Genomic DNA, 115343 nt, shown 5'->3' with positions numbered 1-115343 from the left:
CTAGAGAGAGTTTTAATGCCGCAATTAATCACTCCAGATAAATCAGAACGAATACATTCGGGAGTAGTACCTGATATGAAGCCTAAATTCGCAGAAGCATTTTGGTGCAATGAAAAATTACTGTTCACATTAGAAACATTTCTACCAATATCGAGTGTTGCATCATTTGATATGACGATATTTTTTGCGTTAAAAGTGCGGTTTATCCAATCATTTTCAATGACGACTTCTTTATGATTAAGGTGATCATAAGCATGTGGAGTAGGTCTTCCAGATAAAACTAATTTACCACGATGAATTGATAAATCTCCATTAATATTAATACCACCAGAAATAAGTAATAAATGTTTATTAGAATCTGGATTATAGTTTATATTCATTCTTCCATTAGGATATTGGTTGTTGTCTTCACCGAAATATCCATTAAAAGCTGAATATAAAAGTTTTTGATTTTTTCTTTCCAAGGCGATTTTTTTAGCCTCATCTAAGTCATCGCCTAAATATTCCCAGTATTCGTTACTGGTTTGATTTGTTGGATAATATGGGTGATTGCTTTGTCGATTATTTCTAGGTAAAAAATAATCATATGGCTTTCCTGATTGTTTCTTATGCCATCTATAAAGATCTTGATTAGCACTTACTCTGTCACCAATATTTAGATCTTCTATGTTTGTGAGAGAACGATTCGTAATTGTTAAATTAGCAATTTTATCTGTGTTATGGTTAACTATTTTTGCACCTTCATCTACATTTTGGATATATTTAAAAGATAAATTATTACCGTTAATATCTAGACGTCCACCTCGGAATCCAAAATAAATATTATTAGGATCGAGTTGATCTGGACTATTTAAAATAACTGTTGGACGCCCACTAACAATACCTAATTGATTAAATGCTTGTTTATGTCCCGTTTGATCTGGTTGTTGATCCAATATAACGATTCCATCACCTACACTTATATCTCCTAAATTTTTTCCAATTCCGTTAATATGTAGCGTTCCTTTTCCTATTTTGGATAGGCGATCATTTTGAGGATTATGTAATTTCCAATTAACAGTCTTTCCTTCATCAATATAGATCCCCGCGCCTTGCCATAAAGTATTTATATCGGTACCAGTTACATCAAAATCAGTTTCAAAATATAAAGCGCCTGCACCTTGGTTGATATTGTTATTTAATGTTAATGTTCCTTTATTTCCGGTAAAGCGTATAGTTTTACCATGATTAAAGTCTAGGCGTTCGGGTCCGGCTGTATCTGTTTTTTTATCTTTTAAATCTTGGCTATAGAGGTCAATAGAAATAGGTGTATCTTCATTTGTAATAGTACTAGTGTTATTTGTGGCGTTCCAAACAAGTGGATATGTCGATTTATTATCAATATTTATGATATTTGAATTTATAATAGTGTTATTCCACTCTTTACGAGTTATTGATCCAGTATTTGCATGACCATGATCTCCTGCATAAAAATTAAGCACAGAGTGATGTAACCATTTTTGTTTTTCTTTATCAAAGACCCACATAGAAGATCCACTATCTCCAGGAGTGCTATATGTTACGAGAGGACCATAATAATCATCAAAAACACTACCACCAGTATCAAACCAAGCGAATCGTCTACCTGTTACTCTAAGAGGTACTCCGCCTGTGAGATAATTATATGCACCTACTAGTCCAGTTCTGTTATTTTGCTTATCTCTAATGGCTTGTGTTCCTGAGCCTACTCTAGCAAAGATAGGAAAGCGGTCTTTATCAAGGTAAGTTGCACCATCTATTCCATATTCAGTTTCCTCTGAAGGAACAATTTCAGTAATTAATTTGTGTAAACGAGGTAAATGGTAATCATCATTTAGATTATTTAGTCCCTCTGGATAATTATTCCTCCCCGTTATTAAATAGGCATAATGGTGTGCATCAGGATTATTCCCTTGTCCCCCAAATTGAGTGGTTGAGTACCCTCGATTATGTTTTACGCTGATAATGTATTGAGCATGTATCGCTGCTGCGACAGCGTTATTTCTATCTGCGGAACTAAAATCGGGCATTGGAATATTCCCTAGAGCATATCCTATTAATTCTTTATTTTTATTGTAAACAGGGATATCTCTTGCACCTACAGTAAATGAGCCTTTATTTTCAGCAAAATCTCTGAAATATTGATAGTCAACATCATCTCTAACAATACTAGAAAATGTTGGATAAGAAATAGATAATGAAATGAAAGTAGCTATAAAAGTTAGCTTAAGTTTTTGATTTTTTCCCATTAGTGAACTCCTGTATAAGATTTATTTAGTTATAGTTATATTTAAAAGGATTCTTTACAAAATATTACTTTATTTGTACTAAATCAATAATAAAAATAGCGAAGTTTTATGGAGAATAAAGATTTGTGATAGAGTTCAAATTTTATTAACATAATAGATAAAATAAATTTATTTTGCTAAAACTTTGTAATTTTGAGTTGAAAAAAAAAGCCCTTTTACTAAGGGCTTCATTTTTTATTGGGATTTTATCTATTAATTAGAATGTGCCTTTTATGCCAAATTGACCGCTCACACGAGTATCACCAATAGCATTACATGCAATATAAGGGGCTATATTTTTTGATAAGGGGGTTGCAATGGCTATTGATGAACTAAATAACGATGCACAAAATATAGCAAGAATAGTTGGTGTAAAGTGAGTATATTTCATAGTGAATATCCTGTTATTAATTGAATAAAATATAAATAGAGAGAGTTTAAGTATTCATATTCTGTATGTAAAAAATTGATGAGGCGACTAAATAATAGAAAAATAAATTTATGTTATTAAAATTTTGTAATGTTGAGTTGAAAAATACCCAAAAGTTATATCAACTTTTGGGCTAGATATCATTATCAATGACTTTTTTATTTGCTCAATAACTAGTTGGTTTCTTTAGACAATTTCGTCCAGTTGTAATAACCATATAATGAGTTTAATAAATAAGCACTATACATTAAATACATCGCTGGTGTTTCTGCCCAAAGAATGATGGAAAGGATATTTAAGATAATCCATAATAACCATTGTTCACGATAGCGTAATAACATTAATGTTTGTGCTGCAACGACGATAATCGTGGTTAAACCATCTAATCCTGTTGAACTACCGCCTGCCATATTTAATGCTTGAACAAATAGGAAAGTTCCGATAGTAATAAACGCAAGTAATATTGCCCAGCCTTTTGGTGATAATGCTTTGGTGATGACGGCATCGGAATTATTGTCTTTTTGCATATTTTCTTTCCAAAGAAAATAGCCGATAAATTGAGCGGGGATATAGACATAAAGTGTGGTATTCATTTCGCCTAAAAAATTTTGCCCTAACGCAACATAAAAATAGCTATAAGCAAAAATTAACCCAAAGAAATAGTTACTGATTTTTCCTTTACTTACAAAAACTACACAAATAATGCCTGATATCCCAGCAATCATTGCTAAAATAGATTCTGGGTTTTGATAATAAGCAAAAAGTTGAGCTGCGATAAAAGCAAGTAACCAGATCACCTCAAAGGGTTTCCAGCCCCCTAAAAACTCATTTTTTATAGTTTCTAAATTCATTGTAATGCCCCTTATTTGTGGTATTTAATTAAATATCGGCTAATTTTTCCACTATCCTTATTAAAAGTCAAATATAAGCTACAAATAATAATTAGATCTTTTATTTTTAATTATAAATGTAATATATATTATCGTTTCTTTTTATGTTGAAGATCGTTAAAATTAGCACCCTTTTAATTATAAATAGAGAAATTATGTTGTTTGCTATTGGTCAACGTTGGATAAGTGAAAGTGAAGGTAATTTAGGATTGGGAATGATTACTGCTGTGGATAATCGAACTGTAACGATTGCCTTTCCTGCATCAGATGAAACCCGAATTTATGCCTTAGAGAATGCTCCTTTGGTACGTGTATTGTTTCAAAAAAATACGGAAATCACTGCTGAAGCTGGTTGGAAAGGTAAGGTTATTGAGATAATGGAACGTAACAATGTGGCTTTTTATCTGGTACAATGCTTGGATAATGATGAAGAGTTGATCTTACCTGAAACGGAAATATCACATCAAATTGCCTTTAGTAAGCCACAAGAGCGGCTTTTTAATGCTCAAATTGATCGTTCTGATCGCTTTGTATTGCGTTATCAGAGTTTTAAACATCAGCAAGCTCAATTTCGTTCTCATTTGCGTGGTCTAAGAGGGATTAGAGCTGGGTTAATTCCACACCAATTACATATTGCGAATGAAGTTGGTCATCGTATTGCACCGAGAGTGTTATTAGCGGATGAAGTAGGTTTAGGAAAAACCATTGAAGCGGGAATGATTTTGCAACAGCAGATTTTTTCTGAGAAAGTACAGCGAGCCTTAATTATTGTACCTGAAACATTGCAGCATCAATGGCTTGTGGAAATGTTACGCCGCTTTAATTTGCATTTTTCACTTTTTGATGAGGAACGCTGTGGTGATTTTGATGCTGATGAAGACAATGTCGCAACGAATCCATTTTTAAGTGAAAATTTAATTATTTGTTCACTGGATTTATTAGTAGCTCAGCCTAATCGAGCGAAGCAAATTTTAACGGGTGAGTTTGATTTACTGATTGTCGATGAAGCACATCATTTAGAATGGTCGCCAGATAATCCGAGTATCCAATATCAATTAGTGGCGCAATTAACACGCGCTATTCCAGCGGTGTTATTGCTAACGGCGACGCCTGAGCAATTAGGACAAGCAAGCCATTTTGCTCGTTTAAGCTTGTTAGATCCTAATCGTTTCTATGATTATGATGCATTTATTGCGGAGCAAAAAAATTATCAAGCAGTAGCAGATATTGTCAAAAGATTATTATCAGAGAATGAGCTTAGTCAGCAAGAGCAAGATCATTTGAGTGAGTTATTATCAGATCAAGAGATTTCATCGCTTATCCAAAGGGTTAATTCTGAATTAGATATTTCACAGCGTAAGCAAGTTCGTCAGCAGTTAATTGATAATCTTATTGATAGACACGGTACAAGCCGCTTGCTATTTAGAAATACTCGTCAAAGTGTACAGGGCTTCCCTAAGCGTTTTTATCATCAAATTAATTTGGTTATGCCGAAGCAATATACTAACGTGATTAATTTATTAACAACCGTTGATAATAAGGCAGATTTAAATTTATTTTATCCAGAGAAAATTCTTCAAGAGCTTAATCCTGATGCGAGTTGGTGGGAATTTGATCCGCGTATTGAATGGTTAATTGATTTCTTAAAAGATAATCGAGATGAGAAGGTATTAGTAATTTGTCAGTATGCGAAAAGTGCGGTGGAATTAGAGCGAGTTTTACGAGAAAAAGAAGGGATTCGCTCGGCAGTATTTCACGAAAATATGTCGATTATTGAACGAGATCGTGCATCGGCTTATTTTTCTGATGAAGAAGGGGCACAAGTATTATTAAGCTCAAGTATTGGTTCTGAAGGGCGTAATTTTCAGTTTGCTTGTCATTTAGTGCTATTTAATTTACCAGATAATCCTGACCTATTAGAACAATGTATTGGGCGTTTAGACCGAATTGGACAAACCCGAGATATTCATATTCATATCCCTTGCTTTAAAGATACACCGCAGATTTTACTTGCCCGTTGGTATCATGAAGGGCTAAATGCTTTTGAAGAAACTTGCCCAATGGGAGCGACACTTTTTGAAAAGTGCGGTCAAAAATTACAATATTTCTTGAAAAATACTACCGCACTTGATGAATTTGAGGATTTTATTCAAGATACTCGTCAGCAACAGATTCAATTAAAAGCAGAATTAGAGCAAGGGAGAGATTTATTGCTTGAATTAAATTCAAGTGGTGGATCGCAAGCTAAGCAAATCGCAATGGATATTGCACAAGAAGATAGCCATACTGATTTAGTTAATTTCACGTTAAGTCTTTTTGATGTAATTGGTGTTGAACAAGAGGATCTTAATGAAAAATCAATTTTAATTACCCCCTCTAGTACTATGCTTATCCCTGATTTTCCGGGACTAAAAGATGAAGGGGTAACCGTTACTTTTGATCGAGATTTAGCACTTGTTCGTGAAGAATTTGAGTTTTTAACTTGGGATCATCCGATAGTTTGCAATGGTATTGATTTGATCACTTCGGGCGATATTGGAAAATGTGCAGTGTCTTTATTGGTTAATGATAAATTACCTGTTGGTACTTTATTAGTTGAATTAGTTTATATAGTTGAAACACAAGCACCAAAAGGCTTACATCTTAGTCGTTTTTTACCACCGACACCAGTACGTTTATTATTAGATGGAAAAGGAAATGACTTAAATAATGCCGTACCATTTACTACTTTACAGAAAAAATTGAAGCCGATGAAGAAAAATATGGCAAATAAAGTGGTAAAAATGTTACGAGAATCTATTGAGGGGTTGTTACAACTATCAGAAACTAAAATAGTTGATCTTGCCCAGCAAATTATTGATGAAGCACAGCAACAAGCAGATCAAACCTTAACCGCTGATTTAAATCGCTTAATTGCATTACAAAAAGTAAATAAAAATATTCGTCAAGATGAGATTGATACTCTAGCAAATTTACGTGAAGCTACTCTTGACCAGTTACAGAAAGCAAGCTGGCACTTGGATAGTTTGCACGTGATTGTAAGTAGTAAAGGGTAATTAAAACAATGATGATATTGCAGAAATACGAGTATAATTAGTACTGTAATATCATCATATTATATTATTTTGTTGGATAAATGCGTTTAAGATCAGTTTTTAACAATACTAAGGCAATCGCAATAAGAAGAATATCTTTGAAAACAAATCCATCAAAGCCAATTTGAGGTATAAGGCTGACTGTTGTAATGGCTGTACCTAATACGCCTAATGCTCCGATGATACCAAATTTTGGTTTAAAAATGCCTATAATTAAAGCAATATACGTAGTTGTTTCTATTACGCCTAGCAAATAGCTAGTGCCTTGATAACCAAACCAATCATAGAGAAAACTTAACCAGCTTTTTCCAATTAATGGTTTAAGGGCTTCCACTTCAAAGTCAAACCACTTTAATGCACCAAAAGTAACAAAAATGGTAATCACCGCAAGTCGAAGAAATAATATATCAATATTCGATTGCTTAAATTTATTTATAAGTTGTTCCATAAGGTATTCTCTTTTTTAATTTAAAATGTCATATTGTAATAGACGAATTAGTAGGAATTATCTTACAAATTATTTTTTAGTAATCTTCTTATCTTTTATAATACTTTATTGATTGAGCTATTTTAATCAATAAAGTCTGAGTTATTCTTTTTTCACGAATTCGTTGGCTAGCTCTTGAAGTTCTTCTGCCACTTTTTCATTAATTATTTTATCTTCTTGGAAAATATCGTAGAAGCTACCTAAGCTATAAGTTGCTATAATTTCAGCACCAAAATGTGGCAAAGTATTTTTTGCAATATTTAATACATTCGCGCCTCCTAATTTTCCTGGAGAGGTACTGACTAGTAAAACTTTTTTATTTTTTAAGAAACCTCGATTATGACGAGATAACCAATCAAGGTGGTTTTTAAAGAATGCTGGAAAATTACCATTATGTTCAGGAATGCTAATGATCAATTTATCTGTGGTTTGTAATTTATTATCTAATTCTTGGGTAGCCACAGGAATACCCTTATTTTCCTCAATATCAAAACTATATATTGGTATTTCATAATCAGTTAATTTTAAAATTTCAGTATTTTCAATTAATGTAGCTAAATAGTTAATTAATACTTGATTAATTGATTTACTACTATTACTTGCAGAGAATGCGATAATTTTCATTTTTATGTTTATGCCTTATTTAAGTTTTATAATGAGACAGAATATCATATCTTTCTAAAGATGAAATAAGGATTATTTAAGTTTTGAGCGAAATTTAGTTAAGCAAGATGTGAGATATAGAATATATAAAATTTTAGTTTTTTTACTATTTTACTATTTTACTATTTTACTATTTTTTTATTTTGATATTTTATTATTCAATGTTTAGAGTAAAAAAATGCCGAGTTTTCTCTCGGCATTTTGATTATTAACTAATTAACTTAGTTATTTAGGAAATTATTTTTTTAAGTTTGCACGAATCGCACTTGCTAATTCTGTACTTACTTTCTCAAAATGAGCCATTTGTTTTTCAACGATTTCAGGTACAGTTACACCATTTAAACCTTCCGCAAAGTTACTTGCTAAACGTGCTTTTTCTTCTGCATTTAATACATTATAAAGCGCCGCTGGTTGAGTGTAGTAGTCTTCATCATAGCCACGGAAGTCAAAATGAGCCGCTTCACGTTCAATCTCTAATGGTAATTGATCATGTGTTGGAACATAAGTATCAAAACGGTTTGGCGCATAGTTTGGATGTGTTCCACCATTATTATCAACACGCATTGCACCATCACGATGAGTAGTGTGGTATGGACATTTTGGTGCATTTACTGGGATTTGATGATGGTTAACACCTAAACGATAACGTTGTGCATCTTGGTAAGAGAACAAACGTCCTTGTAACATACGGTCTGGAGAGAAACCAATTCCCGGAACGATATTACTTGGTGCAAATGCTGCTTGCTCAACTTCTGCGAAATAGTTCTCAGGATTACGGTTTAATTCTAATACACCGACATCGATAACTGGATAGTCAGAATGTGGCCATACTTTAGTTAAATCGAAACTGTAGTTATGTTTATGTGCATCTGCCTCTGGCATAATTTGCACTTGAACATTCCAACGTGGGAAATCGCCTTTCGCAATTGACTCATACAAGTCTTGTTGACTTGATTCACGGTTTTCACCAACTACTTTAGCTGCTTCTTCATTTGTGAAGAATTTATGACCTTGTTGTGTTTTAAAGTGGAATTTAACCCAAAAACGTTCGTTATTTGCATTCACGAAGCTATAAGTATGGCTACCATAACCATTCATATGACGTAATGTCGCAGGAATACCACGATCACTAAATAAGGTCATAATTTGATGTAATGACTCAGGGTGGCGTGACCAGAAATCCCAAGCTGCATTAGCATCACGCAAGTTAGTTTGTGGATTACGTTTTTGTGTATGGATAAAATCAGGGAATTTTAACGGATCACGGATAAAGAATACTGGTGTATTATTACCAACTAAATCCCAGTTACCTTGTTCTGTATAGAATTTTAATGAAAAGCCACGAACATCACGTTCTGCATCTGCTGCTCCACGTTCACCCGCAACAGTTGAAAAACGTAATAATACATCAGTTTTTTTACCGACTTCACTAAATAAAGCCGCTTTAGTATATTTAGAAATATCATTAGTTACTGTAAAAGTACCAAAAGCAGCAGTACCTTTTGCATGAACAACACGCTCAGGAATACGCTCACGGACGAAATGAGCTAGTTTTTCTTGGAACCAGACATCTTGTAAAAGTAATGGACCTTTAGGACCAGCAGACATTGTATTATCATTATCTACAACAGGATTACCTGCTGCATTAGTTAATGTGGTTGAGTTATGATCAAAAGGACATTTTGACATAGTATTACCCCTTGTTTTTATAAGTATGAATAGAAAGCGAGTTTAAAACTCAAGACTATTATAGATCTGTTTAGGAATCGAACACAATCTATTAGTTTGATAATATTAAACTATCAATTTAAGCTTTTTTTTATTGTATAAGCTATCAAAATAGCATAATAAATAGATTATTGATAATCTTTTTTGTTTTAAGGGATTTTGGAAGAGAAAAAATATTATTTATTATATCGTTAATTCAAAAATATTTTCTTTGGTATTAATTTTAAACCCTTGTTGTTCTAATAAATATTTTTGATTAGTTGTTTGTTCTGTGACTAATTTTTTAGACTGGGTATAAAGAACAAACTCTTTTGCTTTAGCTATGAGTGCACTATAAATTTTCTCTTTATTATTCAAATCTTGAACAAAAATATCCGTTAATTGCCAGTATCGTTGTAAATGGATAGAGGAAAGTCGTGGATATAGCTGAATAAAACCAACGGATTTTTGATTTATTATTGCTATAAAGAAAATACTTTCACCAAAGCGAATCCGATTATTTAAAAAAGATTTTGTTTTTTCAGTATTTTCTTCCATACCTTGAGAAACTCTATATTCTTCAAATAAAGGAAGTAAGGATTGTAAATTCCATTGTTCTGCTTTAAATATTTTCATATGTCATTTCTTGATGAATTTTTGTCTATTTTATACAGTAGATTGTATCTTTTTAAAACATAATTATCATCTTTTCTTGAAAAATATTTTAATAATTTGAGAAATATCACTTAAAAATCTCAAAAATTTGGTATATTGGTAAAATTATTTTTATTAATTAAATTGGAGAAAAACAAATGGCACGTCGTCCTTTAGTTATGGGTAACTGGAAATTAAATGGTAGCAAAGCTTTCACTAAACAATTAGTAGAAGGTTTGAAAGCCGAGTTAGCAAATGTGGAAGGTTGTGATGTAGCAATTGCTCCTCCTGTAATGTATTTAGCGGAAGCTGAGGCTGCATTAGTAGGTAGTAAAATTGCATTAGGTTCACAAAATGTTGATGTCAATATTTCTGGTGCATTTACTGGTGATATTTCAACTGAAATGTTAAAAGATTTTGGTGCAAAATATATTATTATTGGTCACTCTGAACGTCGTACTTATCACAAAGAAAGCGATGAATTTGTTGCGAAAAAATTTGCTGCTTTGAAAGAAGCTGGTTTAATTCCTGTATTATGTATTGGGGAAACGGAAGCAGAAAATGAAGCAGGAAAAACACAAGAAGTATGTGCTAGACAGATTGATGCGGTATTAAATACTTTAGGTGCTTCAGCGTTTAATGGTGCAGTTATCGCCTACGAACCAATTTGGGCGATTGGTACAGGTAAATCAGCAACTCCTGCTCAAGCACAAGCAATCCATAAATTTATTCGTGATCATATCGCTAAACAAGATCAAGCAGTGGCAGATCAAGTGATACTTCAATATGGTGGTTCTGTAAATGACAAAAATGCAGCAGAGTTATTTACTCAACCAGATATTGATGGTGCATTAGTTGGTGGTGCTTCATTAAAGGCAGATGCTTTTTCTGTTATTGTTAAAGCGGCAGCTAAGGCAAAGAACTAATATTTGTTTAAATATGTTTATTTTTGATAGATTATTTTTATCTATCATTTTTTCCTAGGATAAAAAAGTGCGATTAAATTTAACCGCACTTTTTGTACATTATGGATTAGTGGATTTATGTGGCGATTCCTTTACACATTATTTGTATATTTAATACAACCTTTTGTTTTTTTATTTATGTTATTTAGGAGCTTCAAGGCCCCTGATTATCGTGAAAGGATTTATGAACGCTATGGTTATTATTTTAATGTCTCTCGCCCAAAACCGAATGGTATTATTATTCATGCTGCCTCTGTTGGCGAAGTTATCGCTGCAACACCGTTGATAAAAAAAATTCAACAAGCTTATCCTGAATTACCTATCACATTTACAACAGTGACACCAACCGGGTCAGATCGTGTTAAAGCTGCTTTTGGAAATAATGTTAACCATATTTATATACCTTATGATTTACCAGATGCTTTAAAACGTTTTATTCATTTTGTACAACCTAAAGCTTGTATTGTGATTGAAACAGAAATTTGGCCCAATTTAATCAATCAGCTTTATTTACAAGGTATCCCTTTTATCATTGCTAATGCTAGATTATCTAAACGCTCTGCTCAGCGTTATAGTTGGGTAAAAGGTAAACTAAAAAATATGCTAAATCAAATAGCATTAATTGCTCCGCAAGATAGTACTAGTAGCAATAGGTTTGGCTCATTAGGATTTGATTCTAGGAAATTAATTTTAACAGGGAACATAAAATATGATTTAGTTATTACAGCTGAATTGTCTAAAAAAATACAAGATTTATTACTCCTTTGGGAGTCTAAACATTTAATATGGATTGCAGCTAGTACTCACGAGGGCGAGGAAGAAATTATTTTAAATACTCATAAGAAATTATTACAAAAATATCCTTCATTATTGCTAATTTTAGCGCCACGACATCCAGAACGTTTTAATTTTGTAGAAGATTTAATAAAAAAATACCAATTTAATTATTTAAAAAGAACAGATAATGAACTTCCTTCAGCATCAACGCAAGTATTTTTATGTAATACAATGGGGGAATTGATGCTAATGTATGGAATGGCAAATGTTGCTTTTGTTGGTGGAAGTTTGGTGAAAACAGGGGGACATAATCCCTTAGAACCTTTAGCATTTAAATGTCCTGTTATTAGTGGGAAATACACATTTAATTTTCCTGATATATATCATAAATTGGCAGAAGTAAATGGTTTTATAGAAGTGAAAAATTCGGAAGAACTTTTGGGTGGAATAGAAAATTTATTAAATAATCCTGAATTAAGAAAGCATTATGGTAATACTGGATATGAAGTTTTAATAGAAAATCGTGGTGCTTTACAACGGTTATTTGGATTATTACGCCCTTATTTAGAAAAGTAGGTAACTATGATTAAAGCAATTTATCCGGGAACATTTGATCCTGTCACCAATGGACATTTAGATATTATTCAACGTAGTGCTAATTTATTTGAGGAAATCATCATTGCTGTAGCTAATAACCCGAGTAAAAATGCCCTATTCTCTTTACAAGAGAGAGTTGATTTAATGAAACGAAGCGTGAAACATTTACCAAATGTAAAAGTGGTAGGCTTTTCTCATTTACTCGCCGATATGGTAAAAGAAAATGATATTAAAGTAATTATTCGTGGCGTGAGGACAACGGCTGATTTTGAATATGAATTGCAATTAGCTTATTTGAATCGTTTACTCACTAAGGGTGTAGAAAGTTTATTTTTACCCCCCTCAGAGAAATGGGCTTATGTTTCTTCTACTATTGTTAGAGATATTTATTTACATAAAGGAGATATAAGTCAATTAGTACCTGAAACTGTGTTGCAGGCACTTTCTCAAAGAAAATAATTAATCTTAAAGGGTTATTGTTGTTGATAACCCTCAAGTAGATTTTGCCAATTCTGCTCTGAAAATTGGATATTCATTCTTTTTACTTCTTTTAAAAAAGAACGTTTGAGTCTTTGTAGATTTTCTTCTTTCCAAATATCACCTGATTTTTTACCGCACTTGTCAAAATCAATTAGCCATATTTTTTCATTTTGAGTAGCGTAATTTTGTATTAAAATATTATGTGCATTAAGATCGCTATGACAAATTTGTAAATTATGTAATTGTCGAATAGTTGCGCCTATCTTTTGCCAAGAGGTTAAAGAGAGTTGATTGTTGATTAAAAGAGCGGTCAAATCTACAGCATTTTCTATTTTTTCGATTAAAATATCGGCACGATAAAACCCCAATTTATTTTTCTCTACTCGTGCTGCAATGGGTTTTGGTACAGATAAGCCTGCTTGAAATAATTGATTTAATAATGAAAATTCTGCGAAGCTACGGCTCATTTCTAAAGAAGAAAAGTGATACCAATCTCTATTTAATTTACCGATTAAACCACCACGATAATAATGACGTAATGCAACATTAACAGAAAACAAATCTTTAGTTTGAATAAACCAAGTCGTGCCACGTCCTTTTGCGGAGCCAATGATACGCTGTTGTTTTTTCCAAAAATAAGGATCGAAAAACTGGGTTTGATTATCTTTGGAATGATCAAAGTTAAAAATAAAAAAACAATTATTCTGTTGTAATTCAAGCATCTTAAGCAAATTTCTTATAGAATATAAATATGTTTGTCATTGTACTTAAAAATGAGAATAACTCAAAAAATTCTATAGGAAATAAAATGGCACTTTTTGTACAACCACCTAAATCAATTTGTATTTTACGTCTTTCTGCAATTGGTGATGTTTGTCACGTATTAGCCGCAGTACAACAAATTCAAAAATATTGGGCAGAAACTAAAATTACTTGGATTATCGGAAAAACAGAACGTCAGCTTTTTACGAATATTCATAATATTGAATTTATTGTTTATGATAAAAAAACCGGCTTAAAAGGTATTTTACAATTATGGCGTACCTTAAAAGGCAGAAAATTTGATGCACTATTGAATATGCAAACAGCATTGCGTGCTTCTTTTATTTCTCTTGGCATTAAGGCTACTTATAAAATTGGTTTTGGTAAACAACGAACGAGAGAGGGGCAATGGCTGGTTACAAATCATAAAGTTACCGATCCAGAAAATCCCCACGTTTTAGCTGGCTTTATGGCATTTGCTGAATATTTAGGGGTGCCGACAAATAAGCCACAATGGGATCTGGGGATAACCTCTGAATTGCAACAAAAAGTGAGACAATTTATTGCTACAGATAAAAAAAATCTGATTATTTCTCCTTGTTCAAGCAAACAAGAAAAAGATTGGCTAATTGAGCGATATGCGGAAATAGCTAATATTGCCGATCAAAATAATATCAATGTAATATTCTGTGGCTCGCCAGCAAAAAGAGAAATAGAAACAGTGAATAAGATTATTCAGCAATGTCATTTTGAACCGATTAATTTATGCGGTAAAACTTCGCTGTTAGAACTGGCTACTCTTATTGGTATGGTAGATTTAGTTATCGCCCCAGATAGTGGACCTGCTCATATCGCCACAACACAAGGTACACCAATTATTGGTTTATATGCTTATCATAATCCTTTGAGAACAGGGCCATTTAATAATCTGCATAATGTTGTGAATGTTTATGAAAAAAATATTGAAAAGGAATTTGGTAAATCTTCTAGTCAATTAGCTTGGGCGACAAAATTAAAAGGAAAAAACCTAATGGCAGATATTCAAGTAGAAGCGGTAATTAAGCAAATGTGTGCCTTAGGAATGAATATACATAATCTTTCTAGTCGAGAAAATAATGTTTAATAAAATTTTTGTATGGTTTGAAAATCGAATCGATCCTTATCCAAATAACAACACGCCACTTGCCCAAAAAAGTTTATTTGCTTTTATTTGGTCAAATTTATTCGGAATGAAAAAATGGATATTCTTACTGGCCATTTTTTCTCTTGGGCTAGGCGTAATTGAAGGAATGCTATTTCAATTTATGGGGGTACTAGTGGACTGGTTAGGTCAATATACGCCCAAAGAATTATGGCAGGAAAAAGGGCATCTACTTATAGTAATGTTTGGTATTTTGTTACTAAGTATTATTTGGTCTTTTTTAGCTTCGGCAATTAGGCTACAAAGTTTACAAGGTGTTTTTCCAATGCGATTACGTTGGAATTTCCATCGCTTAATGCTTGGGCAAAGTTTAACTTTCTATCAAGATGAGTTTGCAGGGAGAGTATCTGCCAAAGTAATGCAAACCGCTCTTGCAGTAAGGGATACGGTGTTAACCTTAGCGGATATGATGGTATATGTATCCGTTTATTTTATCACTTCTGGGGTTATTTTAACTGCATTAGATATATGGCTATTATTACCTTTCATTATTTGGCTCATAGTTTTTGCAACTATTCTTAAAATCGTGATACCCAAATTAGCAAAAACCGCACAACGTCAGGCAAATGCCCGTTCATTAATGACAGGAAGAATTACTGATGCCTATTCTAACATTGCAACCGTCAAGTTGTTTTCTCATAGTTCAAGAGAAGCGGATTATGCAAAAAAATCAATGGAAGAGTTTATGGTAACTGTGCATTCTCAAATGCGTTTAGCCACTTCATTGGATACCTTAACATATAGTGCTAATGTGGCTTTAACTTTAGGGACAATGTTGTTAAGTATCGTATTGTGGTCAACTGGTGCGATTGGTGTAGGTGCGATTGCCACAGCGATAGCAATGGCATTGAGAGTAAATGGACTTTCTCGCTGGATTATGTGGGAAGCTGCTCGACTATTTGAGAATATAGGTACAGTAAATGATGGTATGGCAACATTAATAAAGCCACACAGTATTGTTGATAAGCCCAATGCTGCTAACTTAGTGGTGAATAATGGAAATATTTGCTTTGAGAATGTGAGTTTTAACTATGAAGAGAGTAAATCCTTATTAAATAACTTTAATTTAACTATAAAAGCAGGGGAAAAAGTAGGGTTGGTTGGTCGTTCTGGTGCAGGAAAATCAACTATTGTTAATTTACTGCTACGTTTTTATGATACGGCAGAAGGAAAAATTACCATTGATGGTCAAAATATTGCTGAAGTTACTCAGGAAAGTTTGCGTAGTAACATTGGTTTAGTAACACAAGATACCTCATTATTACATCGTTCTGTACGAGAAAACATTATTTATGGTCGCCCTACAGCAACCGATAAAGAACTTTTTTATGCAGCAGAACAGGCAAAAGCCAATGAATTTATCGATAATCTTATTGATTCGCAAGGTAACAAAGGCTACGCGGCACAAGTCGGTGAACGAGGTGTAAAACTTTCCGGTGGGCAACGACAACGTATTGCGATTGCTCGGGTAATGTTAAAAGATGCGCCTATTTTGTTACTTGATGAAGCCATTAGTGCTCTAGATTCTGAAGTGGAAGTCGCTATTCAAGAAAGTTTGGATAAAATGATGGAAAATAAAACCGTTATTGCCATAGCTCATCGCCTTTCAACCATAGCGGCAATGGATCGTTTAATCGTATTGGATAAAGGTCAAATTATTGAGCAAGGGACTCACAATGAATTATTAGCTAAAAATGGCTTGTATGCAAAACTTTGGCATCATCAATGTGGTGGATTTTTGAATGAGAATTGCTTATAAGTGGATAAAATTAATATTATTCCTAATAAATTATTGAAGTATGACTTAAGCTTATCTAGATTTTGATTATTGGGTATATTTTTAGATTTAATTCAGTTTATCCCCCAAAATAATATTTTAATTCTTTGGGGGATTAAAAGAGAGCTATTGAATATCCTTTCTAAAAGAAACTAGTAATTGATCGATTTTAAAATTTTCAGTATCAATGATTTCAAATTTATATTTATCGTGCAAGACAAAGTCCGTTTTTTTAGGGATTTTACGCAGTATATACATCATAAAACCGCCAATAGTTTCATAGTTTTCTTCATCAGGGAATTCATCAATGTTTAATGCTCGCATAACATCTTCCAAAGGTGTTGCACCATCAATCAGCCATGAATTTTCATCTCGGCGGACAATTTGTTCTTCTTCATTAGATACAAGCTCACCCATCACAATACTCATTACGTCTTTAAGTGTAACGATACCGACTACTAAAGCATATTCATTGACTATTACAGCAAAATCTTTTCCTGCAGACTTGAATAATTCAAGTACCTCAAAAAGTGATAAGGTATCAGGAATAAATAAGGCTTTACGCAATAAACTCGTATCTGTTAGGCTTACTTTATCATCTTGCATATAGCATGTTAGTAGATTGTGCGTTTCTACATAGCCGAGAATTTTATCAATGCTTTTATCACAGATAAGTAACTTTTGGTGTGGGTTTTTTTCGATTATTTCCAGTACTCTTTCTTTTTTAAAAGAGCGGTCTAAAAAAACGATATTTTCACGAGTGGTCATAGTTGATGTAACTGTGCGTTCTTGCATATCAAAAATATTTTCAATGAGATAATGCTCTTGAGCTTTTAATACTCCAGCTTCCGCTCCAGCATCCATTAAGGCTACTATATCTTCGGAGGTGAGATCATTTTTTCTTTCTATTGATATTTTGAATAGCTTAAAAATAGCGTTCGCTGTACTATCAAAAAGCCAAACAAGTGGTTTAAATAGCATAATATTAAACCGCATAATCCCCACTGTTTTTAGTGCTACTTTTTCAGGATTAGTCAGTGCAAAACGTTTTGGAATGAGATCGGCAAATAAGATAAATGCAACAGTTACAAACGTAAAAGATAGCCATGAAGATAATGGATAAATCCAACTTGCTTGGGTATATTTTACGAGAATCTCTTTTAGATAAGGTGTTATAGCACTTTCTCCGATAACCCCAGATAAAATTGCCACCATATTTAAGCCAATTTGTACAAATGTAATAAATCGTCCAGGAGAAGCTTGTAAGGCAAGGATTTGTTTTGCTTTTTCATTACCTTCATTAGCTAAAACTTGTAATTTTAGCTTTCTTGCTCCAGCAAGGGAGATTTCGGCAGAAGAAATAACCGCACTTGTTAAAATAAGTGCCGTGATAATTAAGATCGCTTCAAATAAACTCATAATTTTGATTTGTAAATTTACTAGGTAATTAGGTAAGAGAGCAGAATGCTCTCCCCATTGAAAGTATTGATTTTATTTATTTCTCGCTATCAAACCAGCCACGAATAAACTGAATAGCAAAAAATAAAGTAATGAATAAAAATGCGTATAGAACATAGGCAAGGATTGAGTAGGATTGTCCTTTGTCTAATGTTACTTCTTTTATTGATACTGCATTTCTAAATTCATCAAGAATAATCAATCGCCAGCCATAATATTTGACTTCAATAAGCTTACTTTCATTAGCAAAATTTTGTGCTTTTGCTTGAAGATCCGCGGAATCAAATTTGAAATAGAATGGAAATCCCCAGCGAGTATCTTCATTACGATATACCATTGGTTTGGACTCATTAGGCTTTTGCGTGTAAATATAATAGACATCACGAGTTGGCCCATCAGCAGGATTCGCTTTAGTAATAGGTCCATCTTTATCTACTCGTTTAACTTCAACTCCGGTTACATTGGTAACTTCATAATGGGGAGTAATATAATCTACGCCTGCAAATAAAATAGCATAAATTGTTAATAGCAAAAGAAATAATAGGTATTTAAAGAATTTTCTCATAATGTATTCCTTATTTTGATAATTATCTTCATTGTACCTTAACTTTAAATAAACGTTCAAAGTTTTGTGTAGTAATTTGTGCAAATTCTTCTGTGGATAAGCCTTTTAAACTAGCAATGTATTCACAAATCTCTCTTGTATAAGCAGGTTGATTTTGTTTGCCTCGATAAGGCACAGGAGCTAAATAAGGACTATCCGTTTCTACTAAAAGACGATCTAAAGGGATCTGACGAACTACATTTCGTAAGTCCTCTGCATTTTTAAAGGTAACAATTCCAGATATGGAAATATAAAATCCGATGTCTAGTGCTTGTTTTGCCATTTCCCAATTTTCAGTAAAGCAATGTAAAACACCGCTACATTTATCTGCCTGATTTTCTTTTAATAGGGCAATGGTATCTTCTCGTGCTGCACGGGTATGTACAATAATTGGTTTATTTAATTGGTTAGCAATTTGAATTTGTTGAGTAAATACAGATTGTTGTAAATTTTTATTCTTTTCATCATAGTAATAGTCTAGTCCTATTTCACCGATGGCGATGACTTTTTTATCTTGAGCTAAATGGAGTAATCGAGCGTAATCAAATGGTTCATCTTCTAGATCCAAAGGATGCACACCGCAAGCAAGGGAAATATTATTAAAGTTTTTTAATTGTTCATAGGCTTGTTCAAAACGAGTTAAGGTTACCCCTATGGCGAGTAAGTGCTTTACATCTCGTTGTCTTGCTTTTTCTACTACATCGGCAATATTTTTATGTAGTTTATCATAATCTAACGCATCTAAATGGCAATGACTGTCCACGATGAACATAAATAAATCCTGTTTTAATAGTTATAAGTAATGATTTTCATTATAGAGTAAATATGATAGCTATACTAATAGATTAAAGTCAAATTCACGATCTTTTATTGTGGCGTTTTTTCAAAAATTTCTGTGATTAATTTTGTTAGCCCGTCTAATAAAATAATTTCTTGATTAACGCCATTAATTTGCATTAAATCTAAGCGTACCTTTTGAATGATTTGACTAGCTTGGAGCAGACCTTGAATGCTGTTAGCATCGGCAAAAAGCAAAATACCTTTTTTGAGATCTTGATTGATTTGGCTTTCTTGAATAGCTAATTTAGATTTGAGTGCATCAATAAAGAATGAGTTTATCCAGTCTAGTTGTTGATCTATTAAATTATTATCAAAAAATGGAAGTAATTCTAATGGTGATCGTTTGCTATAAAATTTCCAAAATTGACGTAAAAATTCAACACGTTTATCAAGAATATTTTCCTGTAAACTATTTAATGCGAGAAGTGGTCGCCCATAATTAATACGAAGTGCGGTTTGAATTTCTTTTATTTCTGCATTATGTTGTGTATGTAGCCAAGTAAGCGTTTCTTGTTCTGTTGGTATTTTGATTAACCAAGTTTGACAACGGCTGTGAATAGTCGCTAACAATGAGGATGCAATATCCGTTTGTAATAAAAAATAGGTGTTTTCTCGTGGTTCTTCTAAGGTTTTTAGCAATGCATTTGCTGCCGACTCAGTCAAACGATTTGCACCTTTTATTAACACTATTTTATTACCATTTTGTTGGGCAAATTGACTGACTTTTTCGTTGATTTCTCGTACCTGATCAATACCAATATCTTTATTTTCTATTGGCGCTAAAGAATAAATATCAGGATGATTATTTGCATTAAACAGTTGGCAACTATGACAATGATTACAAGCTTGCTCTTGCTGTTTATTTTGACAGATTAACCAACGACTAAGCTGTTGGATTAATTGTTCCGTACCTAATCCTTGCTCTGTTTTAAATAATAAAGCGTGATGCCCGTGTCCCTGTAAAAAGGCTTGGGTGATTTTTTGGTAATAAGGGACTAACCAAGGGTATAAGTGTTGCATATTATTTATTTCTATTCATTTCTACAAAATTTTTGACCGCACTTTGAATATCTGTTCGGACTTTATCAATATCTTGTTCTGCGTTGATGATAACCGCTTTCGGATTATTTTCGACTAACGCTAAGTAACGTTGACGAGTGCGGTAGAAAAAATCTAAGTTTTGTTGTTCTATACGATCTAAAGCACCACGTCCTCTGGCTCTCGCTAAACCAATTTCAGGTGTTATATCTAAATATAAGGTAAAATCTGGCTCAAAGTTATCAAGAACAGAAGTTTTTAACGTGGCTAGAAAAGCTTTATCCATTTGTCTGCCACCCCCTTGATAGGCTTGTGAAGATAAATCGTGACGATCACCGACGACCCATTTTCCAGCAGCTAGTGCTGGTTTAATGATATTTTCGACAAGCTGGATTCGTGCCGCATATAGCATTAGTAATTCGGCTTTATCAGTAACTGGCTCTTCATTTTCATGTTTGATAAGATGACGTAATTTTTCAGCTAAAGGCGTGCCACCAGGTTCACGGGTGAAAATAACATCAGTAATACCTTCACGTTTTAAAACTTCGACAACTGATTGGTGAGCAGTTGTTTTTCCCGCTCCTTCTAATCCTTCAATCACAATAAACTTACCTGTTTTCATCTTATTTCCTTTTATTTTTGATTACGATACCAACGTAAATATTCTTTTACCGCACGGTTATGATCTGCTAGATTTTTCGTAAATTTATGTCCACCTGTACCATCAGCCACAAAGTATAAAAAGTCTGTCTTTTCTGGGTGTGCAACTGCTTGAATAGCACTTTCCGTTACCATTGCAATAGGAGTAGGTGGTAATCCATCGATTACATAAGTGTTATATGCGGTGGCTGTTTCGAGATCTTTTTTACGGATATTACCGTTATAATTATCCCCCATACCATAAATAACCGTTGGATCGGTTTGTAATTTCATTCCTTTGTTGAGCCGATTAATAAAAACGGAGGCTACACGTGGTCTTTCTGCTGCGATACCTGTTTCTTTTTCGACTATTGAAGCTAAAATTAACATTTCATAAGGGGTTTTTAATGGTAGATCTTTATCACGTTGTTGCCACGCTTGTTCTAGTGTTTTGACTAGACGGTTTGCCGCTCGTTTTAATAATTCAAGATCCGTAGAGTTCGGCGTATAGCTATAAGTATCTGCATAGAGCCAGCCATCTAAATTTTGCCATTCATAATTGAGTTTTTGTTTTTTATCTTTTGGTTTCGCATAATCAGGTAATACCAAAAGTTGAAAAATATCTTGATCTCTTTTTCCCATTAAGGTTTGCTGTAAGTGCGGTGCTTTTTCGAGATCTTTTCTCCATTCATTGAAGGTTTTCCCTTCGATAAATTGTACTTGAAATTGTACTTCTTTTCCTGAATTGAATAGTGTTAATAATTGATTGACGTTTTCTATCCCTTCTAGGCTGTAAGTACCCGCTTTAATTTTATTTAATTGTGGTTGTAGTTTTAGTAGATAGGGTAAGAGTTGAGCATCTGTTAGGATCTTTTTTTGTTCTAATAATGTGGCTAATTTTTTACTTGTAGTTCCTCGTTCAATAGTAAGTAGTTGTTCACTTTTTTGAATGGGTTGATTAATAAAGGTATTAATCTTTGTATATCCCCAATAAGTCGCTGTGATTGCTAGAGCGATTAGTAATAATAAAATAAATAAACATTTTTTCATAAAAATAAAATAAGTTGGATTGCTACTATTGAAATTGTGTTTGCCAGTTTAACATAGGATATAAAAGTGCGGTTAATTTTGATGTAATTTTATAATAATATTTAAGGTAATTTGAATAACGAAACCGATGCCAAAAGCAAATAATAATGTGCCGATACCGACTGTTCCGCCGAGTAAATAGCCAAGAGAACAGACAGTAACTTCTAGTATTGTACGCACAATACCTACTTTCCAGCGAAATTTATAGCATAATCCTACCATTAACCCATCTCTTGGTCCTGCCCCTTGATGAATAGTTAGATAAAAGACGGTGGCTATTCCTAGAATAATAATGCCAGTTATTGCATAGATAAATTGGCTGATTAGCTCCGTTGGTGCGGGAACAAGTGCAGCAGTTAATCCTAAAAATAGTGCAACAAAAAGAATATTTAGTAGAGTACCAAAACCTGCCTTAAGTTTTAATGGGATCCAAAGTAACATAACACTAATACTGATAATTAATGATACCCAGCCAATACTTATGTGCGTTTGTATTGCAATACCTTGTGCAAAAACTGTCCAAGGTGAAGACCCTAAGCCAGAAAGCAATAATAGTCCTTCCCCAATACCAAGCACACTCAATGCAATGGTTAGTACAATTAGTGGGATTAATTCTATTTTCCAAAGCGATTTTGCTGTCCAAATTGTTCTTGGTAATACTCTAAAATCTTTTTTCATACACCTTTATATTCTTATTTTTGAGGAAATAATAAAGTAGAATAGTATTGATATCAAATAGCTTATGGGAAAATTTTTCTAAAAATTTTAGAAAAAGTGATTTATTGTGAATTTGATCATGTTTGATGAATAATTTTTGTAGTACAATGCTCGCCGAAAAAAGCTTGATGTTTAATTTAATTATCTTAGGACTAAAGAAAAGGAAAACAAGTATGGGTACGTTAATTAGTATTGTTGGTATTTTTGTGCTATTAGCGATTGCGATATTATTTTCAAGCAATCGTCGAGCAATTAGTTATCGCACGGTGTTTGGTGCATTATTAATTCAGATTTCTATGGGAGCATTAATCCTTTATGTTCCACAGGGTCGTAATGCGTTGAAAGTAGCTGCTGATGCAGTGCAAACGGTAATTAATTATGGATATGATGGTATTCGCTTTTTATTTGGTGGTTTAGCACCAGGTGCTGATGGTTCAATGAGTTCGTTAGGTTTTATTTTTGCAATTAATGTATTACCTATAATCATATTCTTTTCTGCATTAATCTCGGTATTATATTACATTGGTGTGATGCAATGGATTATCCGTATTATTGGTGGAGCTCTGCAAAAAGCGTTAGGTACTTCTCAGTCTGAGTCTATGTCTGCTGCTGCAAATATTTTTGTTGGGCAAACTGAAGCTCCTCTTATTGTTAAACCTTATATTGCAAAAATGACGGAATCAGAGTTATTTGCTGTAATGTGTGGTGGTTTAGCTTCTATCGCAGGTTCTGTACTAGCTGGCTATGCAGGTATGGGCGTACCTCTAACTTACTTAATTGCCGCCTCATTTATGGCAGCACCTGCTGGTTTGTTATTTGCTAAAATAATGGTACCTCAGACAGAGAAATTTAATGATGATATTTCTAAAGTTGACTTAGAAAAACCTGCTAATATTCTTGATGCCGCTGCTGGTGGTGCATCATCGGGTATGAATTTAGCATTAAATGTAGGTGCAATGTTAATTGCATTCGTGGCATTAATTGCATTAATTAATGGTATATTAGGTGGTGTTGGTGGTTGGTTTGATCACCCTGAATTATCATTAGGTCTAATTTTAGGTTATGTTTTTAAACCGTTAGCTTGGATTATTGGTGTGCCTTGGGCTGATGCTGAAATTGCGGGTCGTATGATTGGTACAAAATTAGCTATTAATGAATTTGTAGGTTACTTAGAATTTACACCGTATTTGGCAGCGGATGCAGCAGTTCAGTTAGGTGATAAAACAAAAGCAATTATTACTTTTGCATTATGTGGTTTTGCTAACTTTAGCTCAATCGCTATTTTAATTGGTGGTTTAGGTGCACTAGCGCCAAGCCGTCGTGGTGATATTGCTCGTCTTGGTATTAAAGCGGTGATTGCTGCTTCTTTAGCGAACTTAATGAGTGCAACTATTGCTGGATTATTTATCGGATTAAGTGGTGCACCTCTTTGATTTTCTATACTATATACTTTAATTGCTTATTTTATGTATATAAGTAATGGATCTTTAAATTACACCACGATACAAACGTGGTGTAATTTTTTAGAGGAAAATGTTCAGCTTGATCTCTGGAGAATACGATGAAACGAGTATTTGTAATGGTGCTAGATTCTTTAGGCATTGGGGCTAGTCCAGATGCCGATAAATTTGGTGACAAAGGGGCAAATACATTAATGCATATTGCACAACAATGTGCAGATGGTTTGGCTAATACCGCAGAGCGTAAAGGTGGGCTAACATTACCTAATCTTGAAAAACTCGGTTTGGGTTTAGTGGCAGAGAAGGCTTCAGGGCAGTTACCGGCAAATTTTCAGCAAAATGTTGATATTCATAATGCCTATACTTATGCACAAGAAATTTCTTCAGGAAAGGATACGTTATCTGGGCATTGGGAAATTACGGGAGTACCTATTTTATTAAATTGGGGGACTTTTCCTGATGAATGTAATAGTTTTCCCGATGAGTTATTGCAACGGATTGTCAAAAAAGCAAATATTTCCGGATATTTAGGAAATTGTCTTTTGTCTGGCTCTGAGATTCTTGAACGCTTTGCTGAGCAACATATTGAAACGGGTAAGCCTATTTTTTATACTTCCTCTGATTCTGTATTTCAGATAGCCTGTCATGAGGAAATATATGGGTTGGAAAAATTGTATGAACTTTGCCAAATTGTTCGTGAAGAGCTAGATGATTATAATATTGGTCGGGTGATTGCAAGACCATTTATTGGGGATAAAATTTCGGGCTTTATTCGCACGGGTAATAGAAAGGATTATGCTATTGAGCCTCCAGTAAAAACGGTATTAGATAAACTAGTTGATGAAAAGCAAGGGGAAGTTGTTGCTATTGGTAAAATTGCTGATGTTTATGCTTATGCTGGTATTACAAGGAAAGTAAAAGCGACAACAATTGAGGAACTATTTGATAAAACTTTATTAGAAGTAAAAAGAGCGGGGGAAAATACTCTCGTATTTACTAATTTTATTAATTTTGATACTGAATTTGGTCATCATGCAGATGTTGCAAATTATGCAGCAGAGTTAGAATATTTTGATCGTCGCTTACCTGAGTTATTAAAATTGGTAACAGATGAAGATATTATTATTTTAACGGCTGCTAATGGTGGTGATTTAACGGTATCGGGTAAAGGGCATACAAGAGAATACGTTCCTGTTTTAATTTATGGTGCGAATATCCCTAGTGGCTTTTTAGGAAAGCGGGATACTTTTGCGGATATTGGACAAACTATTGCTAACTATTTTGGTTTATCTGAAATGGATTATGGTGTTCCAATTGTTAATTTTAATCAAAAAGAAGGAAAAAATGATGACTCCACATATTAACGCACCAGAAGGTGCATTTGCAGATGTTGTATTAATGCCAGGGGATCCACTTAGAGCTAAATATATAGCCGAAACATTCTTAGAAAATGCCAAAGAAGTCACTAATGTTCGCAATATGCTTGGCTATACTGGAACTTATAAAGGTAGAAAAATATCAGTAATGGGACATGGAATGGGTATTCCTTCTTGTTCTATTTATTCAAAAGAGCTAATTACTGAATACGGCGTGAAAAAAATTATCCGTGTTGGTTCTTGTGGCGCGGTTCGTATGGATGTAAAAATTCGTGATGTTATTATTGGAATTGGTGCTTGTACGGATTCTAAAGTAAATCGTATTCGTTTTAAAGATCATGATTTTTCTGCCATTGCTGATTTTGATATGGCAAGAGCTGCAGTACAAGCTGCAGAAAATAAAGGGATTGCTGTAAAAGTAGGTAACCTTTTCTCTGCTGATTTATTCTATTCTCCAGATACTGAAATGTTTGATGTAATGGAAAAATATGGCATTTTAGGAGTGGAAATGGAAGCCGCTGGTATTTATGGGGTAGCCGCAGAATTTGGTGCAAAAGCATTAACGATTTGTACTGTTTCAGATCATATTCGTACTCATGAACAAACAACAGCGGAAGAGCGTCAATTAACCTTTAATGAAATGATTGAAATTGCATTAGAGTCTGTATTAATTGGTGATAAACTTTAAGGTATTTTTATCCAAAAGCACCCTATTATTGATAATGATAGGGTGTTTTATTTTTTAAATTTTTTCCATACTTTATCTTCTTGTCCACGCCATAGGCGTTGTATATTATCGTGATGGCGATATACCAGTAAACAGCAAACTAACGCTACGGGAAAGGTAAATTCTGGTTTAAACCACCATACATAAAAAGGTATTGTAAGTGCAGTAATAACCGCACTTAATGAAGAATAGCCACTAATTAAAAACACAAGTAGCCACGTTCCTAGCATTAAACCCGCAACACTCCAACCTATGGGGGCAATTGCACCAAAAGCGGTAGCCACGCCTTTCCCTCCTTTAAAATTAAAGAAAATCGGAAAAATATGACCTAAGCAAGCTGCTAATGCGATCATACCGAGTTCAAATTGACTAAAACCAAGATAGTAACCAAGCCAAACTGGCAACATACCTTTTAATATATCAAAAATTAGAACAGCTAATGCAGCCCAACGTCCACCAATACGTAGTACATTTGTTGCACCTGGATTATTTGATCCTGATTGACGAGGGTCGGGCAATTTGAGTAATCTACATATTAAAATAGCACTGGATATAGAGCCTAATAAATAGGCGAATATCATATATAAAAGGGCGAATATGCTCATTATTTTGACCAAATTAGAAATAAACGAAAAAATTGTTCGTTCATTGTACATAAAATTGGTAGCATACACCTAATAAAATTTTAATTATTGGAGGATTTAACGAATGGATAAAGTATTTATAGAAGGATTGACGGTATTTTCTCAAATTGGTGTTTATGATTGGGAACAAAAAATTAAACAAAAATTAATCTTTGATATTGAAATGGCTTGGGATTCTAAGCAAGCCGCAGAAACTGATGATGTTGCTTATTGCTTAAATTATGCAGAAGTGAGTGAATTTATTATTGATTATGTTGAGTCTAAGCCATTTCTATTAATTGAGCGTGTTGCTTACGAGGTTGCGGAGAAATTACAGCAACAATTCGCTATTTCATGGTTGCGATTAAAATTAAGTAAGCCAAGTGCCATTGCTCAAGCAAACAATGTTGGAATTATTATTGAAAAAGGTAAGCTTTAAATTAATTAATAAGCTATACGAGTTCTAATAGCAATGGTAGTTTATCTATTTCGACTGTTGGTAAAGTGTCTTTTTCAGTAAATTGATGGGATTTTTCTGATACATTCAACCATACCGCTTGGCAGTTTGCTTGTATTGCCCCTTGTATATCTGAAATTAAATTATCACCAATATGCAAGATCTCTTGTGGTTGTATCTTAAAATATGCTGTAGTTTGCTGAAATAGATCGGGGTGAGGCTTTGCTCGACCTTGTTTGCCGCCTCGCCACACAAATTGGAATTGATTTAAGCCAATTTTTGTAGGCTCTACATTTCCATTTGTTAATGCAACTAATGGATATTTTTTAGCAAGTTGCTCTAATACATAAATACTTTCTTCTGGGACATCAATTTTATGTCGCCATTTAATAAAGGTTTTCATTGTTTGTTCAGATATGTGTTTAATTTCAACCGCACTTTTATGATGATGTTTTAGTAATTCTTCTATTGTTTTAATTCGCCAAGCAATAACGTCTTCAGCTAAAAGGGGATATTCTTCTTGCACTTTCATTTTCCACATTCCCCAGTATTCATAAGTGAGTTCTGGGATTTTGCTGAGATCTTTTAAATGTTCAAGAAAATGTTGAACAGCAAGCTGGATAGTTTGTGTATTGTCATATAATGTGTCATCCAGATCAAAACTGATTACCTTAAAAGGTTGTAAAGTGCGGTGGTATTTTATCATATTTTTATTTTTTCCTTTTTGCTCTCGGATGAGCAGAATCATATACTTGGGCTAAATGCTGAAAATCTAAATGGGTATAAATTTGAGTTGTTGATAAACTGCTATGCCCTAATAGCTCTTGTACTGCTCGAAGGTCAGAACTACTTTCTAGCATATGTGTTGCAAAAGAATGGCGTAACTTGTGGGGATTTAAGTGGTTGGTTAATCCTTGTCGAATCCCCCAAGTTTCCATTCTTTTTTGAATTGATCGGTTAGACAACCGATTGCCAAGTTGGCTGACAAATAATGCGTCATCTTTTGGGTTAAATAATTGTCGTACTTTTAACCAATCTTGGATCGCTTTTGAAGCGTAACGACCAAAGGGTAAAATACGTTCTTTATTTCCTTTTCCGATTACTCGTAATTCTCGAACTCTGGTGTTAATACTGTTTAAATTTAGACTATTTAATTCTGAGAGTCGCAGTCCTGAACTGTACATTAACTCTAACATTGCTCTATCTCGAATATCAATAGGCTCTTTACTATCATTAGCCAGTAGCTGTTGAATTTGTTCACTATCAATATTTTTAGGGAGATGTTTTGCTTGTTTCGGTGAAGATATTCCTGTTGCTGGATTAACCTTGATTTCATTTTGTTGCACTAGATAATTGAGAAATTGTCGGAAAGCGGATAGACGTAAGGCAAGACTTTTTTCTTTTAATCCTTCTTTTTTACTTTGAGCAAGGACAAAACGTACAATACTAGGTGTGATCTGTTGCCAGCATTGAATATCATTTTGTTGTAAAATCTTTAAAACAGTGTTGAGTTGGTGTTGATAATTAGTAAGTGTGTAAGGACTAACTTGTCTCTCTATACGTAAATAAGCCCAGTATTTATTTAATAGTTGTTGCATTGCATATTATCCCAATGATTTGATAGCCATCTGCTTAAATGTAGCTCAACAATGTCAACCAAGTGTTTTAAAAATTTTGTGTCTTGCCCATTGTGGAAATGTTGTGTATCTCTTGAGGAAAATATAAGTAGTGCGGTAGCATTTTGGCTTGTTTTTGTACCTAACAGACAGCAAGCAACTGATCCAATAGGAAATTCATTTGCTAAAAAAAGTAATGATTTTTCTTTATTTGTCATATTACCAAGATAAAAACGGCGTAAGCCAAAACGTTCTAGGCGAATAATTTCAAAAGCCTTAGGATCAAGCCAATAATCTTCTAATAATTCATTATGTTTATGCCATTTATTCGTAAATAATAAAATTTTAGCTTGTTGTAATTCCCATTCTTTTGCCCATTGATTAATTGTAGTAATTCCGTCTGTTAATGTATTACATTGTGAGAGCTTTTGTTGTAAGGGCATTAAGGCAAAGAAAATATCTTGTTGTTGGTTCGCTAATTGAGCAAATAATTGTAATGATTTTTCAAGTTGTTGTATTTTTTCTCGCTGACGAGCTAATTGCATTTCAATCAAAGATATTGTGCCACTTTGGTTATGTGGCACAATCAAGCAGTCTAATAAATCAAGGTGATTTTTAAAAAAATCAGGATGTGATTGCAGAAATTGAACAACTTGTTGTTTTATATTTTCTTTATCCATTATGTTGACCTTGATGGTATTTAATTTACTTTATTTTTTGATTCAGTATAAAAATAATTCACAAAACATTATATTATTTTTGTTTATAATCATATTGTTAACGAATATTCGAAGAATTGTTGTACAAGTGTGTTAAAATTGACCCATTTTTAACACACTATTTATTAAAATAGTCAATTATCAATTCTTAGGCGCTATTATTTGGGGTTTTTTAGGTTTGGTTATTTTCTCAAATTTCTTTCCTTTATTTGCTTGAATTAAGGTTTCCACTTGCTGAGCTAATGTTGGTAGACTCATTTTTTCATAAGCCTCTTTCATTAATGGTAATGCATCAAGAGTAGCTTGTGTATCTGGATGTTGTCTTAACATTCCAGTTACTCGATTAGCAACAGCTACATGCGCATCACGTTTAGCATAAAATTTTGTAATAGCTAACTCATGACGCGCTAGACTTGCTTTAATATAAGCCATTCTTGCAATAGCGTCAGCTGCATAGGGACTATTTGGAAAGTTTTGTACTAAAACTTGAAAGTTAGCAAAGGCGGTTCTGATTGATGAACTTTCTCTTGTGGCTCTATCAACTTTAAATAAATCTTGTAGCCAATTATCACCTAATATGAAGTTTGTTAAACCAACCATGTAAATAATATAATCGAGGTTTTGGCTATGTGGGTGCTGTTTAAGAAAACGATTTGCTGCTGTTAATGCTTGTTGATAATCTTGAGATTTGTAATAGGCGTAAATTAAATTTAGTTGTGTTTGTTCACTATAAGTACTTGCTGGAAAACGTTTTTCAACAGTATCTAAATAACGAATAGCCTGTGAATAATCAGCATTTTGTAGATAAGTTTGACCTTTTGTATAAAGATCTTGAACAGAAATATTTTCAACATCTTTATTTGAATTGGAGCAAGCACTGATAGTAAATGCAGTTAGTGCTATAACAGCAAGAGATTTTAGTTTTAACATTGGTTAATCCTTATGTTTATGAGTACCAATAGATGATATAATGTTTCCATTCTATAGAACATTGTTTAATTATTCAATTCACGGATTTTATTTATGACACAAATTACTTTATCGGCTGAAGTTCAGTCAGAACATATGGGTCTTCGTTTAGACCAAACTTTAGCGGAATTGTTCCCTGATTATTCTCGTTCAAGATTAAAAACTTGGATTGAAGGGGATTGTGTTAAAGTGAATGGAATCATTTCCAATATACCAAGAGCAAAGGTTTATGGGGGGGAGCAAATAGATATTATTGTGGAAATTGAGGATGAAAATCGATTTGAAGCAGAAGATCTAGCATTAAATATTGTCTATGAAGATGAACATATTCTTGTGATTAATAAACCTAAAAATTTCGTGGTTCATCCTGGTGCAGGTAATCCCAAAGGAACAGTATTAAATGCTCTACTCTATCATTATCCTGAAATTGCAGAAGTACCAAGAGCTGGGATAGTTCATCGTTTGGATAAAGATACGACAGGATTGATGGTGGTTGCTAAAACGATTCCTGCACAAACTCAATTAGTACGAGAGCTTCAAAAACGCAATATTACTCGTGAATATGAAGCAATAGCTTATGGCATTATGACAAAAGGTGGAACGGTTGATCAACCGATGGCTCGTCACACAACTAAACGAACACATATGGCAGTACATCCAATGGGAAAACCAGCAGTAACCCATTATCGTATTATGGAGCGTTTTCGTAACTATACAAGATTACGTTTACGTTTAGAAACGGGGCGAACACATCAAATTCGTGTACATATGGCACACATTGCTCACCCACTTTTGGGGGATCAAACCTATGGTGGACGTCCACGTCCCCCAAAAAATGCTAGTGAAGATTTTATGGCTGTATTAAGAACATTTAAACGTCAAGCATTACATGCGGTTATGCTACGTTTAAATCATCCAATTACAGGAGAGCTAATGGAATGGTACGCTCCCTTACCTGATGATTTTGTGGAATTAGTAGAGGCTTTAAAAGCCGACTATCTTTTACATAAAGACGATTTGGATTATTAATATGAAAAAAATTCAACCAAATTGGTTAGTGCCTAAAAATGTTCATGGTTTTACAACCACAAGGGAAGGTGGCGTAAGTCTATCTCCTTACGCTAGTTTTAATCTTGGTGAGCATGTTGGTGATGATAAAAGTGCGGTCAAAAATAACCGCACTTTATTAGTTGAACAATTTTCATTACCACAACAGCCTTTATATTTAAATCAAATACATAGTACCAAAGTGGTTACTTTACCCTACGATAGTACAGATTTAAATGTAGATGCAGTTTATACAAATGTTGCTAATCAAGTATGCCTAGTGATGACAGCGGATTGTTTACCCGTATTATTAACTAATAAACAAGGAAATGAAGTTGCTGCTATTCATGCTGGATGGCGTGGTTTATGTGATGGTATTTTAGAAGAAACGATTAATTATTTTCAATGCCCTAAAAATGAAATTGTTGTCTGGTTAGGTCCCGCTATTAGCCAGAGAGCATTTCAAGTAGGTGATGATGTTGTTACACAGTTTATTGAAAAAGATCCACAAGCAGAAAAATGTTTTATTGTTGATCCTAAGGAAAAAGGAAAATATTTAGGGGATCTCTATGGAATTGCCAAACAACGTTTAAATAATCTCGGGATTAGCCAAATTTTTGGAGGGGAGCATTGTACTTATACTGAGAAAGAATTATTTTTCTCCTATCGCCGAGATGGAAAAACAGGGCGTATGGCATCATTAATTTGGTTTGAATAATAAAAGAAAATATTATTTTAGTATGTAAAAAAACCGCATTTCATAATTGAAAGTGCGGTTTAATTTTATGCTTTCAAAAAATTATTTTTAAGCGTAGTAAAATTACGCTAATTTTTTGATTTGTGCAGCTAATTTAGATTTATGGTTCGCGGCTTTATTTGCGTGAATTAAGCCTTTAGATGCCATACGATCTACAATTTTTTGCATATTTAAAAATGCTGCTTCTGCTGCTTCTTTATCACTTGCTGCTACTAATGCATATACTTTTTTAATTGAAGTACGCATCATAGAGCGTTGACTTGCATTGTGTTGACGGCGTTTTTCTGATTGAACCGCACGTTTTTTAGCTGACTTGATATTAGCCAAGGTCAAACTCCTAAAATTTTGTTAGTTTTATGGGATAAAAATAAAGACGTAAAATATGCCTTTTTTCTATACTATTGTCAATTAATTTATTCGAGAGTTTCGGTGAGACACAACCGATCGGATATAAATCCTAAGCATCGTTATATTAAAATGTGCTTTCTTGTTAGCCCACCCAAACGATGTGAGCGAGATTTTACCAGTTTTTTATCTTGGAATATAGCATAAAAATAAAATTTCTATACAATTGGGGTAATTTTTTTAGAAAAATGATAGTAAGGCGACTTATTTTGAGTAAAGGTTTATTAAAATCAGGTATTGTTGTCAGTTCAATGACCTTATTGTCTCGTGTGCTTGGTTTAGTTAGGGATATTATTACTGCGCAATTAATTGGAGCAGGCGTGGCAGCAGATGTGTTTCTCTTTGCAAATCGTATTCCTAATTTTTTACGCCGTTTATTTGCTGAGGGGGCATTTTCGCAAGCGTTTGTGCCAGTGTTAGCGGAGTATCAAAAAAATGGCGATATAACTAAAACACAAGCATTTATTGCGAAAATATCCGGTACATTGGGCGGACTCGTCACTATTGTTACCCTACTTGCAATGATTTTTTCGCCTGTTGTTGCAGCCGTTTTTGGAACAGGTTGGTTTATTGATTGGTTAAACGATGGAGCAGAGGCAAGTAAATTTGAACAAGCCTCATTATTGCTAAAAATAACCTTTCCTTACTTATGGTTTATTACTTTCGTGGCATTATCAGGGGCGATTTTAAATACCTTAGGTAAATTTGGTGTAATGTCTTTTTCGCCTGTATTATTAAATATTGCGATGATTTGTGCCGCACTTTTTCTCGCTCCATATATGAGTAGTCCTGATCTCGCTTTAGCTATTGGTATCTTTTGCGGTGGTTTGCTGCAATTTTTATTTCAAATTCCTTTTTTAAAAAAGGAAAATTTACTAGTAAAGCCGAAATGGGCTTGGAATGATGAGGGGGTAAAAAAGGTAAGAACTTTAATGATCCCCGCTTTATTTGGGGTATCAGTGAGTCAAATTAATTTATTATTGGATACCTTTATTGCCAGCTTTTTAATGACCGGATCAATCAGTTGGCTTTATTATTCTGATCGGTTACTTGAGTTTCCTTTGGGACTATTTGGAATTGCGATTTCTACGGTAATATTGCCGACACTTTCTCGTCATCACGTTAATCGTTCTGATGATAAAGCAAAAAGTGCAAAAGATTTTCGTAGCACAATGGATTGGGGCGTAAGAATGATTTTGCTACTTGGAGTGCCTGCGATGGCTGGGATTGCGGTATTAGCACAACCGATGTTATTGGTTTTATTTATGCGTGGCAATTTTTTATTTTCTGATGTGTTATCTGCTTCTTATTCTTTGTGGGCATTTAATGCGGGATTGCTAAGTTTTATGCTAATTAAAATTTTAGCCAATGGCTATTATGCAAGACAAGACACAAAAACACCTGTGAAAATTGGCATTATTGCAATGGTTAGCAATATGGGCTTCAATTTGTTAGCGATTCCTTTTAGTTACGTAGGGTTGGCGATCGCTTCAGCGATGTCGGCAACATTAAATGCTTTTTTACTCTATCGTGGTTTAGTCAAAGCGAATATTTATCATTTTTCCAGGGAAAGTGCGGTATTTTTTGCTAAAGTTTTTATTGCTTCGGTGGTAATGGGACTCAGTGTTTGGTATTTCTCACCTGATATTTTATTGTGGCAAGCGATGCCTTTTTTAAGTCGTTTACATTGGTTAAGCTGGCTGATTGCTTTGGCAGTATGTATTTATGTTGGGCTATTGTTGTTGCTTGGTATCCGTGTTCGTCATTTAGTTAGTACATTTAAGTCATAGTGTCGTCAAAACTTAACGCTAACTGGCTAGTATTTGAAGTTTCAATATGTTGCTAAAAATCTTAACATATTTATTTGGTGAGATAGGGAGGGCATTCTTGACTCAGATTTTTTTTTATGTAGAATGCTCTTTAATTGTGGGGTAGCCTCTGAAGTGGGGTTGGGTTTAGTTACTCATCGACTCATTAATCAAGTTACCCCCCTACATACATAACCATTCACTTTCTACTTTATCTTATGTCTATAAAACCCCACAAAGAATATTCCGATTTAGTATTACTCTTGAAGTCTAGAGGAATGTTTGTTTCTGATATTTTGTATGCGGAAAAAAAGTTAGCTCAGGTTGGATATTATCGCTTATCTGGATTTTGGCATACCGCTAGAAAACAAATGGGAAATGGCTGTTTATCAGATAATTTTTTACCTTCAACTTCTTTCGAGGAAATCTATAAACTTTATATTTTTGATAAAAAGCTTAGGATTTTATTACTTGATATTATAGAACGTTTGGAAATTCATATTAGAGGTGTTATTGCTCATGAAATTGGTCGGGAAGATCCGTTAGCCTATGAGAAAGTAGAATTTATTAACCCAAATATGCTTGATGATTTTTTGGAATGGCAAAAATCAATAACAATAAAAATCACTAGAAGTAAAGATGAATTTGTAAAACATCATCTTGATAAAAAGCAAACATTACCATTTTGGGTAATTATTGAATTGTGGGATTTTGGTAACTTATCCAAGTACTATTCAATGTTAAAACCTGAATATCAAAATATGGTGTGTAAAAGATTTAATATTGATAATCATACCTTATCTCATTGGCTTCGACAGATTAATTTTTTAAGAAATTGTGTCGCACATCATTGCCGAGTATGGAATCGATTATTTACAGCAGAAATGACGATCCCTAGTGTGAATAATAAAAAATTTAAACGATATAAAAAAGCACGTTCTTATTTCAGTAAATTGGGTATAACAACAGAAGATAAATACAGATTGTTTAGTCGTATAGCTGTTATGTGGTACTTGATTAATCAAACTAGTACAAACTACATATGGCTAGAAAAGGTAAACGAAATATTGGCATCTTTTCCCAATGTACCTAATGCAAAATTAAAAGCTATGGGATTAGGAGATTATGAAAAATTACCTATCCATTTATTAAGAAATATTTAATAAATAATACTTTTTATAAAAATTAATTTATTTTTGAGTTAGGATTAATATGTTTCCATTATGTCGTTAATTTTAACTTTGCGTATTTATGCGTATAATAGCGGGCAGTTTAGATTTTAGTGGAATATTCAATGAAATTAATTCGTAGTATTCATCATTTGCCTGATTTATTTTCAAAGCAAGGTTGTGCATTAACTATCGGGAATTTTGATGGAGTACATCTTGGACATCAAGCGGTATTAAACCATTTAAAAGTGCAAGCAAAAAAATTAAATTTGCCTGTTGTTGTGATGGTGTTTGAGCCTCAACCTAGTGAATATTTTATGGGGAAAAATGCCCCTGCTCGATTAATGCGTTTACGAGATAAGCTGTATTATTTACAACAACTTGAGATTGATTATGTTTTTAGTGTTAAATTTAACCGCACTTTTGCAGAGCAATCCGCAGAGCATTTTATTGAGTCTTGGTTAGTTAAAAAATTAAATGTTAAATTTTTAAGTATTGGCGATGATTTTCGTTTTGGTCAACAACGACAAGGGGATTTTCAGCTATTACAAAAGGCGGGGATTCAATTTGGTTTTGGCGTAGAAAATAATAAGAGTTTTTTATTCGATAATCAGCGTATTAGTAGCACGAGTATTCGTCAAGCATTAGCAGATGATGATCTTCAACTGGCTGAAAAGCTACTTGGCAGACCTTATCGAATTTGGGGAAGTGTGGCACACGGTAATAAATTAGGACGGACAATTGGATTTCCTACTGCCAATATTCATCTTCATCGTCAAGTTAATCCCGTAAAAGGGGTGTATGCCGTCAAGGTTATTTTAGGCAAGCAACAGCAATATTTTGGTGTTGCTAATATTGGCAAGCGACCGACCATTAATGGCATAAAACAAATTCTTGAAGTTCATCTCTTCGATTTTAATGAGAATCTTTATGGACAACATATTCAAGTAGAATTTTGCTTAAAAATAAGAAATGAAATTAAATTCCCATCTTTTGAGCTGTTAAAGACACAAATTCAACAAGATGTCATTGTAGCAAGGCAGTATTTTCAATTATAAGGTAATGATTGGCAAATAATGTACTATAACGATGTAGTACAGTTTGTATCGTTGATTATTATTGTTTAATAGGATCCTTAATTAAATCATTTTATAGTGTTAAAATCTCTTGGTATATCTCTTATTTGTCGCTAATTCAGCCTTTTATCTTAGTAAATTTATGCGTATAATGCGGAGATTATTGATTTAATTATTATATATAACGTGGAAGAATAAAATGTCTGATGCAACAGTAGATTACAAAAATACCCTTAACTTGCCACAAACAGGTTTTCCAATGCGTGGTGATTTGGCAAAACGTGAGCCAAATATGTTAAAAAATTGGTATGACAAAGCGCTTTACCAAAAAATTCGTCAATCCTCAAAAGGTAAAAAATCTTTTATTTTACATGATGGCCCTCCTTACGCTAACGGTGCAATTCATATCGGACACGCAGTTAATAAAATTTTAAAAGACATGATTATTAAATCTAAAACTGCTTTAGGTTATGATAGCCCATATATTCCTGGCTGGGATTGTCATGGCTTGCCGATCGAATTAAAAGTAGAAGGTTTAGTGGGGAAACCTAATCAAAAACTTTCAGCCGCAGAGTTTCGTAATGAATGTCGTAAATACGCAAAAGAACAAATAGAAACACAGAAAAAAGACTTCATTCGTCTTGGTGTATTAGGGGATTGGGATAACCCTTATTTAACGATGAATTTTGATACGGAAGCAAATATTATTCGTGCTTTTGGTAAAGCGGTTAAGAATGGGCATTTATACAAAGGTTCTAAGCCAGTACATTGGTGCTTAGATTGTGCATCTTCTTTAGCTGAAGCCGAAGTGGAATATGAAGATAAAACTTCTCCTTCTATTTATGTTGCGTTTAAAGCAGTAGATGAAAGTGCGGTACTAAATAAATTTAATTTAACAGAACAGGGATATGGTGAGGTATCAGCAGTAATTTGGACAACTACTCCTTGGACTATCCCGTCTAACCGTGCGATTGCAGTTAATTCAGAATTAGAATATCAATTAATACAAGCTGGTGATAAACGTTTCATTCTTGCAACAGAATTAGTTGCTGCTGTAAAAGAAGAAATGGCTTTTGATGAGATTAAGGTATTAGGTATTGCTAAAGGTGCAGATTTAGAATTATTACAATTCCATCATCCTTTTTACGATCATATTGTGCCAGTAGTATTAGGGGATCATGTTACTACTGATGGTGGTACTGGTTTAGTTCATACTGCACCAGATCACGGTCATGACGACTTTATTGTTTGTCAAAAATACAATGTAGAAATGGTCGGTTTAGTTGGGAATGATGGTGTTTTTACCGACAAAGCAAAATTCTTTGCAGGTAAAGGCGTATTTGAAAGTAATCCATTAGTAATTGAAAAATTAAAAGAAGTCGGTGCATTATTAAAAGTACAAAATATTCGCCATAGTTACCCGCATTGTTGGCGACATAAAACACCGATTATTTTCCGTGCGACACCGCAATGGTTTATTGGTATGGAAACACAAGGGTTACGCCAGCAAGCATTAAGTGAAATTAAAAAAGTACGTTGGATCCCAGATTGGGGTCAAGCTCGAATTGAAAAAATGGTGGAAAATCGCCCTGATTGGTGTATTTCTCGTCAACGTACTTGGGGTGTGCCTGTTGCCTTGTTTATTCATAAACAAACGGAAGAATTACACCCACGCACTGTTGAGTTAATCGAAGAAGTTGCAAAACGTGTTGAGAAATCAGGTATTCAAGCTTGGTGGGATTTAGATCCTAAAGAATTATTAGGTGATGAGGCAGATAATTATCAAAAAGTGCCAGATACTTTAGACGTATGGTTTGATTCGGGATCAACTTATTCTTCTGTGGTACAAAATCGCCCAGAGTTTAATGGCTATGAAGCGGATATGTATTTGGAAGGTTCAGATCAACATCGTGGTTGGTTTATGTCTTCTCTAATGCTTTCAACGGCAACAGATAACAAAGCACCTTACAAGCAAGTATTAACACATGGTTTTACCGTAGATGGACAAGGACGTAAAATGTCTAAATCTATTGGTAACATCGTGACACCACAAGAAGTAATGGATAAATTTGGTGGCGATATTTTACGTTTGTGGGTGGCGTCAACAGATTATACTGGTGAAATGACGGTATCTGATGAAATCTTAAAACGTGCCGCCGATAGCTATCGCCGTATTCGTAATACTGCTCGTTTCTTATTAGCAAACTTAAACGGTTTTGATCCTAAAGTAGATATGGTAAAACCAGAAGAAATGATTGTTTTAGATCGTTGGGCAGTAGATTGTGCGTTACAAGCACAAAAAGAGATCCAAGAGGCTTATGATAATTATCAATTCCATGCGGTAGTACAACGTTTAATGAAATTCTGTTCAATCGAAATGGGATCATTCTATTTAGATATTATCAAGGATCGTCAATATACGACGAAAGCGGATAGCCTTGCACGCCGTAGTTGTCAAACAGCATTATGGCATATTTCAGAAGCATTAGTACGTTGGATTGCTCCAATTTTATCTTTCACCGCTGATGAAATTTGGCAATATATTCCGGGAGAACGCAGTGAATTTGTGTTTACCGAAGAATTTTATACAGGGTTATTTGCATTAGATGCTAATGAAGCGATGAATGATGCATACTGGCAACAAGTTCTGGTACTGCGTGATGAAGTCAACCGAGTGTTAGAACAAGCACGTAATGATAAAACTATTGGATCAGGGCTTGAAGCTGAAATCACACTGTTTGCTAATGATGAATATTTAACGGTATTAAATCAATTACAAAATGAGTTACGCTTTGTATTGATTACCTCAAAAGCACAAGTAAAACCATTATCTGAAGCAGATGTGGCTGAGGGGGAAATCAAAGGCTTTGCCGTAAAAGTGGTTCGTTCATCTGATGAGAAATGTCCACGTTGTTGGCATTATTCTGATACCGTTGGAATGAATGCAACTCACCCAACTTTATGTTCTCGTTGTGTAGAGAATATCGAGGGCAATGGTGAAGTTAGACATTTTGCTTAATAGTTAATATGAATAAAAGTGCGGTTAAATTTGACCGCACTTTTTTTAAATCATTTTTTGTTCATATATTTAAAATAAGTCCTTGTTCTCTCTGTGTTATTTAATGTTGTTCATTTCTTGAGGTAAAAAATGCGTGAATATCGTCTGTATAAATATCGTATCCCTGTTGATAGCCAGCTTATCTTGCGTAATCGTTTTTTAAAACAACGTGAAGGGATAATTGTTTATGTAAAATGTGGTAATAATGAAGGTTATGGCGAAATAGCCCCTTTACCTGAATTTAGTGAAGAAACCTTAGAACAAGCGAAAGAGCAAGTAATAGATTGGTTATCTCGTTGGGATAAAGCACGTCAATGTAACCAAAAATTATCTTTAGATGGGCTGTATCCTTCTGTTGCATTTGGTTTAAGTTGTGCATTAGCTGAATTAAAAGGAAAATTAAACGAAGAAGGTAATTATCAAGTTGCCCCATTATGCTATGGCGATCCTGATGAGCTTTATCAAGTCCTTGATAATATGCAAGGTGAAAAAGTGGCTAAAATCAAAGTGGGAATGTATGAAGCAAATAGAGATGGTATGATCGCTAATATGTTGCTTGAGGCGATCCCTGATTTATCTCTTCGCTTAGATGCTAATCGTAGTTGGACGCCAGAAAAAGCGAGAATGTTTGCGAAATACGTTAATCCTGAATATCGTTCTCGTATTCAATTTTTGGAAGAACCTTGTAAAACTCGTGAACAAAGTCGAGCCTTTGCAAAGGAAACGGGTATCGCTATTGCGTGGGATGAAAGTGTGCGAGAGGCTGATTTTAAAGTTGAAGCGGAAACTAATTTAGCGGCAATTATCATTAAACCAACGCTTGTAGGGTCTTTAGATTATTGTATTGATTTAATTCAACAAGCACATCAACAAGGTTTAAAAGCGGTAATTAGCTCATCAATAGAAAGTAGTTTAGGGCTAACGCAACTTGCTCGAATTGCAAAACAATATACTCCAGATACGATAGCAGGCTTAGATACACTTAATTTAATGGATTATCAATTATTACGAGTTTGGCAAGGATCGACTTTACCGCTATTAGATTTAAATTCTGAGTTTATCTCGGAAATAAACATTGAATAGTCATAAATTGGTTTGACCAGAATTTATAATATTATGTTTTTTCGTTAACCTCTTTATAATGTAGCAATTTAGTAAAAAGGAATAAATTATGTCACAAACCTTTCGTGTCCTGTTATTAAATGGCCCTAACTTAAATATGTTAGGAAAACGTGAGCCCGCACATTATGGCAATTTATCACTGATTGATATAGAGAAAAACTTGGTTACTTTAGCGAGTGAAAAAGGGATAGAATTAGTTTGTTTTCAAGCGAATAGCGAAGAAAAATTAATTGAACGTATTCATCAAAGTTTTCAACAGATTGATTTTATTATTATTAATCCAGCTGCTTATACGCATACTAGTGTTGCCTTAAGAGACGCTTTACTTGCAGTATCCATTCCTTTTGTTGAAGTGCATTTATCTAATATTCATAAGCGGGAAGCATTTCGTCACCATTCTTATTTTAGTGATATTGCCGAAGGAGTAATTTGTGGTTTAGGGGAGAAAGGTTATGATTTTGCTTTAGACTTTGCGAGCGGTTTTTTAAGTGAAATAAAGAAAAAAGCATAAAAATTGACGAAGTTAGCAGAAATTAGTCGCAAAAAGTAAAATTTTAATGTACCCTTTGCCAGCTAAATTAAGTTTCAATATTATTAAGGCACTTTTTTTCTTTTATTTGGTCTAAGGAACAATATTTAATAAAAGTGCAGTAAGAATTTATCGTTAGGAAAATATTATGGATGTTCGCAAAATAAAAAAACTCATTGAGTTGGTTGAAGAATCTGGAATTATGGAGTTAGAAATTTCGGAAGGGGAAGAAACGATTCGTATTAATCGTGGTGTACCTACAACGAGTGCCTCAGTAGCACAATATACTATGCCTCCAGTACAGCAAGTTGCTGCTCCAGTATCGGTTGCTCCTGTATCAGCTACACCAGCAGCAGATGAAAGTAATCCTGAAAATATTTCAGGTCATATTGTTCGTTCACCAATGGTAGGGACTTTCTATCGTAGTCCAAGTCCAGAAGCAGACTCATTCGTTGAGATAGGGCAGTCAGTCAAAGTAGGTGATGCACTTTGTATTGTTGAAGCGATGAAAATGATGAATCGCATTGAAGCAGATAAAACAGGTACGGTAAAAGCAATTTTAATTAACGATGGTGAACCAGTAGAGTTTGATGAGCCATTAATTATTATTGAGTAATAGTGTCATCTATCCAATAGGGCATTGATTGTTCTATTAAATTATTCTAAGAGATATAGTCTTATGTTAGAAAAAATTGTTATCGCTAATCGTGGTGAAATTGCATTACGTATTTTACGTGCCTGTAAAGAACTTGGAATTAAAACTGTTGCAGTTCATTCAACGGCTGATCGAGAGTTAAAACACGTATTGTTAGCGGATGAAACTGTTTGTATTGGTCCAGCGCCTTCTGCAAAAAGTTATTTAAATATTCCAGCCATTATTGCAGCCGCAGAGGTGACAGGTGCAGAGGGAATCCATCCTGGTTATGGTTTCTTGTCTGAAAATGCTGACTTCGCTGAACAGGTTGAGCGTTCAGGTTTTACTTTTATTGGCCCTACTGCCGATGTTATTCGCTTAATGGGGGATAAAGTTTCTGCAATTAATTCTATGAAAAAATCAGGCGTACCTTGTGTACCAGGATCAGATGGACCTGTTGGATCTGATATGATTAAAAATAAAGAAATTGCAAAGCGTATTGGTTATCCTGTGATTATTAAAGCCTCAGGTGGTGGCGGTGGTCGTGGTATGCGTGTTGTGCGTAGCGAGTCTGCTTTAGAAGAAGCTATCGCTATGACAAAAGCAGAAGCGAAGGCTGCTTTTAATAATGATGTGGTATATATGGAAAAATATTTAGAAAATCCACGTCATATTGAAATTCAAGTTTTAGCGGATACCTTTGGTAATGCGGTTTATCTCGCTGAACGTGATTGTTCAATGCAACGTCGTCATCAAAAAGTGGTTGAAGAAGCACCAGCTCCAGGTATATCAGAAGAATTACGTCGTGATATTGGCTCTCGTTGTGCAAAAGCTTGTACTGAAATTGGTTATCGTGGTGCAGGTACATTTGAGTTTTTATATGAAAATGGCGAGTTCTATTTTATTGAAATGAACACTAGAATCCAAGTGGAACATCCTGTTACTGAAATGATTACAGGCATCGATCTAGTAAAAGAACAATTAAGAATTGCTTCAGGATTACCGCTTTCAGTGAAACAAGAAGATATTAAGGTAAAAGGTCACGCGTTAGAATGTCGAATTAATGCAGAAGATCCAAAGAGTTTTTTACCTTCTCCTGGAAAAGTATTGCATTTACACGCACCAGGTGGTTTCGGTATTCGTTGGGATTCTCATGTTTATGGTGGGTATACCGTCCCGCCTCATTATGACTCGATGATTGCTAAACTGATTACTTATGGTGAAACCAGAGACATTGCAATTAGACGTATGCAAAATGCCTTATCGGAAACCATTATTGATGGGATAAAAACCAATATTCCACTGCATGAGTTAATTTTAGAAGATAAAAATTTCCAAAAAGGTGGTGCAAATATTCACTACCTTGAAGAAAAGCTAGGAATTAATGACTAGTCAAAGAGAGTAGGGAGCTGAAATAGTTCCCTTTTTTTAAGCATAAATTTGTTTATTTTAGTATTTAATCATATTTATTGTAGAGAAAAGTACCAATGAAAAAAGATCCTCGTTATAAACAAGCATCAAAGGAAGCTGTATGGGCTTTTTTATTAACCGTTTTATATGCTATTGGTTGGTGTGTATGTGCTTATTTACCTTCCAATACATCAGGGTTATTTGATTTTCCACTTTGGTTTGAGTTGTCTTGTATTTATTTACCTGTTGTTTTTGTTGTTGTGATGTATTGGGTAATTAAATTACAGTTTAAAGAGATTAACTTAGATAATGATGTAAATAAGGAGAATAAATAGTGAATTGGGCAATCATTATACCTTTATTAGTTTATATTCTATTTGTTTTTTTAGGGGCGGTATATGCTTATCAAAAACGCTCAAAGGGAAATTTTTTAGCGGAATATTATGTAGGAAATCGCTCAATGTCAGGGTTTGTATTAGCGATGACAACGGCGGCAACCTATGTTGGAGCAAGCTCTTTTATTGGTGGGCCTGGTGCGGCTTATAAATTTGGGTTAGGCTGGGTCCTTTTAGCGATGATACAAGTGCCAGTGGTGCTTTTTACGCTCGGTGTTTTAGGGAAAAAATTTGCAATTTGGGCAAGACAGAACCATAGTTTAACCATTAATGATATTTTGTATATAAAATATAAAAGTCCTTATATTTTATTGCTCGCAAGCTTATCGTTATTAGTTTCTTTTTTCATTATGATGTCAGTGCAATTTATAGGTGTTGGTCGTTTATTGGAAACTACATTAAATATTGATTATAAACTATCTATAGTTATTTTTGCGGTAACGGTAGGTATTTACACTTTCATTGGTGGTTTTAGAGCAGTAGTATTAACGGATACCATTCAAGGTAGTATTATGATGATTGGAACAGTATTACTCCTTGCAGCAGTGATTTATGCAGGGGGAGGGGTAGCAAATATTATGCAGACCTTAGAAAGTATTGATCCGAAATTAATTACGCCCTATGGAATTGATGCTAGACCCCTTGATTTTACTTTTATGACTTCATTTTGGGTATTGGTGTGTTTTGGATTACTTGGATTACCAAGTACTTTGATTCGTGCGATGTCCTATAAAAATAGTAAAGCATTACATAGTGGAATGATTATTGGTACTATCGTTATTGCAGTATTAATGTTAAGTATTCATTTAGCTGGTGCATTAGGACGAGCGATTATACCTAATTTGACGGTTACAGATAAAATAATTCCAAGTTTGATGATTCAAGTGCTACCACCTGTTGTCGCTGGTATTTTCTTGGCTGCACCAATGGCTGCGATTATGTCATCTATTGATTCAATGTTAATTCAAACCTCATCAACTTTGATTAAAGATTTGTATCTAAGATTTAAGCCAGAGGCTGTTCATAATGAAAAGCGAGTAAAATATTTTTCTAGCATAGCGACATTATCTATGACTATCTTAGTTACTATCGCAACTTTAAATCCCCCTGATATGCTGATTTGGTTAAATTTATTTGCCTTAGGTGGTTTAGAAACTACATTTTTATGGGTAATTTTATTTGGATTGTATTGGGATAAAGCGAATGCTTATGGTGGTATTGCCTCGATGATCGTTGGATTTATTAGTTATATTACGCTCACTTATGTTGGAATTAAGATTTTTGATTTTCACGCCATTGTTCCATCATTATTATTGGGATTAATTGCTTTTTTAATTGGAAATCAAATTGGCGTGATAAGATCAAAAAATACGGCATTAGTAAACCAATAAAATCATTATAACGAAGTATATACACTGTATATTAACCCGATTATTCAAGGTAGAATATACAGTGTATTTTTTATTTTAATCATAATTTAAATTGTAGAAATCAACATAATATAGAGAACATAATATGGCTTGGGTACAACTTCGGATCAATAGCACAAATCAAAAAGCAGAGCAGATCAGTGATTTCTTAGAGGAAATTGGATCTGTGTCAGTAACTTTTATGGATAGTCAAGATACGCCAATTTTTGAACCATTACCGGGTGAAACACGTTTATGGGGAAATACGGATGTTATTGCATTATTTGATGCTGAAACAGATATGCAACAAATTGTAGGCTTATTGGAAACACATCATCATATTAATGAAGATACTGCTTATAAAATCGAACAAATAGAAGATAAAGATTGGGAAAGGGAATGGATGGATAATTTCCACCCTATGCAATTTGGACAACGATTATGGATATGTCCAAGTTGGCGAGAAGTGCCAGATGAAACCGCTGTCAATGTGATGCTCGATCCTGGGTTGGCTTTTGGAACAGGCACACATCCAACAACAGCACTTTGTTTAGAATGGTTAGATAGTTTAGATATTCAAGGCAAAACCGTTATTGATTTTGGTTGCGGATCGGGAATATTAGCGATTGCTGCATTAAAGCTTGGTGCAAAAAGTGCGGTCGGAATTGATATAGATCCTCAAGCCATTTTAGCAAGTCGAGGTAATGCCGAGCAAAACGCTGTTGCTGATCGTTTACAACTTTTTTTATCCGATGAAACTCCTGACAATTTACAAGCAGATATTGTGGTAGCAAATATTCTTGCAGGACCTTTAAAAGAATTGTATCCAGTTATTAGCCGATTGGTAAAAGAAAATGGTGTATTAGGGTTATCTGGTATTTTAGAAACACAAGCTCAATCTGTTTGTGACGCCTATATTGAGTCTTTCATATTAGATCCAGTTGAAGAGCGAGAAGAATGGTGTCGCATTACTGGAAACAGAAAATAAGTGTAAAACTACGATTTAAATCAAAAAAAGATGATTAAATTAAAAAAAAATCATATTTGTATAAAAATCACTCTTTTCAAATGAAGTAAAAGTGCGTATGATACTGCCCTTGTCATTTTTTAAATTTTAGGTTAAAAAATGAGCTTTAGGTGCTTAGTTTTTGATTTTTAAGTAGGTTTGTAGAAGATGAAAATAGGTTGTTACCAATTTGCTAATCCTGTTTTTTTAGCACCGATGGCAGGAATAACCGATCAACCGTTTAGGCGATTATGTTTTCATTATGGAGCATCGTTGACATTTTCTGAGATGATGTCAACTAATCCAAAAGTTTGGCATACTGAAAAATCAAAACTACGTTTATCTCATCATCAAGATGCTGGAATTAATGCAGTGCAAATTGCAGGTTCTGATCCTGATGAGATGGCTCAAGCTGCAGTGGTTAATGTTGAATACGGTGCACAAATTATTGATATTAATATGGGCTGTCCGGCTAAAAAAGTAAATCGTAAACTAGCAGGCTCGGCATTATTACAATATCCTGATTTAGTGGAACGTATTTTACGATCTGTGGTCAAAGCTGTTGATGTTCCTGTTACATTAAAAATTCGCACAGGTTGGGATCGGCAACATAAAAACTGTGTTGAAATAGCTAAAATAGCAGAACAATCAGGTATTCAAGCACTTAGTATTCATGGACGGACGAGAGCCTGTTTGTTTGAAGGTGAGGCTGAATATGAGAGTATCAAAGCGGTTAAGCAGCAGGTGATGATTCCTGTTATTGCAAATGGTGATATTAACTCGCTAGATAAAGCAAAAAAAGTCCTCAGTGATACAGGCGCTGATGGCATAATGATTGGGCGTGGCGCATTGGGAAACCCTTGGCTATTTCGCTCTTTATTGAACCTTTTTGAAAGCGGTTCAATAGTTTTAGAGCCAACGCTAAGTGAAAAATTTACAGTAATTTTACAGCATATCCGAGATCTTCATTCATTTTATGGAGTTGATAAAGGGTATCGTATTGCTCGTAAACACGTTGCTTGGTATTTACAAGGAATTAACATTAATTCCGATTTTAGACAGACTTTTAACGCAATTACTGATGCTCAGGCACAGTTAGACGCATTAGAAGATTTTTTTAATTTGATTTTATTGGATAGAAACAATGTCAGAACAACAACGTAATCCAGCTGAAACATTAACTGTTTCAGTTCTTAATTCACAATCTCAAGTAACAAATAAACCATTGCGTGATTCAGTTAAGCAAGCGTTAAGAAACTATTTGGCACAGTTAGAGAATCATGATGTGAATGATATTTATGAGCTAGTGCTATCAGAAGTAGAACATCCAATGTTGGATATTATTATGCAATATACTCGTGGAAATCAAACTCGTGCGGCAACGATGTTGGGTATTAATCGTGGGACATTACGTAAAAAATTAAAAAAATACGGAATGGGCTAAAATAAAATTTTTATATTAAAAAACGCCTTTATTTTACAGTAAAGGCGTTTTTTATTTTTATCTAAAGCAAACGTTTTCGTTTCTAGGTGAATTCCTTTATAATACCCTTTATTTTTCGTTTAACTACTTATTAATGGTGCAAATTCTATGTTACAGGTTTTTCGTGGTTCTCCAGCTTTATCTTCATTTCGTTTAAAACAACTTACTCAAAAATTTAACCAACATCAACTTCCCGTAAAGGATATTTATGCTGAATACTTACACTTTGTGGATCTTTCTGAAAAGTTAACCGTAGAAGAAACAACAGAACTAGAAGAGTTATTACATTATGGACCAACATTGGCAAAACATGAACCAGTCGGTGAATGTTATATCGTTATTCCAAGAATTGGCACAATTTCTTCTTGGTCATCAAAAGCTACTGATATTGCACATAACTGTGGTTTAAATAAAGTACTTCGCTTAGAGCGTGGTTTAGCATTCTATTTTAAATTTGACCGCACTTTAACGGAAGATGAAGAAACAAAACTTACCTCTCATCTTTATGATCGAATGATGGAAACGGTTATTCGAGATAGCCAAGAAGCTGAAAGATTATTCCAACAGCAACAACCAAAAGCATTTACTATTGTTGATATTTTAAATGGTGGACGTAAAGCACTGGAAGAAGCAAATATTAATTTAGGCTTAGCACTAGCAGAAGATGAAATTGATTATTTAGTGGAAAATTTCACCGCACTTAAACGTAATCCTGTTGATATTGAATTATATATGTTTGCCCAAGCAAACTCTGAACATTGTCGTCATAAAATCTTTAATGCAGACTGGGTGATCGATGGAGAAAAACAAGAAAAATCATTATTTAAAATGATTAAAAATACCTTTGAAAAAACACCAGATTATGTGTTATCTGCCTATAAAGACAATGCAGCAGTAATGGAAGGCTCAAAAGTAGGGCGTTTCTTCCCTGATCAAGATGGGCAATATCGCTATCACCAAGAAGATGCACATATTTTAATGAAAGTGGAAACCCATAATCACCCAACCGCCATTTCTCCATTCCCAGGTGCTGCAACAGGATCTGGTGGGGAAATTCGTGATGAAGGTGCAACTGGTCGTGGCGCTAAACCAAAAGCGGGACTAGTGGGCTTTTCTGTTTCAAATCTTGTTATTCCTAATTTTGAACAGCCTTGGGAAAATAAATTATCCAAACCAAGTCGTATTGCCTCAGCTTTAGACATTATGATTGATGGTCCACTTGGTGGTGCAGCATTCAATAATGAATTTGGTCGCCCTGCCTTATTAGGTTATTTCCGCACTTATGAAGAAAAAGTAAATAGCTTTAATGGCGAGGAAGTGCGTGGTTATCATAAACCAATTATGCTTGCAGGTGGTATTGGTAACATTCGAGCTGAACACGTTCAAAAAGGCGAAATTTCTGTTGGTGCAAAATTAATTGTACTTGGTGGACCAGCGATGAACATCGGCTTAGGTGGTGGTGCAGCCTCTTCTATGACATCAGGAAAATCAAAAGAAGATCTTGATTTTGCGTCTGTGCAACGTGATAACCCAGAAATGGAACGCCGTTGCCAAGAGGTTATCGACCGTTGTTGGCAACTAGGCGATGAAAACCCAATTTTATTTATTCACGATGTAGGAGCAGGTGGTTTATCTAACGCGATGCCTGAATTAGTCCATGACGGTGATCGTGGTGGTAAATTTGAATTACGTAATATCCTTTGTGATGAAAAAGGGATGTCGCCATTGGAAATTTGGTGTAACGAATCTCAAGAACGTTATGTATTAGCGGTTGCACCAGAAAAATTACCATTATTTACTGCACTTTGTGAACGTGAAAGAGCCCCATTTGCAGTAATCGGTGAAGCAATAGAAGAAAAACATTTAACCTTACACGATAATCATTTTGAGAATAATCCGATTGATTTACCAATGAATGTATTACTCGGTAAAACACCAAAAATGACACGTGATGTAACCTCAAAAACAGTGAATAATGCACCAGTTGATCAAAGTAATATTAATGTTAAAGAAGCATTACATCGTGTTTTACGTTTACCTGTTGTTGCTGAAAAAACTTTCTTAATTACTATTGGTGATCGCTCTGTTACTGGTATGGTGGCACGAGATCAAATGGTCGGTCCATGGCAAATTCCAGTAGCAGATTGTGCAGTTACTACCGCAAGTTTAGATAGTTATCACGGTGAAGCAATGTCTATTGGCGAGCGTGCACCAGTGGCATTATTAGATTTTGCCGCTTCTGCTCGTTTGGCAGTAGCGGAAAGTATTACCAATATTGCCGCAACCAATATTGGCGATTTAACACGTATTAAACTATCTGCAAACTGGATGTCAGCGGCAGGTCATAATGGCGAAGATGCAGGATTGTACGAAGCGGTAAAAGCAGTGGGCGAAGAACTTTGTCCACAACTTGGTTTAACTGTGCCAGTCGGTAAAGACTCAATGTCAATGAAAACTACATGGCAAGAAAATGGCGAACAAAAAACTGTTACTGCACCGTTATCACTAGTTATTAGTGCTTTTGCAAGAGTGGAAGATGTTCGCAAAACTGTTACCCCACAATTACGCACAGATAAAGGCAACAGCACCTTATTATTAATTGATCTCGGAAATGGAGCAAATAATCTAGGGGCAACCGCATTAGCACAAGTTTACAAACAACTTGGTGATAAACCGGCAGATGTACGCAATCCACAAGAATTAAAAGGCTTCTTTAATGCAATGCAAACTCTTGTGCAACAAGATAAATTATTAGCCTATCACGATCGTTCAGATGGTGGCTTAATCGTTACGCTTGCAGAAATGGCATTTGCTGGGCATTGTGGTGTGTCTGTGGATATTAGTGCATTAGGTGATAATGATCTAGCGGTATTATTTAACGAAGAACTAGGTGCGGTTATTCAAGTAAAAGATGATGAACTTAACCAAGTGCGTGAAGTATTAAGCGAAAATGGCATATTACATTTAACCAAAGAATTAGGTTCAGTAACCACAAATGATGAATTTGAAATCAAACGTAGTACTCAAGTTATCTTATCTGAAAAACGTTCAGAATTACGTGGTATCTGGGCAGAATTAACGCACAAAATGCAGTCATTGCGTGATAATCCAGAATGTGCTGATCAGGAGTTTAAGGCGAAGAAAGATCCACAAGATAAAGGTTTCTCCGCACATTTAACTTATGATATTAACGAAGATATTGCTGCACCTTATATTGCAAAAGGTGTGAAACCGCGTATTGCTATTTTGCGTGAACAAGGCGTGAATAGCCACGTTGAAATGGCAGCGGCTTTCGATCGTGCTGGCTTTGCAGCCATTGATGTTCATATGACAGATTTACATACAGCAAGACAAAATCTAAAAGATTTTAATGCGTTAGTGGCTTGTGGTGGTTTCTCTTATGGTGATGTTCTTGGTGCTGGTGGTGGATGGGCAAAATCTATTTTATTTAATACCGCACTTCGTGATCAATTTGCCTCATTCTTTGAACGTCAAGATACTTTAGCATTGGGCATTTGTAATGGTTGCCAAATGATCTCAAACTTAGCAGAAATCATTCCAGGAACAGAAGCATGGCCTCGTTTTGTTCGTAATACTTCAGAACGTTTTGAAGCTCGTGCTGCATTGGTTCGTATTAACCAAGTTGACTCTGTATGGTTCAATGGTATGGCAGGTTCATATATGCCAATTGCGGTTTCTCATGGTGAAGGTCGCGTTGAGTTTAAAAACGATCAACAGTTGCAATTATTGCGTGAGCAAAATCTCATTGCTGCACAATATATTGATAACAACCTAAACCCAACAGAAGTCTACCCAGCGAATCCTAACGGCTCAGTGGACGGTATTACTGCAATCACCAACAAAGATGGACGTGTAGCTATCATGATGCCCCATCCAGAACGTGTATTCCGCACAGTCAGCAATTCATGGCACCCAGAAGACTGGTCAGAAGACGGTGCATGGATGAGATTGTTTAGAAATGCGAGAGTGGCGTTGAAGTAGGATTTTTATCTTAAATAAAGTGGTTAGCAAAAGTTAGCTACTTTATTCATATTTATTTAATTAGGGTGAATTGTATGTCTGATGATAAAGAATATATTGAAGTAGAATGTATTAATCCAAAATGTAAAAAAGTGTCTGTTTTTTCCATTCCTAAATCATTGTCTACTTGTAAAAATTGTGGAACAAAGTTACCTTTAAGTAAATTAAAAAAGTCGTCTATTGCAACTTCGGGTAAAGTGATATTCTTAGCTTTAGGGGTAGGATATTCTGTTGCTGAAGCTCCGGAGCTTTTTCAAACTAAAGATGAGATTATTTTAATATATGAAAGAATGAATGCTTGTATGAGTGAAGCAAGGTATTATCGAGAACAGAGAGATATTTGTGCTTGTGCCTTTTCAAAAACATACGAAAGTCATAAATTTTTTAGTGATATTAAAGATATATACAGGGAAAATATTCGGAAGTGTAGAGATTGAATTTTATCAATCTCTACAATATAAAGTGATATCTTTACAATATTCTATTTTGCATATTTTTATATCTATAATTAAATTTTTTAGTATCAAACATTATTTCATTAAATGCTGATTGTATCCCGTATTCTAAAATATGGGAACTATAGGTATATCCTTGTGTCTTCTTAGTGTTTTGGAAAAATCTACCAAATGGATCTAGCATAAGGTAAGAATTTGTCATTAATTCGTTACTTTCACTACTAATAATATGTGAAAGTTGTTGATGTTTTTCTAAAAATAGATTGAATTGGTGATTATTAATTTGAAATTGATTTGTTAGTATGGGTAACATTTTTAACACTTTCCATTTAGATGGTAAAATTTGATTAATTAAAGCTGAAAAATCTTCTTGATAATTTAATTCACTCACAACCGTATTAATTTTTATATCAATTTCAGGGTTAATTTTTTTTATATTAAGAATAGAGTTAGTAACTTTTTGGTAATCCATAGCTTTTTTCCCTTCCACTCTTCCTATTTTCTCATTTGTTTCATTTAAAAGAGAATCAATGCTAAAGCCTATAATTGAAAAATTATTTGCGATCAAGGCTTCTAGATTTTTATTCATTCTGCTTCCATTTGTGATTGTTGAAAGTGAAAAACCAAGTTTTTTTGCATACAGTGCAATATCTATAATTCTATTTTCATATATTAATGGTTCTCCTCCAACCAGATTTAATCTAACACTATTAAAGCTAGTATTTTCCTTTATATTTATAAAGTTGGGAAGCATTGCAATTTCTTCTAAAAGTTTATAAGAATTGTCTTTATCATGAAACAGTTCTTTTTGCTTATTTTTTTGCCATTTTGCAAAACAATATCTACACTTAAAATTACAAGTTTCAGTAAGATGCCAATTTACAACTAATTCTTTTGAGTTGACTTTATTCACTTTTGATCTCCTTATATAATTAAGTTAAGAAATTAATGATTTGTGTTTATATTATCAACTTAGAATGGACAAAAAAGTACAAAATGATGAAAAAAACAGCAGACAAAAATAAAGCTAAAGAATTAAGGGAAGAACTTAAAGATATAATTAATGAACTAAGTATTACTCAAGAAGAAGCTGCAGATTGTATCGCCGAAGTACTGGAGATTAATGGCTTTGTGGAATCCTTTAAGTCTGATTTAAAAAGGTGTAATAATATTGGAAAATTAAGAAACTATATTTGTGCATTAAAAAACTCTGATATTTTTATTAAAAGAAAAAATATCAGAGCTAAGATTGAAGGGGATTACGATATTTTAGGTAATGAACAAAAAATTTTGCACGCACTGAGCTATCAAATTCAAAGGATGATTGATGAAAAAAAATCTATGGAATAATTTTTAAAATTTTTTCTACGTCTCTTTTAAAATTATTATAACTATATTTACAACTAGGAGTTGATGGAATAATAATTTTGTGTTTTTGAATTAGTAAATATGCATGTTTTTTCCCATTCTTTATATTTATCTGGATATTCTTATTTTTTATTAACTTATGTATATAAGCACGGATGTCTTTATTATTTGAAGTCCTCATAATTACTCCTATTAGTTTAATGAATTTTCAGGATAAGATTAAATTAATAGGAGGTACAAATAGGGACAAAATGAATAAAAAACGAGCAAACAATCTTTTTTTATAAATCTTATTTGCTTATAGGTATTAGTTAGTTATGGTTATTTGTAATATTACTAAGTTATCACAACAAAAACGCAGCACCCCATTTGATTATATCAAAGAAGAATTTGTTTTCATTTGTAGCAACACCATTTTCATCTTTTGCTGTTTCTTTAGTATTTTCTTCTACCATACCATTTTTATATTTCCCTTGAACAACAGCAAGATCATCTCGGGCTTTTTTTCTTAATGTTTCGCATTGTACTAAAGGAAGAGGATCGGTTTTTCTTTCCTTAAATTTTTTATATTGGTATTGAGCATAATCCATGGATTTTTTATCATCTTGGATCATTTTTACATATTCTTCACCGATTACCTTTTCTAAGGGATAAAAGAAAACATATTGGGAGTGGATATAAGCATCTTCTTTAGAAAAATGTTCTCTTTGAATTTTTGTTAGATTAGGATAGATACATTCTTCCACTTGATGACTTTTCATCGCCCACTGAATTGCATTCTCATTTGAGAGAAGATAGTCCGCATTAGCAAATTCAGCAGGAATAGTCGTATTTACAGAATTACTGGTACAGCCAATGAGAAGTAATCCAATACTAGATAAAATTATTTTCTTTAACATAGAAATCCAGACTTAGTCTTAATTACGGTTATTTTAATAATTTTTCCTTTCATTATAAAGTAGTTATAAGTATAAAATATTATTACTAAGGGAAAATGTTATTCTTGTATATTGTTTATTGAGAAATATTGCTCCTACTTATGTTATATCTTGTTTGGTTAGCACTTATCGCATTATTTATAATGAGGTTAGCCAATAATTCACTAATTCTTGATTGGTTTCTTTATGTGTCCACATACTACCAAATTCTGGTTCGGGATATTTGCTATGGTTGTAGCCGACAAATTGTTGGAAATCAAAAGCGGCGTGGGGATAACCATTGAGCATTAAAAATGCTTTATAACCATCTTCAGACCAGCAAATTTGTAATTTTCTTGGTTCTTTCAGAGAATCTGGCTCAATATCATTTATGCTATAAACAAAGAGTTTATCTACTATGGGTTGATTACTTTGATGAAGATCCATTGCATAAAAATAGCCTGTGCTGCCATCATCTTCAAAGATAACAACTAAATGTTCGTGCTTTATTGAATGACTACCATTACGATAGTTTTCACCGAGTAAAATTTGATCGTCTAATACGGAATAGAGCATTATTTTATCCTTATAAAAAAGCCACCGAGCTAGGTTCACTTGGTGGCTATTATTAATCAATATCAATTAAAGATTATGCTTGACCTTTAACTGCTTTTAATCCTAAGAATGGTGCTTGATCACCTAGTGCTTCTTCAATACGGATTAATTGGTTATATTTAGCAATACGATCTGAACGGCTCATTGAACCAGTTTTGATTTGACCTGCTGCTGTACCTACTGCTAAATCAGCAATAGTTGCATCTTCAGTTTCACCAGAACGGTGTGAGATAACCGCTGTATAGCCAGCATCTTTAGCCATTTTGATTGCAGCTAAAGTTTCAGTTAATGAACCGATTTGGTTGAATTTGATTAAGATTGAGTTTGCGATACCTTTTTCGATACCTTCTTTTAAGATTTTAGTGTTAGTTACGAATAAATCATCACCAACTAATTGTACTTTATCACCTAATACTTTAGTTTGGTATGCAAAACCTTCCCAGTCTGATTCATCTTGACCATCTTCAATAGAAACGATAGGGTATTTTTTACATAAACCTTCTAAATAATGAGTAAATTCTTCTGAAGTGAATGATTTTCCTTCACCTTTCATTTCATATAAGCCACTTTCTTTGTTATAGAACTCAGAAGAAGCACAGTCCATTGCTAATGTTACATCTCTACCTAATACATAACCTGCTTTATCTACCGCTTCTTGAATACAAGCTAATGCATCCGCATTAGAAGCTAAGTTAGGTGCAAAACCACCTTCATCACCAACTGCGGTATTTAATCCTTTAGATTTTAATACCTTAGCTAAGTTGTGGAATACTTCAGCACCAATACGGAGTGCTTCTTTTAATGTTTTCGCACCGACAGGTTGGATCATAAATTCTTGAATATCAACATTATTATCTGCGTGCTCACCACCATTGATAATGTTCATCATTGGTAATGGCATAGAGTAAACGCCTGGTGTACCATTTAATTCTGCAATATGTGCATAAAGTGGTAAACCTTTTGCCGCTGCCGCCGCTTTTGCATTTGCTAAAGATACCGCTAAGATTGCATTTGCACCAAAGTTAGATTTATTTTCTGTACCATCTAAGTCGATCATTATTTGGTCGATTTCAGCTTGGTTTGTTGCATCTTTACCTAAGATTGCTTGGGCAATTTGATTATTTACTGCAGCTACTGCTTTTAATACACCTTTACCTAAGAAACGTGCTTTATCACCATCACGTAATTCTAATGCTTCACGTGAACCAGTTGATGCACCTGATGGAGCGGCTGCTAAACCAACGAAACCACCTTCTAAATGAACTTCTGCTTCAACTGTTGGGTTACCACGTGAGTCGATGATTTCACGACCAATTACTTTAACGATTTTCGCCATTGTTATTTTCCTCTATTTTAAGTTAATTCAAATAAGTTCTTTGAAAGACTGCGATATAGTAAAGATATTTTATCCTTTTGTCTTGTTAAAAAACACCTTTCTTTGATCAAAATACATATTTTCAAATATTTATTTTGTTTTATTTTTTTGGTTCTCTTTTGCCGCTTTAATAAACCCTGTAAATAATGGATGTCCATCACGAGGGGTTGAGGTAAATTCTGGGTGGAATTGACAAGCAACAAACCAAGGATGGTTTGGAATCTCAATAATTTCAACCAATTTTTTATCTTCTGATAAGCCAGAAATTTTTAGTCCCGCTTTTTCTAATTGTGGGCGTAATACATTGTTGACTTCATATCTATGACGATGACGTTCTTCTATGGTATTTGCACCATATAATTGGTGTGCGAGCGTATTTTCAATAAGATGGCATTTTTGTGCTCCAAGACGCATTGTTCCGCCAAGATCTGAATTATCAGAGCGAGTTTCAATATTGCCTGTTGCATCTTGCCATTCTGTTATTAAGCCAATCACTGGCTGTTCACAATTTTTATCGAATTCTGATGAATTTGCTTGAGGCAGTCCAGCAACATTTCGGGCATATTCAATATAGGCTACTTGCATACCTAAACATATTCCTAAGTATGGGATATTATTTTCACGTGCATATTTTGCAGTAAGAATTTTACCTTCAACACCGCGATAGCCAAAACCACCAGGAACTAAAATTGCATCGACATCTTTTAAGACTTCTGTTCCTTTAGTTTCTACATCTTGTGAGTCGATGTATTTAATATTTACGGTTAAACGATTTTTTAATCCACCGTGTTTTAAGGCTTCATTAACTGACTTATAAGCATCAGGCAATTCAGTATATTTACCCACCATACCAATGGTAACTTCGCCATTAGGATTAGATTCTTGATAGAGAACTTGCTCCCATTCAGAAAGATCGGCTTCAGGACAACTTAGATGAAAACGTTCACAGATAAAGTTATCTAGTCCTTGTGATTTCAATAATGCAGGAATTTGATATATTGAATTTACATCTTTTAATGAAATCACCGCTTTTTCTGGAACATTACAGAATAAAGCAATTTTGGCTCTTTCATTTGTTGGGATCATTCGATCAGAGCGACAAATTAATACATCAGGTTGAATGCCAATAGACAATAATTCTTTTACAGAATGTTGTGTTGGTTTAGTCTTGACCTCACCAGCCGTTGGAATATAAGGCACTAAAGTAAGATGCATAAATAGAGTACGCTCACGACCGACTTGTGTGGCTAGCTGTCTTAACGCTTCCAAAAATGGTAACGATTCAATATCACCAACAGTACCACCCACTTCAATAATCGCTACATCATGCCCCGCAGCACCATCAATCACTCTTGCTTTAATTTCGTTAGTAATATGTGGAATAACTTGAATTGTTGCACCTAAGTAATCTCCACGACGTTCTTTACGTAATACTTCGGAATAAATTTTTCCTGTTGTAAAATTATTACGTTTGGTCATTTTTGTACGAATAAAACGCTCGTAATGTCCTAAATCTAGGTCAGTTTCGGCGCCATCTTGAGTAACAAAAACTTCGCCATGTTGAGTCGGACTCATTGTGCCAGGGTCAACATTAATATAAGGATCAAGTTTCATCATTGTGACATTTAAGCCACGAGCTTCAAGAATTGCTGCTAATGATGCGGCAGCAATACCTTTTCCAAGAGAAGAAACTACACCGCCAGTAACAAAAATATAATTGGTAGCCATATTAAACCTATGATTTTTTGATATGAAAATAAATGCAAGAGTTGTTAATTATTAAACAATAACTCTTAATAAAGACGGGAGAATAGTTTACATTAAAGGACGTGTGAACTCAATCTTAAGGATTGAATTTAATGTTTATTTTTATGGAAAGCACTTTATTTAATTTTGAATACAGCATTAAATAAAGTGCGGTATATTTTTAAGATGTTTTATAAAATTAATATAAAACCCTTGCTCGAATAGTTCCTTCAATAGCGCGTAATTGTTCTAATAATGGTGTTGGATCGGTACTATCTACATCAATAACAACATAGCCAATATTGGGATCTGTTTGTAAATATTGAGCTGCAATATTGATATTTTTTTCTACAAAGATTTGGTTAATTTTGTTTAAAATACCTGGTTTATTATGATGAATATGTAATAAACGTGCGGAACCAATATGCTCAGGTAGGGATACTTCAGGGAAGTTCACTGAGGATAAGGTTGAACCATTATCTGAATATTTTACAAATTTGCTCGCTACTTCTGTGCCTATATTTTCTTGTGCTTCTGTCGTTGAGCCACCAATATGTGGTGTGAGAATAACATTATCAAATTCACGTAATGGAGAAATAAATTCTTCATTGATAGACGCAGGTTCTTCAGGGAATACATCAAGTGCAGCACCACGAATTTTGCCAGATTTTAGTGCATCGGCTAAGGCATCAATATCAACAACTGTGCCACGAGCAGCATTAATTAATAGGCTACCATCTTTAAATTGGGCGATACGTTCAGCATTAATTAAGTTTTTAGTCGAGTCATTTTCTGGAATATGTAGAGAAATAACATCGCACTTATTTAATAATTCTTCTAATGATCCAACTTGTTGAGCATTACCCAATGGTAATTTATTTTGAATATCATAGAAAAAGACTTTCATTCCTAAAGATTCAGCGATGATACTGAGTTGTGAACCAATATGTCCATAACCTACAATACCCAATTTTTTGCCTCTTGCTTCTCTCGAGCCTGCGGCGGATTTATTCCATACACCACGATGAACCTCTGCATTAGATTGCGGCACATTACGCATTAATACAAGAATTTCACCCAATACTAACTCAGCAACGGAGCGAGTGTTTGAAAATGGGGCATTGAATACAGGAATACCACGTTTTTTGGCGGCTTGTAAATCGACTTGGTTCGTTCCAATGCAGAAACAACCAATAGCAATTAATTTTTTAGCCTCTTGTAACACATCTTCTGTTAGATAGGTACGTGAGCGTAATCCAATAAAATGAGCGTCTTTAATTGCTTCTTTAAGCTCTTCTGGCTCAAGTGCTTTTTGATGATATTCAATGTTTGTATAACCAGCTGCTTTTAATACATCTACTGCATTCTGGTGTATTCCCTCTAAAAGTAGGAATTTGATTTTAGACTTCTCAAGTGATACTTTATTTACCATATTTGCTTTCCTATCCTGTATTTTTATTATTTAATAATTTTAGCACCATTAGGTGTGCCAACAATAATGATATCAGCACCTCTTAGGGCAAAGATCCCATTTGTTACAACACCAGCAATATTGTTTAATTCTTTTTCCATTTCTACTGGATTCATAATTTTGAAGTTATAAATATCTAAAATAACATTGCCATTATCAGTAATAACCCCTTCTCTGTATTCAGGTGAGCCACCTAATGCAACCAGTTTGCGAGCAACTTGTGAACGAGCCATTGGAATGACTTCTATTGGTAGTGCAAAAGTTGAGCCAAGTACATCAACTTGTTTGCTACTATCAACGATACAGATGAAAGTTTTAGCAAGTGCCGCAACAATTTTTTCACGAGTAAGTGCCGCACCACCACCTTTTATCATCATTTTTTGTGGATTGATTTCATCAGCACCATCAACATAAATATCTAGGCTAGAGACATCATTAGTGCTAAAAACTTCGATACCTTGTTCTTTTAATAATTTTTCTGAGGCTTTAGAGGCGGTTACTGCACCTTTAATTTTATCTTTTATTGTTGCCAATGCTTCTATAAAACAGTTGACAGTAGAGCCACTGCCTACACCAACAATACTATCTGCTTTGACATATTGTAATGCCGCTTCGGCAGCCATTTTTTTCATAGTTAGTTGATCCATTATTCATTCCTTTTCAATACAAAATTCACAAGGCGTAAACGTTTGCGTAACAAAAGTAATACTTTAAAACGATTCTATTTTATAAACAAGATTATTTCGGTAAAAATTCGGTTAATAATTCATTTAAGAATAGTTTTCCTTTTTCTGTAATTTGCCAAGTATTCGCGATATCTTGAATATAATCTCGTTGTATCGCCCAGTTTATTTCTGATTTTACTGTTTCAATAGGCAAATGAGTTAATTGTTCAAATTCAATTTTAGGTACAGCTTCAAGTAATCGGAATCGATTCATAAAAAATTCAAAAGGGCGGTCGGAATTGTCCACATTATTTTCTTGATACAAATATTCACCACGTAAATAACCTTTTGGGTGTTTAGTTTTAGAAAATCGTATGATTTTTCCATCTTCAAAACTTATTTTTCCATGAGCACCACAACCAATAGCAAGATAATCACCGAATCGCCAATAATTTAAATTATGTTTACATTGAAAATTAGGCTTAGCATAAGCGGAGGTTTCATATTGTTGATAACCCGCCTCTGTGAGTAACTTATGCCCTTGCTCAAAAATATCCCATAAATCATCTTCATTAGGTAATTTAGGTGGGCGATAAGCAAACATCGTATTCGGTTCAATGGTGAGTTGATACCAAGATAAGTGAGGAGGATTAAGTTCAATAGCTTGTTTTAAATCATCTAATGCTTCATCAAGGGTCTGGTTTGGTAGTCCGTGCATAAGATCTAAATTAAAACTGTTTAAATTAGAATCTTTTGCAAATTGCACAGCTCTTTTTGCTTCTTCGGCATTATGGATTCGCCCTAAACGTTTTAGTTTATCATCAGAAAAACTTTGAATACCCATAGAAATCCGAGTAACGCCAGCATTGACATAACCTTTAAAACGTTCGGCTTCTGCTGTTCCTGGATTGGTCTCTAAGGTAACCTCAATATCTTCTTCAAAAGGAATAAGTCGATTAATTTCATTTAAAAGTAAGGCAATATTATCTGCACTAAATAGGCTAGGTGTGCCACCACCGATAAAAATCGAATGAAGTTTTCTTGAACAAATCCCATCTTTATAGCGAATAAGATCTTGGGATAAGTCTTTTAATAAATGTGCTATGTATTCAGCCTCAGGAATAATTCCTTTCTGTGCGTGAGAATTAAAATCACAATAAGGGCATTTTTGCACGCACCAAGGAATGTGGATATAGAGGCTAAGAGGTGGAAGAATAAGATTATTCACTTAACGAACCACAACCGCAGTGCCACTAGCGACAATCATAAACATACTTTTTCCATCGCCGTGTATTGAAGTGTAATTGACTTCAACACCGACAACCGCATTTGCACCTATTTTTTGTGCATTCTTTTCCATTTCTAATAAAGCGTTTTCACGAGCGGAAGTTATTTTTGACTCGTACATCTTGGAACGACCACCTAAAATATCCGTAATACCAGCAAAAAAATCACGAATAAAGTTAGTACCAGCGACCACTTCGCCAAATACTACTTGTTTATATTCAATAATTTGTTTTCCTTCAATTTGTGGTGTAGTTGTAATAATCATATTATTTATCCATACCTAGTTTTCTCTTTAATTCAGCTAGTGCTTTTGCTCGATGTGAAATTTTTTTCTTTTCTGTTGTATCTAATTCAGCAAAAGTACAATTTTTTTCTGGATAGAAGAAAAGACTATCATAACCAAAGCCATTTTCCCCTTTTTCTTCAAAAGTGATTACGCCTTCACAAGTACCTTCAGCAATGATCGGTGAAGGATCAAGTTCGTTTTGCAACATTACAATGCAACTAACAAATTTTGCTTGGCGGTTTTCTGTGGCAACATTGGTTAATTCTTTTAATAATTTCTGTCTATTTTTAGCATCTGCCTCTTCGCCATCAACCCTTGCATAGCGTGCCGAATATAATCCTGGAGCGCCATTAAGAGCATTCACAACAAGTCCACTATCATCTGCAATGGCGGGTAATCCAGACATTTTTGAGGCAAAACGAGCTTTTAAAATAGAATTTTCAACGAAAGTCAGCCCTGTTTCTTCTGGACTTTCAATACCTAAATCTGTTTGAGCAATGACTTCAAAACCAAATTGAGCTAATACATCAGCCATTTCTTTGACTTTGCCTTTATTACCTGTGGCTAATACGATTTTTTGTTTCATTTTGAGTTCCTAAGAGAAAGAATTGGGGTAATTATACTATTAATCAAGGAAGAGGTGAGAATGTATTTTTATTTGAAAATGAAAAAAGCGGAAAGAGATTATTTCCGCTAGATATTAGATTATAAAATAATACGATCCTTATTTTTTTCTAAAGTGGCTTTGCCGATACCTTTTACTTCGGTTAATTGCTCAATATCCGTAAAATTGCCATTTTCTTGTCGGTAAGCAACAATCGCTATTGCTTTTTTTTCTCCAATACCAGTTAATGCTTGTTGAATTTCACTTGCAGTCGCCGTGTTAATATTTACTTTATCTGAAAGAATAATTGGATCATTTTTATCAATAGATTTCTTATTTTCTTGAACTGTGGTTATTTTAGATGAACTTTTTTCAACTTTGGTTTGTGCATTATCCGCAAGAACTTGATTAGATAGTGCGAGGGTACTGATAATGAATAATGATGCTAATATTGATTTAAATTTTGACATATTTTTTCCTTATTTAAACTATGATAATGTGCTGAATTATTTCAACAGTTATAATTTGTTTTAATAAGGAAAAACTTTCAATAGCAAGTTTTTTATTTCTAGATCAGGATCGTAAAAAAGATATTTTATATATAGTAAAAATTTTTATTCCTGCTTCATTTTGAAAAATAACTTTGATATATTTTAACTTATGTTTTAGTAAATAAATTTTTAAATTTGGTATTTTAGTAGGAGTTAATTATGAATAATCTTATTATCGGCTTTTATGGTGCAAGTAATAATGGAAAAACACATACTTTAAATGAGTTAATTAATCTATTAAAAGCAGAAGAGAATGATTTATTGAATATAGATCAAACAAAATCATTTGAGTATAATGGAAAAAAAATTGGTATATCTACCCATGGAGATTATGGATCTGTAGTTAAAGAACAACTAGGCAATTTAATTAAAAAGGATAAATGTTCAATTATTATTACTGCTTGTAGAACGTCTGGTGCAACTCATGATGCTATAGAATTTTACAGAGATAAATATAATATTGAATATGTTACTTGTCCTTATTTATTTTTAACTAACAATGAAACGCCAAATGACGTTCAGTTAAAGCGAATTTATACTAGTTCTGCAATATTTCTCAAATCTTACATAGATAACTATATGCGTGGGTAAAAATGAAATTATTAAGGCTCCAGTTTATTAGCTGTGGTCTTAATTATATTCTCCCTTTTTTATATCCGTTCTCCCAAGATTTCTGGAATTTTTTATTAATTTTCTTTCCTGTTGATTCCTCGCAATAATTGCGTCGTTGAGAGAACATTTTTTCTTTGTATTGGGAATAGGATTTACCTGTTCTATATCCATCAAGATACCAATCGTCAATATCATTACATTCTGCTATGTTAAAACGTAGCTGATTGTTGGTAATATGAAAAACTTTTCTCTCTTTATTTGTTTGTTTATGAGGTGCAGAACAGGCAATTAATGTTACCCCTACTAGCATAATCATAAAAAATAAAAATATATTTTTTAGAGGTAATCTATGTTGAACTATACGCATTATATAATCACCATATCATCACGATGTACTGCCACAGAACCATATTCATAGCCTAATATATTTTCAATATCTTGTGATTTTTTTCCTTTGATAAGGGTTAAGGCATCACTATTATAATGCGGTACACCTAAGGCAAAAGTTTGGTTATTTTCTGTTTTTATTTTAACCACTTCACCACGAGAGAATCGCCCTTCAATAGCGATAATTCCTGCTGGTAGCAATGATTTGTGCTGATTTAATACCGCACTTTTCGCACCTTGGTCAACAATTAGCGTTCCAGCTGATGGGGCAGCAAATAACCATTGTTTTCGGCTTTCTAATCGATCAGTTTGCGCAATAAATTTAGTGCCTTGCTGTTTTCCTTGTGCTAAATCCACAATGATATTTTCTTGATTACCGGGTGCGATAATCGTTTCAATACCTGAACGAGTAGCAATATCGGCAGCAGTAATTTTAGTGGACATACCACCAGTCCCTAAGTTTGTACCGCTTCCACCGGCGATAGCACGAATATGATCGGTAATTTTTTCTACCACAGGAATTAATTTTGCGGTTGGATTTTTTCTTGGATCACTATCAAATAAACCTTGTTGATCGGTTAATAAATAAAGTTGATCGGCTTGTGCTAAGATAGCGACTAACGCAGATAAATTATCGTTATCACCTACTTTAATTTCTGCTGTTGCAACAGCATCATTTTCATTAATCACTGGTATGATTTGGTTATTTAAAAGAGCGTGTAGAGTATCTCTGGCATTTAAAAAGCGTTCTCTATCTTCTATATCCGCACGACTTAATAAAATCTGACCAATATGAATATCATAAATAGAAAATAATTTTTCCCAAGTTTGAATAAGCTGGCTTTGCCCTACGGCAGCTAATAATTGTTTAGAGGCAATGGTTGTCGGTAGTGTTGGATAATTAAGATAATGTCGTCCAGCGGCTACCGCACCAGAGGTAACAATGATGACGCGTATGCCTTGTTGATGTAATTTTGTTATTTGGCGAACAATTTCCATCATATGCGGTAAATTTAATTTTGTTGAACCTTGGGTCAAGGTGCTAGTGCCGAATTTTACGACGATTGTTTTACTTTTTACACTTTCCATTAGTATTCCCATCGAATTATTTATTAACGGAGCAGGGTTGCTTAATTTACTTGAAATCTATTTCTTTGCAAGACTGTTTCTATGATTTAAAACAAATAATTATTCTATTAAAATAAATATAATATATCGAATTTTTATTATAGGATATTTTTAATATGAGTGAATTAACAGAAAAAGAAAAAAATATACAGCGAGAGGTCACTCGATTATGTATTAAAGCGGCGTTACTTTTATTACAACATGGTGTTGAAAGTACGGTTATTGTACAGCTCGCTCATCGGTTAGGGATTGCATTAGGAATGGATAGCGTGGAATGTGCTTTAACCCCCAATGCGGTTATTTTAACTACTTTATATAAGGGTAATTGTATTACCACTGCTCGTAAAAATGCAGATAAAGGTATTAATATGCAAGTTGTAACTGAAGTACAACGCATTGTAATTACCGCAGAACATAAAATTTATGGTATTGAGCAGGTTAAAAATAAATTAGATAGTATTAAACCATTAAAATATAACCGATATTTTGTAGTATTTATGATAGGGTTATCTTGTGCCTCTTTTGCACATTTGTCAGGTGGCGATGTGCTTATTTCATTAATTACCTTTTTTGCCGCTTCGATTGCAATGTTTGTACGACAAAGTTTAGCAATGAAACATCATAATCCAATTATTGTATTTGCGATGACTGCTTTTGTTGGTTCTATGATTGCTGGCATTGCGTTGAAATATAATATTGGTAATGATCCACAAATTGCGTTAGCGTCAAGTGTGTTATTACTTGTTCCTGGATTTCCTTTAATTAATTCATTAGCTGATATTTTGAAAGGGCATATTAGTATGGGGCTAGCTCGTTGGACGATAGCGACAGTATTAACTTTTGGGGCTTGTATTGGCATTGTATTTGCACTAAGTGTCTTAAATATTACCAGTTGGGGAAGATAATATGTTAGATTTAATTTTACTATTGATTGATGATATGTTTTTTGCCGCTATTCCTGCAGTGGGTTTCGCTTTAGTATTTAATGTACCAGTAAAAGCATTGAAATATTGTGCAATATTAGGGGCGTTGGGACACGGTTTGAGGACATTACTTATTCATTATGATGTCCCTTTGGTTTTTGCCACTTTTTTTGGGGCAAGTTTAATTGGTTTTATTGGTGTACATTTATCACATCGTTATTTAGCCCACCCAAAAGTCTTTACGGTAGCAGCGATTATTCCGATGATTCCAGGTGTTTATGCTTACAAAGCAATGATCGCCATTGTACAAATTCATCATTATGGATTTTCTGATCCATTATTTGTCGATATGATTGATTACTTTATTAAAACAGGCTTTATTTTAGGCGCAATTGCTTTTGGGTTATCTTTACCAGGTATGCTGTTTTATCGTCAAAGACCAGTGGTGTAGTGATAATGTTATATGGCGATAATCCATTGCAAATGTTATTATCATAATCGTTCGATGATAAATTAGAGTAGGAAAGGATATGACATTAAGTTTAGTGGTTGCCATAACAAAAAATAATGTTATTGGGAAAGACAATCAAATGCCTTGGCATTTACCCGCTGATTTAAATTGGTTTAAGATAAATACAGTGGGTAAGCCTATTGTAATGGGACGGAAAACCTTTGAAAGTATTGGTCGTCCTCTTCCTAACAGAATTAATGTGGTACTTTCTCGTTCGCCTTATGAACAAGAGGGGATTATTTGGAAAAATAGCCTAGAAAGTGCGGTGGATTTTTTAAAAGATTTTTCAGAAATTATGTTAATTGGTGGTGGCGAATTATTTAAGCAATATTTACCACAGGCAGACAAGCTATATCTTACAGAAATACAAGCGGAGCTTGAAGGCGATACTTATTTCCCTAAAATTGATTGGAATGAATGGGATATTGAATTTGAGGAATACCGCTCAGCCGATGAGAAAAATGCTTATGATTGTCGTTTTTTGATTTTAAATCGTAAAAGATAATAGGATAGGAATAATTAAGAAAGGGATAAAATTTAATTTATCCCTTTTTTGTCAATTAAGCTAATCGTTGCCTTACTATTTCAAATAAACAAACCCCAGTCGCCACAGAAACATTGAGTGAAGATACAGAACCATTCATTGGAATACTTACGAGTTGATCACAAGTTTCTCGAGTTAATCTTCGCATACCATCACCTTCAGCCCCCATTACTAATGCTAAAGCACCAGTTAGTTTTGTTTGGTAAATAGTTTCAGTGGCTTCACCAGCTGTGCCTATAACCCAAATATTATGCTGTTGTTGAATATCTCTCAAGGTTCGAGCTAAGTTAGTCACCTTAATAAGAGGAATAACTTCTGCTGCACCACAAGCTACTTTTCGAGCAACTGAACTTAATTGAGCGGATTTATCTTTAGGGACGATCACCGCAGAGACTCCAGTTGCATCAGCGGTTCGTAAACAAGCACCTAAATTATGGGGATCAGTTACACCATCTAACACCAGTAATAAAGGATTTTGGGTATTACTTAAAATACTATCAAGATCATTTTCGTTCAGTTCTTTTGCTGGGTGAACTTTGGCGATAATACCTTGATGTACTTCGCCATTGGCTTTTTTATCTAAGGTTTCTCGATTAAAAAATTGGATTGATATTCCGATATTTCTTAACTCATTAATTAAAGGAAGTAACCGCTTATCATCACGACCTTTTAATACATAAACTTCGATTAAACGTTCGGGAGCATTATCCAAAAATGCTTTTACTGCGTGGATACCATAAATATTTTCTGCCATTGCTAGTCTCTATTAAATCAATATTAATTATTACCAATCTATTATATCACTTAAGATTTTTTAGGTTTAGTTGACGATTTTCTTTTTGCCGGCGATTTCTTACGGCTAGTTGGTTTTTTTGCCTGAGCTGATTTCCCTTTATTTTTCTGTTTTTTTATACTTTCCGCATAACGTAATGCTTTTTTGGCATTATCTTTTTTCGTTTTTCCCACTCTTGCGGGTTTGCGTTCACTAGAAATTAAAGCAAAATCAACCTTTTTTTGCTCTAGGCTGACCGATTCTACACGAATTTTAACTTTGTCGCCTAGACGATAAATCATACCAGAGTTTTCGCCAATTAAATATTGTTTAGCTGGATCGAAACGATAGTAATCATTATCTAAACTGGAAATATGCACTAAACCATCAATAAATAATTCATCTAAACGAACAAATAAGCCAAATCCAGTTACTGAAGAAATAATCCCTGTAAATTCACTACCTACGTGATCTTGCATATATTCACATTTTAGCCAGTTCTCTACATCACGAGTCGCTTCATCTGCTCGGCGTTCTGTTGTTGAACAATGCTCACCTAATATATCCATTTCATCTATGGAATAATGATAGCCACCGGTATTAGTTGTTTTACGTTTTGAACCTTGTTGCTTAGCTAATATATATTTGATGCCACGATGTAAGGTTAAGTCTGGATATCGGCGAATAGGAGAAGTGAAATGAGCATATTCATTTAATGCTAGCCCAAAGTGTCCAATATTTTCTGGATCATAAACGGCTTGGCTGAGAGAACGTAATAACATACTTTGGATTAATTCATGATCTGGACGTTCTTTGATTTGTTCAAGTAATTTTGCATAATCTGCCGTAGTAGGTTTTAAGCCTCCCTCAAGTGATAATCCACATTCATTTAAAAATGCACGAAAAGCAGTGCTTTTTTCTTCATTTGGACTAGCATGAATACGGAATAAGGCTGGCTCTTTATGACGTTCCATAAAGTTTGCGGCGGCAATATTTGCCAATATCATACATTCTTCAATGATTTTATGTGCATCATTACGAACAACGGGTTCGACGCTTTCTATACGTCCCATTTCATTAAAAATAAATTTACTTTCAATGGTATCAAAGTTAATTGCACCACGTTTATGACGAGCTTTGAGTAACACTTGATACATATTATGTAATTCTTGTAAATGTGGTACTAAATTATGATAACGTTCTCTTAATTCTTTATCGCCTTCTAAAATATGTGCAACTTTAGTATAGGTTAAACGAGCTTGAGATTTCATTACAGCTTCATAAAATTGGTAATCTTTCATCTCCCCTTTTGCTGAAATATTGAGTTCACACACCATACATAAGCGATCAACTTGTGGATTCAAAGAGCATAGTCCATTAGATAAAATTTCAGGTAGCATTGGTACTACTCGAGTTGGGAAATAAACCGAGTTACCACGATTATAGGCTTCGGTATCCAATGCTGTACGTAATCTTACATAGTAGCTAACATCAGCAATGGCAACCCATAATTTCCAGCCACCATTTTTATTTTTTTGGCAAAATACGGCATCGTCAAAATCTCGAGCATCTTCACCATCAATGGTTACTAAAGGTAATTCTCTGAGGTCAATACGTCCTTTTTTCGCTTCTTCAGGGACTTCCTCAGTGTATTTTTTGACTTGTTTTTCTACTGCTGGTGGAAAAATATGGGGAATATCGTGGTTATGAATGGCAATTTGAGTTTCCATTCCTTTTGCCATATTTTCGCCAAGTATTTCAGTGATCATACCGACAGGTTGACTGAAACTGGCTGAGCGAGGTTTTAATTCAACCACGACTACTTGCCCCATTCTTGCGCCTTTGCGGTGTTCTGTTGGAATTAAAATATCACGATTAACACGGCTGTCATCAGGAACAACATAGCCAATACCTTCTTCTAGGAAAAAACGCCCTACAAGTTGTTTTTTACGATTTTCTAACACTCGAACAATGCGTACTTCTTTACGTCCACGGCGATCAATACCGCTTGGTTGAGCAAGAATATAATCACCGTGCATTACTCGTTTCATTTGATCGTTAGCAATAAATAAATCTTCTTTTTGCCCTTCTACTTGTAAGAAACCATAGCCATCACGATGTCCAATGACTGTTCCTTTAAGTAGATCTAATTTTTCGGCAAGCGCATAGCGACGACGTTTAGTAAAAATTAATTGCCCATCATTTTCCATTGCTCTTAAACGACGACGCATTCCTTCTTGTTGTTCTTCATCTTGAATATCTAAAGTCGTTAGGATTTCTTCTTTTGACATTGGGGCATTGTAGTCTTTAATTATTTTTAATATAAAATCTCGACTAGGAATAGGATTGGAATATTTTTCTTGTTCTTTTTTATAGTTAGGATCGATAAGTGCGGTATTTTTTTTGATAGTTTTTTTCTTATTGTTAGTTTTTTGGGGTGCTTTCATTTTTATTCCCTATATTGAATAGATTAGGGTTAGTTTGTCATTGTAAGCGAGGGAATGCAAGAAAAGAATAGAATTTAATTGAGGTTAATAAAAAACCCAGCATAAGCTGGGTTTTATTTATCAATAAAGATAATTATTCTGCTTCAACATAAATGTCTAATGAAGCAAAAACTTCCGCGTGAAGTTGGAAGCGAACTTCGTGATCACCTGTGGTACGTAATGGACCAGTAGGAAGACGAACTTCACTTTTAGCAATTTCAACACCAGCAGCGGTTACTGCTTCTGCGATATCGCGTGTTGTAATTGAACCGAATAAACGACCTTCATCACCTGCTTTAGAGATGATAGTTACTTTCGCTAACTCAGTTAATTGTGCTGCACGAGCTTGTGCTGCAGCTAAAACTTCAGCAGCTTTTGCTTCTAACTCTGCACGGCGAGTTTCAAAATATTCAACGTTAGCTTTAGTTGCCATAACTGCTTTTCCTTGTGGGATTAAGTAGTTACGTGCGAAACCTGATTTAACATTCACTTGGTCACCAATACTACCTAGGTGAGCCATTTTATCTAAAAGAATTACTTGCATTACCGTTCTCCTTTCAATTACTGATGGTTGTCAGTGTACGGAAGTAACGCTAAATAGCGAGCGCGTTTGATTGCACGAGCTAATTGACGTTGATACTTCGCACGAGTACCGGTAATACGGCTTGGAACAATTTTGCCGCTCTCTGTGATATAGTTCTTTAAAGTAGCGATATCTTTATAATCGATTTCTACTACATTGTCCGCTGTAAAACGGCAGAACTTACGACGACGGAAATAACGTGCCATTTGGCTAGTCTCCTAATCTATAAATTCGATTTGCTCGGCGTGTAATACTAATTGGCTTAAACCATTTGTTGATTTATGTGAAGTTATAAACCCCACTACCAATAAACTACAACCGACCGTAATGCTTTGAGTTGTTTCTATTAATTTATTACCACTTACTTGAACTGGCATTTTACACCACGCTTGACGTGGTAAGCCGACTTCTTGCTGTTCAGAACGATGTTCTAAATAAAAACGGCAATGCTCAATTCCGCTTGGGCTTTTCATTCGTTTAGGGAAATCGGATACTTTTCCAATTAACGATAAACGATTATTAATATTCAAATTACTCTTCAGCATCCTCAAAATCGTTGTTTTCAACTTCAGCTACAGCTTTACGTTCATCACGTGCTTTAGCCATTGGGGACGCTTCTGTTACGGCGTGCTTAGTACGAATAATTACGTTACGAAGAACTGCGTCGTTGTAACGGAAAGTTGTTTCTAGCTCGTCGATTACTTCTTGAGGCGCTTCTACATTCATAAGCACGTAATGTGCTTTATGTAATTTGTTGATTGGGTATGCTAATTGACGGCGACCCCAATCTTCTAGGCGATGAATTTGACCGCCAGCTTCTTTTACAGAACCTGTATAACGCTCAATCATCCCTGGTACTTGTTCGCTTTGGTCCGGGTGAACCATAAACACGATTTCGTAGTGACGCATTACTGCTCCTTACGGGTTAATCAGCCTCCGACTGTAAGACCAGTCACCAATCTTGCGGAAGCAAGGAACGAAAATTAAGGTGTGACTGTAAGGTGTGCGATTATACCGATTTAGTCTTTAAACTACAAGGGGATTTTTGATTAAAATTTTTCCATCTTCGTATTCATAAAAAATAGGGAAGCTATTGCCTCCCCATTAATAAATAGTAGTGATTATTGCTTATTGCAATAAAGCAATATCTGCAACTTGTAAGAATAAACCTTGCAAGGTATTTAAAATAGCTAAACGATTATGACGAAGTTGTGGATCATCAGCATTAACCATAACGTTATCAAAGAAATTATCAACAGGTTCACGTAAATTAGCTAACTTATCTAATACTGCCGTATAATTTCCTTCTACGACTAAAGGTTTTACTTCATCTTGTAATGCAATAACCGCTTCCGCTAATGCTTTTTCTGGTGTTTCTACGCAAATACTAAGATCGATTTCACCAATTTCAATATTTGATTTTGCAAGAATATTACTTACACGCTTATTAGCGGCGGCTAAAGAAACCGCTGCATCTAAGCTACGGAAATGAGCGACGGCACGAACACGAGCATCAAAATCCGCTGGTTTAGTTGGACGGCGAGCTAATACTGCTTGAATAACATCAACCGCAATACCTTCATCTTGATACCAAGCACGGAAACGACCCAGCATAAAGTCCACTACATCAGCAATAACATTTTTATTGGTTAACTTATTACCGAAAGATTGAGCCGAAATATTGATTAATGCTTCTAAATCTAATGGTAATTTTTTCTCAACAATAATACGCAACACACCTAATGCGGCGCGGCGTAGTGCAAAAGGATCTTTATCGCCTTTTGGATATTGACCAATGCCAAAAATTCCTGTTAACGTGTCAATTTTATCCGCAAGTGCAACAGAACAAGCCACTAAAGAATGTGGTAATTCATCGCCTGCAAAACGTGGCATATATTGTTCATTTAACGCTACTGCCACTTCTTCATCTTCACCATCGTGACGAGCATAGTGCATACCCATTACACCTTGGGTATCGGTAAACTCGAACACCATATTGGTCATTAAGTCACATTTAGAAAGTAAGCCAGCACGTTTTGCCTTGCTTTCATCTGCACCAATTTGTTTTGCAATTTCGCCACTTAATTGTTCAATACGTGCTGTTTTATCACGTAAAGTACCTAATTGTTGTTGGAATAACACCGTTTCTAAACGTGGGAGTTGATCTTCTAAACGTTGTTTTAAATCGGTTTTAAAGAAAAATTCCGCATCAGTTAAACGTGGACGTACTACTTTTTCATTTCCCTCAATAATCTTGCTTGGATCATCAGGATTAATATTAGAAACAAAAATAAAGTGCGGTAATAATTTTCCTTCTTTATCATAAATTGGGAAATATTTTTGATCGCCTTTCATTGTATAAACAAGTGCTTCTGCAGGCACAGCCAAGAAACGTTCTTCAAATGTAGCCGCCAAAACATTTGGATATTCAACAAGAGAAGTAACTTCATCAAGTAAATCTTCTTGAATATCGGCAACGCCACCAAGTGCGGTCGCTTTTTCTTGAGATTTTTGCAAAATAATGGCTTTACGTTCATTGAAATCAGCAAATACCGAGCCTTTTTCTTTGAGTAATTGAGGGTATTGATCCGCATTATCAATTTGGAATTCACGCTTGCCCAAGAAACGATGACCTCGAATAGTTCTTGCACTAGCAACACCTAAAATCTCGCCTTCAATTAATTCATTTCCAAATAATAAAGTAACTGTATGCACAGGACGAACAAATTGTTCTGTTTTATCCCCCCAGCGCATTGTTTTTGGGATAGGTAATTTAGCAAGGGATTGACTAATAATACCGACTAATAAATTTTTGGTCGCTTGTCCTTCAATAACTGCACGGTGAACAAGCCATTCACCTTTATCTGTTTTAATACGATCAGCTTGATCAACAGTAATCCCACAACCACGAGCCCAACCTTCTGCTGCTTTAGTTGGTTTACCTTCTGCATCAAAAGCAGCGGATACCGCAGGACCACGTTTTTCAATTTCTTTACTTGGTTGACTTGTACCTAAACCAAGCACTTTGACTGCTAAACGACGTGGTGCAGCAAACCATTCTACTTTATCAAAAGCTAAGTTTGCTTGAGTTAATTCTTGTTCTACATTATTAGCAAATGCTGTTGCTAATTTTTTGAGTGCCTTCGGTGGTAATTCTTCAGTACCGATTTCGGCAAGGAAATTTTGTGTTGTCATTTTTTTTCTCTTTAAAATTTTATTAATTACTATTGAAAGCTCTTGCTTTTTCAATTTGTTCTTTTAACTGTAATTCTGTTGGTAAATAAGGTAAATATTTAGCACTAAAAATTTGTTTTCTATCTGCTAAAACAGAATATTTTGCAATGGCTTCACTTTTTTCACTACATAATACCAATCCAATAGTTGGGTTATCATCATCGCTTTTAAATTGTTCATCATATAAACGAACATAAGTATCCATTTGTCCGATATCTTGATGTTTCAATTTCCCAATTTTTAAGTCAATTAGTAGAAAACATTTAAGTTTAAAATTATAAAAAACTAAATCAATATAAAAATCTTCATCATCAAAACGAATTCTTTTTTGACGCTCAACGAATGCAAAACCTTTACCTAATTCAAGTAAAAACTGTTGCAAGTTATTGATTATTGCTTGCTCTACATTACTTTCTTGATAGGTTTTATCTTGTAAATTTAAAAAATCTAAAATATAAGGATCTCTTAAATAATCTTGTACAGAATCTTTTAATATTTCAGTTTTTTCTTCAGCTTCTTGATTCACTAGCGATTTATTTTGGCTTGCTAATAAACGTTCGTAATAAAGCACTGAGATTTGGCGATCTAATGCACGAGAAGACCAATTTTGTTCAAGCGCTTCTTTTAAATACCATTCCCTTGCTTGCGGATTTTCAATACGAATTAAACTTCTATAATGCGTCCAACTCAATTCGGTACGCAGTGCGTTCCGAATCGGAAAAGCAAGATAAAATTGACGCATATTCCGTAAATTACGAACATCAAAGCCCTTACCATACATTGCGGTTAAGCGTTCCGATAAATTTTGCAATACATATTTACCATACTCAGCACGCAGTTGTCCTTGCTGTTCATCTTCCACAAGCAAACGCCCAATATCCCAATAGCATTGAACCATTGTAGAATTGATAGTTTGTTTAACTCGCTTTCTTGCTTGCTCAATAATTTGAGCAATGTTTTGAGTTAAGTCTTTATTTTTTGTTGGAAGATTATTCATAAATTTACAAATTCTCTCTAAAATCTAACTGCTTTAACTAAAAATAGTTTGTAATTCGTCACGATCTAAAATCACTTTTTCATCATCAAACACCAAAGCTGGAATCCCAATATAACCTCGTTGTTTTGCTTGATCAAATGCAGAGTGATTATCTCGTAATTTTAGAAAGCGTTTAAAATTCGCCATACTTTCAAAAATATTGACTGGTTCATACTCCAGGTTTAGTTGCTGTAATTGCTCAACAAAAGGTTGAGTGTCAGGGCATAGGTCAGCAAAAAATAATATGGGTTTAGTTTTCATCATGATTTTGGATTTAGTGAATTAAGAAAATTTTGTAACTTGACTTCTGATACTATGAAATCAATCTCTATTTTTATGTTTAACTTTTTTAATGGATGAAAATACTTTTTCAAAATATCTATATGATGCTTGTTTCTTGTATTGTCTTCATCATTATTTGTAGATTTATTTATTGCTTTTTGCATAGTTCTTTCTACAGGATTCTTCTGTAGATTTTTAGCTGGGTTACAAATTACAAGATATTTTATATTTAAATCACTAATGGTATTATCTAATAAAGAAGAGAACACAGAAATGCCCTCATACAGTTTTCCTTTCATTCCTTTATCTATGTTTTTCTTTCTACATTTGTCATCCATATTTAATGATGAAGATTTTTGATCTTTAAACTCTATGAATAAAAATTTATTATCTAAATAATATAATCCATCAGGTGATCTAACTGAGCTACCAATATTTTTAGCAAGTCTGTCAAAATTAAGTATTTTAATATCACTATTAATAAATGATGGTTCATTATCGGCTTTTGAAATTAACTGAATGCTTTCTATGCATCCAGTATGCTTTTCTTCAATTTTTTTATACAAATATTCTGAGTTACACATGGAGTCTATTTTAATAAATTTCGTCAAATGAGTTTGCAAATCGTTGGATAATATCTTCCATAACTGTTTCAGTTTTATCTTCAAATATGGAATTTCCCACCTCATCCCTACTAGCCCAATAAAAACTTTTATTAGAAATATGTTTAGAGTAATGTTCTAACGCAGATATCATATAAGGACTATGGCTAGCTACAATAATTTTTATATCATTTTCAACTAATTTACATAAGATCTCTGCATATTTATTTTGCCATTTTGGATGTAGATTAGTTTCTGGTTCATCCAGAATTAATAATCTATTAGAGTTGATTATTCCAGATGATAATAATGTATTTAATAATCCTAATGATTTTATTCCTGATGCAATGTTCATAGATGGAATTTCTAAGCCATTTCTTTTTAAAATAAAATCATTTTGTTTTTTATCATAATAAAAATTTCCATCAATCAATGTTGCTATTTTTCCAGAAATATCTATCAACTCTTCATTATCTATTAATTTGATAATATCATTATTAGGGCTCTTTAATTTATTTGCCAAATCCTTTAAATGCAAAGGTATAGTTTCTTTAGCCGGCTTTATTATTGGATCTAATAAAGTACCTGCTTTTAAAAACATATTTCTAAATTGTATTACAAAAGGGCTTTCTATATAAGTTATATCATCAAAATCCATATCATCTTTGAAAAAGACATTTTTTAAGTCATTACTATCACAAGAAAACTCTACAATACTCTGATTTCTATCTTCTAATTTAATAAAAGAATCAAAATTTGTGATTTTTTTAAATTCAGAATATAAAGCCATTTTTAGTGCTTTTTGTTTTTGTTTTAATTTATCATTTGAATTATTTTCATTAACTATTAATTTTATGCTTTCTATATTATTTAATATTTCTTCTTTAGATTTCTTAGTTATATCAAGTTCTTCTATAAAAATAGTAAATTTTTTAATTTCATTTCTTATCTCATCACTATTTTTAGAATCTAAATTTAGTAGTCCTAGCATCCTTATAATTATTTTGCCACCTAGATTTTTTTCGTACGGCTGTAAAACTGATGCTATAGAAACTATTTTGGGCATAATTTTAGTGGGTAGTATATCTTCTTTAAAATCTTCTTCATATTTTTGGCTTGCTTTTATTATTGCAAATAAAAGCTTACCAATAGTACTTTTACCTGTATCATTTTCTCCGGCAATAACAGTTAATCCATTAATTTCAATTGTTGCCTGTTTTATAATAGAGAAATTAGAAATATTCAATTTCATTTTTAGTATCCTTTTAGTATTATGTGTAGCTGATTATCTAACAGTTAAGCAAGAATTCCAATATAACTATATTGTTTATGAAGTTTAAAAGCGAAATAGTTATTTCGTAATGTTAAAAAATGTTTAAAGTTTGCCATACTTTCAAAAATATTGACCGCTTCATATTCCACTTTCAGTTGCTCTAATTAAGCTACAAAAGGTGGGGTGTCAGGACATAAGTCAGCAAAAAATAATATGGGTTTAGTGTTCATTTTTACGCTCTAAATTATTCTTTACACCCAGGAAACCCTAATGCTTCACGGCTTGCATAAAACGCCTCTGCTACACCTTTAGTTAATGCACGAATACGTAAAATATAACGTTGGCGTTCGGTAACCGAAATCGCTTTGCGAGCATCAAGTAAGTTAAAACTATGTCCTGCTTTTAAAATACGTTCGTAAGCAGGTAAAGGTAATGGTTTTTCTAATGCTAATAATTCTTGTGCTTCTTTTTCGTATTGCTCAAAGCAGTAGAATAAAAAGTCAGTATTTGCATATTCAAAGTTGTAAGTAGATTGTTCCACTTCGTTTTGGTGGAAAACGTCGCCATAAGTCGTTTTACCTAGTGGACCATCAGACCATACAAGATCATAAACGGAATCAACACCTTGAATATACATTGCTAAGCGTTCTAAGCCGTAAGTGATTTCACCTGTAACAGGTTTACATTCTAAGCCACCAACTTGTTGGAAATAAGTAAATTGGGTCACTTCCATACCATTTAACCATACTTCCCAACCTAAACCCCACGCACCAAGTGTTGGATTTTCCCAGTTGTCTTCTACAAAACGAATATCATTTTGTGTTGGGTCGAAACCTAACATTTTTAAGCTGTCCAAATAAAGTTCTTGAATATTATCAGGGGAAGGTTTGATTACCACTTGGAATTGGTAATAATGCTGTAAGCGGTTTGGATTTTCACCATAGCGTCCATCTGTTGGGCGGCGAGAAGGTTGTACATAAGCAAATGCCATTGGCTCTGGACCTAATGCACGTAAGCAAGTCATCGGGTGTGATGTACCCGCACCCACTTCCATATCAAAAGGTTGAACAACGGTACAGCCTTGTTGAGCCCAATAATCTTGAAGGGCTAAAATCATACCTTGAAAGGTTTTTACATTAAATTTTGAACTCATAATGACTCTTTTATTAAATTTGGTTAAAGAAAATTCTTTTCATTATACTGTAAAAATAGCAACTTAGCACAGATTTGTGGAGAAAAAGTGCGGTAGTAATTATTGAGATTTTTTATTTAAGGATTCTAATTGGAAAAAATATAGAATACCTAAAAGAAATAAAGCCCATATTTTATAAAAAATAATGGGCTTATTAATTAGGAAATAATATTATTCTAGTCGTTCTGCTAATTTAAATAAATCTGCTCTAAACTCACGTTTCATATTATTAATTGCATCAATAATATCGTGGTGAACGAGTTTCTCATTCTTGATACCCACACAACGACCTGATTCACCTTGAAGTAGTAGATCAACGGCATAAGATCCCATACGAGATCCTAAAATACGGTCGAAGGCACAAGGTGAGCCGCCTCGTTGAATATGTCCTAATACTGTTGCACGAGTTTCATGATGAACACGAGCTTCAATTTCTTTCGCTAGTTTATTTACATCACAGATTAATTCGGTGATAGCGATAATTGCATGGCGTTTTCCATTTTGAATACTACGTTCAATTTCTGCAATTAAGTCCTCTGGTTTAAATTCTAGTTCTGAGGCAACAATATATTCACAACCTCCAGCAATTCCAGCTGAAATGGTTAAATCACTACAATGTCTTCCCATAATTTCAACGATGGAAATACGTTGATGGGAGCTTGAGGTATCACGTAAACGATCAATAGCAGTTACTGCTGTTTCTAATGCGGTTTGATAGCCAATGGTGTAGTCTGTTCCTGCTACATCATTATCAATCGTTCCTGGAATACCAATACAAGGGAAACCGTGTTCTTCTGTTAATAGTTTTGCCCCCATATAAGAACCATCACCACCAATAACGATAAGAGCATCAATATTGTGATTACGTAAATTTTCAGCACATTGTGCTCTAATTGCGGGATCTTTAAATTCAGGGAAGCGAGCAGAACCTAAGAATGTGCCACCACGGTTAATGGTGTCTGATACGCTATAACGGGTTAATGGTTTAATATTGTTGTGATATAAACCATGATAACCATCATAAATACCAAAAACCTCTAATCCTTCTGAGACAGCTGTTCTTACTACCCCTCGGATAGCTGCGTTCATACCTGGTGCATCACCACCACTTGTTAATACTGCAATTCTTTTCATTGTATAATACCTATTTAATAAAATTGTAATGTCAAAATAAAATCGGTCGCTAGATTACCTGATTCAGATTAATCACTCTAGAAAAATTTTGGGAAATTATAGCATATTTTGATCTAATTTATGTTTTCTACCTTTAATATACCGACCTGTTTTGGAATATATTTGTTTTTTTATATTAAAAAATAATGAGTTTATCTAATTTAAGCGGTCTTATTTACAGTTCCATTGCCATAATTTTTTATCAATATATTTTATTTCTTTATCTAGAATATATTTTTTTATGTGGGAAACAATCTTGGATTTTTTCATATTCATTATTTTTTTATTTCTGGCTACTTTCAATGAATATTGATATTGAATAAACCCACAATTAGGAATATTTTTTCCTTTTGCAATATTTATTTGCCAATCATTATATTGTGAGCTTGGTTTGTAGATAACTGAAGAAAATAATGTATTATTTTTTTCCTTTAATTCAAAATAGGCAACATTTGTTTTTTGGTAAATGTTTTTGCGTAAATTAATACGTTCCTGTAATGATAGTTTTTGGATATTACGATCAAATAGGACTTCAATTTCAGTTTGCCAATTTTGTAAAGTATCGTTCTCACTTAGAAAAACATAACGTGCAATTGAGCCTAAGTCTTGCTGACCAGATAATTTATATTGTTTGTTATGATATTGTAATTGTTGTGGCACTTCGATTATTTTTGATTGTGAGGCACAACCAAAAAGAAAAAGTGCGGTTAAAATTATGAGTATTTTTTTCATATTATTTTTATTCAGCTATATTTCGTTTAAATACCAGTTCATTTGATGTTGATGAAGTGTCATCAAACCAATAACCAGCGAGATCAAACTCTTTTAATTGCTCAATTTTAGTTAATCGATTTTGGATTATATAACGACACATTAGCCCTCTTGCTTTTTTGGCGTAAAAGCTGATTACTTTATATTTGCCATTTTTGCAGTCGAGGAAAATTGGTTTGACAATATTAGCATTAAGTTGTTTTTCTTTGATTGATTTATAATATTCATCAGAGGCTAAGTTAATTAGAATATTATCGCCTTGATTATCTAATTCTTCTTGTAGTTTTTGCGTAATAATATTGTCCCAAAATGTATATAAATCTTTACCTTTTGGATTTTTTAATTTCGTTCCCATTTCTAATCGATAAGGTTGCATCAGATCTAATGGACTTAATAATCCATATAATCCAGACAACATTTTTAAATGCTTTTGTGCAAATTGAATATCATCTTCAGTTAAGGTTTCTACTGCCAGTCCAGTATAAACATCGCCTTTAAAGGCATAGATTGCTGCACGAGCGTTTTCTAATGTATGTTCTTTTTTCCATTCGCTAAAGCGAGCAGCATTTAAACCTGCTAATTTATCACTAATTGACATTAATGAGGCAATTTCAGCTGGTGATAGTTGTCGGCAAATTTCAATTAGTTTTTCACTATAATCCGTTAGCTCTGGTTGTGAGAAATTAAAAGTAGGTATTTCACTTTTAAAATCAAGTGTTTTTGCAGGAGATATAATTGCTAACATAATGTTCCTTTATTTTTTATAATGTCATTGTTAGTTGCCAATTAATTTCTGATAAATTATGTTGGCGTAAATATTGATTGGTTTTTGAAAAATGTCGGCACCCTAAAAAACCACGATGTGCGGATAGGGGAGAGGGATGTGGTGCTGTTAATACACAATGCTTTGTGCGATCAATAAATTGTCCTTTTTTTTGTGCATGAGAGCCCCATAATAAAAATACAATATTTTCTCTCTGTTCATTTAGGCGGGCGATGACATAGTCCGTGAACGTTTCCCACCCAAAATTAGCATGGGAATGTGCTTTTCCTTGTTCTACTGTTAATACCGTATTTAAAAGTAATACACCTTGTTTTGCCCAGTCAATGAGATAACCGTGCTTTGGTATTTGAAATCCTTCAATATCTGAAGCGAGTTCTTTATAAATATTAACTAATGAGGGAGGCGGTATGATTCCTGGTTTAACCGAAAAAGCGAGTCCGTGAGCTTGATTCGGTCCGTGATAGGGATCTTGCCCTAAAATAACCACTTTAACAGCGGAAAATTCGGTTAATTTAAAAGCATTAAAAATTTCATTATGGGCGGGATAAATAATTTTGCCTAAATTTTTTTCAGTTTGTATTTGTCGTAGAATATCTTGAAAATAAACTTCTTTTTTTTGATTTCCAATAACGTCTTTCCACGTTTTCATTATTATCTCCAGCCATTATGTTATTGTGCTAATTATAAAGAAATAGTTAATAAATTAATAGTAGGGATTCTATGCAGTTAATTAATGGTTGGCATATATAGTTGTTAATTATATGTTAAATCATATTTTTATTTTTGTGGGTTATTTTGATTTGTATCAATTTCAATTAAAAAGTATGATAAAATTAATGTGATCTATATCAAAATAATTGAAATGCGAAATTTTTTTGGTAGAATCTTCGCCAATCAAGGTTGATTAACAACCATTTAAAAAATAATTAGGAGCATAACTATGATTAAAGGTATTCAAATTACTCAAGCAGCAAATGACAATTTATTAAATTCGTTTTGGTTATTAGACAGTGAAAAAGGCGAAGCTCGTTGTTTAGCCGCTAAAGCTGAATTTAAAGAAGACCAAGTAGTTGCAGTAAATGAATTAGGTAAAATCGAATATCGTGAATTACCAGTAGATGTTGCACCAACTGTAAAAGTTGAAGGTGGTCAGCATTTAAATGTGAATGTATTACGTCGTGAAACATTAGAAGATGCAGTAAATAATCCAGAAAAATATCCACAATTAACTATTCGTGTGTCTGGTTATGCTGTTCGTTTTAATTCATTAACACCAGAACAACAACGTGATGTAATTACACGTACTTTCACTGAAAGTTTATAATTCAGTTTACGTTAAAGTAAATTAAGCTAAATACCCTAAAGGATTTATTCCTTTAGGGTTTTTTTATTAAGCGGTCATAAAAATACTTACTTTTTTGTTAATTCTTCCCTTTATGTAGCATAAATTAGAATATTCATATAGAATTGTTCGGTTAAGACTTACATAAATATTTATAACTTAGAATAATTTAAAAAAAATGAAGAACATAAGAAACTTTTCTATTATTGCACATATTGATCATGGTAAATCGACTTTATCAGATCGTTTAATTCAAACTTGTGGCGGTTTATCGGATCGTGAGATGGCAGCTCAAGTTTTAGATTCAATGGACTTGGAACGTGAGCGTGGAATTACCATAAAAGCACAGAGTGTAACTTTGAATTATACCGCTGAAGATGGTGAAACTTATCAATTAAATTTTATTGATACACCAGGACATGTAGACTTCTCTTATGAGGTGTCTCGTTCTTTAGCTGCTTGTGAAGGTGCGTTGTTAGTGGTGGATGCAGGACAAGGTGTTGAAGCTCAGACTTTAGCAAATTGTTACACTGCCATAGAAATGAATTTGGAAGTCGTTCCCATATTAAATAAAATTGATTTGCCTGCTGCTGATCCTGAAAGAGTTGCTGAGGAAATTGAGGATATCGTTGGTATTGATGCTATTGATGCAGTACGTTGCTCAGCAAAAACAGGGGAAGGGATTAAAGCTGTTTTGGAAGAAATCGTTCATAAAATACCTGCTCCTGAAGGTGATCCTAATGCTCCATTACAAGCTTTAATTATTGACTCTTGGTTTGATAATTATCTTGGTGTGGTTTCATTGGTGCGTGTTAAAAATGGTGTTTTAAAGAAAGGTGATAAGATTAAGGTAATGTCGACAGGACAATTTTATAATGTTGATCGCCTTGGCATTTTCACCCCAAAACAAGTTGATACTACAGAGTTAAATACTGGAGAAGTAGGTTGGGTTGTCTGTGCTATTAAAGATATTCTTGGCGCTCCTGTTGGTGATACTTTAACGCATTATCATAATTCAGCAATATCTGTATTACCAGGATTTAAGAAAGTAAAACCTCAAGTTTATGCGGGATTATTCCCAATTAGTTCTGATGACTATGAATCTTTCCGTGATGCGTTAGGTAAATTAAGTCTAAATGATGCCTCTTTATTTTATGAACCAGAAACATCAACTGCATTAGGTTTTGGTTTTCGTTGTGGCTTCTTGGGCTTATTACATATGGAGATTATCCAAGAGCGTTTAGAGAGAGAATACAATTTAGATCTTATTACGACAGCACCAACGGTAGTTTATGAAGTTGAAAAAACAGATGGGGAAGTGGTTTACGTGGATAGTCCAGCAAAATTGCCAGCCCTAAATAGTATTTCAGAGATTCGAGAACCAATTGCTGAATGTAATATGTTAGTACCACAATCTTATTTGGGGAATGTTATTACACTTTGTGTGGAAAAACGTGGCGTACAAACTAATATGGTTTATCATGGTAATCAAGTTGCATTGACCTACGAGATTCCAATGGGCGAAGTTGTACTTGATTTCTTTGATCGTTTAAAATCAACTTCGAAAGGTTATGCTTCATTAGATTATGGGTTTAAACGCTTCCAAGCAGCGGATATGGTAAGAGTGGATATTATGATTAATGGTGAGCGCGTTGATGCCTTAGCTTTAATTGTACATAAAGATAATGCACCTTATCGTGGTCGTGAATTAGTCGAAAAAATGAAAGAACTTATTCCTCGTCAACAATTTGATATTGCAATACAGGCTGCGATTGGTAACCATATTATTGCTCGCTCTACGGTAAAACAATTACGAAAAAATGTATTGGCAAAATGTTATGGTGGGGATGTAAGCCGTAAGAAAAAATTACTACAAAAACAAAAAGAGGGTAAAAAGCGAATGAAGTCTTTAGGAAATGTAGATGTTCCGCAAGAAGCATTCTTAGCTATTTTACATGTAGGAAAAGATTAGTCGGAAAAATATATGTCTAAATCAAATTTATCATTTATTATTTTATTGGCAGTAGGTTATGCGTTTTGGAAATGGCTAGATTATCTCGCTTTGCCAAATACTTTTACCATTTTGTTGATTTTATTAACCGTACTTTGTGGTGTCCTTTGGTGTTATCATCGATTTGTTGTTCTACCAAAGCGTACCAGACAGGTTATTCGTCAAGAGCAACGGACAGGTAAAACGCTAACGAATGAAGAAAAATTACAAATTGAACCAATTTCAGAAACATCAGAAATGCTTTCATCTTTATTCCCTGTATTAGCATTTGTATTAATTTTGCGTTCTTTTTTATTTGAACCTTTTCAAATTCCGTCTGGTTCAATGGAACCTACTTTAAGGGTTGGTGATTTTCTATTAGTTGAAAAGTATGCTTATGGGATAAAAGATCCTGTATTTCAAAATACAATTATTGAAACAGGAAAACCACAACGAGGTGATGTAGTCGTATTTAAAGCACCAAAAGAGCCGAATATTGATTATATTAAACGTGTAGTAGGTATTCCTGGAGATCGGGTTTTTTATAATGAAGCCACACGTCAATTAACATTGGTTTATAATAAAGAGGGGAAACCTTGTAATTATAGTTGTGATGTTAAACATTTTTCTTATTCAGATCCTAAAGAAGATGATAATTTCGGTATCATTATTGGTCAAGAGCGTGATGGTTCACCTATTTATAGTGATGAAAAGCCATTGGTATTAACTGAAACGGGCGATGTAGAGCATTTAATTCATTGGGATCCACAGATACCAAATGCGACCTATATGTACCAAGCTTATGCAAATCAAGAAAATTATGTAACAGAGTGGGTTGTTCCTGAAGGGAATTATTTTATGATGGGCGATAATCGTAATCATAGTTCTGATAGTCGTTTTTGGGGATTTGTTCCCGAAAAGAACATTGTTGGTAGAGCGGCTTATATTTGGTTAAGTCTAGATAAAAAACAAGGACAATGGCCAACTGGTATCCGTACAGAACGTTTGTTTACGACAATTAAGTAATTATGCGAAATTTAGAACGATTACAACGAAAAATTAATTATCAATTTGATAATATTGATTTGCTTGAACAAGCTTTGACACATCGTAGTGCGGCTAAAAATCATAATGAACGACTTGAGTTTTTGGGCGATGCAATTTTAAATCTGACTATTGCTCAATCTCTTTATCAGCTTTTTCCTCTATGTAACGAAGGGGAGTTAAGTCGTATGAGAGCTACTTTAGTTCGAGAGGCGACTTTAGCCATTCTAGCAAGGGATTTTGAACTAGGTGATAATATGGCGTTAGGGCCGGGAGAATTAAAGAGTGGTGGTTTTCGCCGAGAATCTATTTTAGCTGATGGTGTTGAAGCAATTATTGGTGCTATTTCTTTAGATAATGATTTGAATACGGCTACAAAAATCGTGAATAGTTGGTACCAAACTTTATTAGAGAATATTAAGCCGGGTGAAAATCAAAAAGACGCAAAAACTCGTTTGCAAGAGTATTTACAAGGGAATCGATTAGCGTTACCAACTTATACGGTAATTGATATCAAAGGTGAGGCACATCGTCAAACTTTTACGGTGGAATGTATTGTTGATAGTTTTGATGAATCATTTATTGGTATTGCGGCTAGTCGTCGTAAAGCAGAACAAATGGCAGCAGAAAAAATTTTAGAAAAATTGGAAATTAAATGACAGAAATAACAGAATTAAATACATCAGAATTAACTACCTTAACTAATCAGACAGAAGCAGATACTTATTGCGGTTTTATTGCTATAGTCGGTCGTCCTAATGTTGGGAAATCGACATTATTAAATAAGATTTTAGGGCAGAAAATATCTATTACCTCTCGTAAAGCACAGACAACTCGTCATCGTATTATGGGCATTCATACTGAAGGTCAATATCAGGCAATTTATGTGGATACACCGGGATTACACATAGAAGAAAAACGAGCGATTAATCGTTTAATGAATCGAGCAGCAAGTAGTGCCATTGGTGATGTTGATCTTATTATTTTTGTTGTAGATGGAACACATTGGAATGCTGATGATGAAATGGTTCTAAATAAGTTACGTCAGACGAAATCACCTGTTGTACTCGCTATTAATAAAATAGATAATGTAAAAGATAAAGATGAGTTGTTGCCTTTTATTACAGAATTAACTCAAAAATTTGAATTTAAAGACATTGTGCCGATCTCTGCACAGAGAGGCAAGAATTTACAAAACTTATTAAAAATCGTCCGCACTTCTCTAAAAAAAGGCGTGCATCATTTCCCTGAGGATTATGTAACAGATCGTTCTCAACGTTTTATGGCATCAGAGATCATTCGTGAGAAATTAATGCGTTTTACAGGGGAAGAATTACCTTATTCTGTAACGGTAGAAATTGAGCAATTTAAGGTAAATGAACGAGGAACTTATGAAATTAATGGCTTGATTCTTGTGGAGCGAGATGGTCAGAAAAAAATGGTTATCGGCAGTAAAGGTCAAAAAATTAAAGTTATAGGTACGGAAGCTCGGCTTGATATGGAACGATTGTTTGACAATAAAGTGCATTTAGAACTTTGGGTCAAAGTAAAATCTGGTTGGGCAGATGATGAGCGTGCGTTACGTAGTTTAGGCTATATGGACGAATAAGTTATAATTATACTATTTACTAATAGAGAGAAATAATTAATGAGAAAATATAATATTATTTCATTGATATTACTAACATCAGTACTGTTAGTTGGTTGTGCTACGATAGATCCAAATACAGGAACAAGAAAAGACCCACTTGAAGGTTTTAACCGCACAATGTGGAATGTTAATTACAATTATGTTGATCCTTATATTCTAAAACCCGTAGCAAAAAGTTGGAAGGAATATGTGCCACAACCAATTAAAACTGGTTTAACTAATGTCGCTAATAATCTTGATGAACCTGCAAGTTTTGTTAATCGCTTATTACAAGGTGAGCCTAAAAAGGCAATTGTACATTTTAACCGTTTTTGGATAAATAGTATTTTTGGACTCGGCGGTTTAATTGACTGGGCAAGCTACAGTCAGCCATTGAAAATTGAACATAATCGTCGTTTTGGTGATACTTTAGGTACTTATGGTGTAGAAACTGGAACTTATGTAATGTTGCCATTATACGGTGCCGCAACGCCACGACAAGATCTTGGTAATCTAGTGGATACCACTTATCCAATGTTATCTTTATTGGGACCTTGGTCGTTGTTAAAATCTGCCGTTCAAGGTATTGATCAACGATCTGAACTGTTAGGAAAAGAAGCTTTATTAGAGCAAGCTCAAGATCCTTATATTACTTTTCGAGAAGCTTATTTTCAAAGTTTAAAATATCGAGTAAACGATGGGAATATAAAGAAAGGGAAAGAAACGCTTTCAAAAGATGAACTTAATGAAATTGATTAGTAGGAAATTATTATGGAAATGACTTCAACACAACGTTTAATACTAGCGAATCAGTATAAACTAATGGGGCTATTAGAGCCTGATAACGCTAAAAAATATCAACGTTTAGAAATGATCGTAAAAGGTGGTTTTGCATTAGAACTTAAAGAATTAGATAAAGAATTTTCTAATCTTTCTGAAGAAGAATGTCGTACTGTTCAAGATACCTTAGAAATGTATCATGCATTGCAAGTGTCTTATGCCAATCTCGCAGATAAATCAATGGTAACACCACATAGATTACAATTTGTTGGCTATTGTGCTTTCCGTGAAAAACGTTACTTAAATTATTTGCGTTTTATTACAAAAATTGAAGGTAAATATCAAGAGTTTATGAGCTGTGAACATGGTTGTGATTCGCAAACTCCGATGTGGGATAAATATTTAAATATGTTAGCCGTATGGCGTAGTTGCCCACATGAGTATCATTTAAGTATTGCTGAAATTCAGAAAATTCTTAGTGCGTAATAGATAGATTGTACGAATAACATTTTATCTTAAAACTTGATATAAATAGGGGGATAAAGGAGACTTATTCCCCTATTTTTCACATTTTTGTAGTGTTAATTAACAAATTGATCAAAGGTTAGCTCATAGTGATCGCCATCTTTATCATAAGAGATATAGCGAGGAAATTGTTCATTTAGGTGTTTTTTTACAATAAATGATTTTTCTCCTGTTTTAAATCTATATGTGACCTCAACAATTTGTTGCTTGTTGTATTTTATTTCTTTTTGGGATTTATTGACGACAACATTTTTCATTGGGTAAAGCTTTTTACCATTAGTGATTTGAAAGCTAGCAGGCAGTTTTTCATAATAGCTTAATTGTAAGGCAATGGTAAATAAATCAAAGGTTGGGACAGATAAATGTTCTGATTTTAGACCGCTCTTTATTTTTCCATATTCAATCGTATTGTTATTAATATTAGCAACGGAATAGGTGTTATCATTTCTGATATCTTTGTAGGATATCATTTTAAAGTGTTGAGAATCTTGAACTCCCTTAGCTTGAAATTTAATTTTATAAAATGGGATATTAATATTGGCATTAATGCCATATTGTGTTTCAGACACCTTAAAATGTACATAAGCTGGCATTAAATAGTTTGAGCTGTATTTTATATTGGCATCAAGATTTGCCCAAGTTATAGAGCTTATGCTTGATAGTATAATAAATAGTGATTTAGATAATTTCATATTACTAACCTTAGGTATGGAATATTAAGTATTTTCAGTATACATCATAAATAAAAAAAGCGAGATCCTTATATTTAAGGTTTCTCGCTAATTATAAAAATTATTTAGTTATTAAAGAATATCAAGTAATTCTACTTCAAAAACTAAAGTGCTAAACGGGGGAATTGATGAACCTGCTCCTCTTTCACCATAAGCAAGATTATGAGGGATAGTTAATTTCCATTTAGAACCGACAGGCATCATTGTTAATGCTTCAATCCAGCCAGCAATCACACCATTTACAGGGAATTCAGTTGGTTGTCCACGAGCCACAGAACTATCGAAAACAGTACCATCAATTAGTGAGCCAGTGTAATGAACACGAACTTTATCTGTTTGACTAGGTACTTTTCCGTTACCTTCTACTAAGATTTCATATTGTAAGCCACTTTCAGTGGTTTTTACATTTTCTTTTTGGGCATTTTCAGCTAAAAATACTTTGCCATTTTCTTCAATTTCTTTGAATTTTGTTTCTAAAAGTGCGTTAGCATCTTGCTGTAATTGTTGTAATGCTTGACTGATTTCATTTAATTCTAAAGCTGGTGCATTTTTACTTAATACATCAAAAATACCTTTTGCAACCGCTTCTGCTTTAACATTTAATTGGCTTTCAAGTAATTGTTGACCAATTTGTAAGCCGATACCGTAGCTCCCTTTTGCTGAAGTATCATCTAAAGCGATTTGTTCAAAAAATTGTTTTGTCATTGTTTTTCCTTATTTTAGAGTAAAAGAGTGTAAAATTGATTTTATATTAGTGTTGTACATTTTTCTAAAAATTGTACGAGTTCTAAATCAAAACGAGAGAATTTAGGTGAGTCGACATCAAGTTCCGCAATCATATTCCCTTTTTTGATGATTGGAATAACAACTTCAGAATTAGAGGCACTATCACAGGCTATATGGTTTTGAATGCTGTGAACATCATCAACTACAATAGTTGTCATTTTTTCCCAAGCGGTACCACATACACCTTGTCCTTTCGCTATATTGCTACAAGCGGGTTTTCCTTGAAAAGGACCGACTTTTAATAGATTATCTTTGACAAGATAAAAGCCGAGCCAATTAATATCAGATAGATTAAAATAGAGGAAAGAAGACATATTTGCCATTTTTACAATAATGTCTTCCTCATCTTCTATTAAAATTTGTAGCTGTTTAAATAATAAATTGTAGTCTGTCATTTGTTTTAAATAATTTATTTTTTATATGCTAGAATTTCACCAACACGAACAGGTGTATCAACCTCTAGGCTATCGGCAAATTTTATTGTATCTTTAGGGAAAAGATTTATCACTGTTGAACCTAATTGAAATGCCCCCATTTCTTGTCCTTTCATTAATTGAACAGCTTCGTCATTTTCGTAACTCCAAGTTTTCACTTCTTTTGAGCGTGGTGGATTAATAATACCAGCCCAAACGGTACTCATACTAGCTGTAATTGTTGCACCAACAAGGATTTGTACCATAGGGCCAAATTCGGTATCAAACACACAAATAACTCGCTCATTGCGTGCGAATAAGTTAGGAATGTGTTCTGCTAAAAAAGGATTAACAGAAAAAAGATCACCAGGAACGTAAATCATTTTGCGTAATTTACCAGTACAAGCCATATGCACTCTATGATAATCACGAGGCGATAAATAAACTGTCGCAAACTCCCCATCTTTAAAGGCAGTTACTAATTCTTCGTCATTCGCCAACAAGGTTTCTAAGCTGAAATGATGTCCTTTTGCTTGGAGTAATAAATTATCATCAATATGTCCCATTTGGCTAATACGACCATCGGCAGGTAAACAAATGGTATTGGCTTCTGGATTAATTGGGCGTGCATTTTCTGCTAAAGTGCGGATGAAAAATTGGTTGAAACTTTCATAGTCTTTAAATTCTTTTTTTTCTGCTTCTTGCATATCAATTTGATATTTTTTAGCAAATAATTTAATGACGAAATGGGTAACAGCACCCCATTTTTGCTTGGCAAACCAGCCTGCAAATTGGGTTAAGTACTGTTGTGGCATAATGTATTGGAATGCAATTTTAATTCGATTCCAATAAGTAACGGTTTGTTGTGTATTTTCTGTCATAATTATTATCCTTCATAGTTGAGAAAGGATTATAACAACTTATTTGACTTGTGCAATTATTTAGGTTTTATTAAACTTGACCTCCTATATAAAAAAACAAGGGTAAGAGAAATGAAAGAAGAAAATTTATTAGCTATTGATAAAGAATATATTTGGCATCCTTACTCTTGTATTGGTTCAAAAGCACCGATGTTTGCTGTCGAGAGAGCAGAAGGTGTAAATATAATTTTAAAAAATGGTAAAAGCCTTATTGATGGTATGTCTTCTTGGTGGGCAGCATTGCATGGTTACAATCATTCCAAGATCAATCAAGCCGCCAAACAGCAATTAGAAAAAATGAGCCATATTATGTTTGGTGGGTTTACACATGATCCTGCTGGTGAATTAGCCAAGCGTTTAATTCAGATTTTGCCTGATTCTTTAGATAAAATTTTTTTTGCCGATAGTGGTTCTGTTGCGGTAGAAGTGGCAATGAAAATGGCAATACAATATCAACAAGCTAAAGGTAAATCAGAACGCTATAAATTTGCTACTATTCGTTCAGGCTATCATGGTGATACTTGGAATGCGATGTCAGTTTGTGATCCTATTACAGGTATGCACGGACTTTTTTCTAAAAGTTTACCTATCCAATATTTTTTACCCCAACCCCAAACCGCTTTTTTTGATGAATGGAATGAGCAAGATATTCAGCCTTTGAAGGATTTACTTATACAAAAAAGTGATGAAATTGCGGCGTTAATTTTAGAGCCTATTGTTCAAGGTGCAGGAGGAATGTATTTCTATTCACCGACCTATTTAGAACGAGCTAGAGCATTGTGCGATGAATATGGTGTATTGTTAATTTTTGATGAAATAGCCACGGGTTTTGGACGAACTGGCAAATTATTTGCTACTGAATATACGAATATTGTGCCAGATATTATTTGCTTAGGTAAAGCATTAACGGGAGGATACCTAACCTTATCTGCAACGATTACGAATAAACAGGTAGCAGATACTATTTGTGGCGGAGAGGCGAAGTGTTTTATGCACGGACCAACATTTATGGGAAATCCATTAGCTTGTGCTATTGCTTGTGCTTCAATTGATTTGTTGTTTGAGAGTGATTGGCAGAATAATGTAAAAAGAATAGAAAGCCAATTACAAGTAGAACTTGATCCAGCCAAGCGTTTTAAGTCAGTGAAACAGGTTAGAGTACTAGGGGCAATAGGCGTAATTGAAATGCTCAATCCTGTAGATCTTAATTGTTTACAGCCTAAATTTGTGGAAAAGGGGATTTGGGTACGACCTTTTGGAAAACTGATCTACATTATGCCGCCATTTATTATTAGCTCACAAGATCTGACTAGATTAACAACGGCATTATTAGAAACAATCAAGGAAGAATACAATGAATAAATTTGATGATTTTTCTGATTATCTTCATCAACTTAAGCAGCAAGAACAATTTCGCCAAATTCCTAATTTAATTCATCAAGGAAAATGGATCTTAAGAGAACAACATACAATGTTGAATATGTCCTCTAATGATTATCTTGGTTTGGCGAATGATGAAATACTCAAGCAACAATTTTTAGAAAAATATGCGAAAAAATTACCGCACTTTAGCTCTTCATCATCTCGATTATTGACAGGGGCATTTCCTATTTATGAACAATTAGAAACTGAAATGGCAAATGCGTTCAATCGAGAAAGTTGTCTGATTTTTAATAGTGGTTATCACGCAAATATTGGCATTCTTCCAGCTATTGCTAATAAAAAAACATTAATTGTTGCCGATAAATTGGTTCACGCAAGTTTAATTGATGGTATTCGTTTAAGTGAGGGGGATTTTGTCCGTTACCGTCATAACGATCTTGAACATTTAGAATACATATTAACGATTAATCAAAATAAATATGATCGTATGATTATTGTAACGGAAAGTATTTTTAGTATGGACGGTGATGTTGCGGATCTCAAACAATTAGTGGCATTTAAACAGCGTTTTGGCAATGTATTACTTTATGTAGATGAAGCACACGCCATTGGTGTATATGGAGAAAAAGGTTTAGGTATAGCAGAACAACAACATTGTATTCAGCAGATTGATTTTCTTGTGGGGACGTTTGGGAAAGCGCTTGCGTCAATGGGAGCTTATGTTATTTGTGATAAAGTTATTAAAGATTATTTAGTTAATAAAGTACGTTCCTTTATTTTTTCCACTGCACTTCCCCCATTTTCAGTTGCTTGGACATTATTTTTATTTGAACAATTAGCCAGCTTTAAGGCAAGACGACAACATTTATACGTATTAAGTGAGTATTTACGACAACAAATCCGTTTGTTAGAGAAACCAATGACTAGTCAAAGTTGTATTGTTCCCTATATTATAGGAGAGAATAAACAAACACAAAAAATGGCAATCGCATTACAACAGCAAGGATATTATTGTTTGCCCATTCGCCCCCCAACAGTGCCTAAAGGTACTTCTCGTATTCGTTTGTCTTTAACGGCGGATATGAAATTAAAAGAGATTGAAAATTTTATGATACATTTGAAAATGTTTGATAAGCAAATTAGAAAGGACAGCTAATGAAGACTCGGTTAATTAACGGGGAAAAAACGCAAGATAATAATGGGTTAATTATTTATTTTGCGGGTTGGGGGACACCAACTACCTTGATTTCTCATTTAGCTTTACCGAAAAATTATGATTTATTGATTTGTTATGATTATCAAGATTTAAAATTAGATTTTGATTTTTCGGTTTATAAGCAAATTCGTGTCGTCGCTTGGTCAATGGGCGTGTGGGTAGCTAATCAAGTATTAGCGGATATAAGTACAGTATCTGCTACGGCAATTAATGGTACAGGATCACCTTGTGATGATGATTTTGGTATTCCTCATACTATTTTCTTAGGCACATTAACAAATTTAAATGAAATCAATTTGGTTAAATTTCAACGTAGAATTTGTGGGAATAAAGACAATTTTAATTACTACCAAGATTGCGAAAAACAAGACTTATCAGTTAGGAATATTGAAAATTTAAAGTCAGAATTGACCGCACTTTATCAAGAAATTCTTAAAACTGAACATTCAAAACTATTGAATTGGTCGAGAGTCATTATTGGAAAACAAGATAAAATATTCCCTATAATCAATCAGCGAAATTATTGGGAAAATAAATGTAATGAGATTATTTTTATGGATATTGCTCATTATCCTTTTAATTTATTTTCTCATTGGTCAGAATTATGGGATTAATCGATAAAAAGCAAGTTGAAAGAAAGTTTACTAAGGCTTTATCAAAGTATGATAATAATGCTATTGCACAACAACAAATTAATTTACGGTTAATTGAATTGTTGAAAAACAATGGGAAATTAGATTTTTCAACAGTGTTAGAAATCGGTTGTGGTACGGGTTTATTTACACAATTACTCAGAGAACATATATCTAGCAAAAATTGGATATTTAATGATATATGCGATGTGCGTGCAAATTTAGAAAAATTATTTTTAGGGGATATTTTTGAGTTTCATTTATCCGATGCGGAACATTGGGATTTTGCCAAAAGATCCTATGATTTAATCAGTTCAGCCTCAGTTATTCAATGGTTCAATGATCCTTGTTTTTTCATTCAACGAATTACTCGTCATCTAAATTCTCAAGGTATTTTATTATTGAGTACCTTTTCTCAAGAAAACCTAAAAGAAATACGCAGGTTAACTGGTATTGGCTTAGATTATCCTAGTTTAGATGATTGGCAACAATGGTTAGACGCAGACTATGAAATTGTATATTTAGCACAACAAGAAATTTGTTTATCTTTTCTATCTCCTTCAGATGTGCTTAAACATCTTAAAAATACAGGGGTAACTGGGATAAAACAGCATTATTGGTCAAAGTATAATTTAAAGACCTTTATTACCGATTATGAAAAAATGTATAAATTAGAGAGTGGCAAAGTAGGTTTAACTTATAGCCCTATTTTGATTTTAGCAATTAAAAAGGAAAAGTAATGGCACAAGTATTGTTTATTTCGGGAATTGATACCGATGTAGGAAAAACAATCGCAACAGGATTATATGCTAAAAAATTAATGGCACAAGGTTATTCTGTGATCACCCAAAAAATGATCCAAACAGGCAACAAAGATCTTTCTGAAGATATTTTACAACATCGAAAAATTCAAGGGATTCAATTAACAGAAGAAGATAAATCAGGACTGACTTGTCCTTATTTGTTTTCCTACCCTTGTTCACCACATTTAGCAAGTCGTTTAGAAAATATAGAAATTTCAACCGCACTTATTCAACAAGCAACTAAAAAGCTAATGGCGAAGTATGATTATGTGTTAATTGAAGGGGCTGGCGGGCTATGTGTTCCCTATAATGAAACTAAAACAACATTAGATTATCTTAGAGAATATCAACACCCTTTGATATTAGTAACTTCAGGTAAATTGGGTAGTATTAATCATACTCTATTAAGTTTACAGGCTTGCCAAATCAATGGAATTAAGGTTCATTCTGTTATGTATAATCTTTATCCCAAAGCTGATGAGATTATTAGTCGAGAAACACAATTATTTTTAAGAAATTATTTAAAACAACATTTTCCAGATACTCAATTTGATGTGTTTGATTTTGTTGAAATGTAGAGAAAGTGCGGTAGTATTTTATATAATTAAGGCAAATCAAGGATTTGCCTTAATATTTTATAAACCATAATTGTATTTTTAATTATGTTATCGTCATTTATTTTGCTTGAAAACAAGCAACCAAATGATTATTTAGTCCTTTAAGTATCGGCTTATCCGCAATACAATGTTGATCCGCAAGTGGACAACGAGTTCTAAATACACAACCAGATGGTGGATTAATTGGCGAAGGAAGATCGCCCTCTAATAATTGGATCTGTTTGTTACGTTCTAACTTTGGATCAGGGATTGGCACCGCCGACATCAATGCTTTCGTATAAGGATGTTTGGTATGATGATAAACTTGTTCATAGCTTCCAAGTTCTACCGCATTACCTAAATACATAACTAACACACGATCGGAAATGTGTTTTACTACTGCAAGATCGTGTGCAATAAAAATAAGCGATAACTTCATTTCCTTTTGTAAGGATTTTAATAAATTTACTACTTGTGCTTGAATAGATACATCTAATGCTGAAACTGGCTCATCACAAATAATTAATTTGGGTTCAACAATTAGTGCTCGTGCTATACCAATACGTTGACATTGTCCACCCGAAAATTCGTGAGGATAACGATTGATCAAGTTTGGTAGTAACCCTACTTTCATCATCATTGCTCGAACCTTTTCTTTAACTTCTTCTTTGCTTAAGTGAGGTTGATAGATTTTAAGTGGTTCAGCAATAATATTTCCAATAGTCATTCTTGGATTAAGTGAGGCTAGTGGATCTTGGAAAATCATCTGAATATCATTACGGACTGCTTTCCATTCTTTTGCATTTTGTTCCGTAAGCTCTTTACCTAACCATAAAATATTGCCCTTTGAACTTTCTACTAGCCCAATAATCGCTCGTGCGAGTGTTGATTTCCCACAACCTGATTCGCCTACAATACCTAAAGTTTCACCTTCATATAAATTAAAAGAGACATTATTAACCGCTTTTAATGTTTGGTGCTTCGGAAAGAGTAAAGATTTTGTATCTTTAATTTTAAAGTGAACACTTAATTCCTTTACTTCTAAGATAACTTTTTTCTCAGTTGTCATTATGCATTCCCTCTTATTAGTTCCTCTGCTGATATAAAACAGGCACGCAGACGTTGATCGGGTAATCTATCTAAATTTGGTGTTTTTAAGCAATTTTGAGTCGCTTTTAGGCAACGAGGTTGGAAAGGACAACCACTTGGTAAATGGAGTAGATTAGGCGGATTACCCGGAATAGTCAGAAGTTCTTCGCCTTGTTCATCTAAACGAGGCACGGCTTTAATTAGTCCCATTGAATAAGGATGACTTGGGGTATAGAAAATTTGCTCTGCTGTACCATATTCCATTGTACGACCCGCATACATCACAAGGACATTATCACAGATACCTGCAACTACGCCTAAATCGTGAGTAATCATAATAATAGCAGTATTAAATTCAGTCTTTAGCTCGTTTAATAAGGTCATAATTTGAGCTTGTACTGTTACATCTAATGCTGTTGTTGGCTCATCTGCAATCAGTAATTTAGGGCGACATAATAATGCCATTGCAATCATTACACGTTGACGCATTCCCCCAGAAAATTCGTGTGGATACATATTCATACGTTTGCGTGCTTCTGGCATTTTTACTGCATCAAGCATTCGTACCGCTTCTTCAAAGGCGGTATTACGATCCATTCCTTTATGTAGCATTAGCACTTCCATTAATTGTTCACTAATTTTCATATAAGGATTAAGAGAGGTCATTGGATCTTGAAATATCATCGCAATTTGTTCTGCACGTAGCCGATTTAATTGTGATTCAGGTAGATTCAGAATTTCTTCCCCATTAAATTTTGCACTTCCTGAAATTCGACCGTTATCTGCAAGTAATCCCATTAAAGCGAAGGCAGTTTGTGATTTTCCAGAACCTGATTCACCTACAATACCTAACGTTTCTCCCGCATTTAATGAAAAAGTTAAATTATTGACCGCCGTTACATCGCCATCAGGTGTTTTGAAGGTAACACGCAAGTCTTGTACATCGAGTAGTAAGTTATTTGTTATCATCTTTCTCTCCAAGCGATTGTATTAGCGATCTTTCGGATCAAGGGCATCACGTAAACCATCACCTATAAAGTTAAAACAAAATAAGGTGATGACTAAGAATAAAGCTGGAAAAACCAATAACCAAGGCGCTGCTTCCATTGATTTAGCCCCATCGTTTAATAATCCGCCCCAGCTACTTAATGGCTCTTGAGTACCTAGTCCTAAGAAACTTAAAAATGATTCAAATAAAATCATTCCAGGTACCAGTAATGAGGCATATACGACGACAACGCCGAGAACATTAGGCACAATATGACGCCAAACAATTTGACGTGATGGAACACCACATACAATTGCGGCTTCAATAAATTCTTTTTGTTTAATGCTCAGTGTTTGACCTCTGACAATCCTTGCCATATCTAACCAAGATACCATTCCTATTGCCACAAAAATTAAGAAAATATTGCGACCAAAGAAAGTAACTAATAAGATGACAAAAAACATAAACGGAAAGGAGTTGAGAATTTCTAAAAAACGCATCATAAAGGTATCAACTTTGCCACCAATATATCCTGAGGTTGCACCATATAACGTGCCGACTAATACCGCAATTAATGCCCCTGCAATGCCGACGAGTAATGAAATACGACCGCCGATGGCGACACGAACAAGTAAATCTCGACCTGACGTATCTGTACCAAAATAGTGCATCGTTTCCCATTCTGGTGGGATTGACATAGCCCCAAAATCAAGCTCATCATAAGGGTAGGGCATAAGCATTGGTGCAAAAATAACAAATAGTGCAATACAAAATAGTACAAATAAACTAGTAAGTGCAGCTTTGTTATGGAAAAAACGGCGGCGAGCATCTTGCCATAAGCTTCGACCTTCAATGGTTTCAAGTCTTTCTGTTACCGATTCAAGTAGTTCAGTATCTTTTTGATTCTTTAACATCTTGTTTGTTCCTATGACAACGATAAATTAATAACGAATTTTGGGATCAATCATTGCATATAAAATATCTACAATGGCATTGAATACGATAGTCAATGCTCCCACTAAAATAGTTAAACTGAGTACTAAGGAGTAATCTCGATTTAATGCTCCATTAACAAAAAGTTGTCCAATACCAGGAATACCAAAAATGCTTTCAATTACCATTGAACCAGTAATAATCCCAACAAATGCTGGTCCCATATAAGAGATAACGGGCAATAAGGCAGGACGCAATGCGTGTTTAATTAAAATACGACGCATTGGTAAACCTTTTGCCTTTGCTGTGCGTATAAAATTGGAATGTAATACTTCAATCATTGAGCCACGAGTAATACGAGCAATACTGGCTATATAGGATAGACAGAGTGCAAACATTGGCATTAACATAAATTCAAAGTTTCCGCCTTCCCAGCCTCCAGATGGTAAGAGTTTTAGGGTCACGGAAAAGAGAAGAATTAAAAGCGGTGCAACCACAAAGCTCGGTATGACAACCCCTGTCATTGCAAAGGTCATAATAAAATAATCAAGCCATTTATTCTGATTGAGTGCAGCCATTGCTCCTGCACTAATCCCTAATATTAATGCAATTAAAAAAGCTGATATACCCAATTTAAATGATACGGGAAACGAAGCGGATACAAGCTGATTAACCGTATAATCTTTATATTTAAATGAAGGACCAAAGTCGCCATGAGCAAGATCTTTTAAATAAATAAAATATTGCTTATGAAGTGGCTCATTTAGATGGTACTTAGCTTCAATATTTGCAATTACTTCAGGTGGATAATTTTTTTCACTAGTAAATGGACTACCTGGAGCTAACCGCATCATAAAAAATGAAATTGTAATTAAAATAAAAAGTGTTGGAATCGCCTGTAAAAGACGACGAAGAATTAATTTAAACATACAAGATAATCCAATCCAAACATCGTAAAATGTAAAAAAGAATAAATAAAAGTGCGGTCGGTTTTGACCGCACTTTATTAAGAAATTAAAAATTAATGTTTAATTAAATAAACATCTTTTAAATAGTAGTTTTGTGCTGGATGATTTACGGCAAAACCTTTTACGTAAGGTTTCATCATACGTGGAGTTACATAATAGTATATTGGGATTAATGCAGCATCCTCATCCAATAATTTTTCAAGTTTCGCATAAACATTCGCTCGACCTTCATCTGTTTCTTCTTGGTAAACGGATTTCAATAAAGCATCGTATTCTGCACTTTTATAGAATGCGGTATTATTACTACTATTTGATAAATAGTAAGTTAAGAATGTGGTAGCTTCATTATAGTCAGCACACCAACCTGCACGGGCAATATCATAGTTTGCTTGATGACGAGAATCAACATAGGTTTTCCATTCTTGATTTTCTAGTTTTATATCAACCACACCATTTAAATTTTTCTTCCAAATTGATGAAGCAGCAATAGCAATTTTCTTGTGATTATCGGAGGTGTTATATAACAAATTAATTGTTAATGGATTAGCTTTATCAAATCCCGCTTCTTTCAATAATTCAACCGCTTTTTTGTTACGTTCTGCTTGTGATAATTTAGTCCACTCAGGCATTGCAATTTTTTCCCCTCCATTAATGTAACTTGGGGTAAAGGCATAAGCGGGCTGTTGACCTTGAGCCATTACTTTTTCAGCAATAATGTTACGATCGATAGCCATTGATAGTGCTTTTCTTACACGAACATCATTAAATGGTGCTTTAGTATGATTGATTTCATACTGATAAGTACATAATGAAGGTGGCGTATAAACTTCATTTGGATATTCGGATTTTAATTTTGAAAATAACTCGGTTGGTAATTCGTGGTTAGTTATATCTAAATCTCCAGCTCGATAGCGAGAAACATCTGTATTAGATGAGCTAATTGGATAAAGTGTTACGTTAGTTAGTACGGTTTTTTCATTATTCCAATAAAACTCATTTGGTATCATTTCTAATTTTTCATTGATGATCCAGTTGCTAAGTTTAAATGCACCATTACCAACGATATTGTTTACATCTGTCCATTTATCACCAAATTTTTCAATAATTTTTTTGTTTACTGGAGATAAAACGTAATGTTCTGTTAATTTATCTGCATAAGGAACACTTTCAGATAGGGTTAGCTCTAAAGTATGATCGTCAAGTGCTTTTACGCCTAGTTCCGTTACTGGTTTTTTACCTGCGACAACATCAGAGGCATTTAGTAATTTTAAATATTGTAAATAACTTGCATAAGGAGAAGCTGTGTTTGGATCGGCTAAACGTTGAAAGCCAAATACAAAATCTTCCGCAGTAACAGGTTCTCCGTTAGACCATTTTCCGTTTTTGCGAAGATGGAATGTCCAAGTTTTAAAATCATCACTATGTTCCCACTTTTCCGCTGCACCCGGAATAATATGTCCTTTATCATCAGAGATAACTAATGTTTCAAATAATTGGCGTAAAACTAATGATTCCGGCACACCTTCTACTTTATGTGGATCAATCGAAGTAGGATCTGTTCCATTGTTTATTCTCAATTCTTGTTTTTCTGCAAGTACAGTACCTACTGGCACTTCTGCGGTAAATGCACTTTGTGCAGAGAAAATACTAAAAGCACTTGCTAGTGCAATATTGATTAATGTTTTTTTCGTTGTGTTTGTCATAGTTTTTCCTTTCTTTTGAGAGTAAAAAGAGTTTTTACTTATAAATGAAAATATTATTGATGTAAAGAGTTTAAACCATTATTTATGTTATCTTTTTAGGATTATTTGATTAATATGCAATATATATCTTTTTCATTATGATATTTTTAATTTTTTATTGATAAAGTAAGTTATAATTTACATTCGGTTTGTATTAGAAATAGTTATTGTGTAAAATTTCTAGCAGTTTTCATATAAAAAGTTATAATTTCCTTTGACTAATTGACGATCAAAAGGTAATATTCACGCCCTATGCAAAAGGTAAAATTACCCCTAACTACTGACCCAGTAAAAGATGCTCAGCGTAGATTGGATTACGATGGTTACTATTCTATCAGCCAGCTACCTCGTCTTGCGGAGTCAGTGAGTAAAGTGCTCAGCGATGCACAGGTTTCATTATCGTTTTTTATTGATCCACAAAAATTGGTGGTGATGAAAGGTCAGGCGACTGTTGAGGTTGAATTAGAATGTCAACGTTGTCAGAATCCTTTTATACAAACATTAAGCTGTGATTTTATTTACAGCCCCGTTTCTAATTTGGATCAAGCCGATGAATTACCAGAAATTTATGAACCAATAGAATTTAATGCATTTGGGGAAATAGATTTAGTTGGTATTGTAGAAGATGAACTTATTGTGACGCTTCCTATTATACCAATGCATTCATCTGAACACTGTGAAGTGTCCGTGGCTGAACAGGTTTTTGGCGAATTGCCGGAAGAATTGGCAAAAAAACCGAACCCGTTCGCTGTATTAGCTAGTTTAAAGAAAAAGTAAATTTAGGAGTATAGCCAATGGCTGTTCAACAAAATAAAAAATCTCGTTCACGTCGTGATATGCGTCGTTCTCATGATGCTTTAACTACTGCTGCTGTATCTGTAGATAAAGCAACTGGTGAAACTCATTTACGTCACCACGTAACTGCAGATGGTTACTATCGTGGTCGTAAAGTAATTAATAAGTAATTTATTATTACTTAAGGACATTACTTGACTCGTCTAACCATTGCGTTAGATGTAATGGGCGGGGACATAGGTCCCCGTGTTACTATCCCTGCATCTATAAAAGCGTTAGAGAACGATCCAGATTTGTTTCTTCTTCTGTTTGGTGATCGTCATCAAATAGTGCCCTTGCTCAATAATCTTTCTTCCGATATTCGTACTAGGTTGACGATTTGTCATACTTCTCACGAGATAAAAAATAATCAAGATTTATCTTTCGCATTACGCCATAGTAAAGGTTCTTCAATGAGATTAGCTATTGAGGCTGTTCAACGTGGAGAAGCTAAGGCTTGTGTTAGTGCTGGGAATACGGGGGCTTTAATGGGATTATCAAAAATTATTTTACAACCATTAAAAGGTATTGAACGACCAGCCTTAATTTCTATTTTGCCGACGATGCAAGGTGAGCGTAGTGTTATGCTAGATTTAGGTGCAAATATAAATTGTAGTGCTGAGAATCTATATCAATTTGCACTAATGGGAACAATTTTTGCTGAAAATTGTTTAGGGTTAGTTTACCCTAGAATAGCCTTGCTAAATATTGGTATTGAAGAAATCAAAGGAAATAAATTGATTAAAGATACTGCTGAAATATTAAAGCAAAAAACGACATTAAATTATATTGGTTTTATTGAGGGTGATTCGTTACTTAATGGTAAGGCTGATATTATTGTTCATGATGGGTTTGTTGGAAACATCGCATTAAAGACAATAGAAGGTGTAATAAAAAATATGATTTCTTTATTCAAAGGCGATAGTTCAGTGAATAAAACAAATCATATTTGTAAATCAATTTTTGGAAAATTGATGAAAAATTTATTTTTAAAAGGAAGTTATCAGAGATTAAAAAATATTAATCCTGATCAATATAACGGTGCATCTTTAATTGGCTTAAATTCTGTTGTTGTAAAAAGTCATGGTAGTGCAAATATTGATGCTTTTTCCTATGCAATTGCTGATGCCGCATTACAAGCCCGCCAAAATATTCCCAACAAAATTTTAGTTGGATTAGAGAAATATTAATTGATTAATTTATGAAAATTTATTTGAGATATATATATGTATAGTAGAATTTTAGCTACCGGAAGTTATTTACCTGAACAAATTAGGACAAATGCTGATTTGGAAAAAATGGTGGAAACATCAGATGAGTGGATTACCACAAGATCTGGTATTAAAGAACGGCGTATCGCAAAAGATAATGAAACTGTTGCCACAATGGGATTTGAAGCAGCGAAGAAATGTTTTGATATTGCACATATTGATCCAAATGAAATTGATTTAATCGTGGTTGGAACAACGACCCATTCACACGCCTATCCAAGTGCAGCCTGTCAAATTCAAGGAATGCTTGGAATTGATAATGCAATTTCTTTTGATGTTGCGGCGGCTTGTACAGGATTTATCTATGCATTGAGTGTAGCGGATCAGTTTATTCGCACAGGAAAAATTAGAAAAGCATTAGTCATAGGATCGGATCTTAATTCTCGAAATTTAGATAATTCTGATCGTGGAACTGTTATTTTATTTGGTGATGGTGCAGGAGCAGTTATTTTAGAGGCATCAGAGCAACAAGGGATTATTTCTACCCATTTACATGCAAAATCAGATCAAAGTGGCATATTAGTTCTTCCACAATTAGAAAGAGGAGTTGAGCATTCTGGATTTATTCAAATGCAAGGTAATGAAACCTTTAAATTAGCTGTTCGTGAATTGGCAAATGTTGTAGAGGAAACTCTACAAGAAAATGATTTAGACAAGAAAGATCTTGATTGGCTAGTTCCACATCAAGCTAATTTACGAATTATTAGTGCAACAGCTAAAAAATTAGATATGGATATGTCACAAGTTGTCATCACTTTAGATCGCTATGGTAATACAAGTGCAGCAACGGTTCCGACGGCTTTAGATGAGGCGGTTAGAGATGGGCGTATTCAACGTGGTCAACTATTGTTGTTAGAGGCATTTGGTGGTGGTTGGACTTGGGGTTCAGCACTAGTTAGATTTTAAGAATATTTGATATAATTTATAAAATAATAATTAATAATATGGGATAAATATTATGAAAAAATTTGCAATAGTATTTCCTGGTCAAGGATCTCAAACTGTTGGTATGCTATCTGATCTTGTTACAGAATTTCCAGTTGTACTTGATACATTTAAAAAAGCATCGGATGTATTAGGTTATGATTTATGGAAACTTATCCAAGAAGGTCCCATAGAAGAATTAAATAAGACTTGGAAAACACAACCTGCACTTTTGACTGCATCTGTTGCTGTTTTTGAAGTTTTTAAACAAAAATATCCACATCTAAAACCTGAGTTAATGGCTGGGCATAGTTTAGGTGAGTATTCAGCTTTAGTTTGTTCCGGTGTTATTGATTTTCAAGATGCGATTAAGTTAGTTGAATTAAGAGGAAAATTGATGCAACAAGCTGTACCTGAAGGTGTTGGTGCGATGTATGCAATTATTGGATTAGATAATGAAAGTATCATTCAAGCTTGTACAGAGGCAGCACAAGGCGAGGTTGTTTCTGCTGTTAATTTTAATTCACTTGGACAAGTTGTTATTGCAGGAAATAAAGCGGCTGTTGAGCGTGCAGCGGTACTCTGTAAAACTTTAGGCGCGAAAAGAGCCTTGCCATTACCTGTGAGTGTACCTTCACATTGTAGCTTAATGAAACCAGCAGCAGATCAACTTGCTATTTCTCTAGAGAGTATTGCTATTAAATCACCGGTAATACCTGTGATAAATAATGTTGATGTCAAGAAAGAAGATGGTATTAATGAAATTCGAGATGCATTAGTTCGCCAACTTTATAGCCCTGTACGTTGGACGGAAACAGTAGAAAAAATGTATCAAGCTGGTATTGAGGTATTAGTTGAAGTTGGTCCAGGTAAGGTATTATCAGGATTAACAAAACGTATTAATACAAATTTAAATTCAGCTTCCGTTAATGATATTAAATCGTTAGTGATGCTTGGTGATATTTTAAGTTAATTATCTGCATATCATAAAATTTGGAGAAAATAATGGAAAATCAAATTGCTTTAGTGACTGGTGCAACTCGCGGAATTGGGCGTGCAATAGCAGAAGAATTAGTTTCAAAAGGTATTTTTGTAATTGGTACAGCAACTTCTGATAAAGGTGCAGAGGCCATTTCATCTTACCTAGGTGAAAAAGGGAAAGGCTTAGTTTTAAATGTTGCTGATATAGAGTCTATTGAAACAGTTTTAAAGAAAATTAAAGAAGATTTTGGTGATATTGATATTTTAGTAAATAACGCTGGGATTACCCGTGATAATTTATTAATGAGAATGAAAGATGAAGAATGGTTTGATATTTTACAAACTAATTTAACCTCCGTTTATCGCTTATCAAAAGCAATGTTGCGTACTATGATGAAAAAACGTTATGGACGAATTATTAATATAGGTTCTGTTGTTGGTTCTATGGGGAATCCAGGGCAAACTAACTATTGTGCAGCTAAAGCTGGGCTTATTGGCTTTAGTAAATCTTTAGCAAAAGAAGTTGCAGCAAGGGGCATTACTGTAAATGTTGTTGCTCCAGGATTTATTGCGACAGATATGACGGAAGTGCTTTCTGAAGAACAAAAATCGGGTATTTTAGCTAATGTACCAGCTGGACGTTTAGGTGAACCTAAGGAAATAGCAAAAGCAGTGGCATTTTTGGCATCAGAAGATGCGAGTTATATTACAGGCATTACATTGCATGTAAATGGTGGGTTATATTTATCGTAATTTCTTAATTCATCGTTGACTAGTCTAGAAATATGATTAGCTTAATGCTAGAATGGCTGAAGGAAAGAGTGATTTCTATTAGGTGTTTATTGTTGAGGTTTGACCTTGTAAAAATAGGTTGCAACTTCAGAAAAAATGAATACACTATGTAATTATTATTTTATCGCTAACTATAAATAGGAAAAAAGCAAAATGAGCATTGAAGAGCGCGTAAAAAAAATCATCGTTGAACAGTTAAGTGTAAAAGAAGAAGATGTAAAATCTGAAGCTTCATTTATTGAAGATTTAGGTGCTGATTCTTTAGATACAGTTGAATTGGTAATGGCGTTAGAAGAAGAATTTGATATTGAAATTCCTGATGAAGACGCAGAAAAAATTACCACAGTACAATCTGCGATTGATTACGTTCAAAATAATCAATAATTTAGATTTAAAGAATAGTATTTTTTCTCAAATAATTGTTAATATTTGAGATTTATAAAAGCAAGGTTTGAATAATTTCAATCCTTGTTTTTTTATGTTCAAATTTTCCCTTTTCCCTTTTTTTCTTTCATAATTTGGTGTTTTATTTTTTATAAACTTTTGCTTAGTATTATATTTATAGATATTTAAAGGTTAATCTGGATTTTCAGATAGAATTCCATTTTGGTATTTAGATTGATGAAAATAATTAAGCATTTCTTATTTGCTAGGGAGATATAAAAGATATTTATTATTTTAAAAATGTTTAATGCTATGATTAAGGTGGAATGGGAATATATTGTGCTATAAAATAATGGATGTAAGTATTTAATTTCTATGTAGCTATACTAGAATTAATAAATTATTTTTATGTTAATTAATTGGAGTGAAAAATGATAAATAGACGACGTTTTATTCAAATTGGTGCTAGTGCTATGTTGGTACTTGGTTCTAATCGCTATGGTTGGTCTCTATCCTCTTCAGCAAATGCTGTAAAATTAAGAATTGTAGCAACAACAGATCTCCATAGTTTTTTGACTGATTTTGATTATTATAAAGATGAATCAACAAAAAAATTCGGTTTTACTCGTACTGCTACCTTAATTGAACAAGCGAGAAAAGAAGTAAAAAATAGTGTTCTGGTTGATAATGGGGATTTAATACAAGGAAATCCTATTGCTGATTATCAGGTTAGTATGGGTCATAAGAAAGGGCAATCTAATCCAGCAATTGATGTGCTTAATTTTATGAAGTACGATGTAGGAACATTAGGAAACCATGAGTTTAATTATGGTTTATCTTATCTTGATTCTGCAATTCAGCAAGCTAATTTTCCCATCATTAATGCTAATGTTGTAAAACCAAATACTGATACACCTGTTTATCAACCTTATTTTATCCAAGAGAAAATAGTAATCGATGAGCTAGGCAATGAACAAAAAATAAAAATTGGTTATATTGGATTTGTACCCCCTCAAATTATGATATGGGATAAGGCAAATTTAGATGGTAAAGTTGATGCTAAAGATATTGTGAAGACCGCAGAACGATTTGTGCCTATTTTAAAAGAGAAAGGCGCTGATATTATTGTTGCGCTTGCACATACAGGACCATCAGATGAACCTTATCAAGAAGGTGCGGAGAATTCGGCATTTTATCTTGCTGATGTGAAAGGTATTGATGCGGTTATTTTTGGGCATGCTCATCGTTTATTCCCTAATAAAGAATTTATAAAATCACCTAATGCAGATATTGAAAAAGGGACTATTAAAGGTATTCCTGAAAGTATGGCGGGTTATTGGGGGAATAATATTAGTGTTGTTGATTTAACTTTGGCAAAAGATCAAGGTAAATGGATTGTTGCTGATGGTAGTGCCGCATTACGTCCTATTTATGATATTGAGAAAAAAGAATCAACGGTTGAGAATCATCCTGAAGTGGTTGCATTACTGAAACCAGTACACGAGGCGACAAGAGCTTTTGTTTCACAGCCTATAGGAAAAGCGACTGATAATATGTACAGTTATTTAGCATTAATACAAGATGATCCTACGGTACAAATTGTCAATTTAGCTCAAAAAGCTTATGCTGAAAATGTTGTGAAAAATTTACCAGAATTAAAAGGATTGCCAGTTTTAAGTGCTGGTGCTCCTTTTAAGGCTGGCGGTCGTAAAAATGATCCTACGGGTTATACCGAGGTTAATAAAGGCAATTTAACTTTTAGAAATGCTGCAGATTTATATCTGTATCCAAATACGTTGGTGATTGTAAAAGTAACTGGGGAAGAATTAAAAGAGTGGTTAGAATGTAGTGCAGGTATGTTTAATCAAATTGATATAAATACAGAAAATACACAGTATTTACTCGATTGGACAGGATTTAGAACCTATAATTTTGATGTAATCGATGGTATTGAGTACCAATATGATATTACACAACCAGCTCGTTATGATGGTGACTGTAAGCTTATTAATAAGAATGCACATCGAGTGATTAACTTAACTTATCAAGGTCAGTCAATTGATCCTAATGCTGAGTTTTTAATTGCAACAAATAATTATCGAGCATATAGTAACAAATTCCCTGGAACAGGAAGTAGCCATATTGTTTTCGCAGCACCTGATGAAAATCGTCAAATTTTGGCAAACTATATTACTGATGAAAGTCAGAAAAAAGGTCAAGTAAGCCCTAATGCAGATAAAAATTGGCGTATAGCTCCTATTGATAGTAAATTAAAATTAGATATTCGAGTGGAAACCTCTCCTAGTGAGAAAGCAAAGCGATTTATTCAAGAAAAAGCACAGTATCCAATGAAATTTATTGAACATGATGATATAGGGTTTGCAGTATATCAAATTGATTTGAGTAAATAATTTATTCTTGAAATATTGATTAAAATTATATGATTTAATCTATAAGTTAAATTATAAGGGCTGAATTATTTCAGCCCTTATTTGATTTTAAGATATATCTGTTTTCTTTTATAAGCGAATTAGTGATTATTTTGCGATAGATCAACGAGGTAATTCTTTTTTAAAAAAGTAATAAATAGATAAGTTTTTTTCTATTATGATATTAACCCTAGTTACAATATATACGAGGATATTATGTTATATTTAGAATTTCTATTTTTACTTTTAATGCTTTACACTGGTAGTCGCTTTGGTGGTATTGGGCTTGGTGTTGTTTCTGGTATTGGACTGGCTATTGAGGTTTTTGTTTTCCGAATGCCAGTAGGGAAGGCTCCCGTTAATGTGATGTTGATTATCTTGGCTGTAGTAACTTGTGCATCAATTTTAGAAGCTGCTGGTGGCTTGAAATTTATGTTGCAAATAGCAGAAAAGATTTTGAGAAGTAATCCTAAACGAGTGACTATTTTAGGTCCGATAGTGACTTATATAATGACATTTATGTTAGGTACAGGTCATTCGGTTTATTCTATTATGCCAATTATTGGTGATGTAGCATTGAAGAATAATATTCGTCCAGAACGTCCTATGGCTGCCTCATCTATTGCCTCGCAGCTTTCAATTACCTCAAGTCCTTTATCTGCAGCAGTTGTGTATTATCTTGGGCAGATTACAAAAATGCCAGGTTTTGAGCATATAACTTTACTTAATATTATTAGCGTTACGGTACCTGCAACATTTGCTGGAACAATTGCTCTCGCTTTGTATAGTTTACGCAGAGGAAAGGAATTAGTTGATGATCCTGAATATCAACGTCGTTTGCAAGATCCAGTATGGAAAGAGCGTATTCTAAATACAACGAGCACTACTTTAAATGAAGTTTTACCGCCCGCCGCAAAACTTTCAGTTTATTTATTCCTACTTTCCTTAGTCTCTATAGTCGTAGTTGCGATGATTCCAGATATTCGAACTATTGGAGAGGGAGCAAAACCAATTTCAATGTCGTTGATTATTCAAATGATGATGTTGTGTTTTGGTGGGATCATTTTACTTGCAACTAAAACAAATCCACAAATAGTCCCTAATGGTGTAGTATTCAAATCAGGTATGGTTGCAGCTATTGCCATTTTTGGTATTGCATGGATGAGTGATACTTATTTCCAGTTTGCGATGCCGCAGTTTAAGGCTGGAATTACGGAAATGGTTCAGACTTATCCTTGGACATTTGCACTTGCTTTATTTGCAGTTTCAGTCGTTATTAATAGCCAAGCTGCAACTGCGGTTATGATGTTGCCTGTTGGTATCGGTTTAGGGTTACCAGCTCCATTATTAATTGGGTTAATGCCTGCTACCTATGGATATTTCTTTATTCCTAATTATCCATCAGATATTGCGACAGTAAACTTTGATGTAACAGGAACAACAAAAATAGGTAAATTCTATTTTAACCATAGTTTTATGGTACCTGGGTTAATAGGTGTTGTAACAGCTTGTTTGGTTGGGGTGGCTATTGCTGAAATTATTATTCGTTAGTGTTAGTCATTAGGATAGTAAAAAAACACCCCAAATCTTGCATCCAAGTTTGGGGTGAATATCAATCAGAGTAGTTTTTTAGAATTAATTAAGAACGTTTCATTATATTGAAAAATTCTTCATTAGTTTTTGCAACCATTAGTTTATCAATCAAGAATTCCATTGCTTCAGCTTCGCCCATAGGATGAAGGATTTTGCGGAGAATCCACATTTTTTGTAATTCATCAGGGGTAGTAAGTAGATCTTCTTTACGTGTTCCTGAACGATTAAAGTCGATAGCTGGGAATACTCGTTTCTCTGCAATTTTACGAGAAAGGTGCAATTCCATATTACCTGTACCTTTAAATTCTTCAAAGATAACTTCGTCCATTTTGGAACCTGTATCAACAAGAGCGGTCGCAATAATTGTTAAACTTCCACCTTCTTCCACATTACGAGCGGCACCAAAGAAACGTTTTGGTCTATGTAACGCATTGGCATCAACCCCACCTGAAAGAATTTTTCCTGAAGCTGGCGTTACTGTATTGTAAGCTCGAGCAAGACGAGTAATACTATCAAGTAAAATAATAACGTCTTTTTTATGTTCAACAGAGCGTTTTGCTTTTTCGATTACCATTTCGGCTACTTGAACGTGACGAGAAGCTGGCTCATCAAAAGTTGAGGCAATTACTTCACCTTTTACGGAGCGTTGCATTTCAGTTACTTCTTCTGGTCGTTCATCAATCAATAAGACAATTAATTCACATTCAGGATAGTTATGTGTAATGCTTTGTGCAATATTTTGTAGCAACATAGTTTTACCCGCTTTAGGAGGGGCGACAATTAAACCACGTTGTCCTTTACCAATAGGAGAAGCTAAATCAAGAATACGAGCAGTGAGGTCTTCTGTAGAACCGTTACCTCTTTCCATTCTTAGGCGAGAGTTTGCATGTAATGGTGTTAAGTTTTCAAAAAGGATTTTACTACGAGATACTTCAGGTTTGTCATCATTGACTCGATCTACTTTTAATAAGGCAAAATAGCGTTCACTTTCTTTTGGTGGTCTGATTTTTCCATCAATTTTATCACCTGTTTGTAGATTGAAACGTCTTATTTGACTTGGTGAGACATAGATATCATCAGGACCTGCTAGATAAGAGCTATCAGCAGAGCGTAAGAAACCGAAACCATCAGGTAAAATTTCTAAGACTCCGCCACCGAAAATATCCTCACCGCTTTTAGCATGTTGCTTTAGGATGGCGAAGACAATATCTTGTTTACGTAAGCGGGCAAGGTTTTCTAAACCCATTTGTGTCTCACCCAATTTAACTAAATCTGAGACGGGGGTATTTTTTAGTTCTGTTAAATGCATAATTTGAAATGTTTTATAAGATTAGCTTATGTTATGAATAATAATAGTTTAGTAGGAATTGACTTTTTATAGTCTTCAGAATGGCGCTAAAGTTATCATTAAATCGATATCCTGTCTAGTTTATTAAAGAAAAAATTACAAAAGTGCGGTTATTTTTTGAGGATTTTTGTAGTTCGTGCTATTCTTTAACCCATGATTATCAATTTTAATATCTTATGCAAAATAACCATTTAAGCAAAATCCGTTTTACTGACCTTCCATTAAACAATAAAATTCTCAGCTCACTTGTTGAAAAAGGATTTGAGTTTTGTACACCTATTCAAGCATTGTCGTTACCCATTAGTTTGGCGGGACGAGATGTCGCTGGTCAAGCTCAAACAGGGACGGGAAAAACTATGGCGTTTTTAACCGCAACTTTTCATCATTTACTGACGAATGACAATAAAAATACAAACAATTCCCAGCCAAGAGCATTGATCCTCGCACCTACACGAGAACTTGCTGTACAAATTAGTAATGATGCAGAATTATTATCACAAGCAACAGGATTAAAGATTGCTTTAGCTTATGGTGGTGATGGTTATGATAAACAACTACAAGCCATAGAAAAGGGCGTTGATATTTTAATTGGTACCACAGGTCGTGTGATTGATTATGTTAAGCAAGGTATTATTAACCTTGATCATATTCAAGTAGCCGTATTAGATGAAGCCGATCGTATGTTTGACCTTGGTTTCATTAAAGATATTCGTTATTTATTACGTAAATGCCCTTCTCCTAAACAACGTTTGACGATGTTATTTTCAGCAACCTTATCACATAAGGTTCGTGAATTAGCTTTTGAAGATATGAATGATCCTGAGTATATTGAGATTGAACCATTACAAAAAACAGGGCATCGCATAAAAGAGGAATTATTTTACCCTTCTAATAAAGATAAAATGGCATTATTAATGACATTATTAGAAGAGGAATGGCCTGAGCGTTGTATTATTTTTGCTAATACGAAACATCGTTGTCAGCAAATTTGGGGACATTTATCTGCGGATGGTCATCGTGTAGCTTTATTGACAGGCGATGTGGCTCAGAAAAAACGATTATCATTGTTAAAGCAATTTACTGATGGTGATTTAGATATTCTTGTCGCAACCGATGTGGCGGCTAGAGGGTTACATATTCCTGATGTGACTCATGTGTTTAATTATGACTTACCTGATGATCGAGAAGATTATGTCCACCGTATAGGACGTACTGGTCGAGCGGGAGAAAGTGGTGTGTCAATTAGTTTTGCTTGTGAAGAATATGCAATGAATTTAACAGCGATAGAAGAATATATTGGACATCATATTCCTGTAAGTCAATATGATCCACAATCGTTGTTGACTGATTTGCCTCGACCAAATAAATTAAAACGCAACGTTCCATTGAATAAGAATAAAAATCCAAAATTTAGAAAAAAGATAAAAAATAACCGTACTATTTAAATTACTTCATAGCATAGATAGGTTTAGACTGTTTAAAATTATATTATATTGTGCGCTGTATTTTTGCGAGCTTAAATTCTTGGTCCATTTCTTTCGTTTTCATATTTTATCTAGTGTAAGTGGAATAATTTGATGTTTGAATTATAAGCATAAAGGACAAGAAGAATAGTTTTTTATAGGCGATCGTAACTAAAGGACGAAAAATGGTCAAAAATATTGTGTTTTTTGACTATTTTGTATTTACCGCCCTAAAATTTCATCAATTAATCTCTTTTTCTGTTTCAATTCTAATCCATTATGACACCTTAATCGCTGTTTTAAATGTCCAAAATTTCCTTTTCTTTGATGTGTTTGGCATGTTTAAGATAAGATGTTTTTGATAAGTAAATAGGTAAAGTAGATTGGTTTTTAAGCGTCTAAAAGCATTTCTTAAACGCCTATGTGCTATGTATGTGTATAGTGAGATTTACCTGTTTCAAGATTTAATCTACATTCATTATAATACTATTCATATTTATCAAACCATTGCTCTAAAAAGTCTCTAAATTGTATTTCTGTAACTTGTGTGAGTAAATTAGTGATTAACCATAAATCTTTTACAACAACTTTTTTAGCGTGTTTTGATAGATACCTTTGGGTAAAATTTGATAAAATTAACAAAACTGAGCGGGATAGATAGAATGATAAGCTTTTAATTAAACCACGTCGTTCATCACAAACTATCCC

The 115343-nt window shown here is 34.0% G+C and carries 115 protein-coding genes and 1 pseudogene (1 of these 116 running past the window's edge); 54 read left to right on the top strand and 62 right to left on the bottom strand.

Translation table 11 applies throughout. The features are described from left to right. From EV697_RS07725 to pnuC, 3 genes are all read right to left on the bottom strand, one after another. Positions 1-2267, bottom strand: the 5' portion of a protein-coding gene (locus EV697_RS07725) for a S6 family peptidase (protein ID WP_132024347.1). It extends 1876 nt beyond the left edge of the window; the window shows 2267 of its 4143 coding nt (coding positions 1-2267); its start codon is at positions 2265-2267; its stop codon lies off the left edge, out of view. 256 nt (positions 2268-2523) lie between these two features. Beyond that, the gene (locus tag EV697_RS09835) at positions 2524-2697 is read right to left on the bottom strand and encodes a hypothetical protein (protein WP_165906481.1); all 174 of its coding nucleotides are present in this window, start codon (positions 2695-2697) and stop codon (positions 2524-2526) included. A 212-nt stretch (positions 2698-2909) separates the two neighbouring features. After that, positions 2910-3587 carry a nicotinamide riboside transporter PnuC gene (pnuC, locus tag EV697_RS07720; protein WP_132024345.1) on the bottom strand — a complete coding sequence of 226 codons (678 nt, stop codon included), beginning with the start codon at positions 3585-3587 and terminating at the stop codon, positions 2910-2912. A gap of 194 nt (positions 3588-3781) precedes the next feature. On the opposite strand from pnuC, the gene rapA reads away from it, so the two are divergent. After that, a complete protein-coding gene (gene rapA / locus EV697_RS07715; protein ID WP_132024343.1) occupies positions 3782-6682 on the top strand; it encodes an RNA polymerase-associated protein RapA in 2901 nt (966 codons plus the stop codon). 64 nt (positions 6683-6746) lie between these two features. On the opposite strand, the gene EV697_RS07710 is transcribed toward rapA, so the two are convergent. The 4 genes from EV697_RS07710 to EV697_RS07695 form a co-directional block, all read right to left on the bottom strand. Continuing rightward, positions 6747-7169 (bottom strand): DUF417 family protein, encoded by a 423-nt coding sequence (locus EV697_RS07710; RefSeq protein ID WP_132024341.1) that lies wholly within the window; start codon positions 7167-7169, stop codon positions 6747-6749. A gap of 141 nt (positions 7170-7310) precedes the next feature. Continuing rightward, positions 7311-7832 carry an NADPH-dependent FMN reductase gene (locus EV697_RS07705; RefSeq protein ID WP_132024339.1) on the bottom strand — a complete coding sequence of 174 codons (522 nt, stop codon included), beginning with the start codon at positions 7830-7832 and terminating at the stop codon, positions 7311-7313. Positions 7833-8108: 276 nt separating this feature from the next. Then, positions 8109-9560 (bottom strand): catalase, encoded by a 1452-nt coding sequence (locus EV697_RS07700; protein WP_132024337.1) that lies wholly within the window; start codon positions 9558-9560, stop codon positions 8109-8111. Positions 9561-9782: 222 nt separating this feature from the next. Continuing rightward, entirely contained in the window at positions 9783-10214 is a 432-nt protein-coding gene (locus tag EV697_RS07695; protein ID WP_132024335.1) for a GNAT family N-acetyltransferase, read from the bottom strand. A 176-nt stretch (positions 10215-10390) separates the two neighbouring features. Here EV697_RS07695 and tpiA point away from each other — a divergent pair, with 176 nt between their 5' ends. The 3 genes from tpiA (at position 10391) to coaD (ending at position 13030) form a co-directional block, all read left to right on the top strand. Beyond that, positions 10391-11158: a triose-phosphate isomerase gene (gene tpiA / locus EV697_RS07690; protein WP_132024333.1), complete on the top strand. Its 768-nt coding sequence runs from the start codon at positions 10391-10393 to the stop codon at positions 11156-11158. Between the two features lie 117 nt (positions 11159-11275). After that, positions 11276-12550 (top strand): lipid IV(A) 3-deoxy-D-manno-octulosonic acid transferase, encoded by a 1275-nt coding sequence (waaA, locus tag EV697_RS07685; RefSeq protein WP_132024331.1) that lies wholly within the window; start codon positions 11276-11278, stop codon positions 12548-12550. Positions 12551-12556: 6 nt separating this feature from the next. Beyond that, positions 12557-13030, top strand: coding sequence for a pantetheine-phosphate adenylyltransferase (gene coaD, locus EV697_RS07680; protein WP_132024329.1), 474 nt, complete (start codon positions 12557-12559; stop codon positions 13028-13030). A gap of 14 nt (positions 13031-13044) precedes the next feature. Here the strand turns inward: coaD and EV697_RS07675 are convergent, their stop codons facing one another. Then, entirely contained in the window at positions 13045-13773 is a 729-nt protein-coding gene (locus EV697_RS07675; protein WP_132024327.1) for a 3-deoxy-D-manno-octulosonic acid kinase, read from the bottom strand. Between the two features lie 86 nt (positions 13774-13859). On the opposite strand from EV697_RS07675, the gene EV697_RS07670 reads away from it, so the two are divergent. Continuing rightward, entirely contained in the window at positions 13860-14936 is a 1077-nt protein-coding gene (locus EV697_RS07670; RefSeq protein WP_132024325.1) for a glycosyltransferase family 9 protein, read from the top strand. Continuing rightward, complete coding sequence (locus EV697_RS07665) at positions 14929-16773, top strand: ABC transporter ATP-binding protein (protein ID WP_132024323.1); 1845 nt, start codon at positions 14929-14931, stop codon at positions 16771-16773. Before EV697_RS07670 ends, EV697_RS07665 begins: the two co-directional genes overlap by 8 nt. A 144-nt stretch (positions 16774-16917) precedes the next feature. Here EV697_RS07665 and paeA read toward each other — a convergent pair whose 3' ends face one another. From paeA to yczE, 7 genes are all read right to left on the bottom strand, one after another. After that, complete coding sequence (gene paeA, locus EV697_RS07660) at positions 16918-18210, bottom strand: polyamine export protein PaeA (RefSeq protein WP_132024321.1); 1293 nt, start codon at positions 18208-18210, stop codon at positions 16918-16920. A gap of 76 nt (positions 18211-18286) precedes the next feature. Continuing rightward, complete coding sequence (locus EV697_RS07655) at positions 18287-18814, bottom strand: DUF1523 family protein (protein ID WP_132024319.1); 528 nt, start codon at positions 18812-18814, stop codon at positions 18287-18289. A gap of 28 nt (positions 18815-18842) precedes the next feature. Continuing rightward, positions 18843-19625 (bottom strand): TatD family hydrolase, encoded by a 783-nt coding sequence (locus EV697_RS07650; protein WP_132024317.1) that lies wholly within the window; start codon positions 19623-19625, stop codon positions 18843-18845. 95 nt (positions 19626-19720) lie between these two features. Then, entirely contained in the window at positions 19721-20713 is a 993-nt protein-coding gene (locus EV697_RS07645) for a DNA polymerase III subunit delta' (protein WP_132024315.1), read from the bottom strand. A gap of 1 nt (position 20714) precedes the next feature. Further along, complete coding sequence (gene tmk / locus EV697_RS07640; RefSeq protein WP_132024313.1) at positions 20715-21353, bottom strand: dTMP kinase; 639 nt, start codon at positions 21351-21353, stop codon at positions 20715-20717. A gap of 11 nt (positions 21354-21364) precedes the next feature. Next, positions 21365-22420, bottom strand: coding sequence for an endolytic transglycosylase MltG (gene mltG, locus EV697_RS07635; RefSeq protein WP_132024310.1), 1056 nt, complete (start codon positions 22418-22420; stop codon positions 21365-21367). Between the two features lie 72 nt (positions 22421-22492). Then, positions 22493-23137 (bottom strand): membrane protein YczE, encoded by a 645-nt coding sequence (yczE, locus tag EV697_RS07630; protein WP_132024308.1) that lies wholly within the window; start codon positions 23135-23137, stop codon positions 22493-22495. Positions 23138-23349: 212 nt separating this feature from the next. On the opposite strand from yczE, the gene EV697_RS07625 reads away from it, so the two are divergent. The 3 genes from EV697_RS07625 (at position 23350) to deoD (ending at position 26700) form a co-directional block, all read left to right on the top strand. Continuing rightward, positions 23350-24609, top strand: coding sequence for a NupC/NupG family nucleoside CNT transporter (locus tag EV697_RS07625; RefSeq protein ID WP_132024306.1), 1260 nt, complete (start codon positions 23350-23352; stop codon positions 24607-24609). A 128-nt stretch (positions 24610-24737) separates the two neighbouring features. Then, positions 24738-26000 (top strand): phosphopentomutase, encoded by a 1263-nt coding sequence (locus tag EV697_RS07620; protein WP_132024304.1) that lies wholly within the window; start codon positions 24738-24740, stop codon positions 25998-26000. Then, complete coding sequence (gene deoD / locus EV697_RS07615) at positions 25984-26700, top strand: purine-nucleoside phosphorylase (protein WP_132024302.1); 717 nt, start codon at positions 25984-25986, stop codon at positions 26698-26700. The genes EV697_RS07620 and deoD overlap by 17 nt, the downstream gene beginning before the upstream one ends. A 47-nt stretch (positions 26701-26747) precedes the next feature. Here deoD and plsY read toward each other — a convergent pair whose 3' ends face one another. Next, positions 26748-27344, bottom strand: coding sequence for a glycerol-3-phosphate 1-O-acyltransferase PlsY (plsY, locus tag EV697_RS07610; protein WP_132024300.1), 597 nt, complete (start codon positions 27342-27344; stop codon positions 26748-26750). A gap of 103 nt (positions 27345-27447) precedes the next feature. On the opposite strand from plsY, the gene folB reads away from it, so the two are divergent. Further along, a complete protein-coding gene (folB, locus tag EV697_RS07605) occupies positions 27448-27801 on the top strand; it encodes a dihydroneopterin aldolase (protein WP_132024298.1) in 354 nt (117 codons plus the stop codon). 13 nt (positions 27802-27814) lie between these two features. Here the strand turns inward: folB and EV697_RS07600 are convergent, their stop codons facing one another. The 4 genes from EV697_RS07600 to EV697_RS07585 form a co-directional block, all read right to left on the bottom strand. After that, complete coding sequence (locus tag EV697_RS07600) at positions 27815-28522, bottom strand: HAD-IA family hydrolase (protein ID WP_132024484.1); 708 nt, start codon at positions 28520-28522, stop codon at positions 27815-27817. 7 nt (positions 28523-28529) lie between these two features. Next, positions 28530-29417 (bottom strand): tyrosine recombinase XerC, encoded by an 888-nt coding sequence (gene xerC / locus EV697_RS07595; RefSeq protein WP_132024296.1) that lies wholly within the window; start codon positions 29415-29417, stop codon positions 28530-28532. After that, positions 29402-30115 (bottom strand): DUF484 family protein, encoded by a 714-nt coding sequence (locus EV697_RS07590; RefSeq protein ID WP_132024294.1) that lies wholly within the window; start codon positions 30113-30115, stop codon positions 29402-29404. The genes xerC and EV697_RS07590 overlap by 16 nt, the downstream gene beginning before the upstream one ends. Before the next feature lie 180 nt (positions 30116-30295). Continuing rightward, positions 30296-31084, bottom strand: coding sequence for an outer membrane protein assembly factor BamD (locus tag EV697_RS07585; RefSeq protein WP_132024292.1), 789 nt, complete (start codon positions 31082-31084; stop codon positions 30296-30298). A gap of 93 nt (positions 31085-31177) precedes the next feature. Here EV697_RS07585 and rluD point away from each other — a divergent pair, with 93 nt between their 5' ends. Further along, positions 31178-32152, top strand: a complete 975-nt coding sequence (gene rluD / locus EV697_RS07580) for a 23S rRNA pseudouridine(1911/1915/1917) synthase RluD (protein ID WP_132024289.1) — start codon at positions 31178-31180, stop codon at positions 32150-32152. A gap of 1 nt (position 32153) precedes the next feature. After that, positions 32154-32888 (top strand): peptidoglycan editing factor PgeF, encoded by a 735-nt coding sequence (gene pgeF, locus EV697_RS07575; RefSeq protein WP_132024287.1) that lies wholly within the window; start codon positions 32154-32156, stop codon positions 32886-32888. Positions 32889-32990: 102 nt separating this feature from the next. On the opposite strand, the gene rpsT is transcribed toward pgeF, so the two are convergent. Then, complete coding sequence (rpsT, locus tag EV697_RS07570) at positions 32991-33254, bottom strand: 30S ribosomal protein S20 (protein ID WP_132024285.1); 264 nt, start codon at positions 33252-33254, stop codon at positions 32991-32993. 287 nt (positions 33255-33541) lie between these two features. Here rpsT and murJ point away from each other — a divergent pair, with 287 nt between their 5' ends. From murJ to EV697_RS07495, 15 genes are all read left to right on the top strand, one after another. Next, complete coding sequence (gene murJ / locus EV697_RS07565; RefSeq protein WP_132024283.1) at positions 33542-35122, top strand: murein biosynthesis integral membrane protein MurJ; 1581 nt, start codon at positions 33542-33544, stop codon at positions 35120-35122. A 296-nt stretch (positions 35123-35418) separates the two neighbouring features. Further along, a complete protein-coding gene (locus tag EV697_RS07560; RefSeq protein ID WP_236824054.1) occupies positions 35419-36303 on the top strand; it encodes an Abi family protein in 885 nt (294 codons plus the stop codon). Positions 36304-36434: 131 nt separating this feature from the next. Beyond that, positions 36435-37367 carry a bifunctional riboflavin kinase/FAD synthetase gene (ribF, locus tag EV697_RS07555; protein ID WP_132024279.1) on the top strand — a complete coding sequence of 311 codons (933 nt, stop codon included), beginning with the start codon at positions 36435-36437 and terminating at the stop codon, positions 37365-37367. Positions 37368-37584: 217 nt separating this feature from the next. After that, positions 37585-40404 carry an isoleucine--tRNA ligase gene (gene ileS / locus EV697_RS07550; protein WP_132024277.1) on the top strand — a complete coding sequence of 940 codons (2820 nt, stop codon included), beginning with the start codon at positions 37585-37587 and terminating at the stop codon, positions 40402-40404. Positions 40405-40533: 129 nt separating this feature from the next. Beyond that, positions 40534-41526 carry an o-succinylbenzoate synthase gene (menC, locus tag EV697_RS07545; RefSeq protein WP_132024275.1) on the top strand — a complete coding sequence of 331 codons (993 nt, stop codon included), beginning with the start codon at positions 40534-40536 and terminating at the stop codon, positions 41524-41526. Between the two features lie 88 nt (positions 41527-41614). Continuing rightward, positions 41615-42076, top strand: coding sequence for a type II 3-dehydroquinate dehydratase (gene aroQ / locus EV697_RS07540; RefSeq protein WP_132024273.1), 462 nt, complete (start codon positions 41615-41617; stop codon positions 42074-42076). Positions 42077-42242: 166 nt separating this feature from the next. After that, complete coding sequence (gene accB / locus EV697_RS07535; RefSeq protein WP_132024271.1) at positions 42243-42710, top strand: acetyl-CoA carboxylase biotin carboxyl carrier protein; 468 nt, start codon at positions 42243-42245, stop codon at positions 42708-42710. A 63-nt stretch (positions 42711-42773) separates the two neighbouring features. Continuing rightward, positions 42774-44120: an acetyl-CoA carboxylase biotin carboxylase subunit gene (accC, locus tag EV697_RS07530; protein WP_132024269.1), complete on the top strand. Its 1347-nt coding sequence runs from the start codon at positions 42774-42776 to the stop codon at positions 44118-44120. A 95-nt stretch (positions 44121-44215) separates the two neighbouring features. Beyond that, on the top strand, positions 44216-44473 hold the full coding sequence (locus tag EV697_RS07525) for a YhdT family protein (protein ID WP_132024267.1): 258 nt from the start codon (positions 44216-44218) through the stop codon (positions 44471-44473). Beyond that, a complete protein-coding gene (panF, locus tag EV697_RS07520) occupies positions 44473-45924 on the top strand; it encodes a sodium/pantothenate symporter (RefSeq protein ID WP_132024265.1) in 1452 nt (483 codons plus the stop codon). The genes EV697_RS07525 and panF overlap by 1 nt, the downstream gene beginning before the upstream one ends. A 124-nt stretch (positions 45925-46048) precedes the next feature. Beyond that, a complete protein-coding gene (prmA, locus tag EV697_RS07515) occupies positions 46049-46930 on the top strand; it encodes a 50S ribosomal protein L11 methyltransferase (RefSeq protein WP_132024263.1) in 882 nt (293 codons plus the stop codon). Between the two features lie 186 nt (positions 46931-47116). Next, positions 47117-48112, top strand: coding sequence for a tRNA dihydrouridine synthase DusB (gene dusB / locus EV697_RS07510; protein WP_132024261.1), 996 nt, complete (start codon positions 47117-47119; stop codon positions 48110-48112). Continuing rightward, positions 48093-48392: a DNA-binding transcriptional regulator Fis gene (gene fis, locus EV697_RS07505; protein WP_132024259.1), complete on the top strand. Its 300-nt coding sequence runs from the start codon at positions 48093-48095 to the stop codon at positions 48390-48392. Before dusB ends, fis begins: the two co-directional genes overlap by 20 nt. 147 nt (positions 48393-48539) lie before the next feature. Further along, positions 48540-52433 carry a phosphoribosylformylglycinamidine synthase gene (gene purL / locus EV697_RS07500; RefSeq protein ID WP_132024257.1) on the top strand — a complete coding sequence of 1298 codons (3894 nt, stop codon included), beginning with the start codon at positions 48540-48542 and terminating at the stop codon, positions 52431-52433. A gap of 74 nt (positions 52434-52507) precedes the next feature. Beyond that, the gene (locus tag EV697_RS07495; protein ID WP_132024255.1) at positions 52508-52909 is read left to right on the top strand and encodes a hypothetical protein; all 402 of its coding nucleotides are present in this window, start codon (positions 52508-52510) and stop codon (positions 52907-52909) included. A gap of 34 nt (positions 52910-52943) precedes the next feature. Here EV697_RS07495 and EV697_RS07490 read toward each other — a convergent pair whose 3' ends face one another. Continuing rightward, a complete protein-coding gene (locus EV697_RS07490; protein ID WP_132024253.1) occupies positions 52944-53840 on the bottom strand; it encodes a viperin family antiviral radical SAM protein in 897 nt (298 codons plus the stop codon). Positions 53841-53926: 86 nt separating this feature from the next. Between EV697_RS07490 and EV697_RS07485 the strand changes: the two genes are divergently transcribed. After that, positions 53927-54277: a hypothetical protein gene (locus EV697_RS07485; RefSeq protein WP_132024251.1), complete on the top strand. Its 351-nt coding sequence runs from the start codon at positions 53927-53929 to the stop codon at positions 54275-54277. A gap of 362 nt (positions 54278-54639) precedes the next feature. Here the strand turns inward: EV697_RS07485 and EV697_RS07480 are convergent, their stop codons facing one another. From EV697_RS07480 to EV697_RS07435, 10 genes are all read right to left on the bottom strand, one after another. Continuing rightward, entirely contained in the window at positions 54640-55194 is a 555-nt protein-coding gene (locus EV697_RS07480; RefSeq protein WP_132024249.1) for a DUF5358 domain-containing protein, read from the bottom strand. A 177-nt stretch (positions 55195-55371) separates the two neighbouring features. Next, on the bottom strand, positions 55372-55788 hold the full coding sequence (locus tag EV697_RS07475) for a DUF2251 domain-containing protein (RefSeq protein WP_132024247.1): 417 nt from the start codon (positions 55786-55788) through the stop codon (positions 55372-55374). Positions 55789-55861: 73 nt separating this feature from the next. Beyond that, a complete protein-coding gene (gene eno / locus EV697_RS07470; protein WP_132024245.1) occupies positions 55862-57163 on the bottom strand; it encodes a phosphopyruvate hydratase in 1302 nt (433 codons plus the stop codon). Between the two features lie 129 nt (positions 57164-57292). Further along, entirely contained in the window at positions 57293-58930 is a 1638-nt protein-coding gene (pyrG, locus tag EV697_RS07465) for a glutamine hydrolyzing CTP synthase (protein ID WP_132024243.1), read from the bottom strand. A 217-nt stretch (positions 58931-59147) separates the two neighbouring features. After that, a complete protein-coding gene (serA, locus tag EV697_RS07460) occupies positions 59148-60380 on the bottom strand; it encodes a phosphoglycerate dehydrogenase (RefSeq protein WP_132024241.1) in 1233 nt (410 codons plus the stop codon). Positions 60381-60406: 26 nt separating this feature from the next. Further along, positions 60407-61066 (bottom strand): ribose-5-phosphate isomerase RpiA, encoded by a 660-nt coding sequence (rpiA, locus tag EV697_RS07455; protein WP_132024239.1) that lies wholly within the window; start codon positions 61064-61066, stop codon positions 60407-60409. 91 nt (positions 61067-61157) lie between these two features. Then, on the bottom strand, positions 61158-62312 hold the full coding sequence (gene hemW / locus EV697_RS07450; RefSeq protein WP_132024237.1) for a radical SAM family heme chaperone HemW: 1155 nt from the start codon (positions 62310-62312) through the stop codon (positions 61158-61160). Next, the gene (locus EV697_RS07445; RefSeq protein WP_132024235.1) at positions 62313-62636 is read right to left on the bottom strand and encodes a YbjQ family protein; all 324 of its coding nucleotides are present in this window, start codon (positions 62634-62636) and stop codon (positions 62313-62315) included. A gap of 1 nt (position 62637) precedes the next feature. Continuing rightward, positions 62638-63243, bottom strand: coding sequence for an RdgB/HAM1 family non-canonical purine NTP pyrophosphatase (gene rdgB, locus EV697_RS07440; RefSeq protein WP_132024233.1), 606 nt, complete (start codon positions 63241-63243; stop codon positions 62638-62640). A 119-nt stretch (positions 63244-63362) separates the two neighbouring features. Then, positions 63363-63731 (bottom strand): ComEA family DNA-binding protein, encoded by a 369-nt coding sequence (locus tag EV697_RS07435; protein WP_132024231.1) that lies wholly within the window; start codon positions 63729-63731, stop codon positions 63363-63365. Between the two features lie 240 nt (positions 63732-63971). Between EV697_RS07435 and EV697_RS07430 the strand changes: the two genes are divergently transcribed. Then, positions 63972-64403 carry a hypothetical protein gene (locus EV697_RS07430; protein WP_132024229.1) on the top strand — a complete coding sequence of 144 codons (432 nt, stop codon included), beginning with the start codon at positions 63972-63974 and terminating at the stop codon, positions 64401-64403. Between the two features lie 43 nt (positions 64404-64446). Here EV697_RS07430 and EV697_RS07425 read toward each other — a convergent pair whose 3' ends face one another. Together EV697_RS07425 and proB are read right to left on the bottom strand one after the other, a co-directional pair. Then, complete coding sequence (locus tag EV697_RS07425; protein WP_132024227.1) at positions 64447-64791, bottom strand: hypothetical protein; 345 nt, start codon at positions 64789-64791, stop codon at positions 64447-64449. Further along, positions 64791-65900 (bottom strand): glutamate 5-kinase, encoded by a 1110-nt coding sequence (gene proB, locus EV697_RS07420; RefSeq protein WP_132024225.1) that lies wholly within the window; start codon positions 65898-65900, stop codon positions 64791-64793. Before proB ends, EV697_RS07425 begins: the two co-directional genes overlap by 1 nt. 155 nt (positions 65901-66055) lie before the next feature. On the opposite strand from proB, the gene EV697_RS07415 reads away from it, so the two are divergent. From EV697_RS07415 to folA, 3 genes are all read left to right on the top strand, one after another. After that, entirely contained in the window at positions 66056-66844 is a 789-nt protein-coding gene (locus EV697_RS07415; RefSeq protein WP_132024223.1) for a threonine/serine exporter family protein, read from the top strand. A gap of 1 nt (position 66845) precedes the next feature. Then, a complete protein-coding gene (locus EV697_RS07410) occupies positions 66846-67313 on the top strand; it encodes a threonine/serine exporter family protein (protein WP_132024221.1) in 468 nt (155 codons plus the stop codon). Between the two features lie 79 nt (positions 67314-67392). Continuing rightward, entirely contained in the window at positions 67393-67878 is a 486-nt protein-coding gene (gene folA / locus EV697_RS07405; protein ID WP_132024218.1) for a type 3 dihydrofolate reductase, read from the top strand. A gap of 55 nt (positions 67879-67933) precedes the next feature. On the opposite strand, the gene rlmB is transcribed toward folA, so the two are convergent. The 17 genes and pseudogenes from rlmB to ung form a co-directional block, all read right to left on the bottom strand. Further along, entirely contained in the window at positions 67934-68671 is a 738-nt protein-coding gene (gene rlmB, locus EV697_RS07400; RefSeq protein ID WP_132024216.1) for a 23S rRNA (guanosine(2251)-2'-O)-methyltransferase RlmB, read from the bottom strand. A gap of 50 nt (positions 68672-68721) precedes the next feature. After that, entirely contained in the window at positions 68722-71136 is a 2415-nt protein-coding gene (gene rnr, locus EV697_RS07395) for a ribonuclease R (protein WP_132024214.1), read from the bottom strand. Between the two features lie 133 nt (positions 71137-71269). After that, positions 71270-71719, bottom strand: coding sequence for a 50S ribosomal protein L9 (gene rplI, locus EV697_RS07390; RefSeq protein ID WP_132024212.1), 450 nt, complete (start codon positions 71717-71719; stop codon positions 71270-71272). A 17-nt stretch (positions 71720-71736) separates the two neighbouring features. Next, positions 71737-71964 (bottom strand): 30S ribosomal protein S18, encoded by a 228-nt coding sequence (gene rpsR / locus EV697_RS07385; protein WP_132024210.1) that lies wholly within the window; start codon positions 71962-71964, stop codon positions 71737-71739. A gap of 12 nt (positions 71965-71976) precedes the next feature. Further along, positions 71977-72303 carry a primosomal replication protein N gene (gene priB, locus EV697_RS07380; RefSeq protein ID WP_132024208.1) on the bottom strand — a complete coding sequence of 109 codons (327 nt, stop codon included), beginning with the start codon at positions 72301-72303 and terminating at the stop codon, positions 71977-71979. Further along, a complete protein-coding gene (gene rpsF, locus EV697_RS07375; protein ID WP_132024206.1) occupies positions 72290-72667 on the bottom strand; it encodes a 30S ribosomal protein S6 in 378 nt (125 codons plus the stop codon). Before rpsF ends, priB begins: the two co-directional genes overlap by 14 nt. A gap of 219 nt (positions 72668-72886) precedes the next feature. Next, entirely contained in the window at positions 72887-74953 is a 2067-nt protein-coding gene (gene glyS, locus EV697_RS07370) for a glycine--tRNA ligase subunit beta (protein ID WP_132024204.1), read from the bottom strand. 22 nt (positions 74954-74975) lie between these two features. Then, entirely contained in the window at positions 74976-75989 is a 1014-nt protein-coding gene (locus EV697_RS07365) for a PDDEXK nuclease domain-containing protein (protein ID WP_132024202.1), read from the bottom strand. Positions 75990-76022: 33 nt separating this feature from the next. After that, entirely contained in the window at positions 76023-76289 is a 267-nt protein-coding gene (locus EV697_RS07360) for a hypothetical protein (protein WP_132024200.1), read from the bottom strand. Then, a complete protein-coding gene (locus EV697_RS07355; RefSeq protein WP_132024198.1) occupies positions 76289-76894 on the bottom strand; it encodes a hypothetical protein in 606 nt (201 codons plus the stop codon). The genes EV697_RS07360 and EV697_RS07355 overlap by 1 nt, the downstream gene beginning before the upstream one ends. Positions 76895-76904: 10 nt before the next feature. Further along, a complete protein-coding gene (locus EV697_RS07350) occupies positions 76905-78164 on the bottom strand; it encodes an AAA family ATPase (RefSeq protein ID WP_132024196.1) in 1260 nt (419 codons plus the stop codon). 44 nt (positions 78165-78208) lie between these two features. Then, a pseudogene (locus EV697_RS09970) lies at positions 78209-78415 on the bottom strand (hypothetical protein). A gap of 14 nt (positions 78416-78429) precedes the next feature. Then, entirely contained in the window at positions 78430-79338 is a 909-nt protein-coding gene (glyQ, locus tag EV697_RS07340) for a glycine--tRNA ligase subunit alpha (protein ID WP_132024194.1), read from the bottom strand. 210 nt (positions 79339-79548) lie between these two features. Then, entirely contained in the window at positions 79549-80511 is a 963-nt protein-coding gene (gene pfkA / locus EV697_RS07335; RefSeq protein ID WP_132024192.1) for a 6-phosphofructokinase, read from the bottom strand. A gap of 210 nt (positions 80512-80721) precedes the next feature. Then, a complete protein-coding gene (locus EV697_RS07330) occupies positions 80722-81282 on the bottom strand; it encodes an META domain-containing protein (protein WP_132024190.1) in 561 nt (186 codons plus the stop codon). A 7-nt stretch (positions 81283-81289) separates the two neighbouring features. Next, complete coding sequence (yaaA, locus tag EV697_RS07325) at positions 81290-82066, bottom strand: peroxide stress protein YaaA (protein WP_132024188.1); 777 nt, start codon at positions 82064-82066, stop codon at positions 81290-81292. A 16-nt stretch (positions 82067-82082) separates the two neighbouring features. Then, on the bottom strand, positions 82083-82754 hold the full coding sequence (ung, locus tag EV697_RS07320; RefSeq protein WP_132024186.1) for a uracil-DNA glycosylase: 672 nt from the start codon (positions 82752-82754) through the stop codon (positions 82083-82085). Between the two features lie 291 nt (positions 82755-83045). On the opposite strand from ung, the gene grcA reads away from it, so the two are divergent. The 7 genes from grcA (at position 83046) to EV697_RS07285 (ending at position 89377) form a co-directional block, all read left to right on the top strand. Next, complete coding sequence (gene grcA, locus EV697_RS07315) at positions 83046-83429, top strand: autonomous glycyl radical cofactor GrcA (protein ID WP_132024184.1); 384 nt, start codon at positions 83046-83048, stop codon at positions 83427-83429. Between the two features lie 196 nt (positions 83430-83625). Next, positions 83626-85419, top strand: coding sequence for a translation elongation factor 4 (gene lepA / locus EV697_RS07310; protein WP_132024182.1), 1794 nt, complete (start codon positions 83626-83628; stop codon positions 85417-85419). Positions 85420-85431: 12 nt separating this feature from the next. Continuing rightward, positions 85432-86463 carry a signal peptidase I gene (gene lepB / locus EV697_RS07305; protein WP_132024180.1) on the top strand — a complete coding sequence of 344 codons (1032 nt, stop codon included), beginning with the start codon at positions 85432-85434 and terminating at the stop codon, positions 86461-86463. 2 nt (positions 86464-86465) lie between these two features. After that, on the top strand, positions 86466-87140 hold the full coding sequence (rnc, locus tag EV697_RS07300) for a ribonuclease III (RefSeq protein ID WP_132024178.1): 675 nt from the start codon (positions 86466-86468) through the stop codon (positions 87138-87140). Continuing rightward, positions 87137-88090, top strand: coding sequence for a GTPase Era (gene era / locus EV697_RS07295; protein WP_132024176.1), 954 nt, complete (start codon positions 87137-87139; stop codon positions 88088-88090). The genes rnc and era overlap by 4 nt, the downstream gene beginning before the upstream one ends. A 39-nt stretch (positions 88091-88129) precedes the next feature. Next, a complete protein-coding gene (locus EV697_RS07290; protein ID WP_132024174.1) occupies positions 88130-88870 on the top strand; it encodes an MlaA family lipoprotein in 741 nt (246 codons plus the stop codon). 12 nt (positions 88871-88882) lie between these two features. Further along, positions 88883-89377, top strand: a complete 495-nt coding sequence (locus EV697_RS07285) for a YfbU family protein (RefSeq protein WP_132024172.1) — start codon at positions 88883-88885, stop codon at positions 89375-89377. 95 nt (positions 89378-89472) lie between these two features. On the opposite strand, the gene EV697_RS07280 is transcribed toward EV697_RS07285, so the two are convergent. The 4 genes from EV697_RS07280 to asd form a co-directional block, all read right to left on the bottom strand. Then, positions 89473-90108 (bottom strand): hypothetical protein, encoded by a 636-nt coding sequence (locus tag EV697_RS07280; protein WP_132024170.1) that lies wholly within the window; start codon positions 90106-90108, stop codon positions 89473-89475. Positions 90109-90219: 111 nt separating this feature from the next. Then, the gene (bamJ, locus tag EV697_RS07275; protein ID WP_132024168.1) at positions 90220-90852 is read right to left on the bottom strand and encodes a BamJ family beta-barrel-assembly machinery protein; all 633 of its coding nucleotides are present in this window, start codon (positions 90850-90852) and stop codon (positions 90220-90222) included. 41 nt (positions 90853-90893) lie between these two features. After that, positions 90894-91328 (bottom strand): GAF domain-containing protein, encoded by a 435-nt coding sequence (locus EV697_RS07270; RefSeq protein ID WP_132024166.1) that lies wholly within the window; start codon positions 91326-91328, stop codon positions 90894-90896. Positions 91329-91342: 14 nt separating this feature from the next. Next, the gene (gene asd / locus EV697_RS07265) at positions 91343-92227 is read right to left on the bottom strand and encodes an archaetidylserine decarboxylase (RefSeq protein WP_132024164.1); all 885 of its coding nucleotides are present in this window, start codon (positions 92225-92227) and stop codon (positions 91343-91345) included. 111 nt (positions 92228-92338) lie between these two features. Between asd and bioA the strand changes: the two genes are divergently transcribed. Genes bioA through bioD form a run of 5 tightly spaced genes read left to right on the top strand, consistent with a single transcriptional unit; the run spans position 92339 to position 96878 of the window. Further along, positions 92339-93628 (top strand): adenosylmethionine--8-amino-7-oxononanoate transaminase, encoded by a 1290-nt coding sequence (gene bioA, locus EV697_RS07260; protein WP_132024162.1) that lies wholly within the window; start codon positions 92339-92341, stop codon positions 93626-93628. Then, positions 93621-94805 (top strand): 8-amino-7-oxononanoate synthase, encoded by a 1185-nt coding sequence (locus EV697_RS07255; RefSeq protein ID WP_132024160.1) that lies wholly within the window; start codon positions 93621-93623, stop codon positions 94803-94805. Before bioA ends, EV697_RS07255 begins: the two co-directional genes overlap by 8 nt. Next, entirely contained in the window at positions 94805-95479 is a 675-nt protein-coding gene (locus tag EV697_RS07250; protein ID WP_132024158.1) for a DUF452 family protein, read from the top strand. Before EV697_RS07255 ends, EV697_RS07250 begins: the two co-directional genes overlap by 1 nt. Continuing rightward, on the top strand, positions 95470-96237 hold the full coding sequence (gene bioC / locus EV697_RS07245; protein ID WP_132024156.1) for a malonyl-ACP O-methyltransferase BioC: 768 nt from the start codon (positions 95470-95472) through the stop codon (positions 96235-96237). The genes EV697_RS07250 and bioC overlap by 10 nt, the downstream gene beginning before the upstream one ends. After that, positions 96237-96878: a dethiobiotin synthase gene (gene bioD, locus EV697_RS07240; protein WP_132024154.1), complete on the top strand. Its 642-nt coding sequence runs from the start codon at positions 96237-96239 to the stop codon at positions 96876-96878. The genes bioC and bioD overlap by 1 nt, the downstream gene beginning before the upstream one ends. Before the next feature lie 97 nt (positions 96879-96975). On the opposite strand, the gene oppF is transcribed toward bioD, so the two are convergent. The 5 genes from oppF to EV697_RS07215 form a co-directional block, all read right to left on the bottom strand. After that, positions 96976-97965 (bottom strand): murein tripeptide/oligopeptide ABC transporter ATP binding protein OppF, encoded by a 990-nt coding sequence (gene oppF / locus EV697_RS07235; RefSeq protein WP_132024152.1) that lies wholly within the window; start codon positions 97963-97965, stop codon positions 96976-96978. Further along, a complete protein-coding gene (gene oppD / locus EV697_RS07230) occupies positions 97965-98954 on the bottom strand; it encodes an ABC transporter ATP-binding protein (RefSeq protein ID WP_132024150.1) in 990 nt (329 codons plus the stop codon). The genes oppF and oppD overlap by 1 nt, the downstream gene beginning before the upstream one ends. Before the next feature lie 21 nt (positions 98955-98975). Next, positions 98976-99887 carry an oligopeptide ABC transporter permease OppC gene (gene oppC, locus EV697_RS07225; protein ID WP_132024148.1) on the bottom strand — a complete coding sequence of 304 codons (912 nt, stop codon included), beginning with the start codon at positions 99885-99887 and terminating at the stop codon, positions 98976-98978. 27 nt (positions 99888-99914) lie between these two features. Next, positions 99915-100835 (bottom strand): oligopeptide ABC transporter permease OppB, encoded by a 921-nt coding sequence (gene oppB / locus EV697_RS07220; RefSeq protein WP_132024146.1) that lies wholly within the window; start codon positions 100833-100835, stop codon positions 99915-99917. A 92-nt stretch (positions 100836-100927) separates the two neighbouring features. After that, positions 100928-102577 (bottom strand): ABC transporter substrate-binding protein, encoded by a 1650-nt coding sequence (locus EV697_RS07215; protein WP_132024144.1) that lies wholly within the window; start codon positions 102575-102577, stop codon positions 100928-100930. Between the two features lie 291 nt (positions 102578-102868). On the opposite strand from EV697_RS07215, the gene yceD reads away from it, so the two are divergent. The 9 genes from yceD (at position 102869) to EV697_RS07170 (ending at position 111782) form a co-directional block, all read left to right on the top strand. Then, positions 102869-103393 carry a 23S rRNA accumulation protein YceD gene (gene yceD / locus EV697_RS07210; RefSeq protein WP_132024142.1) on the top strand — a complete coding sequence of 175 codons (525 nt, stop codon included), beginning with the start codon at positions 102869-102871 and terminating at the stop codon, positions 103391-103393. Between the two features lie 17 nt (positions 103394-103410). After that, a complete protein-coding gene (gene rpmF, locus EV697_RS07205) occupies positions 103411-103581 on the top strand; it encodes a 50S ribosomal protein L32 (protein ID WP_103853741.1) in 171 nt (56 codons plus the stop codon). Positions 103582-103605: 24 nt separating this feature from the next. Next, entirely contained in the window at positions 103606-104640 is a 1035-nt protein-coding gene (plsX, locus tag EV697_RS07200; protein WP_132024140.1) for a phosphate acyltransferase PlsX, read from the top strand. Between the two features lie 36 nt (positions 104641-104676). Then, on the top strand, positions 104677-105627 hold the full coding sequence (locus EV697_RS07195; RefSeq protein ID WP_132024138.1) for a beta-ketoacyl-ACP synthase III: 951 nt from the start codon (positions 104677-104679) through the stop codon (positions 105625-105627). A 52-nt stretch (positions 105628-105679) separates the two neighbouring features. Then, complete coding sequence (gene fabD, locus EV697_RS07190; RefSeq protein WP_132024136.1) at positions 105680-106618, top strand: ACP S-malonyltransferase; 939 nt, start codon at positions 105680-105682, stop codon at positions 106616-106618. A 32-nt stretch (positions 106619-106650) separates the two neighbouring features. Beyond that, the gene (gene fabG / locus EV697_RS07185) at positions 106651-107379 is read left to right on the top strand and encodes a 3-oxoacyl-ACP reductase FabG (protein ID WP_132024134.1); all 729 of its coding nucleotides are present in this window, start codon (positions 106651-106653) and stop codon (positions 107377-107379) included. A gap of 192 nt (positions 107380-107571) precedes the next feature. Then, a complete protein-coding gene (acpP, locus tag EV697_RS07180; RefSeq protein ID WP_132024132.1) occupies positions 107572-107802 on the top strand; it encodes an acyl carrier protein in 231 nt (76 codons plus the stop codon). 431 nt (positions 107803-108233) lie between these two features. After that, positions 108234-110213 (top strand): 2',3'-cyclic-nucleotide 2'-phosphodiesterase, encoded by a 1980-nt coding sequence (cpdB, locus tag EV697_RS07175; protein ID WP_132024130.1) that lies wholly within the window; start codon positions 108234-108236, stop codon positions 110211-110213. A gap of 234 nt (positions 110214-110447) precedes the next feature. Next, entirely contained in the window at positions 110448-111782 is a 1335-nt protein-coding gene (locus EV697_RS07170; RefSeq protein ID WP_132024128.1) for an anaerobic C4-dicarboxylate transporter, read from the top strand. Between the two features lie 88 nt (positions 111783-111870). Here the strand turns inward: EV697_RS07170 and rho are convergent, their stop codons facing one another. Then, positions 111871-113133: a transcription termination factor Rho gene (rho, locus tag EV697_RS07165; RefSeq protein ID WP_132024126.1), complete on the bottom strand. Its 1263-nt coding sequence runs from the start codon at positions 113131-113133 to the stop codon at positions 111871-111873. 215 nt (positions 113134-113348) lie between these two features. On the opposite strand from rho, the gene rhlB reads away from it, so the two are divergent. Further along, positions 113349-114617, top strand: a complete 1269-nt coding sequence (gene rhlB / locus EV697_RS07160; RefSeq protein WP_132024124.1) for an ATP-dependent RNA helicase RhlB — start codon at positions 113349-113351, stop codon at positions 114615-114617. Positions 114618-115121: 504 nt separating this feature from the next. Here rhlB and EV697_RS09920 read toward each other — a convergent pair. Then, a partial coding sequence (locus EV697_RS09920) for a hypothetical protein (RefSeq protein WP_207904098.1) occupies positions 115122-115343 on the bottom strand: 222 nt, incomplete at its 5' end.

Source organism: Bisgaardia hudsonensis, from assembly GCF_004345785.1.
GTDB classification, from domain to species: domain Bacteria; phylum Pseudomonadota; class Gammaproteobacteria; order Enterobacterales; family Pasteurellaceae; genus Bisgaardia; species Bisgaardia hudsonensis.
This window is presented reverse-complemented; position numbering and strand designations above follow the sequence as displayed.

Excerpts from the sequence above, each read along its gene's own strand:
- EV697_RS09835 (WP_165906481.1), bottom strand. The coding sequence starts at position 2,697 with ATGAAATATACTCACTTTACACCAACTATTCTTGCTATATTTTGTGCA.
- pnuC (WP_132024345.1), bottom strand. The coding sequence starts at position 3,587 with ATGAATTTAGAAACTATAAAAAATGAGTTTTTAGGGGGCTGGAAACCC.
- rapA (WP_132024343.1), top strand. The coding sequence starts at position 3,782 with ATGTTGTTTGCTATTGGTCAACGTTGGATAAGTGAAAGTGAAGGTAAT.
- EV697_RS07710 (WP_132024341.1), bottom strand. The coding sequence starts at position 7,169 with ATGGAACAACTTATAAATAAATTTAAGCAATCGAATATTGATATATTA.
- EV697_RS07705 (WP_132024339.1), bottom strand. The coding sequence starts at position 7,832 with ATGAAAATTATCGCATTCTCTGCAAGTAATAGTAGTAAATCAATTAAT.
- EV697_RS07700 (WP_132024337.1), bottom strand. The coding sequence starts at position 9,560 with ATGTCAAAATGTCCTTTTGATCATAACTCAACCACATTAACTAATGCA.
- EV697_RS07695 (WP_132024335.1), bottom strand. The coding sequence starts at position 10,214 with ATGAAAATATTTAAAGCAGAACAATGGAATTTACAATCCTTACTTCCT.
- tpiA (WP_132024333.1), top strand. The coding sequence starts at position 10,391 with ATGGCACGTCGTCCTTTAGTTATGGGTAACTGGAAATTAAATGGTAGC.
- waaA (WP_132024331.1), top strand. The coding sequence starts at position 11,276 with ATGTGGCGATTCCTTTACACATTATTTGTATATTTAATACAACCTTTT.
- coaD (WP_132024329.1), top strand. The coding sequence starts at position 12,557 with ATGATTAAAGCAATTTATCCGGGAACATTTGATCCTGTCACCAATGGA.
- EV697_RS07675 (WP_132024327.1), bottom strand. The coding sequence starts at position 13,773 with ATGCTTGAATTACAACAGAATAATTGTTTTTTTATTTTTAACTTTGAT.
- EV697_RS07670 (WP_132024325.1), top strand. The coding sequence starts at position 13,860 with ATGGCACTTTTTGTACAACCACCTAAATCAATTTGTATTTTACGTCTT.
- EV697_RS07665 (WP_132024323.1), top strand. The coding sequence starts at position 14,929 with ATGTTTAATAAAATTTTTGTATGGTTTGAAAATCGAATCGATCCTTAT.
- paeA (WP_132024321.1), bottom strand. The coding sequence starts at position 18,210 with ATGAGTTTATTTGAAGCGATCTTAATTATCACGGCACTTATTTTAACA.
- EV697_RS07655 (WP_132024319.1), bottom strand. The coding sequence starts at position 18,814 with ATGAGAAAATTCTTTAAATACCTATTATTTCTTTTGCTATTAACAATT.
- EV697_RS07650 (WP_132024317.1), bottom strand. The coding sequence starts at position 19,625 with ATGTTCATCGTGGACAGTCATTGCCATTTAGATGCGTTAGATTATGAT.
- EV697_RS07645 (WP_132024315.1), bottom strand. The coding sequence starts at position 20,713 with ATGCAACACTTATACCCTTGGTTAGTCCCTTATTACCAAAAAATCACC.
- tmk (WP_132024313.1), bottom strand. The coding sequence starts at position 21,353 with ATGAAAACAGGTAAGTTTATTGTGATTGAAGGATTAGAAGGAGCGGGA.
- mltG (WP_132024310.1), bottom strand. The coding sequence starts at position 22,420 with ATGAAAAAATGTTTATTTATTTTATTATTACTAATCGCTCTAGCAATC.
- yczE (WP_132024308.1), bottom strand. The coding sequence starts at position 23,137 with ATGAAAAAAGATTTTAGAGTATTACCAAGAACAATTTGGACAGCAAAA.
- EV697_RS07625 (WP_132024306.1), top strand. The coding sequence starts at position 23,350 with ATGGGTACGTTAATTAGTATTGTTGGTATTTTTGTGCTATTAGCGATT.
- EV697_RS07620 (WP_132024304.1), top strand. The coding sequence starts at position 24,738 with ATGAAACGAGTATTTGTAATGGTGCTAGATTCTTTAGGCATTGGGGCT.
- deoD (WP_132024302.1), top strand. The coding sequence starts at position 25,984 with ATGACTCCACATATTAACGCACCAGAAGGTGCATTTGCAGATGTTGTA.
- plsY (WP_132024300.1), bottom strand. The coding sequence starts at position 27,344 with ATGAGCATATTCGCCCTTTTATATATGATATTCGCCTATTTATTAGGC.
- folB (WP_132024298.1), top strand. The coding sequence starts at position 27,448 with ATGGATAAAGTATTTATAGAAGGATTGACGGTATTTTCTCAAATTGGT.
- xerC (WP_132024296.1), bottom strand. The coding sequence starts at position 29,417 with ATGCAACAACTATTAAATAAATACTGGGCTTATTTACGTATAGAGAGA.
- EV697_RS07590 (WP_132024294.1), bottom strand. The coding sequence starts at position 30,115 with ATGGATAAAGAAAATATAAAACAACAAGTTGTTCAATTTCTGCAATCA.
- EV697_RS07585 (WP_132024292.1), bottom strand. The coding sequence starts at position 31,084 with ATGTTAAAACTAAAATCTCTTGCTGTTATAGCACTAACTGCATTTACT.
- rluD (WP_132024289.1), top strand. The coding sequence starts at position 31,178 with ATGACACAAATTACTTTATCGGCTGAAGTTCAGTCAGAACATATGGGT.
- pgeF (WP_132024287.1), top strand. The coding sequence starts at position 32,154 with ATGAAAAAAATTCAACCAAATTGGTTAGTGCCTAAAAATGTTCATGGT.
- EV697_RS07560 (WP_236824054.1), top strand. The coding sequence starts at position 35,419 with ATGTTTGTTTCTGATATTTTGTATGCGGAAAAAAAGTTAGCTCAGGTT.
- ribF (WP_132024279.1), top strand. The coding sequence starts at position 36,435 with ATGAAATTAATTCGTAGTATTCATCATTTGCCTGATTTATTTTCAAAG.
- ileS (WP_132024277.1), top strand. The coding sequence starts at position 37,585 with ATGTCTGATGCAACAGTAGATTACAAAAATACCCTTAACTTGCCACAA.
- menC (WP_132024275.1), top strand. The coding sequence starts at position 40,534 with ATGCGTGAATATCGTCTGTATAAATATCGTATCCCTGTTGATAGCCAG.
- aroQ (WP_132024273.1), top strand. The coding sequence starts at position 41,615 with ATGTCACAAACCTTTCGTGTCCTGTTATTAAATGGCCCTAACTTAAAT.
- accB (WP_132024271.1), top strand. The coding sequence starts at position 42,243 with ATGGATGTTCGCAAAATAAAAAAACTCATTGAGTTGGTTGAAGAATCT.
- accC (WP_132024269.1), top strand. The coding sequence starts at position 42,774 with ATGTTAGAAAAAATTGTTATCGCTAATCGTGGTGAAATTGCATTACGT.
- EV697_RS07525 (WP_132024267.1), top strand. The coding sequence starts at position 44,216 with ATGAAAAAAGATCCTCGTTATAAACAAGCATCAAAGGAAGCTGTATGG.
- prmA (WP_132024263.1), top strand. The coding sequence starts at position 46,049 with ATGGCTTGGGTACAACTTCGGATCAATAGCACAAATCAAAAAGCAGAG.
- dusB (WP_132024261.1), top strand. The coding sequence starts at position 47,117 with ATGAAAATAGGTTGTTACCAATTTGCTAATCCTGTTTTTTTAGCACCG.
- fis (WP_132024259.1), top strand. The coding sequence starts at position 48,093 with ATGTCAGAACAACAACGTAATCCAGCTGAAACATTAACTGTTTCAGTT.
- purL (WP_132024257.1), top strand. The coding sequence starts at position 48,540 with ATGTTACAGGTTTTTCGTGGTTCTCCAGCTTTATCTTCATTTCGTTTA.
- EV697_RS07495 (WP_132024255.1), top strand. The coding sequence starts at position 52,508 with ATGTCTGATGATAAAGAATATATTGAAGTAGAATGTATTAATCCAAAA.
- EV697_RS07485 (WP_132024251.1), top strand. The coding sequence starts at position 53,927 with ATGAAAAAAACAGCAGACAAAAATAAAGCTAAAGAATTAAGGGAAGAA.
- EV697_RS07480 (WP_132024249.1), bottom strand. The coding sequence starts at position 55,194 with ATGTTAAAGAAAATAATTTTATCTAGTATTGGATTACTTCTCATTGGC.
- EV697_RS07475 (WP_132024247.1), bottom strand. The coding sequence starts at position 55,788 with ATGCTCTATTCCGTATTAGACGATCAAATTTTACTCGGTGAAAACTAT.
- eno (WP_132024245.1), bottom strand. The coding sequence starts at position 57,163 with ATGGCGAAAATCGTTAAAGTAATTGGTCGTGAAATCATCGACTCACGT.
- pyrG (WP_132024243.1), bottom strand. The coding sequence starts at position 58,930 with ATGGCTACCAATTATATTTTTGTTACTGGCGGTGTAGTTTCTTCTCTT.
- serA (WP_132024241.1), bottom strand. The coding sequence starts at position 60,380 with ATGGTAAATAAAGTATCACTTGAGAAGTCTAAAATCAAATTCCTACTT.
- rpiA (WP_132024239.1), bottom strand. The coding sequence starts at position 61,066 with ATGGATCAACTAACTATGAAAAAAATGGCTGCCGAAGCGGCATTACAA.
- EV697_RS07445 (WP_132024235.1), bottom strand. The coding sequence starts at position 62,636 with ATGATTATTACAACTACACCACAAATTGAAGGAAAACAAATTATTGAA.
- rdgB (WP_132024233.1), bottom strand. The coding sequence starts at position 63,243 with ATGAAACAAAAAATCGTATTAGCCACAGGTAATAAAGGCAAAGTCAAA.
- EV697_RS07435 (WP_132024231.1), bottom strand. The coding sequence starts at position 63,731 with ATGTCAAAATTTAAATCAATATTAGCATCATTATTCATTATCAGTACC.
- EV697_RS07430 (WP_132024229.1), top strand. The coding sequence starts at position 63,972 with ATGAATAATCTTATTATCGGCTTTTATGGTGCAAGTAATAATGGAAAA.
- EV697_RS07425 (WP_132024227.1), bottom strand. The coding sequence starts at position 64,791 with ATGCGTATAGTTCAACATAGATTACCTCTAAAAAATATATTTTTATTT.
- proB (WP_132024225.1), bottom strand. The coding sequence starts at position 65,900 with ATGGAAAGTGTAAAAAGTAAAACAATCGTCGTAAAATTCGGCACTAGC.
- EV697_RS07415 (WP_132024223.1), top strand. The coding sequence starts at position 66,056 with ATGAGTGAATTAACAGAAAAAGAAAAAAATATACAGCGAGAGGTCACT.
- EV697_RS07410 (WP_132024221.1), top strand. The coding sequence starts at position 66,846 with ATGTTAGATTTAATTTTACTATTGATTGATGATATGTTTTTTGCCGCT.
- folA (WP_132024218.1), top strand. The coding sequence starts at position 67,393 with ATGACATTAAGTTTAGTGGTTGCCATAACAAAAAATAATGTTATTGGG.
- rlmB (WP_132024216.1), bottom strand. The coding sequence starts at position 68,671 with ATGGCAGAAAATATTTATGGTATCCACGCAGTAAAAGCATTTTTGGAT.
- rnr (WP_132024214.1), bottom strand. The coding sequence starts at position 71,136 with ATGAAAGCACCCCAAAAAACTAACAATAAGAAAAAAACTATCAAAAAA.
- rplI (WP_132024212.1), bottom strand. The coding sequence starts at position 71,719 with ATGCAAGTAATTCTTTTAGATAAAATGGCTCACCTAGGTAGTATTGGT.
- rpsR (WP_132024210.1), bottom strand. The coding sequence starts at position 71,964 with ATGGCACGTTATTTCCGTCGTCGTAAGTTCTGCCGTTTTACAGCGGAC.
- priB (WP_132024208.1), bottom strand. The coding sequence starts at position 72,303 with ATGCTGAAGAGTAATTTGAATATTAATAATCGTTTATCGTTAATTGGA.
- rpsF (WP_132024206.1), bottom strand. The coding sequence starts at position 72,667 with ATGCGTCACTACGAAATCGTGTTTATGGTTCACCCGGACCAAAGCGAA.
- glyS (WP_132024204.1), bottom strand. The coding sequence starts at position 74,953 with ATGACAACACAAAATTTCCTTGCCGAAATCGGTACTGAAGAATTACCA.
- EV697_RS07365 (WP_132024202.1), bottom strand. The coding sequence starts at position 75,989 with ATGAATAATCTTCCAACAAAAAATAAAGACTTAACTCAAAACATTGCT.
- EV697_RS07360 (WP_132024200.1), bottom strand. The coding sequence starts at position 76,289 with ATGAAAACTAAACCCATATTATTTTTTGCTGACCTATGCCCTGACACT.
- EV697_RS07355 (WP_132024198.1), bottom strand. The coding sequence starts at position 76,894 with ATGTGTAACTCAGAATATTTGTATAAAAAAATTGAAGAAAAGCATACT.
- EV697_RS07350 (WP_132024196.1), bottom strand. The coding sequence starts at position 78,164 with ATGAAATTGAATATTTCTAATTTCTCTATTATAAAACAGGCAACAATT.
- glyQ (WP_132024194.1), bottom strand. The coding sequence starts at position 79,338 with ATGAGTTCAAAATTTAATGTAAAAACCTTTCAAGGTATGATTTTAGCC.
- pfkA (WP_132024192.1), bottom strand. The coding sequence starts at position 80,511 with ATGAAAAGAATTGCAGTATTAACAAGTGGTGGTGATGCACCAGGTATG.
- EV697_RS07330 (WP_132024190.1), bottom strand. The coding sequence starts at position 81,282 with ATGAAAAAAATACTCATAATTTTAACCGCACTTTTTCTTTTTGGTTGT.
- yaaA (WP_132024188.1), bottom strand. The coding sequence starts at position 82,066 with ATGTTAGCAATTATATCTCCTGCAAAAACACTTGATTTTAAAAGTGAA.
- ung (WP_132024186.1), bottom strand. The coding sequence starts at position 82,754 with ATGAAAACGTGGAAAGACGTTATTGGAAATCAAAAAAAAGAAGTTTAT.
- grcA (WP_132024184.1), top strand. The coding sequence starts at position 83,046 with ATGATTAAAGGTATTCAAATTACTCAAGCAGCAAATGACAATTTATTA.
- lepA (WP_132024182.1), top strand. The coding sequence starts at position 83,626 with ATGAAGAACATAAGAAACTTTTCTATTATTGCACATATTGATCATGGT.
- lepB (WP_132024180.1), top strand. The coding sequence starts at position 85,432 with ATGTCTAAATCAAATTTATCATTTATTATTTTATTGGCAGTAGGTTAT.
- rnc (WP_132024178.1), top strand. The coding sequence starts at position 86,466 with ATGCGAAATTTAGAACGATTACAACGAAAAATTAATTATCAATTTGAT.
- era (WP_132024176.1), top strand. The coding sequence starts at position 87,137 with ATGACAGAAATAACAGAATTAAATACATCAGAATTAACTACCTTAACT.
- EV697_RS07290 (WP_132024174.1), top strand. The coding sequence starts at position 88,130 with ATGAGAAAATATAATATTATTTCATTGATATTACTAACATCAGTACTG.
- EV697_RS07285 (WP_132024172.1), top strand. The coding sequence starts at position 88,883 with ATGGAAATGACTTCAACACAACGTTTAATACTAGCGAATCAGTATAAA.
- EV697_RS07280 (WP_132024170.1), bottom strand. The coding sequence starts at position 90,108 with ATGAAATTATCTAAATCACTATTTATTATACTATCAAGCATAAGCTCT.
- bamJ (WP_132024168.1), bottom strand. The coding sequence starts at position 90,852 with ATGACAAAACAATTTTTTGAACAAATCGCTTTAGATGATACTTCAGCA.
- EV697_RS07270 (WP_132024166.1), bottom strand. The coding sequence starts at position 91,328 with ATGACAGACTACAATTTATTATTTAAACAGCTACAAATTTTAATAGAA.
- asd (WP_132024164.1), bottom strand. The coding sequence starts at position 92,227 with ATGACAGAAAATACACAACAAACCGTTACTTATTGGAATCGAATTAAA.
- bioA (WP_132024162.1), top strand. The coding sequence starts at position 92,339 with ATGAAAGAAGAAAATTTATTAGCTATTGATAAAGAATATATTTGGCAT.
- EV697_RS07255 (WP_132024160.1), top strand. The coding sequence starts at position 93,621 with ATGAATAAATTTGATGATTTTTCTGATTATCTTCATCAACTTAAGCAG.
- EV697_RS07250 (WP_132024158.1), top strand. The coding sequence starts at position 94,805 with ATGAAGACTCGGTTAATTAACGGGGAAAAAACGCAAGATAATAATGGG.
- bioC (WP_132024156.1), top strand. The coding sequence starts at position 95,470 with ATGGGATTAATCGATAAAAAGCAAGTTGAAAGAAAGTTTACTAAGGCT.
- bioD (WP_132024154.1), top strand. The coding sequence starts at position 96,237 with ATGGCACAAGTATTGTTTATTTCGGGAATTGATACCGATGTAGGAAAA.
- oppF (WP_132024152.1), bottom strand. The coding sequence starts at position 97,965 with ATGACAACTGAGAAAAAAGTTATCTTAGAAGTAAAGGAATTAAGTGTT.
- oppD (WP_132024150.1), bottom strand. The coding sequence starts at position 98,954 with ATGATAACAAATAACTTACTACTCGATGTACAAGACTTGCGTGTTACC.
- oppC (WP_132024148.1), bottom strand. The coding sequence starts at position 99,887 with ATGTTAAAGAATCAAAAAGATACTGAACTACTTGAATCGGTAACAGAA.
- oppB (WP_132024146.1), bottom strand. The coding sequence starts at position 100,835 with ATGTTTAAATTAATTCTTCGTCGTCTTTTACAGGCGATTCCAACACTT.
- EV697_RS07215 (WP_132024144.1), bottom strand. The coding sequence starts at position 102,577 with ATGACAAACACAACGAAAAAAACATTAATCAATATTGCACTAGCAAGT.
- yceD (WP_132024142.1), top strand. The coding sequence starts at position 102,869 with ATGCAAAAGGTAAAATTACCCCTAACTACTGACCCAGTAAAAGATGCT.
- rpmF (WP_103853741.1), top strand. The coding sequence starts at position 103,411 with ATGGCTGTTCAACAAAATAAAAAATCTCGTTCACGTCGTGATATGCGT.
- EV697_RS07195 (WP_132024138.1), top strand. The coding sequence starts at position 104,677 with ATGTATAGTAGAATTTTAGCTACCGGAAGTTATTTACCTGAACAAATT.
- fabD (WP_132024136.1), top strand. The coding sequence starts at position 105,680 with ATGAAAAAATTTGCAATAGTATTTCCTGGTCAAGGATCTCAAACTGTT.
- fabG (WP_132024134.1), top strand. The coding sequence starts at position 106,651 with ATGGAAAATCAAATTGCTTTAGTGACTGGTGCAACTCGCGGAATTGGG.
- acpP (WP_132024132.1), top strand. The coding sequence starts at position 107,572 with ATGAGCATTGAAGAGCGCGTAAAAAAAATCATCGTTGAACAGTTAAGT.
- cpdB (WP_132024130.1), top strand. The coding sequence starts at position 108,234 with ATGATAAATAGACGACGTTTTATTCAAATTGGTGCTAGTGCTATGTTG.
- EV697_RS07170 (WP_132024128.1), top strand. The coding sequence starts at position 110,448 with ATGTTATATTTAGAATTTCTATTTTTACTTTTAATGCTTTACACTGGT.
- rho (WP_132024126.1), bottom strand. The coding sequence starts at position 113,133 with ATGCATTTAACAGAACTAAAAAATACCCCCGTCTCAGATTTAGTTAAA.
- rhlB (WP_132024124.1), top strand. The coding sequence starts at position 113,349 with ATGCAAAATAACCATTTAAGCAAAATCCGTTTTACTGACCTTCCATTA.